The sequence below is a fragment of the Streptomyces sp. NPDC048600 genome (genome assembly GCF_055587025.1).
Window position 1 is genome coordinate 20361 of the sequence record NZ_JBVJGZ010000010.1, and the last position, 112578, is coordinate 132938.

Sequence of the window (112578 nt, forward strand, 5' to 3'; positions counted from 1 at the left end):
GCCCCTTCCTCTCTCGTGTCCCCCCCCCCCCCCCCCTCCCCCCTTGGCCCCCCCCCCCCCCCCCCCCCCCCCCCCCCCCCGGCGCAGGGGTGCCTGGGTCAGCCCAGCGGGAGGCCGTTCACGGGCAGGCCCTTGGTGGGCAGGCCGCCCACCGGCAGACCGCCGAGCAGGCCCGCGGCCGGCTTGGTCGGACCGTCGGCGAGCGCCTTCTCGGCAACGGGCTGCGCGGCGGCGACGCCGGCGGCGAGGGCGGGCTGTGCCTGGCTGAGGGCCTCACCGGCACCCGGCAGGACCTGGGCGACGGTGCCAAGCGCCTGGCCGGCGTCGGGCAGGGCCGGGGCGGCGTTCGCGGCGCCCGCGCCGGTCGCGGCGAAGGCGGCACCGAGAGCGGCGACACCGAGGGTCTTGGCAGCAGACTGCTTCATCGTTAAATGCGTCCTTGACTGAAATCGAAGACTGAACGGGGGACGGAAGCGGTTCCCGAACGTAAACACGCCACAGGGCCCACCGCAAACACCGAAATGCGGACGGCTTGTGAAAGCCCGCCCGCATTCCCCGTCCCCCGATCAGCCCTCCGAGGAGCCAGAACCGCTGGTCGAAGCGGTCTGTTGAAACAGCCATTCGGACTTCAGCTCGGCGTAACCGGGCTTGATGACGTCATTGATCATCGCCAGTCGTTCATCGAAAGGAATGAACGCTGATTTCATCGCATTGACGGAGAACCACTGGAGGTCGTCGAGCGTATAACCGAACGCCTCGACGAGATGCTCGAATTCCCGGCTCATACTCGTGCCCGACATAAGTCGATTGTCAGTATTTACCGTGGTACGGAAGTGGAGGCGGCGCAGCAGCCCGATGGGGTGCTCGGCGTAGGAGGCGGCGGCACCGGTCTGGAGGTTGGAGCTCGGGCACATCTCCAGCGGGATGCGCTTGTCGCGGACGTAGGAGGCGAGGCGGCCGAGGTGGACCGTGCCGTCGTCCTTGACCTCGATGTCGTCGATGATGCGCACCCCGTGGCCGAGCCGGTCGGCGCCGCACCACTGGAGGGCCTGCCAGATGGATGGCAGCCCGAAGGCCTCACCGGCATGGATGGTGAAGTGGTTGTTCTCGCGCTTGAGGTACTCGAAGGCGTCGAGGTGCCGGGTGGGCGGGAAGCCCGCCTCCGCTCCGGCGATGTCGAAGCCGACGACGCCGAGGTCGCGGTAGCGGTTGGCGAGTTCGGCGATCTCCAGGGCACGGGCGGCGTGCCGCATGGCGGTGAGCAGCGCCCCGACGCGGATGCGGTGGCCGTTCTCGCGGGCGGTGCGCTCGCCCTGCCGGAAGCCCTCGTTGACGGCCTCGACGACCTCCTCCAGGCCGAGCCCGCCCTCCAGGTGCTGTTCGGGGGCGTAGCGCACCTCGGCGTAGACGACGCCGTCCTCGGCGAGGTCCTCCGCGCACTCGCGGGCGACCCGGACGAGGGCGTCGCGGGTCTGCATGACGCCGACGGTGTGCGAGAAGGTCTCCAGGTAGCGCTCCAGGGAGCCGGAGTCGGCGGCCTCGCGGAACCAGAGGCCCAGTTTGGCCGGGTCGGTCTCGGGGAGCGCGGAGTAGCCCTGTTCCTGGGCCAGTTCGACGATCGTGCCGGGCCGCAGCCCGCCGTCGAGGTGGTCGTGCAGCAGTACTTTGGGTGCCCGGCGGATCTGGTCCGGGCTCGGGGTGGTCCCCATCCGGTCAGTCTGGCTCGTCATTTCCGCACTCTAACTCCTACGCGCGTAGATCGCCCGCCGCGACAACTCGGCCGATACGCAACGGTGACCCCACGGACGGGTGGCGTACACGCACGCTTCTGACACTGTTCTGTCATGGCACAGCATGCGACGCCGGTTCGCGAAGCCCGGCTGGGACGGGCGTTCGGTCCGGAACCGACGGCGGTGAGCGGGGTGGTGCTGCTGCTCCCGGGCGGCGACGAGCGGTCGACCCGCCGTCCGTCCGCCCTGCTCGCGGCGGGTTCCGTCCGCGCGCTCGGACGCCGTCTGGCCCGGGCGGGACGGCAGGAGGGCCTGGCCGCGCACGTCGTCCACTACCGCTACCGCGGCTGGAACGGCAGCGAGGCCCACCTCGCCCGCGACGCCTCCTGGGCCGCCGACGAGGCCGTACGCCGCTACGGCGACGTCCCCGTGTGCCTGGCGGGAATCGACATGGGTGGCCGGGCGGCGCTGCACTCGGGCGGCCACGAGGCCGTCAACTCCGTGGTCGCGCTCGCCCCTTGGCTGCCCGAGGAGGACATGGCCGCACCACCCGAACCGGTGAAACAGCTCGCCGGACGCCGGGTGCTGATCGTGCACGGCACCAACGACGAGCGCACCGACCCCGAGCTGTCCTTCCGGCTCGCGACGCGCGCCAAGAAAGCGAACCGCGAGGTGTGCCGCTTCGAGGTTCACTCGGACCGGCACGCCCTGCAGCAGCATCGCGACGAAGTGATGTGCCTGACCGAGGACTTCGTGATGGGCGCCCTGTTCAACCGCGCCTTCTCCCGCCCGGTCGAGGACGCCCTCGCCGCCCCGCCGCCGCTCGGGCTGCGCATGCCCCTGGCGTCCGGGTTCGGACGGTCGCTGCGGCACCACTAGGTCCCGTCTCATTCGTGCAGCAAGCGGCCGCGCCTGGACAGCAGGAACTTCTTGAACGCCGCCACGGGCGGGGTGTCCGGCCTCCCCTCCAGCCAGGCCACGCCGATCTCGCGGGCCGCGCGCGGGGCCGTCACCGTCAGTTCGGCGACGCCCGGCCGGGGCACGGCGGGCGGTGGCAGCAGTGCGACACCGAGTCCGGCGGCGACCAGGCCCCGCAGGGTCTCCGCCTCCTCGCCCTCGAAGGCGATCCGGGGCCGGAAACCAGCCTCCTTGCAGAGGTCGTCGGTGATCCGGCGCAGTCCGTAGCCGGGCTCCAGGGTCACGAACGCCTCGTCGGCGGCCTCGGCGAGCCGTACCCGCCTGCGTGCGGCGAGACGGTGGTCGGCGGGCACCACCAGCCGCAGCTTCTGCTCGTCCAGCCGGCGCCCGACCAGGTCGGGGGCGTCCGGGACGGGCGAGGTCAGACACAGGTCGAGCTCCCCCGCGCGCAGCCGCTCCAGCATGGCCTCGCCGTAGTTCTGCACCAGGCTGAAGCGGACCCGGGGGTGGTCGGCGCGGAAGGCGTGGATCAGTCCCGGCACGGTCTCGGCGCCCATGGTGTGCAGAAAGCCGAAGGCGACCTTGCCTGCCGCCGGGTCGGCGTCGGCGCGCACCTCCTCGGCCGCCCGTTCGATCTCGGCGAGGGCCCGTTCGACGGAGCCGAGGAAGGTGCGTCCGGCGGGCGTGAGCGACACGGTCCGGCCGCGGCGGGCGAACAGTTCCACGCCCAGGTCCTGTTCGAGCCGGACCATCGCGCGCGACAGCGTCGACTGGGGGACGTTCATCTCCTGCGCGGCCCGTGTCACGTGCTCGGTGCGGGCGACCCCGGCGAAGTGCGCGAGGCGCGGCGCGAGCAGGGCGACGATGTCTTCTGTGTCACCACTCGGTGACAGGCGCTGACCTGACCTCTGCTGATGCATCACAGGAACGATTATGCCGATTCCATGCATTGGACGGATGAGTGGCGATCTCCGTACGGTCGAAGCATGAATCCCGCCCATACCGGGGCGTCCACCGTCGTGGACGCCGCTCTCCCGTCCCCCGCCGCACCCACCGCCGACTCCCGGATGACTCCGGGCGGTCCCGGTTACCGGCGGATGAGCCTCGCGCTCTTCCTGGCCGGTGTGGCGACGTTCGCCCTGCTGTACGCCACGCAGGCGCTGCTGCCGATGATCTCCGCCGACTTCGGGGTGAGCGCGGGACAGGCGAGCTGGACGGTGGCGGCCGCGACGGGCGGCCTCGCGGTGTTCGTGCTCCCGATGAGCGCGCTGTCGGAGCGGTTCGGGCGGCGTACGGTCATGACCTGGTCCCTGGCGGTCGCCGTGACCGTGGCGGTCCTCGTCCCCCTCGCACCCTCGCTGCCCGCCCTCGTGGCGCTGCGCGCGGTGCAGGGCGCGGCGCTGGCGGGCCTGCCGGCCTCGGCCACGGCGTATCTCGCGGAGGAGGTCCGGCCGCGGGCACTGGTCACCGCGATCGGTCTGTTCGTCGCGGGCAACAGCGTCGGCGGGATGAGCGGGCGGGTCGTCACGGGCTGGGTGGCCCAGGAGTGGGGCTGGCGGGCCGCCCTCGGTGTGATCGGTGTGCTGGCGGTGGCCTGCGCGGTCGCCTTCCGGCTGCTGCTGCCCGCGCCGAAGCACTTCACGCCGGGCTCGCTGCGTCCTGCGGTGCTCGTCCGCACGGTCCGCGACCACCTCGCCGATCCGCTGCTGCGCCGGCTCTACGCCATCGGGGCGCTGTTCATGACGGTGTTCGGCGGGGTGTACACGGCCATCGGCTACCGCCTGACGGACGAGCCGTTCTCCCTGCCGCAGGGCGTCGTCGGCTCGATCTTCCTGGTCTACCTCGTGGGTACGGTGTCGGCGTCCACCGCCGGCCGTCTTCAGGGGCGGGTGGGCCGCCGGGGCGCGCTGTACCTGGCCGGCGGCACGACCGCGGCCGGTCTACTGCTGTCCCTCGCCGACTCCCTCGTCCTCGTCCTGCTGGGCCTGGTCCTCATCACGGCCGGCTTCTTCGCGGGGCACGCGGTGGCGTCCTCGGCGGTCAGCAGGACCGCGACGCGGGGGCGTGCGCAGGCTTCCGCGCTCTACCAGTCCGCGTACTACGTCGGCTCCAGTGTCGGCAGCACGGTCGGGGCGGTGGCGTTCCACGCGGGGGGTTGGGGCGGGACGGTGGGGGTCGGCGTCGCCGCGGTGGTGGGGGTTGTGGGGATCACGCTCGCCGGCACGAGGGCGGCATCGCTTGCAGCGGCCCGGGCGGCGTAAGGGACCATCCCCTTCCTCGCCGGGTGCGGGTCCGTCATGGCCGTTCGCGCAGTTCCCCGCGCCCCCGAAGAAGGCGTGGTGGATCCATCCCCTCCCCGGCCAGGTGCGGCCCGCATGTGGCTGGTCGCGCAGTTCCCCGCGCCCCTAAAAGCGACCACGCCCGCCACCCCACCGACGCAAGGACGACCAAAGGGTCACGAGGAACTGCGAGACCAGCCACGACGGACCCGCACATTCAAGGGGCGCGGGGAACTGCGCGAACGGCCACGACGGACCCGCAGACTCAAGGGACGCGAGGAACTACGCGAACGCCCACGGCGGACCCGCGCCCGGAAACGCCCAGGAGCGAGGGCGCCGGCCGCGTAGGCCGCAGGGGCGCGGGGAACTGCGCGAACGGTCACGGCGGAACCGCGCATTCAAGGGGGCGCGGGGAGCTGCGCGAACGGCGGCGGCGGACCTGCACCCCGCAACGCGCAACAGGCAGGGAAGGGCCCGTTGACCAGCTGTTTTGCTGGGACGGCGGGCCATTGTCAGTGGGCTGGGGTAGCTTCCGAAGTGCTGGACGCAATGAGGCGTACGACACAGGACCGGCCACAGGGGTGGGTGGACGATGGGCAACACCGCGACGACGACAGACCTCGACGTCGAGTTGGAGAAGCACCGCGTCGAGCTGACGGGCTACTGCTACCGCATGCTCGGCTCCTCCTTCGAGGCCGAGGACGCGGTCCAGGACACACTCGTGCGGGCCTGGCGCAGCTACGACAGGTTCGAGGGCCGCTCCAGCCTCCGGTCCTGGCTGTACCGGATCGCGACGAACGTCTGCCTGGACATGCTGACCGCGGGCAACAAGCGGGCCAGACCGATGGACCTGTCGGAGGCGACCCCGCTGGCGCAGGCCGCGCTCTCCCCCCGTCCCGACCACACCTGGCTGGAGCCCATGCCGGACACCCGGGTGCTGCCCACGACCGCCGACCCGGCGGAGGCGGCCGTCGCCAAGGAGTCGGTGCGGCTCGCGTTCATGGCCGCCCTCCAGCAACTGCCGCCCAAGCAGCGCGCGGTGCTGATCCTGCGCGAGGTGCTGGCGTGGCGGGCGAGCGAGGTGGCCGAGCTGCTCGACACCTCGGTCGCCTCCGTCAACAGCGCGCTCCAGCGGGCCCGCGCCACGCTCTCGGAGCGCTCCGAGTCGGGCGCCGACGCGGCCGTGTCGGACCCGCTGGACGAGGAGCAGAAGAAGCTCCTGGAGCGCTATGTCGCGGCCTTCGAGGGCTACGACATGGCGGCGCTGACCGCGATCCTGCACGAGGACGCCGTCATGACGATGCCGCCGTTCGACCTGTGGCTGGTGGGCACGGACGACATCACCGGTTTCATGACCACGCTCGGCGCCGGCTGCGCCGGTTCGCGGCTGCGCGCCGTCGAGGTCAACGGCCTGCCCGGCTTCGCGCACTACAAGCCGGACGAGGAGAAGGGCGGCTACACCCCCTGGGCGATCCAGGTCCTGGAGATCTCAGCGGGCCGGATCACCGGCTTCCACTTCTTCCTCGACGTCGAACGGTGGTTCCCGCTGTTCGGGCTGCCCCCGCACCTCGAAGCAGAGCCCGACGAGATCGAGCAGCGCGCATAGCGCCGGGTCGGGGTCGCGCAGCCGTATCCGGCCGCCGGTCCTGCGTGCGGTGAGCTGCATCCGCGCCAGCAGGTCGACGGCCGCGAGCCCCGGCGGCCCGATCCCGGCCACATCGCACTCCACGACCCCGGCGCGGGTCGACTCCAGCGCGCTGCGCACGGCATCGCACCACCCCGTCACCTCGCTCCGGGTGACGGGGCCTGCGATCACGAGTACGGCGGGTCTCATGGCGTCCACGTGCGGTAGACCGCACGGACTCCGGGAACTCATCGCGGCGCCCGCGTAGTCGGCGTCACATTGACCGGGGCCCGAGCCCTGCCCAAGGGTTGCTGCCGTGTCCCGACCACCAGAGCCGCCCGCGCCGCACGTCTGTCCCGAAGCCGACCGCCGGCCCGCCGGAGAGGCACCGTGCAGGGGGTACTGAGCGGCTTCGCCGTGATCGTCGTGGTGATCGGCGTCGGGTATGTGATCGGTCTGCGGGGCTATCTGGGCGAGCAGGGCCGTGACGTCCTCACCAGGCTCGCCTTCCACGTGGCCACCCCGGCGCTGCTGTTCACCGTGCTGGCCCAGGCCGACCTGTCGGTGATCTTCTCGACCCGGCTGCTGGTGACGGCGCTGAGCACGGCGGCCGTGGCCGGGCTGTTCGTGGCGGTGGGTGTCGTACGCCGGTGGGGGGTGGCCCGTACGACGATCGGCGCGCTGTGCGCGGGGTACGTCAACTCGGGGAACCTGGGCATCCCGATCGCGGTGTACGTCCTCGGCGACGCCTCACTGGTGGCACCGGTGCTGCTGTTCCAGCTGGTCGGCGTGACGCCGGTCGCGGTGACGGTGCTGGACCTGGCGAGCGGCGGGGCGAAGCGTCCGCTGCTGCAGCGGGTGCTGACGCCGCTGCGCAACCCGATAGCCGTGGGATCGCTGGCCGGGGTGGCGGTCTCGGCGGCGGGCCTGCGGGTGCCGGCCCCGGTACTGGACCCGCTCACGCTCATCGGCAACATGTCCGTGCCCGCCGCGCTGCTGGCCTTCGGTATCGCCCTGCGCGGCAGCTCCCTGCCACTGCGCGGCGCGGAGCGGGCGCCGGTCCTGCTGGCCGTCGGTCTCAAGACGCTCGTGCAGCCCGTGACCGCCTGGCTCCTGGCGGCGGGCGTCTTCGGCCTGCGCGGGGCGCCGCTGCTGGACGTGGTGGTGACCTCGGCGCTGCCCGCCGCCCAGAACCTCTTCACGTACGCGAGCACGTACCGGGTCGGCGAGGTGCTGGCCCGGGAGGCGATCCTGCTGTCGACGGTGGTGTCGGTGCCGGTCCTGGTGGTCGTGGCGGCACTGCTCGGCTGACGGCCGGCATGCCGAACGGGACCGGCGCGAGGGCACGGTCCCGTTCGGGCGGGAGAGCGGGACTCCCGGTCAGGCGATGCGCTCCAGCACCACCGGCGAGGCCGTGAAGGCCGTGCCGGGCGCGGCGACGTCGTAGGAGCCCTCGACCGCCTGGAGGGCGTACTCGAAGCGCTCGGGCGTGTCCGTGTGCAGGGTCAGCAGCGGCTGGCCCTCGGTGACGGTGTCGCCGGGCTTGGCGTGCATCTCGACGCCCGCGCCCGCCTGCACCGGGTCCTCCTTGCGGGCGCGGCCCGCGCCGAGGCGCCAGGCGGCGACGCCGACGCCGTACGCGTCGAGGCGGGTGAGGACGCCCGAGGCGGGCGCCTTGATCACGTGCTGCTCGCGGGCGACGGGCAGCGTGGCGTCCGGGTCGCCGCCCTGCGCGGCGATCATGCGGCGCCAGACGTCCATCGCGGAGCCGTCGGCCAGGGCCTTCGCCGGGTCGGCGTCCTTCACTCCGGCCGCGTCGAGCATCTCGCGGGCCAGGGCGACGGTGAGCTCGACGACGTCGGCCGGGCCGCCGCCCGCGAGGACCTCGACGGACTCGCGGACCTCCAGGGCGTTGCCCGCGGTGAGGCCGAGCGGGGTCGACATGTCCGTGAGCAGGGCGACCGTCTTCACGCCGTGGTCGGTGCCGAGGCCGACCATGGTGGAGGCCAGCTCGCGGGCGTCCTCGATGGTCTTCATGAAGGCGCCGGTGCCGACCTTGACGTCCAGGACCAGGGAGCCGGTGCCCTCGGCGATCTTCTTCGACATGATCGAGGAGGCGATCAGCGGGATCGCCTCGACCGTGCCGGTGACGTCGCGCAGGGCGTACAGCTTCTTGTCGGCCGGGGCCAGGCCGTCGCCCGCCGCGCAGATCACCGCGCCGGTGGTGTCGAGGACGTGCAGCATCTCCTCGTTGGAGAGCAGGGCGCGCCAGCCGGGGATCGACTCCAGCTTGTCCAGGGTGCCGCCGGTGTGGCCGAGGCCGCGGCCGGACAGCTGCGGGACGGCCGCGCCGCAGGCGGCGACCAGCGGGGCGAGCGGGAGGGTGATCTTGTCGCCGACGCCGCCGGTGGAGTGCTTGTCGGCCGTCGGGCGGGACAGGGAGGAGAAGTCCATGCGCTCGCCGGAGGCGATCATCGCCGCGGTCCAGCGGGCGATCTCGCGCCGGTTCATGCCGTTGAGCAGGATCGCCATGGCGAGCGAGGACATCTGCTCGTCGGCGACCTCGCCGCGGGTGTACGCGTCGATGACCCAGTCGATCTGCTCGTCGCTGAGCTCACCGCGGTCCCGCTTGGTGCGGATGACGGAGATGGCGTCCATGGCCATGGCTTTCCTTCCGACGTTCTGAAGAAAGTCGCGGCCCCTCTGAGCCGGTGTTCTCAGAGGGGCCGCGGGGTGGTGTCACTTGCTGAGATGGTCCGGCCCGAAGGCCTGCGGCAGCATCCGCGACAGCGGCAGGATCCCCGCAGGTGTCTCCAGCAGCAGGTCCGGCCCGCCGAACTCGTAAAGCAGCTGCCGGCAGCGGCCGCACGGGACGAGGATGTCGCCCTGGCCGTCCACACAGGTGAAGTGCGTCAGCCGGCCGCCCCCGGTGCGCTGGAGCTCCGAGACCAGCCCGCACTCGGCACACAGCCCGAGCCCGTAGGAGGCGTTCTCCACGTTGCAGCCGGAGACCGTGCGGCCGTCGTCCACGCGGGCCGCGACCCCGACCGGGAAGCCCGAGTAGGGCGCGTAGGCGTGGGACATGGCCTCCCGTGCCACGGCCCGCAGGGCCTCCCAGTCGAAGGTCACTTGCCTTGTCCCTTCCGGTACGGCATTCCGTCCGCCTTCGGCATGCGCAGACGCTGGGCGGACAGGGCCAGCACGACGAGGGTGATGACGTACGGCGTGGCGGCGACGACCTGGTTCGGGACCTCGTTGGTGCCCACGTACCAGGCCAGGACCAGCGCGCCGATCACAGCGGTGATCATCGACGAGGGGTACTTCTTGGCGATCACGAGCCAGACGGCGCCGATGAGCAGCAGCAGCGCGCCGAGCAGCAGCAGGGCGTGGACGTTCTCCGAGCCGCCGCGCAGGTTGAGGCTGTCGGTGTAACCGAACAGACCGGCACCCAGGGCGAGGCCGCCCGGCATCCAGTTGCCGAAGATCATCGCGGCCAGACCGATGTAGCCGCGGCCCGCGGTCTGGCCCTCCAGGTAGAAGGGGTTGGCCACGATCGACAGGAACGCGCCGCCGAGGCCGGCCAGGCCGCCGGAGATGATCACGGCGATGTACTTGTACTTGTAGACGTTCACACCGAGGGACTCGGCCGCGACCGGGTTCTCGCCGCAGGAGCGCAGGCGCAGACCGAACGCGGTGCGCCACAGCACCCACCAGGTGCCGGGGATCAGCGCGACGGCGATCAGGGTCAGCCAGGAGACGTTGGTGACCAGGCCGCCGAGGAGACCGGCGACGTCCGAGACGAAGAACCAGCCCTCGTTGTTGAGGTCGCGCAGCCAGTCGGAGAGTCCTGGCACCGTGAAGTGGCCGAGGGAGTCCACCGGCGGGGACTGCTTGGCCGAGCCGCCCGAGTGCCCCTCGAAGGCCAGCGGGGCCAGGTAGCGGGTGGCGCCGAGGGCGAGGATGTTGATCGCCACACCGGAGACGATGTGGTTGACGTTGAACGTCACGGTGACGAAGGCGTGCAGCAGACCGCCGAGGGCGCCGCCGAGGATGCCGACCACGACACCGGTCCAGGGGCCCCACTGGAAGCCCGCCCAGGCACCGAACCAGGTGCCCAGGATCATCATGCCTTCGAGACCGATGTTGACGACGCCCGCGCGCTCGGCCCACAGACCGCCGAGACCGGCGAGGCCGATCGGCACGGCGAGCTGCAGGGCGGTGGACATCTGGCTGACGTTGGTGATGCCGTCGGCGTCCGTGATGAGGCGGACGATCGAGGTCAGCGCCAGGCCGCCGGCGATGACCAGCATCAGGACCGGCAGGGACATACGGCGGCCGGCCGGGGCCGCGGGCTCCAGCGTGGGCTGGTTGACGTCGGTCGCGGTGGTCATCAGCCCGCCACCTCCTTCTTCACGTTGTTGTCGGTGGCGCCCAGGACGTGCCCGGCGGCCAGCTCGGCGCCGACGCGGCGCTGCTGGCGGCGCAGACCCCACTCGCGTACGACCTCGTAGGAGACGACCACCGCGAGGACGATGATGCCCTGCATGATGACCGCGATCTCCTTGTCGTAGTCGTAGAAGTCCAGCTCGGGGGAGGCCTTGTCGAGCCAGGCCCACAGCAGCGAGGCGAAGAGGATGCCGACCGGGCTGTTGCGGCCGAGCAGCGCGATGCCGATGCCGAGGAAGCCGATGCCGGTGGGGAAGTTCAGGTTGTAGGTGTGCGTGCTGCCCATCAGGATCGGCAGACCCGCCAGACCCGCGATGGCACCGGACAGCAGCATGGCGCTGAGCACCATGCGCTTGGGGTTCACACCGCTGGCCGTGGCGGCCGACTCGGAGGCGCCGGAGGCGCGCAGGTCGAAGCCGAAGCGGGTGCGGTTGAGGAGGATCCAGTAGCCGATACCGAGCAGCGCGGCGAGGACGACGAGGCCGTAGATCTCGCCGGCGTCACCCAGGTCGAAGCCGGGGATCCAGCCGGACTCGTGCATCTCGCCGGTGGTGTTGTTGTTCCCCTGCTTCACGCCGAGGACGTTGGGCAGCCACAGGTAGGAGATGACGGAGACGGCGATGGCGTTGAGCATGATCGTCGACACGACCTCGCTCACACCACGGGTGACCTTGAGGACACCGGCGATACCGGCCCACAGCGAGCCCGTCGCGGCGGCCGCCAGGAGCAGCAGCGGGACCTGGATCACCGCGGGCAGGTTCATGTGCGCGCCGACGATCGCGGCGAGCATGGCGCCGAGCTGGTACTGGCCGTCGACGCCGATGTTGAACAGGTTCATCCGGAAGCCGATGGCCACCGCCAGAGCCGCGATGTAGTACAGCGAGGCCTGGTTGATGATCAGGACCTGCTTGTCCGAGTAGCCGAGCTGCTCGAACATGATCTGGAACGGCTCGACCGGGTTCTTGCCCGAGGCGAGCAGCACGACGGCGCTGATCACGAAGGCCACGGCGAGCGCCATGGCCGGGCCGGCCACGGCGAGGAGCACGCGCTCCTTGTCGAACTTCTTCATCAGCGGGCCTCGTCTTCGGGGGCTTCCGGCGTCTCTTCGTGCGCAAGGTGTCCGGCGGCGGCGCCGGTCATCGCCGAGCCCAGCTCCTCGGGGGTGATGCCGGCCGGGTCGGCGTCCGCGACCAGCTTGCCGTTGTAGATCACCCGGAGCGTGTCGGACAGGCCGATCAGCTCGTCGAGGTCGGCGGAGATCAGCAGTACGGCCAGGCCCTCGCGGCGCGCCTCGCGGATGTGGTCCCAGATCGCCGCCTGGGCGCCGACGTCCACACCGCGGGTGGGGTGGGAGGCGATCAGGAAGCGCGGCTTGGAACTCATCTCGCGGCCGACGATCAGCTTCTGCTGGTTGCCGCCGGACAGGGAGGCCGCGGTGACGTCGATGCCCGGGGTGCGGACGTCGTACTCCGTCACGATCCGCCGCGTGTCCTCCTGGGCCGCCTTCGGGTCCAGCCAGATGCCCTTGGCGTTGGGCTTCTCGGTGACGTGGCCGAGGATGCGGTTCTCCCAGAGGGGGGCCTCCAGGAGCAGTCCGTGGCGGTGGCGGTCCTCGGGGATGTAGCCGATGCCCTGCTCACGGCGCTTGCGGGTGGCCCAGCCGGTGATCTCCTCCTCGGCGAGGGTGATCGTGCCGGAGTCGGCGCCCTTGAGGCCGATGAGCGCGTCGACCAGCTCGGTCTGGCCGTTGCCCTCGACGCCGGCGATGCCCAGGACCTCACCGGCGTGGATGGTGAAGGTGATGTCGTCGAGGAGCGCCTTGCCGCCCTCGGCCTCGAGCCGGAGCTTGTCCACGGTGATCACGGGCCGGTCGGTGACGGTGGACTCGGCCGTCTCCGGGGTGGGCAGTTCGCTGCCGACCATCATCTCGGCGAGCTGACGCGGAGTCGTCTCCGAAGGAACCGCGGTCCCCACGGTCGTACCGCGCCGGATGACGGTGATGTCGTCGGCGACGGACAGCACCTCGCCCAGCTTGTGGGAGATGAAGATGACCGACAGGCCCTCGGCCTTGAGCTCGCGGAGGTTGTCGAAGAGCGCGTCGACCTCCTGCGGGACGAGCACCGCGGTGGGCTCGTCGAGGATCAGCTTGGTGGCGCCGCGGTAGAGGACCTTGAGGATCTCCACGCGCTGGCGGGCGGCGACACCGAGCTCCTCCATGAGGCGGTCGGGCTCGACGCCGAGTCCGTAGCGGTCGGAGAGCTCCTTGATCCGGCGCCGGGCCTTGGCGCCGATGCCGTAGAGCTTCTCACTGCCGAGGACGACGTTCTCCAGGACGGTGAGGTTGTCCGCGAGCATGAAGTGCTGGTGCACCATGCCGATGCCGCGCGCGATGGCGTCGGCCGGGGACGAGAAGCTCACCTGCTCGCCGTCGACCGCGATGGTGCCCTCGTCCGGCTTCTGCATGCCGTAGAGGATCTTCATCAGGGTCGACTTGCCGGCGCCGTTCTCGCCGACGAGGGCGTGGACGGTGCCCTTGCGGACGGTGAGGTGGATGTCGTGGTTGGCCACGACACCGGGGAATCGCTTCGTGATCCCGGCGAGTTCGACGGCGGTCACCGAATCGTTGACCGCCGCTCCGGCCGGAGGGCTGCTGGACGCGTTGATGGCGCACACTCCTGGGGACGGGGGTCGTCTACGCGCGTAGCGCCCCTACGGCATTTCAGGGGGCCACGCATCGCCGACAACCGGGTACGGGAAGCAAAGTCTCCCCGCACCCGGTCGAGCGAACGCAACCCCTCGGTCACACCCTGCTCAAGGTGTTTCCGCTCAGCTGCTCTTGACCTTGATCGCGCCGTTGATGATCTTCTCCTTGGCGGTCTCGACGGCCTTCTGGATCTCGGCATTGTCCGCGAACTCCGGGTTGGAGTTCGACAGGCTCACCTCGCCGCTCTTGAGATCGCCCCGAACGATACCGGTCACGGGCTTACCGTCCTCGACCGACTTCGCCAGGTTGTAGACCGCCTTGGCGACGTCCTTCATGGCGGAGGTAAGGATCGAGTCCTTGTACTTCGCCAGCGCTTCCTGGTTGTACTGGTCGGAGTCGACGCCCACCGCCCAGACCTTGTTGGCGGCGGCGGCCTCGATCACGCCCTGACCGGAGAGACCGGCCGCCGCGTAGACGACGTCGGCCTTCTTCTCGATCTGCGCCTCGGCGGCCGACTTGCCCTTGTCGGGGCTGGAGAAGCCGCCCTCTTCGGCCGTCTGGGTGAGGTACTGGGTGAGCACCTTGACCTGCGGCTTGGTGTCCTTGACGCCCTGCTCGAAGCCGGCCTGGAACTTGTGGATCAGCGGGATGTCCACGCCGCCCACGAAGCCGACCGTGTCGTTCTTGGTGGCCTTGGCGGCGGCGACACCGGCGAGGTAGGACGCCTGCTCCTCGGAGAAGACCAGGTCGGCGACGTTCTTCGCCTCGATCGTGGAGTCGTCCACGATGCCGAAGGTGGTCTTCGGGAACTTCTCGGCGGCGCCCTTCACCGCGGCGGCGTACGCGTAGCCGACGCCGATGACCGGGTTGTAGCCCTGCTTGGCCAGGGACTCCAGACGCTGCTGCTTGTCGGCGTCCGTCTCACCCTCGGTGGGCTCGATGTCGGCCGTGTCGTAGCCGAACTCCTTCTTCGCCTGCTCCAGGCCCGAGAACGCGGCGTCGTTGAAGGACTGGTCGCCCTTGCCGCCGACGTCGTACGCGATGGCCAGGCCCAGGTCGCCCTTCGAGTCGGCGGACGAGCTCGACGTCGAGGTGCCGCCGCAGGCGGAGAGGGCGAGGGCCAGAGAGGCGGTCGCTGCGCCTGCGACCGTGATCCGGGAAATCCGGCGCATGTTGTGGTGCTCCTGTCGTACAAGCGCCGGAGGACGGTTCAGCTTCGGCGCTGGCTTCGCCGCAGATTAACGCGCGTAGACCTACCTGAAAACCCCTTCTGTCCACCTTGTTATCCGGCCGTGGCCAAGCTAACTCCGCGGCGCCCGCCGGGGCTTGCCGAACGCAAAGGGAAGGTGACGTACGGCGACCGGGACCGAACGCAACGGAGCGGGCGGGTGCGAAGTCGCACCCGCCCGCTCTGAACCGCTGCGGCGCTGCCGGACACGGCCCGGCAACCACTCGGTACTACTCGGTCTTGACCTTGATCTGACCGCTGGTGATGCCTTCCTTGGCCGCGGCCACGGCCTCGGTCAGGCCGGCGATCTTGGCGAACTCGGGGTTGCTCTCGGACAGGCCCACGCCGTTCACCTTCAGGTCGAAGGTCTGCACGCCGGACAGCGGCTTGCCGTCCTGGACCGACGCGGCCAGCGAGTACACCGCACCGCCGACGTCCTTCAGCGCGGAGGTGAGGATCTTGCCCTTGTACGCCGCGAGGGCTTCCTGCTTGTACTGGTCGGAGTCGACACCGATGGCCCAGATGCCGGCCTTCGAGGCGGCCTCGATGACGCCCTGGCCGGACAGACCGGCGGCCGCGTAGATGACGTCGGCGCCCTTCTCGATCTGGCCCTCGGCGGCGGCCTTGCCCTTGTCGGGGCTGGAGAAGCCGCCCTCTTCGGCGGTCTGGGTCAGGTACTGGGAGATGACCTTGACCTTGGCGTTGGTGTCGGTCACACCCTGCTTGTAGCCGGCCTCGAACTTGTGGATCAGCGGGATGTCCACGCCGCCCACGAAGCCGACCGTGTTGCTCTTGGTGGCCTTGGCGGCGGCGACGCCGGCGAGGTAGGAGGCCTCCTGCTCGGCGAAGACCAGGGAGGCGACGTTGTCCGCCTCGACCACGGAGTCGACGATGCCGAAGGTGGTGTCCGGGTACTTCTTGGACGCGGCCTCCATGGCGGGGCCGTAGACGAAGCCGATGCCGATCACCGGGTTGTAGCCCTGCTTGGCGAGGGTCTCCAGACGCTGCTGCTTGTCGGCGTCCGTCTCGCCCTCGGTGGGCTCGATGTCGGCCGTCTTGTAGCCGAACTCCTTCTGGGCCTTCTGCAGACCGGCGTACGCGGCGTCGTTGAAGGACTGGTCGCCCTTGCCGCCGATGTCGTAGGCGATCGCGAGGCCGAGGTCCTGCTTGTCGCCGCTGTCGCCACCGTCGCTGCTGGTGCCGCCGCAGGCCGTGGCAGCGAGCGCGATCGACGCGACCCCCACCGCGACGCGAGTCAGTTTGGATATCCGACGCATCTGAAGTTCCCCATTCTCCACAGCCCCGCAGTGGGTGCTAGGTTCGGCGCAGATTAACGCGCGTAGACACTCCTGGGAACGGGGTTCCGCGCGGCCGTTATCCATTCGTGCCGATGGCCGGTTACGCCCTCGTTACCCACTGGTTCGAAAAGGACAGAGGACCACAGGCCGCCCGCACTCACGGTCAGACTCCCTCCCCTCCGACCCGCCCGCAACCCGAGCGGGCGACTGGGGGTGAGGCGGGGGTGGCCTGCCCGAGGAGGCCGGGCCTCGACGCGGCGTTTCGCAGCCGGGGCGTGTTCGGCGGGGGCGGGGCGTTTCACAGCTCGGCGTCAGCGAGGTACCGCCCGGCGGTTGCTGAGGCGGGGGGCGTATCGCAGCTCGGCGTCAGCGAGGTGCCTCCCCCGGAGGGGGACCCCCAGCGCCCACCCGTGCCGCCCTGGGGGTACCTCCCAGGCCCTTAAGGCACTGGGGGAGGCACGCATGCCCGCAGCGGCGGCGCGCGCAGCCCGCGGCGACGGGCGGCGGGCAGCAGCCACGATCCTGGACGTCAGGCGCGTACGGCGGGGAGGGGACGGGGCGGGGGCTGTCCGCCCGCAGCGGCCGCCGTCAGACACCAGCACCCCCGTAAGCAACTGGTTCGGCGGACCGAGGACGGACACCCCCCGGCCCGGCCCCGCACCACCCACAAACCGCAGGCGCGACGCCGGCAAGCGCGGAGCTACACGCCCTCGTCCACCAGCGCCGCGGCCGTGAACAGCTCCACCCCCACCGTGATCGCCGACTCGTCGACGTCGAAGTCACCCTGATGGAGGTCCCGCACGGTCCGCTCGCCCGGCGGGCGGACACCGAGCCGCGCCATGGCGCCCGGAACGTGCTCCAGGTACCAGGAGAAGTCCTCGCCACCCAGACTCTGCTCGGTGCTCTCGACGGAGTCGGCCCCCCGCCGCGCGGTCATCGCGTCCCGCAGCAGCGCCGTCGCCCCGGCGTCGTTGACGACCGGCGGCACCCCCCGCACATACGTGATCTCCGACTTCGCCCGGTGCAGATTCGCGACCTCGTCGATCGCCGCGACGACGAGGTCCGGCGCCTGCCGCCACGCCTCGATGTCCAGGCACCGCACGGTCCCGGACAGCTCGGCATGCTGCGGAATGACGTTCGAGGCATGCCCCGACTCGATCCGCCCCCAGGTCACGGCCAGCCCGGCCCGCGTGTCCACCCGCCGGGCGATCAGCGCCGGCACATCGGTGACGACCCGGGCGGCGGCCGTCACCAGGTCGGTCGTCAGATGCGGCCGCGCGGTGTGCCCACCGGGCCCGCCGAGGGCGATCTCCAGCCGGTCGCACGCGGAGGTGATCGCACCCACCCGCAGCCCGATCCGCCCCGCGTCCACCCGGGGGTCGCAGTGCACGGCGAGAATCCGCTCGACCCCGTCCAGCACACCGCACTCGATGGCGTCGGCGGCCCCGCCGGGCAGCACCTCCTCGGCGGGCTGGAACAGCAGCCGCACGGGCCGGGGCAGCAGCCCCCGCCGGTGCAGATCGGCCAGCACCAGCCCGGCCCCGAGCACGACGGTGGTGTGCACGTCGTGACCGCACGCGTGCGCCCGGTCGGGCACGGTCGAGCGATACGCGCACTCGGTCTTGGCGTCAGGGATGGGCAGCCCGTCGATGTCGGCCCGCAGGGCGAGCATGCGGGGGCCGCCGCTCCACACCCCGTCGGGCACACCGATGTCACAGACGAGCCCGGTCCCCATGTCGAGCACCCGCGGCTTCAGGCCCGCCCGCTCCAGCCGCGCCTTGATCGCCGCGGTGGTACGGAACTCCTGGTTTCCCAGCTCGGGGTGCATGTGCAAGTCGCGGCGGAAAGCCACGAGTTCGGCACGGAGCTCCTCGGGGAGCGTGCCGGGAAGCACGGCCTCCCCGGGAGGAACGGCCTCGGACTCAAGGGACATGGGTTGCTTCACCCTCTGAAGGGTAGGACGCCGGGACGGTCAACTGACCCGCGATCAACAAAAGTTCAGCCCGTTAGGGGAAGAAAATCTGACCGCCCCAGGCATAGCTGCGGACTGCGATGGGTAAACTCGCCCGCCCGCCAGCCTTGTCGATCATGAAATCCGCGACGAGCGACCTCACTCCCTCCACGGATACCACGGTTCACTCGAGTACGACGGGAGTGTTCGCCTGTCGGGATCGCACTGTGTCAGGTCACACACCACAACGGCGACACGCGAAGAACACGCTCAGTGACGAAAGCCCAACCCGCTCAGCCCACTCATCCCGCTCAACCCCTCACCCCGCAGCAACCGCCGCCAGCCGCGTCACATCACGCGCGGATCCCGTCACCCCGGACAGGAACCCCTGCGCCCGGGGCGACGCACCCTGCGTGAGCCACCGGGGGTCGATGTCACACACGGCGACTCGAACATCCGTGCCGGCCAGCGCCAGCGGCAACGTGTGCACCACGGTCGAGGGGAAGCTCAGGATCGTCTTCCCGATGGGCCCACGCCGGGCGATCAGCTCCAGCGGAAGATCGGGCCGCACGACCTCCAGCCCCGTCTCGACGGCGAGCCGGTGCAGTTTCTCGGCGCTCTCACGGCGATGGGCGAAGTAGCGCGTGGCGCCGTGCGTCCGGGCGAGGCCGGTGACGGCCTCCAGATAGCGGTCGCCGTCGACGACACCCGTCTCGACCAGCGACGTACCGACCATGTCGGCGGTCTTGGTGATCCGCGGCGGCCCGAACCGGGCGCGGGTCCAGGCGAAGGAGTTGGCCGTGACCGTGACGCCGTCCGGGCTCTCGGAGATCGGCATGGACGAGAACACCTCGACCTGCCGCTGCCCGCCCGGGGTCAGGCGGCGGCGCGCGGCGGAGGACACGGGCGCGAACACCAGGTCGCGGGGGCCGGGCCTGCTGCCCTTGCGGTGCCAGCGCACCAGCTTCTCGCCGCGCGCGAGCTGGGTGACGAACTCCATGGTGGCGGTGCCGTCGTCGACGACGACCAGCTCACGGGCCCGGGTGATGGTCAGCAGCAGCTGGACGTACCGGGAGAACGGATCGCCCATGACGATCCGCTCGGCCCGGCGCAGCGGGCCCATGAGCCCGCCGATGGTGTGGAAGGGGGCCGCGGTGCCCCCGCGGGCCTCCTCCCAGCGGACCTCGTATCCCTCCTCGCGGGCCAGTTCCGCCATCCGGCGTAGCTGGCCGCGGGTCATCGGGTCGACGGGCGAGAGGACCACGAGTGCGAGCCCCGCGCCGGGCGCATGCGCGTGCGCCCATTCCAGTACGTTCAGCAGCTGTACCGGGCTCTCGACGAACGCGAGAGTGCGGGGGCCGGCATTCCCGGCGCGGGGGCTCATCGGCGGTACGACCGTCCCGTCGTAGGAGGATCTTGGTCCGGGTGGATCGGAGTGCTCAGACGGAGACCGGCTCGCCCGCGGCGGCGGCGATCTCCGCCTCGGCGACGACACCGGTGACGCGGCGCAGCTTCTTCATCGGGCCGAGCTCGGAGTCGTAGACCTTCTTGACGCCGTCACCGAGGGACGCCTCGATGGTGCGGATGTCGCGCACGAGGCGGGTGAGGCCCTGCGGCTCGACGGAGGCGGCCTGGTCGGAGCCCCACATGGCGCGGTCCAGGGTGATGTGGCGCTCGACGAAGACGGCGCCGAGGGCGACCGCGGCCAGGGTGGTCTGCAGGCCCGTCTCGTGGCCGGAGTAGCCGATCGGGACGTTCGGGTACTCCTTCTCCAGCGTGTTGATCGCGCGGAGGTTGAGCTCCTCGGCCTTGGCCGGGTAGGTCGAGGTGGCGTGGCACATGACGATGCTGTCGGAGCCCAGGACCTCGACCGCGTGGCGGATCTGGCGGGGGGTCGACATGCCGGTGGAGAGGATGACCGAGCGGCCGGTGGCGCGCAGGGCGCGCAGCAGCTCGTCGTCGGTCAGCGAGGCGGAGGCCACCTTGTGGGCGGGGACGTCGAACTTCTCCAGGAAGGCGACGGCCTCGGTGTCCCACGGGGAGGCGAACCAGTCGATGCCCTTGTCCTTGCAGTACTCGTCGATCTGGCGGTACTCGTCCTCACCGAACTCCACGCGGTGGCGGTAGTCGATGTAGGTCATCCGGCCCCAGGGGGTGTCGCGCTCGATGTCCCACTGGTCGCGCGGGGTGCAGATCTCCGGGGTGCGCTTCTGGAACTTCACGGCGTCGCAGCCGGCCTCGACGGCGGCGTCGATCAGCTTGAAGGCGTTCTCCAGCTCACCGTTGTGGTTGATGCCGATCTCGCCGCAGATGTAGACGGGCTTGCCGGGGCCGACCTCGCGCGTGCCGAAGGTGCGCAGACGGGAGTTGGTGCTCATGTCAGGGGTGTCCTTACTTGGTGGAGGGGTCGAGAGAGTCGAGCGAGGGTCCGAGAATCCAGCCGGCGATCTCTCGGATCGCGCCGTCGCCACCCGCGACGGTGGTGACCGCGCGTGCGGCGCCGCGCACGACGTCGTGGGCGCTCGCGACCGCCACGGGCCAGCCGACGACGGCGAAGCACGGGAGGTCGTTGACGTCGTTTCCGACGTAGAGCACGCGCTCCGGCGCGATGCCCTGCTCCTCGCACCACTGCTTCAGTGCGAGGTCCTTGCGGTCGATGCCGTGCAGCACCGGGAGCTTGAGCTTCCGGGCGCGGGCGGCGACCACAGGGTTCTGTTCCGAGGACAGGATCAGCATCTTCAGCCCGCTCCTGCGCAGGGCGGCGATGCCGAGCCCGTCTCCGCGGTGCACGGAGACGAACTCCCGTCCGTCGGAGTCGATCAGCACCCGGTCATCGGTCTGGGTGCCGTCGAAGTCGAGGACTACGGCGTCGAGGTCGTCGTAGGTGGGAAGGGCGCCGGGGCGGTCCGCGTCGAACAGCGGGGCCAGCGCGCGGGCGCGCGCCAGGTCGTGCGGGTCGTCGATCTCCAGCACGCGGGCGGGGTCGGTGCGGACCGGTTCGGTGCGGCCGAAGAAGCGGTGGTTGTGGGTGCGGAACCCGGCGGCGTCCATGGCGTACGCGGCGCCGGTCTCCAGGTAGTCCTGGGGACGGTCCTGGCGGCGGGGCCGGTAGGACTTGTCGTGGTTGACGCCGACGCCGCCCTCGCTCTCGTCCTCGGCGTCGCGCCAGACGAAGCCGTGGAAGGGGGCGACGGTGACGGCGCTGTCGGCGCCGCCCCGTACGACGGCCCCGGCCACGCCGTCGATGTCCTCGCGGACGACGAAAGGGCTGGTGCACTGCACGAGCAGGACCACGTCGACGGAGGAGCCGTGCAGGGCCTCGTGGGCGTCCATGGCGTGCAGGACGGCCGCCTCGGAGGTGGCGGTGTCCCCGGCGATGGCGGCGGGACGCAGCACGACCTCGGCACCGGCCGAGCGGGCGGCGGCGGCGATGGCCTGGTCGTCGGTGGACACGACCACATCGGTCACGAACCGCGCCGCGACACACTCCCGCACCGCCCGGGCGACCAGCGGAACACCCCCGACAGGCGCGAGGTTCTTGGCGGGCACACCCTTGGACCCACCACGGGCGGGAATCACGGCGAGCACGCGACGCACCGAATCCCCGATGGATGAAGGCGAGTTGGTCATGGACTGCACTCCTTGCGCGGAAGCGCGCCCCCAAGGGGCGCGGGGCTGTGCTGATCAGCGCCGCTGGGCGCGAGGCCGCCTTCTGGGGGCGCGGGGAACTGCGCGACCAGCCACGACGGCGCAGCAGACGAATCACGGCCCGAAGCGACCCCGGCCGAGTCGGCGGAGCGCCCTGTCACAGCTCCCCCATCCGCCGGATGACAGGAGCGACCCGCTGCACGCCGTGGCGATACGCGCCCCGCGCAGCTCGCCGCACGATCTGCCGAACGGCCCCCGGCTCCTTGTCGTGCGCGGGCGCCCCCGGCAGCACCGCCCCGTCGGGCCCCAGGTGATGCCGGGCGAGGATGCCGGGCAGATACCCGGGCGCGCTGGCCGGCGTGTAGTACGGCGTGAGCGGCGCACGCCCTCCCGGCTGCGCGAGCAGCTTGGCGACCCGCTCCCGCGCGGCGTCGAACGCCCCGTCGACGGCGACGCCCTGCCGGGCCACCCACTCCGCGTCCGCCGCCGGCCGGTGCCCGTCGTCGAGCTGCTCCCAGGAGGCGAGGCACCCGGAGCCGACGAAGTGGTGGTTGCCGAGGACCTCACGGACCCCGAGGTCGGTGAGCACCACGGTGGGGATGCCGCGGTGCAGCGACTCCAGCGCGGCCGTCGAGCTGATCGTGACCAGCAGGTCGGTGCGGTCGAGGACCTCGCCCATGTTGCCGTACACCAGGCTGAAGTTGGGCGGCAGATCGAGCTTCTGCGCCAGCTTCTGGTAGGGCAGCTCCTCGATGTGCGTGGTGTGTTCACCCGGCTTGGAGCGCAGCTTGAGCAGCACCTCGCGCTCGGGGTGCAGCCGCGCGTGCCGGACGAGCCGTTCCAGCAGGTACGTCCGGTCCTTGCGGGAGTCCGGGACGGAGGGCTGGGCGGCGAACACCACGGTGTACGGGTCGTGTTCGCCCGCGTAGGGGGCGCCGCCGAGGAACGGCAGGGCCACCTCGGTGACCGAGTCGGCGTCGGCGCCGACCCCTTCGTACACCGCGCGGAACCGCTCGGCGTCCTGCCGGGAGTTGGCGAGGACGAGGTCCGCGCCGTGCCGCAGGAGCAGGCCGTCGGTGAGCTTCTCGTAGACGACGCCGACATAGCCGGTGACGACGACGGGCCGCTCGGGGACGTCCTCCCACACGCGCTTGAGGCCGTGCAGCATGGCCTGGACGCCGCCGCCGACGAGGGAGAGGACGAGGACGTCGTACGCCCCCTCGGCCATGGCGCGCAGGAACTCGACGGCGGTGACCTCGGTGAGGGAGTCGGCGGGCACGCCCACCTCGGCCAGCTGCCGGGCGGTGGGCGTGGCCCGGCCGCGCAGCAGGAAGCCGTCGAGGACGGTTTCACCCGGCGTGATGCGGCGCGCGGTCAGCGCACCCCATTTCCATCGGGTGTCCGAATCCGCGAGCACGGCGATCCGTGTGGGGTTCGTTGAACTAGGTGGCACGTCGAAGACGCTAGGAAGCGATTCCAAGTTATGGGCCAACCACGACTCAACGAAAAGTTAACAGCAGCCCACCGAGAGCCGAACTGGCTCCCGGAAAGGCCGAATGCACTCGTGGTGCACCGTTCCGACACATTGAGTTCACTCCCTGTACGCCCGTCGGCTAGTCACCCACCGGGCCTACCTTCTAGGCTTTCGCGGGTGCCAAAGCTTTCCGTGATTGTGCCGTTCTACAACGTCCAGCAATACGCGCCGGACACGCTCCGAAGTCTTCGTATGAACGCTCGAAGCGACTTCGAATTCGTATTGGTGGACGATCATTCCCAGGACGAGACCCCGGCGATTCTCGAACGGGCGGCCGAGGAACTCTCCGAGGTCGCCCACGTGCGCCACGTCCGCCACGAGGTGAACGGCGGTCTCGCCACCGCCCGCAACACCGGCCTGGACCTGGCGACCGGCGAGTACGTGACGTTCCTTGACGGCGACGACTGGCTGGCCCGCGGCTACCTGTCGGACCTGGTCGACGCCCACGAGCGGCTGGGCTGCGACTTCGTGCGCGTCGACCACGTCCAGGCCACCGCCCGCGCCCGGACCGTGCACCGGGTCCCGGTCGGCCTGCGCGGCGAGGTGCTGGACCCGCGCGCGGCCATCCTGCCCGCCGACCGCTCGACCTCCGTGGACTACGCCTACGCCTGGGCCGGCTGCTACCACCGCCGGCTCGTCGACCGGGGCCTGGTGCACTTCACGGACGGGCTGCGCACCGCCGAGGACCGGCCGTGGATCTGGAAGCTGCACCGCGAGGCCGAGTCCTTCGCCGTGCTCGACCTGTACGGCGTGTTCTACCGGCGCGGAGTCGCCAACTCTCTCACCCAGATCGGTGACGTCCGCCAGCTCGACTTCATCCGCGCCTTCGACCAGGTCGTCGAGGAGACCGCGGCCGACCGGGACGCCGACCGGCTGCTGCCCAAGGCCGTGCGCACCTACTGCGCGATCATCGCCCACCATCTCTCGGAGATCGAGAAGTTCGAGCCGGCCGTCGCCAAGGAGCTGCGCGCGCGCAGCGCGGCCGCCATACAGCGCATGCCGCAGGACGCCCTCGGTGACGTGCTCGACACCATGGATCTCAAACGCTCCACCAAGCTGCGGCGGCTGCGGCGCCGGGCCTCCACTGCGAAGGCGGCTGCCTGATGTCCCGTACCACCCAGATCTTCTGCGTCTCCACGCTGTACGGCGCCGCGACCCTGGTGGCCGCGATCGACTCGGACTGCTTCACGGAGGCGGACCGCCGGGTACTGCTGGTGTTCAACAACGCCGCGTGCCCGGAGACCACGCCCGCGGTGGACGAGATGCCGGGCTTCGAGCATCTGCGCGACCACTTCGACGACGTGCTCTCCTTCAACGAGGCGATCCACCCCTTCCACCCCGGCGCCTGGGCGCCGCGCGCCGACGACCTGCCGCTGTTCGAGCGGTATCTGCGGCTGTTGTGGGGCCTCGGCGACGACCGGGTCGAGCTGGTCGTGGAGTCCATCCAGGTCAACCCCGCGCTCAACCTCGCCCAGATCTTCACCGGGGCACCCGTCGACGTCTACGCCGACGGACTGATGAGCTACGGCCCCACCCGCAACAAGATCGACCCGCTGGTCGGCACCCGCGTACGGCGCCTGCTGCACCTGGACCTGGTGCCCGGGCTGACCCCGCTGCTGCTGACCGAGTTCGGCGTGCCCGCGCAGGTGCTGCCCACGCCCGCCTTCCTGAAGGTGATGGGCTGCCTGGCGGGAGCCTCCGGCGAGCTGCCCGTCCTGCCGGACGACGCGGCGCTGCTGCTCGGCCAGTACCTGTCCGCGCTGAACATCCTCTCCGCGAAGGAGGAGGAGGACCTGCACGTGCGGATGATGCGCGGGGCGGTCCGGCGCGGACACAAGGCCGTCGTGTTCAAGCCCCACCCGACCGCGCCCGCCTCCTACAGCCGCGCCCTGGAGACCGAGGCCGAGAAGCTCGGCGTCACGCTCACGGTCGTCGACACGCCCGTGCTCGCGGAGGTGCTCTTCGAGAAGGCCCGGCCCGCGCTGGTCGTCGGCTGCTTCTCCACCGCCCTGTTCACCGCGTCCGCGTTCTACGGCCTCCCGGTCGCCCGTATCGGCACCGAGCCGCTGCTGGACCGGCTCACGCCGTACCAGAACAGCAACCGGGTCCCGGTGACCCTGGCGGACGCGCTGCTCGCGGACCTCGAGGCGGAGGGCGGGGAGACGCTGCCCAGGGACCAGCTGACCGGGCTGCTCGAGGCGGTCGGCTTCACCATGCAGCCGCAGATCCTGCCGCGTCTGCGCCCGGCGGCGGAGCGGTTCCTCTCCAACCGCCTCGGCCCGCGCACCCAGCGCTACTTCAAGCGCCGCCGGCTGACCACCCTGGGGCTGCCGGGCGGTATCCCGGAGCGGCTGTCCTTCCTGCCGCGCAACTCCACGGCCCGGCGGATGGTGCGGCGGGCGAAGGCGCTGAGGAAGGCCGTACGCCGCTGAGGCGGTTGTGAACCGATGAGCGCGTCGCGGGGCGGCGTCCGGGTCCCGAGGGCCACCGGAACGCCGCCCCGGCCCGGAACGGAAGCGAAGATTAACGGAAGGGAACATCAAAGGAAACTCCGGCTTGCGGCAGAAACAATGGCAGTACGGCCAAGTGACCGCTGACCCACGAGGCGGATTAGCTTTCCGCAAAGCTGCGACATGCCGGGCTCGCGGCTCTACCATCGCGGGATGCGTACTTCCCAGCTCGAAGAGTCCAATGCCCGGACGCTGGCTCACGCACCATCTGTCCGGCCGGTTGCCACGGGCGACATCATCCGCACGCACCGCAAGAAGTTCCCTTACCGGGGCCTCGTGGAGATCGACTCCCCGTACTGTCCGCCGTTCGTCATGTTCTGCGTCAACGACGAGGCGGTCGCCCTGGACACCGTGTGGAACGGGCGGTTCGGCTATGAGCCCGGCAGCCTGTCCACCTGGTCACGGCTGGCCGCGAAGAGCGCGACGATAGCCGACGTCGGCGCGCACGTCGGCTACTTCTCGATGATCGCCGCGCTGGCCAGTCCCAAGGCGAAGGTGCACGCCTTCGAGCCGGTGGACGAGATCCACGCGCGGCTCGCGGTGAACCTGCGGATGAACAACGTCCAGAACGTCAAACGCTTCCAGGCGGGTGTGTCCGCCGAGGCCGGCTGGGCCGAGATCAGCGTCCGTTTCGCGGGGAACCTGCTCTCGACCGGCTCGTCCCTGGAACACGGGGCGGACGACGCCCAGTTGAAGCGGATCCAGCTGCTGGCCCTGGACGACGTCTTCGCCGGCACCAAGCTCGATCTGATCAAGATCGATGTGGAGGGCCACGAGATGTCGGTCCTCAAGGGCGCGCGCCAGGTGCTCAAGCGGGACCGCCCGACGGTGATGCTGGAGGCCCTGGCGGGCGCCCCGCTGGACCCGTTGCTCGCCGAGTTCGAGCCGCTGGGCTACGACGCCCACTGGGTGGCCGAGGCCGACGGCGAACTGGTCCCGTCGTACGCCCCCCGCCCGCGCGCGACGCGCAACCTTCTGTTCACGCCCCACGCGTGAGCGTCCGGTCCCGCAACTCCTGACACATGGGTGAGCCCCCGCACGGCCGTGCGGGGGCTCACCCATGTGTCAACCGCCCAGGATCACGCGGAGGTCGGCCGCGTTCGCCTCGGTGATCTTCCAGAGTTCCTGCTGGCGCCCGTGCACGTCCGCCACGGTCCTCGCGTGGTCGGCGAGCAGGTCCCTCGCCCGCTCCAACAGCCGGGCGGCCAGGTCGCGGTCGTGGACCGACACGCCCCACTCGGGGCGCTCGATGTCGGCGAGGAAGTACGCCATCTTCGGGTGCGAGATCAGGCTGATGATCGGTGTGCCGCAGCCGAACGGGATCATGCCCGCGTGGCCGCGCATGCCGATGACCAGCTTGGTGCGGGCGTACAGGGCGCGGATGTCGTCGTTCTCGAAGTCGTACATCGGGACGACCGGCAGCGACAGCCCGTGCTCGCGGCGCAGGTCGAAGGCGAGCTTCTCGTCGTCGAGGGAGTGCGCCACGATCCGCACCTCGGCGAGCGAGCCGAGGTCCTTCACGGCGCGGGCCATCTGGGCCAGGAAGTAGCCGTAGTCGTGGCCGAAGCGCAGACCCGCGCGGTCGTAGGCGCCGTTGATCAGGATGGTGTCGTCGCGCGTGGCCGGGTCCTGCCAGTCCGCCACCAGCTGGCGGGTGACGGTCGTCGGACAGGGCTGGAAGCGGACCTTGTCGTGCAGGTGCTCCGGGATCATCGCGCGGACCTTGGCGATGGAACCGTGGTTGCGCAGGCCGAAGAAGGAGGACTTCTCCACCAGCAGGCGCAGCGACTCACGGAAGCGCTGGGCGCGGTAGGACTGCCCGTCGAACGCGTTGAAGCCGACCGCGTACACCGCGATGGGCACGTCGACGCGCTCCAGGAGCTCGTCCGGGACGTTCCACTGCCAGGCGCTGTTGCCGTTGGGCATGGTGTCCGGGATGAACAGGCCGCCGCCGCCGATGACCATGCCGCGACGGGCGTTGACCCGCTCCAGGGCGGTCTCGTCGAACAGGCGGTGGGCGTGCACCGAGTGCCAGCGGCGGGCGCTGAAGTCCTCGTCGAAGGCGAGCCGGACACTCTCGGGGAGCAGTTTGTCGCCCGCGTTGCCCTGCCGGTCCATGTAGAAGGCGACGTGGGCGAGCTGCTGTCCGGGGCTGCCCTGCTGCTGGACGGGGACGCCGACGGACCGCTGGTGCCAGATGCGGGCGGCGCGGTGCGTGGGGTCGACCGTGATGCCCTGGAGGGCGTACTTGTGGGCGGCGGTGTCCTCGCCGTGCACCCAGGAGATCTGGGCGAGGCGGGCGAAGGCGGTGGCGGCGCGGTTGGGCGCGGAGGTGGCCAGCAGCAGCTGGGCGCGGGCCTCGTCGTAGCGGGAGACGCTCATCAGGGCGTGCCCGTAGACCTCGTGCGGCCAGGCCTCGTCCACGGGGATGTGGACGCGCTCCATGATGTCGACGGCCGACTGGTAGTCGCCGGAGCCGATGTGCGCGAGGGCGACCTTGCGGGCGGTGTCGACGTCGCCGGTGCGCTCCACGTGCGGGGTGCCGAAGTGGACCACCAGGTCGCGGTGGAGGGTGCCGCCGCGGGAGAGGAAGGCGGACTGGAGGGCCGCGTCGCCCAGGTCGAACTCGGCCCACCGCTCCTGGGCCTGGGTGTAGCCGGCCTCGCCGCCCTGCCAGGGCTTGTGGCGGCCGGTGAAGTGCAGGATCGCGGTGTCGTCGGGGACCGGGAGGTCGCCGGACAGCCGCCGCTTGACGAAGTTGTACCTGGGGTCCAGGCGCACGAAGTCGCCATCCAGGACGGCGTTGAGGATGCCCTGGTCGTGCTTGTCGAGCTCGTAGGAGCCCTCGCGGCCGACCTTGTCGATCTTCGCGTAGAAGGCGTCGCTGAGGTACTCCTTCTGGATGACCAGCAGGCCGCTGTTGAGCTTGTGCTGGCCGTAGAAGAACTGCGGTACGGCGGCCAGGCCCTCGCGCAGGGAGAGCAGTTCCGCGAGCGAGCCGAGGACGACCATGTCGGTGTCCAGGGTGATCACGGTGTCGTAGTCGCGGATCTTGAAGACGTCGAGGATGAAGTACGCCTTGCGGACCAGGTAGTTGTCCTGGTCGCCCTTGGCGTAGGTGTCGTAGTGGTCGGCGTCGACGCGACGGAAGTCGACCCGCGGGTGCAGGGCGCGGATCTTCGCGATCGAGGAGGGCTTGAGGTCGTCGTGCAGGACGACGAAGTCCTCGCACACGCCCGGGTTGGACAGGGCGAGGGAGCGCAGCAGGACGAGGAAGCCCGGCAGGTAGTTCTCGTCGACGAAGCTGGCGAAGGCGATGCGGCGCTTGCCGGTGAGCGCGCGGGCGTCGGTGGCCGGGGCCGCGGAGCTCGGCGCGGCGGATATGTGGGTCGCGGTCATCGCAGGGAGATCCTCATGCCGGAGACGCTCTGGGCCCGTTCCATGACCCACGCCTTCTCGCTGGTGTATTCGTGCACGGACGTGATGGGCATCTTCATGGCGGCGTCGATGCGGTAGGCACCGGACTCGTAGAAGTCGAAGCCGATGAGGTCCAGGGTGGGGCTGACGTCGAGGAAGTCGAGCAGCCACAGCATGTTGAAGCCGCTGGTCGGGATCGAGGGCCAGACGTCGGCCCCGAGCTTGCCGATGTTGCGCAGGGGCCAGCGCAGCGTCTCGTCGCCGAGGTAGGTCTGGGCGCCGGGCACCAGCCGGGTGCGCAGGGAGTACTTCCAGTCGCCGGAGATCCCGCCGAAGACCAGGCGGGTGTCGACCTTCTTGTCCCAGTTGAAGCCGTGCTTGTGGATGGTGACGTGGATGTCGGTGCGTCTGCCGGTGTGCGCGGCGTCGATCTTGTACGAGTTGAAGCGCACGACCAGGTCGTAGGCGTCGATCTCGGCGCCCAGCGAAGAGGTGCCCACCTTGCCGGAGTTGGCGATCAGGGCGATGGACTTCCCGGCGATCCGGTTGCGGAACTCACCGAGGGTCAGCCAGTTGACGCCGCCGTAGGTCGGGTCGGGCACGGGACCGCGCATGCGGTTGCGGCGCTGCTCGGCGAACAGGGCTATGAGTTCTATGTGCTGGGCGTCGGGGCGGACCTGGGCGCCGGTGGCGAGGTCCAGGTAGTGGCCGAGGGCCTCCTGGAAGTCCTGCTCGGGCGCCTCGGCGCGGTCCATGGCGAGGAGCGCTCCCACCAGACGGGCCCGTGCGGTGTCCCAGTCGCCCTCGGCGTGCGCGGCGAGGCCGTCGGCCCAGGTGCCGGTGGCGGGCCCGTCGCCGAACCCGGCCGCGGCCGGGACGGTCGTGCGCAGCAGGGCGAGCATCTCGCGGCGCCGGTCCTGGGCGACGCGCAGGCCGGCGGTCTTCGCGCGGACCCCGAAGCCGTCGTCGTCGGTGAGCGCCAGATAGCGGTCGAAGGCCTCGACGGCGGCCTCCGGGCGGCCCGCCGCCTCCAGCAGCCGGCCGCGCAGCCGCCAGCCGGCCCGGGAGTTCTTGCGCAGGGTCAGGACGGTGTCGCTGATGAGCAGGGTGAGGTTCAGCTCGTCGTCGTAACCGCAGTCGAGCGCCTTGTTGCCGACGGCCAGCAGGGCGTCCAGCAGGTCGTTGCCGATGGCGGGGCTCATGGTCCGGGTGCCGCGGCGCAACAGGCCGCCCGCACCGGCCGGGGCCGGTTCGGACTGCTCCTGGGCGGCCCACAGGGCGAGCAGCTTGCGCAGCTGTTCGGCCAGGGCGGTGCGGCGGGGGTCGAGACTGCCGACGAGCTTGCCGCTGTGCGCGGCGCACGCGCGCAGGCAGTCGTCCAGCTCGGCCGGGGTGACCTGTGCGGTCGGCGGGCCGGCGTCCGTGGGCGCGGATGCCGGGTCCCCGGACCGGGGACGTGACCATCGGCTGCGAACCCTCGTCATGGTGCTCCTGCTCTGGGATGAGGCGTAGAAGGCAAAGAAGTTGCCAAAGCATGCGTGAAGGTCGGAGAACAGTAAGAAACCAATGCGACGTGGAGGTGAACCGATCAGGACCGTCAGGCAAATCGTGCTTCCCTCGAACGGAATTCCGTGGAATGACATCTAGGGTTGGCCCGTTGACACTTCCGGAGACTGACGAGGATTGGCTCCATGACCGAAACGGTCGTCGGCACTCCGGCGCCCCAGCCCGTCACGACCGCACCCGGGAAAGCCCTCGGCAACGCACCGGCACGGGCCGGGAATTCCGGCGGACGGCTGCGCGCCCTCGACGGACTGCGGCTGCTCGCCGCGCTGATGGTCGCCCTTTATCACTACGGCGGCCGCGGCGGCGAGATCAGCGAGGCGTGGGGCTCCTCGGCGAAGACGCAGTTCCCGACGCTGCACTCGTGGTTCGCCTACGGCTGCCTCGGTGTCCAGATCTTCTTCGTCATCAGCGGTTTCGTGATCTGCATGAGCGGCTGGGGCCGCCCGTTGCGCTCGTTCTTCGCCTCCCGTGTCTCCCGGCTGATGCCCTCGTACTGGGTGGCCGTCGTCCTGGTCACGGCGGTCTTCGCGCTGCCGGTGGTGGCGTACGAGGCGGTCTCCCCCAGTGACGCCCTGCTGAATCTGACGCTGCTGCAGCAGCCGCTGGGCGCCGACCGGGTGCTCGGTGTGTGCTGGACGCTGTGGGTGGAGGTCCGCTTCTACGCGCTGTTCGCCCTGTGCGTCGTGCTGCCGGGGGCGAGCCGGCGCCGGGTGGTGCTGTTCTGCGTGGTGTGGACGATGGCCGCCGCGATCGCCGACGCGGCGGACCAGCCGCTGCTGGACCTGGTCCTGATGCCGGAGTACGCGCCCTTCTTCATCGGCGGCATCGGCATCTACCTGCTGTACCGCGACCGCCGGGACGTCACCGCCTGGGGCATCGTGGCGATCAGCTGGCTGACCGGGCAGCACTACGCGGTCGCCGAGCTGTGGCACCCGCCGGGGCCGGGCCACTTCTCCTACCGCTCCGCCTACGTGATCATCGCGATCGTCACCTTCGGCTTCGTCGCGGTGCTCGCGGTGGCGCTGGGCTGGCTGCGCCGGGCCGACTGGCGCCGGCTGACGGTCGCGGGCGCGCTGACGTACCCGTTCTACCTGGTGCACGAGCATCTGGGCTGGGTCGCCGTGGAGTACTTCCACCGGCACCTGGGGCTGCCGTCCTACGCCACGCTGGCCGCAACCCTGGCCTGCATGCTGTTCCTGGCCTGGCTGTTCAACCGGTTCGTGGAGCGGCGGGCGACGCCGTTGCTGCGGGACGCGTTGTCGCGGGAGGTGCCGGACAGGGTGCGCTGAGCCCGGGCCTGCCCGGTATTTCCGCCGCGGGTCTCAGGCCCCGGGCCTCCTGTCCCCCACGTCTCGGGCCCCGGCGTCCGGCAGCAGTGTCGCCTCGACGCCCGCGATGACCGCGCGCAGTCCGGCCGCGAAGCCCGCGTCGCGTTCCTGGAACATCTCCCGGCCCGCCTCGGCGGCCAGCGGCTGTCCGGCCAGCCGTTCGGAGCGGGCCCGGAGGTCGTAGCCCCCGGCGCCGGTGACCGGGTCGGGGCCCATCGCCTGCTCCTCGATGACATACCCGATGGTGTAGCTGTACGCCGTGAACCAGGCGCGCGCGGCCGCCTGCGGCCCGAAGCCCGCCCGGTTCAGCATGCGCAGATTGGCCTCCATCGGCTCGGCGTAGGACATGTCGGTGAAGTGCGTGCCGGCATAGACCTTGGCGCCGTCGCGGTAGCGCAGCAGATGCTCACGCAGGCCGCTCATCAGGCGGAAGAACGTCTCGCGCCAGTCCGGGGTGTCGGGGTCCGCGACGAAGTCGGCCGCCATCCGGCGCAGCATCTCGGTGGCCATCTCGTCCAGCAGTGCCTGCTTGTCCTTGAAGTGCCAGTACAGGGCGGGCGCCTTGACGTCCAGTTCCCTGGCGATGGCGCGCAGGGTCAGCCCTTCCAGGCCGACCTCGTTCAGCAGCTTCAGGGCGGTGTCCGCGACGCGCACGCGGTCCAGCGGTGCCCGGCGTTCCGTACTCACGATCGACAACCTATCGGGTCCGCCGGTCCCGCCCTTGACTCCTTAACGCTGTTAAGTGCATCCTCGTGACCACGGGTACTTAACAGCGTTAAGGGGGAAGATCATGACTGTACGAACTGATGTTCTGATCGTGGGTGCCGGCCCGACCGGGCTGGCCCTCGGCATCGACCTCGCCCGGCGCGGGGTGGACGCGCTCGTGGTGGAGAAGGCCGACGGGCTGTTCCCGGGCTCGCGCGGCAAGGGCATCCAGCCCCGGACGATGGAGGTCCTCGACGACCTCGGGGTGCTGGAGGCGATCCGCGCGGCCGGTCAGGACTACCCGGTCGGGATGATCTGGCAGGACGGCCGGCAGGTCGGCGAGCACCGGATGATCGATCCGGCGGAGGACGGCGAGGGCGGCGCGGCCGGTGCGGGACCCTGGATGGTGCCGCAGTGGCGCACCCAGGAGATCCTGTTCGACCGGCTGACGGAGCTGGGCGGCCGGGTCGTGTTCGGGCGCGAGGCGGCCGGTCTCGACCAGGACGAGGACGGCGTGACCGTGCGCTTCGCCTCCGGCGAGCCGGTGCGGGCGCGGTACGCCGTCGGCGCCGACGGGGGCCGCTCGGTGCTGCGCCGGGCGCTCGGCGTCGGGATGACCGGGGAGACCGTCGACCCGCAGCCGATGCTGGTGGCCGACGTGCGGATCAACGGGCTCGGGCGGGACTTCTGGCATGTCTTCCCGCCCGGCGGGAACGGCGGCTTCCTGGCGATCTGCCCGCTGCCGGGCACGGAGGACTTCCAGCTCATCGCCCAGCTGCCCGAGGACGCCACCGCCGACCTCACGCCGGAGGGCGTCCGCAAGCTCGTCGCGTCCCGCTCGCATCTCACGCCCGAGGACGTGACCGAGGTGCGCTGGGCTTCCGACTTCCGGCCGCGGGCGGCGCTCGCCGACCGGTTCCGGGTCGGCCGGGTCTTCCTGGCGGGCGACGCCGCGCACATCCACTCACCGGCCGGCGGACAGGGCCTCAACACCAGCGTCCAGGACGCGTACAACCTGGGCTGGAAGCTGGGCGCGGTGCTGCGCGAGGGGGCGCCGGCCGGGCTGCTCGACACGTACGAGTCCGAACGCCGACCGGTCGCGGCCGGCATGCTCGACCTCTCCACCCGGGTCCACCGCGGCGAGACCCGGCGTGGCGCCGCCACCAGTCAGCTCGGGCTCGGCTATCCGGACTCGGCGCTCAGCGAGGACGTGCGGCGGGGGGCGGGGGGCACGGTCCGTGTGGGTTACCGGGCGCCGGACGGTCACCTGGTCGGTGACTCGGGCGGTGACTCGGGCGGTGACTTGGGCGGGGGCCGGCTTTTCGACGCGTTTCGGGGGCCGGGGTGGACGCTGGTCGTCGTCGGCGCGGACGCGGGCGCCGTGCTGCCGTCGCTCGATGTTCCGGTCGTGCGGACCGGGGTCGACTCCGCCTATGGCCCCGGCGTCTTCCTCGTCCGTCCCGACGGGTACGTCGGCTGGGCGGGGGAAAGTGCGGACGGGCTTGTGGATTATGCGCGGCGGGTGGGGGTGGCTGGGCGGTGAGGCTCCGCGGGGGTGGGGTGGGCCGGGTCTCGTGGGGCGGGCGGGTGTTCGTGGCGGGGTGACTGTCCGTCGTGGCTGGTCGCGCAGTTCCCCGCGCCCCTTGAGGGGGGTGAAGCTCGCGGCGCTTCGAAGTGCCGTGTGTGCGTGGGCGGATGGCTCGCGCGTCGTGGCTGGTCGCGCAGTTCCCCGCGCGCCTTGAGGGGGGTGGACCTCGCGGCGCTTCGAAGTGCCGTGTGTGCGCGTGGGCGGGTGGCTCGTGCGTCGTGGCTGGTCGCGCAGTTCCCCGCGCCCCTTCAGGGGGGGGTGGACCTCGCGGCGCTTCGAAGTGCGGGGGCATGGTCGGGCGCGCAGTTACCCGCGCCCCTTCAGGGGAGTGACCCGGGTGGACGGCTTGTGGTGCGGGGGGTGGGGGGTGGGGTGAGACTGGGGTGGGTCGGGGCGGGTTCACGCGTCGTTCAGCCGCGCCGGCGTTTGGCTCGCTCCCCCGGGGAAGGCGCCGGGAGCGAAGACCTCGTCCCCGTGCAAGGAGTGCCCGATCCCATGACCGCCGCACACACCACCACCGCCCGGCCGACGAGGCTCGACGACGTCCCCGGCTGGTTCCCCGTCCTCGACCAGGTCCTGTTCGACTGGTTCCTGGACCGCCAGGAGGCCGCCGGTATGTCCGGTGACCTGCTGGAGGTCGGGGTCTACATGGGCAAGAGCGCGATCTTCCTCGGCCGGCACCGCCGCGAGGGCGAGCGGTACACGGTCTGCGACCTGTTCGGCGGCGAGGCCCCGGACACCGCCAACCGCGCCGAGTCGGCCAAGTCGTACGGCAGCCTCACCCGGCGGGCGTTCGAGGACAACTACCGCGCCTTCCACCGGGAGCTCCCGCGCGTGCTGCACGGCCCCAGCTCCCTGGTGCCCGCCGAGGTGCGCCCCCGCTCCTGCCGGTTCGTGCACGTCGACGCCTCGCATCTGTACGAGCACGTGTACGCCGACATCGGCGCCGCCCGCGAGGTCCTGCTGCCGGACGGCGTGGTCGTGCTGGACGACTTCCGCTCCGAGCACACCCCGGGCGTCTCGGTCGCCGCCTGGGAGGCCGTGCTCAACCGGGGCCTGCGCCCGATCTGCCTGAGCACACAGAAGCTCTACGGCACCTGGGGCGACCCCGAGGCCGTGCAGGAGGAACTGCTGGTGATGGCGCGCTCGCGCGAGGACTGCCGGCTCGGCGTCCAGGAGGCGGCGGGCCACCGGCTGATCAGGCTGAAGTCCGACAAGGCCATGCGCGCCCCGGACTTCCCGCTCTCCCGGTACGCCGACCGTGCCCCGCTCACCGTCGTACCGGCGGAGGCCCCGCCCACCCGCTCCCGTCCGCCGCACGGGCGGCCCGCGGGGCAGCCCGCCCGGCGCCGCAGCCGCACCCGGCGGATCGCGGCCGACCTGCTGCCGCCCGTGGTGACCCGGGCGCTACGCGCCGGCGAGCGACAGCTTCACCGCAAAGCCCAGGAACAGCGCGCCGGCCGCTGACGTGGCCCCGGCCGCGAGCCGCCTGCGGCGGCGGAAGGTGTCGGCCAGCCGGGTGCCGCCGAATATCAGCAGCGACAGATAGAGGAAGCTCGCCGTCTGGAGCAGCGCGCCCAGGACGACGAAGGAGAGCGCCGGGTAGGCGTAGTGCGGGTCGACGAACTGCACGAAGAACGAGATCAGGAACAGGATCGCCTTCGGGTTGAGCAGCGAGACCACCAGCGCCCGCCGGTAGGGGTGCTCCTCGGACGCCTCCACGGACGCTACGGCGGCCTCCACCAGGGGCCGCTCGCCGCGCGCCTTCCACATGGCCCACGCCGAGCGCAGCATGCCGTACGCCATCCAGGCCAGATACGCGGCACCGGCGTACTTCACGACCATGAACAGCAGCGGGGTGGTGCTGAGCACGGAGGCCGCGCCGAGCGCCGCCAGCGTCATCAGGACCGCGTCACCGGTGAAGACACCGGCCGCGGCCGCATAGCCGGTGCGCACGCCCTTGCGGGCCGCGACGGAGAGCACGTAGAGGGAGTTGGGGCCGGGCAGCAGGACGATCAGGACGAGGCCTGCCAGATAGGTGGGGAGATCGATGACGCCGAACATGAGAGGGAGTGTCGCACGCGGGTCCGACACTCCCCCGGCCTGTCCGCCTGCCGGTCGTCCGCCCGCCGGTCAGAAGGTGTCCGAGGGCACGTACGTGCCCCACACCTCGCGCAGGGCGTTGCAGACCTCGCCGACGGTGGCCCGGGCCTTGAGGGCGTCCTTCATCGGGTAGAGGACGTTGTCCTCGCCCTCGGCGGCCTTCTGGAGGGCCTGGAGCGCGGCGTCCACGGCGGCCTGGTCACGCCCGGCGCGCAGGGCGGCGAGGCGCTTGGCCTGCCGGGCCTCGATGGCCGGGTCGACGCGCAGCGGCTCGTAGGGCTCCTCCTCGTCGAGCCGGAACCGGTTGACGCCGACCACGACCCGCTCGCCGGAGTCCGTCTCCTGCGCGATCCGGTAGGCGTTGCGCTCGATCTCGCCCTTCTGGAAGCCGTGCTCGATGGCGGCGACCGCGCCGCCCAGGTCCGCCACCTTCCGCATCAGCTCCAGCGCGGCCGTCTCGACCTCGTCGGTCATCCGCTCGACGACGTAGGACCCGGCGAAGGGGTCGACGGTGGTGGTGACGTCGGTCTCGTAGGCCAGGACCTGCTGGGTGCGCAGCGCCAGGCGGGCGGACTTGTCGGTGGGCAGGGCGATGGCCTCGTCGAAGGAGTTGGTGTGCAGCGACTGCGTGCCGCCCAGCACCGCCGCCAGGCCCTGGACCGCGACCCGGACCAGGTTCACCTCCGGCTGCTGCGCGGTCAGCTGCACCCCCGCGGTCTGGGTGTGGAAGCGCAGCATCATCGACCTGGGGTCCTGCGCGCCGAACTCGTCCCTCATCACCCGGGCCCAGATCCGGCGCGCGGCACGGAACTTGGCGACCTCCTCCAGGATCGTCGTACGGGCGACGAAGAAGAAGGACAGCCGGGGCGCGAAGTCGTCGACGTCCATGCCGGCGGCGACGGCGGTGCGGACGTACTCGATGCCGTCGGCGAGGGTGAAGGCGATCTCCTGCGCGGGCGAGGCACCCGCCTCGGCCATGTGGTAGCCGGAGATCGAGATGGTGTTCCACTTCGGGATCTCGGCCCGGCAGTACTTGAAGATGTCGGCGATCAGCCGCAGCGAGGGCTTGGGCGGGAAGATGTACGTCCCGCGGGCGATGTACTCCTTCAGCACGTCGTTCTGGATCGTGCCGGTGAGCCGGTCCGCGCCCACCCCCTGTTCCTCCGCCACCAGTTGGTACAGCAGCAGGAGCAGCGCGGCCGGGGCGTTGATGGTCATCGAGGTGGAGACCTTGTCCAGCGGGATCCCGTCGAACAGCACCCGCATGTCGTCCACGGAGTCGATCGCCACGCCCACCTTGCCGACCTCGCCGTGCGCGATCGGCGCGTCGGAGTCGTGGCCCATCTGGGTCGGCAGGTCGAAGGCCACCGACAGGCCCGTCGTGCCGTTGGCGATCAGCTGCTGGTAGCGGGCGTTGGACTCGGTGGCCGTGCCGAACCCCGCGTACTGACGCATCGTCCAGGGGCGGCCGGTGTACATCGACGGGTACACGCCCCGCGTGAACGGGTACGCGCCCGGCTCGCCCAGCTTCCCGGCCGGGTCCCAGCCCTCCAGCGCCTGCGGCCCGTACACCGGCTCGATGGGCAGCCCGGACTCCGACTCGCGTGCCATGGTGTGCCTCCGCGTCGCTTCGTTGGACCTAGGGGCTGTCGTTCGGATCATGCCGACGCCGCGGGGTCTGGGAGCCGGCCGACTGGTGCTCTTCCTTTCACGGCCGACCTGATCCGAACGACAGCCCCTACCTCACAACGATGCGGCCTCGTTCGCAACCAGTCACGCGGGGGGAGACATCTCATGGGACACGAGTGCCGAACGGCGGAACGACGGGGGTAGGACATGCGCGGTCCTGGAGCAGGGAGAGCGGTCGCCGCGGCGGCCGCGCTGGCGGTGCTGAGCGGGTGCACCGCGGGGGCCGCGGGCCAGGACGGGAACCGGTCACCGGTACGGGTGGAGGTCACCCGGACGCAGCCCGCCGCGCCGTCCGGGCAGGGCGCCGCGGACGGCAAGCCCGGCGCCGGGCCGACGAAGGCGAAGCCGAGCCCTCCGAAGGTGCTCTGGTCGCGCGGCGACGACGGGCGGGACGTCCGCGAACTCCAGGCCCGGCTGCGCCAGGTCGCCTGGCTCTTCGACGGTCCCACGGGCACCTACGACGAGCGCACCGAGGAGGCCGTGAAGGGCTTCCAGGGCAAGCGCGGACTGCCGCGCACGGGGCGGACCGACACCGTCACCTGGCAGCGGCTGCTCGGCATGACCCGTGAACCCGGGCGGTGGGAGCTGTATCTGATGGGCGGCCAGCCCGCCGACGCGCCCGACGCACGCTGTATGACCGGCCGGGTGCTGTGCATCAGCAAGGAGAGCCGCACCCTGCGCTGGATGATCGACGGGCGGACCCTGCGCACGGTCCCCGTCCGGTTCGGCTCGCAGTACACCCCCACCCGGGAAGGCACGTTCAGGGTCTACTGGAAGTCCCGGCACCATGTGTCCACGCTCTACGACTCGCCGATGCCGTACGCCATGTTCTTCAGCGGCGGCCAGGCGGTGCACTACTCGGCCGACTTCGCGGCCCGGGGCTACGCGGGGGCCTCGCACGGCTGTGTGAACGTGCGGGACGAGGCGGCGATCGCGGATCTCTTCGCGCAGGTGCGCGGCGGCGACAAGGTGGTTGTGCACTGGTGAGGACGTGTGGGGCGCGGGTGGGACCGGGGGAACGTGTCCCACCCGCGCCGATTGCACGAGCCCTGGGGTACGGGGGGAACCCCGGCTCAGTGCGAGGCCGATGACCAGTCGGCTCACCTACTACTGCGCCTGAGCCCGCGAAAACGTCACACCTGAGCCGAGAATTCTCCGTCTCCCAACAAAACCCCAGGTCAGAAGGGTCGCGGGCCAGACAGTGCCGTCCTGACGCCGCAAGAGAGCACCCGCCCAAAAGGGGCGCGGGGAACTGCGCGACCAGCCCACCGCAGACCCGCACCCACCGACGGCGCTGAACCTAGCCCTGCGCCTCACGGCCACCGGCGCCGCGACCCCGGTCGCCATGGTCGCCGTCGCCACGGCCATGGTCGCCGTCGCCACGGCCACGGTCGTCGCCATGACCACGCCCCCGGTCACCGTCACCACGGTCACCGCCCCCACGGCCCCGCTCATGCCCGCCCCGGTGGCGATCGCCACCGTTGCCCTCGTCGGAGTCGCCGTCGACATCACCGTCGCCGTCGCCACTCCGGCCCTTCTCGGTCCCCCGCCCCGCCTCGCCGCTCCCGGCTCCGCCCTGGGCGTCGCCCTCCTGGCTGCCACCCCGGTGCGCGGGACCGTCGAGTTCGGCGAGGAGGCCCTTGCAGTAGGACCACACCCGTCCGGAGCCGCCGGCGACGCCCTCCAGGGCCCGCCTGCGTTCGGCCGCGAGGTGCCGCCCGTCGCGCACCGCCCGGCAGGCGGAGGCGGCGTCCCGCAGACCGCGGCCGTTGCCCTCGCGGGCGTCCGGAGCGAGGCCGCTGCGGCCTCCGGGCGTACGGCCGCCGCCCCCGGCGACGTCCCGGCCCGCGCCGCCGGGCTCGGCGGACGTCTCGGGCCGCGCCGTGCCGCCAAAGGCGTCCGGCGACGGGGTGACCGTCGGCAGCCGCGGGGTCGCGGTCGTGGAGACCGAGGAGGCGGGGCCGGGTTCGGCGTCGTCGAAGGGCGTGGGCAGCACTCCGGTTCCGGCCGCTAAGGCCACCCCGCCGACCATGCCGACGGCGAGCGAGGCGGCCAGGACGTAGCGCAGCGGGCGGACCCAGCGGTGGCCGCCGGGCGCGCGCCGAGGGGCGCCGAGCCGGAACAGCCCGGCGTCGGGAGTGCCCTCGCCGCCCGCGCGGCCCGGAGCGGAGGAGGCGTCGGCGTGCTCGGCGAGGACGGCCGGACGGCCGGCGCGCGCACTGCGGAAGGCGGCCAACGCGGCGGCCTCGCCGGGGAGTTCGATACTGCTCGGGGCGGGTTCCGAGGACAGTGCGCCCAGGGCGTCGGCCAGTCGCTCGGCCTGGGCACGCGCATCGGCGTCGACAGCGTCCAGTGGCTCTCCGCGCAGCAATCGCTCCGCCGTTTCGCGGTCCAGCCACCCGTACTGCTCGTCGGCCATCACATGTCCCTCTGCGTCCGCGGACGCGTATGCGTCACACTCGCGGACGTCACCCTCCGGCCGTGCGGTTCTCGCTGCGCGGGCATGGCGTCGAGCGCCCCCGTCGATTCCGGATCCTCGCCGAGGAGTTCGGCCAGTCGTTTCAGTCCGCGGTGCGCGGCCGTGCGGACGGCTCCGGCCCGCTTGCCGAGGGTCTCCGCGGCGGACTTGGCGTCGAGACCGACGACCACGCGCAGGACGACGGCCTCGGCCTGGTCCTGCGGGAGACGGGCGATCAGGGAGAGCGTGCGGCCGGTGGCCAGCGCCTCGATGGCCTCTCCCGCCGTGTCGGACTCGGCGGGTTTGCCGGTCAGTTCGGTCTCGTCGCCGCCGATGGCGGGGCGTCGGCCGCGCATGCGTATGTGGTCCAGGGCACGGTTGCGGGCTATCCGCGCGGCCCAGCCGCGGAAGCGGTCGGCGTCGCCGTCGAACCTGTCGAGGTCGCGGGCTATCTGGAGCCAGGTCTCGGAGGCCACGTCCTCGGCGTCGGGCTCGCCGACGAGCGTCCGGACGTATCCGAGCAGCCGCGGGTGCACCGTGCGGTACACAGTCCGGAACGCGGTCTCGTCCCCGTCCTGTGCCGCAAGCACCGCGGCGGTCAGCTCCGCGTCGTCCCCCAGCACCGCGCCCCTTTTGCGCACCGATCCGGTCGTGCGCCGGGCCCTGGGGAAACACAGCCCAGGCAGTCCGACGCGAAAGGCACGTTACGGCCTGAAACCGCTCCCCGTCCATGCATGTAGAAGACACGTACAAGATGCAACTAACTCGTGACGCGGTGGACGAGTGCGGGGTGTGACACAAATCGCGGCCGCGGCGCTGAAGGAAGTACGGGCCGCCGCGCGGCCCGTCCGCGCGACGGCCGGGGCCTCTCCTGTGGGGGGTGGCGGCCCCGGCCGTTGCCTTCGGCTTCGCACCGCCCGCCCCGCGGGCAGGCACAGGAACGCCCCGGACGCGATGCGCCGGGGCGTTCCTGTGTGTGGTCCGTACCGCGCGATGCCCGCTGCCGTCACCGGCCTCGCGGCCTCGTGGCCTCAGCGGGTCACGGTCACGGGTTCTTGTCGGTGCCGCCCTCGGTGCCGCCCTCGGGCACGCTTTGGGTGCCGCCCTCGGTGCCGCCCTCGGGCACGCCTTCGGCGCCGTTCCCGGTGCCGTTGCCGGAGTCGTTGCTCTGGCCGGCCGGCTCCTCGGTGCGGGTGGCGCCGTTCTGGCCGCCGCCTTCCGGGCCGCCGCCCTGGCCGCTGTCCTGCCCGGTGGCCTGGCCGTTGTTGCCGTCGACGCCCTGGCCGTTGTCCTCGCCGTTCCGGTTGCCCTGCCCGGAGTCCGGGGAGGCCGTGGCATCGGCGGCGCGCAGGACCTCCGCGCAGTAGGCGGGGACGCGGTCCTCGCCGCCGGCCGCCCGCACCAGGCGCTGCCAGGCGGTCGCGTCCAGCGCGTTGCCGCGTTCGCTGACCCGCTCGAAGGACCGGCAGTGCGTCTCGGTGTCCTGGGCGGTCGTCGGGCGGCCGTCGGGGCCCTGCCCCTGGGACGGGCCGCCGGTGGAGGCGGAGGCGCCCGGCTGGTCGGAGGCGCTCCTGGACGGGGACTGCGGCCCCTTGGCCGTGTCGTCGGGCCCGGTGTCGCCGCCGACGGCCGCGTAGGCGACGCCGCCGAGGGTCAGGCCGGCCAGCAGTACGGCGAACGTGGAGCGCACCGGCCGCGCGGCACGCGCGTGGCGCGGCCGCCAGTCGTCGCGCCGCCGGGTGCGTGCCCGGTGCTCCCCGGCCTCCCGCGCCTCGAGGAACGCGGCCACGGCCCGCTGCTCGGCCTCGGCGTCCGGCACGGTCCGCCGCAGGGCGTCGGCGAGGAAGGCCTCCAGGGCGGGGGCGTGGAACGTGTCGGCGGGCAGCGGCTCGGGGGTGCGGCGACCGCCGGCGTGGTTGTGCCGGTGGTCGGGTGCTGCCCCTTCGTTCAGCCGCTCACCCATGTCCGCATCCGTTTCCGTTCGGCCTGTCCGGCCTGTCAGCCTGTCCGACGGTCTGTCGCCGTCGTCGTTCATTTCGACTCCCCCAGCGTCCGGGAAGCCTCATCCGTCACACCCAGCTGCCGCGCCAGGCGCTTCAGGCCCCGGTGGGCGGCCGTCCGCACCGCGCCGGGGCGCTTGCCGAGGACCCGGGCGGCCGCCGGGCCGTCCAGTCCCACCACGACCCGCAGCAGCACCGCCTCGGCCTGGTCGCGCGGCAGCGACCGGACCAGTTCCAGGGCCCGCTCCGTGGAGAGCGACTCCAGGGCCTGCTCGTGGGTGCTGTGCGGCCCCGGGAGCTCCAGCATGTCCTGCTCCAGCGCCGAGCCCCGCGGGCGCACCCGCAGCCGGCGCAGGTGGTCCAGGGCCCGGTGCCGGGCGATGGTGGCCGTCCAGCCGCGGAAGCCCGCCCCGTCGCCCTTGAACCGCCCGAGATCCCGGGCGATCTCCAGCCAGGCGTCGGACGCCACGTCCTCGGCGTCGTCGCCGACGAGTCCGCGCAGATATCCGAGCAGTCCCGGCTGCACCAGCCGGTACGCGACCGCGAAGGCGGCCTCGTCGCCGTCCTGTGCCCGTGCGACCGCCGCGCCCAGCTCCCCGTCGTACGCCTGCGCGCGCCGGGGTTCCCCTCCCTGGCCCAAAACCGTCCTCGTTCGTACCGGTTCGCCTGCGGGTTCCCGCCGTTCGGCACACTCCGTCGGTGCCGACGCCCCCGTCTCAACAGCGCCGCGCCTCACAGAAGTGTCACAGTCCCCCACCCGTGTCTACGCCGCCGTCCGCCGGGCGCGGCCGTGCAGGGTCAGGTAGAAGGTCTGGAGGGACTCCTCCGGGTCGCCCGTCTCGAAGCGGTTGCGGACCTTGCCGAGCGGGTTCCAGACCCGGCCGTCGGGCAGCCGCACCCCGACCGGCTGGGCGAACCAGGCGCGCTGGTCGGCGTCGAGGTCGACCCACACCCCGCCGGCCCGGCGCACCAGGACCTCACCGACGTACGCCCCGAGTCCCGCGAGTGTGTCGCGGACGGCGTCGGCGTCGGCGCCGCCCTTGCGCAGGCCGTCGATCAGCCGGTCCACCACCCGCAGGCTGGCCACGGACCAGTCCAGCGGTATCCGGTGGCGCGCCGTCAGCCGGGCGGTGAACCGCACGGCGTACGGCCGCATCCCGGCGGCCCGTGGCAGACGCCCGTCCCAGGTGTCCATGAGCCCGCCCCTCCGTCGTCGCCTCCGGAGAACTCCGGACGGTTCCCCGTCCGACCCAGCGGGTGCGGCCCCAGGAACATCACGGGTCGCGCGCGTGTGCCATCCCACACGAGAAGCTTGGCGCCCCCATGCAACCTTTCGGGTCCTCGCGCGTCCGTGAGGCGCGGGGTGACGCCCCGCCGGACCGGTGCGCTCTACAAGTGGCACCTGCGTGACAGGTGATGCCGCCGGGTCCCGCCGTACCGCAACCTGACGGCGTTCGGCCGGGACACCGGACCGGCCGGGGCTCCGTACGGTGCCCCGGCCGGTCCGAGCCGGTCCACGACCGCGACGCCGCGGAGATCCGCCAGAAGGACCCCAGGGCCCTCAGAGCCCGTCGACGCGGCTGCCGCTGGCCGCGTCGCGGCACAGCAGGCGCAGGGAGCCCACGCCGGAGAAGCAGCGGCGGGCCTCGTCTATCGGGTCCCACAGCTTGCCGTCGGGCGTGCGCACCCAGTGGTCGCCGCCGGTCGCCCACCACTCGGCGCCGGTCTGCCGGACGATCACCTCGCCCGTGTACGCACCGAGCCCGCGCAGCACGGTCTCGAAGGCGGCGAACGGCGGCTCCTCGCGCCGCAGGTCCTCGATCATCCGGTCGACTCGCCACAGACTCTGCGCCGAGTAGTCCAGGCGCAGCCGCGCGCCCTCCCGCATCGTCGCCACGGCGTCGGCGGCCCAGCGGGCGGGCTTCGCGGCGGCCTGGGGCCTGGTCTCCTGAGGTGTCGTCGTCGTCACATAGGCAAGAGCGAGGTCAGGGGCGGTTTCATCACTCTCCCCGGGCGCGTTCCCACAACCCGCGCAGGACCGCCCCGCCCCGGTCACAGGATCCGCCGCCCGTGAGGATTCAGCCCTCCTGCTGCCGAGTACGCCGCGACACCACCGCCCGCAGCACCCGGCGGCCCTCCGTGGAGACCTCCAGGGCGCGCCGCAGTCCGGCCGTGCCGTGCCCCGCGAGCAGCTCCAGAACGGCGACCTGGCGGCGCAGCTCGGCCTCGACGAGCGGGGACACGCCCTCGGTGCGGCCCGCGCGGCTCGCGTCGACCGAGTCCGCGGCGTTCTCGGCCGGGTCCAGCAGCCGGTGGATCTGGAGCGAGGCGACGGAGCAGGCGTCGGCCCACACCCGTACCTCGGCCGTCGAGCGCTCGGCGGGCGCGGCCTCCAGCATCCGCCGGGCGAGCGTGGCGGCCTCGTCGGGATCGCTCCCGGACGCCTCCAGCTTGCCGCGCGCCTCGTCCAGCAGGCCGCCCCACGCGGTCGGATCGGCGCCGTCGGCGAGGCTGGCCCACAGCGGGCGCAGCAGCTCGTCGTCGCCGCCGAGCAGCGGCACACACCGATCCAAACAAGCCAGCCCACTGGCGGCCAGTCCGCGCTCGTCGGCCTGCGCGATCAGTTCCACCAGACTCATGCACGCCTCCCTGAACGGGGCGCCATCCGTCACGGAGCCCGCACTTTCCCTTTCTGCGCGTAACGGCCCGGTTGTGTCACAGGGGCACCACACCGAGCCGGTCGAGCAGCCGGAAGAAGAGGTTTTCGGCCAAGGGATCGGGCTCCGCGGTGAACACGTCGAGCAGTACGTCGGGGTCGGCGGTGTGCCCGGCCTCGGCGGCCCAGGCGGCCGCTCGCTCCGCGGCGTCACGGGGGTCGAGGAAGTAGTCCTCCACCGACAGGCCGTCCTGGCCGAGGTACCCGGCCATGGCCGCGCGCCCCAGACAGGCCGACCACGCCCCGCTCTCCGGCGCCGCCGCCTCGATCACCACGCAGTCGCTGTCCATCACGTACCCGAACAGCGCCGGTGCCTCGGTCTCCCGGGCGAGCGCGTTCATGCTGCCGACGTCGCCCTCGCCGCTCGGGTACTCCCACACCTGCCAGTCGTCCGGTGCCGAGACGTGCGGCCGCAGCCCCTCGACGGGCAGCAGCTCCCCCAGCGGCCGTGGGCCGCGGCCCACGACGAAGTACCCCCAGTAGCCCATGTCCGGCCCCCCGACTGTCGTGTGCAGGCTCGGGCCGAATACATCACAGCCACGGGAAGCCGCGCAGGCGGATCGGACAATCCGCCCCGGGGCGGGCGCCGGCCGCCCCGCGGCGCGGGGGCGCGGGCCGTCCTCAGGCGACCCGGTCCGCCAGGGCGCGGAACTCCGTCCAGGACAGCGCCGGCCGGTCGGCGTCCCAGAGCTTCTGGGCGGTGGCCCGCAGCGGCATCCGGATGCCGGAGGCGACCTGGGCCTCCGTCTGCGAGTCCGCCAGGTCGCACCAGACGGCGAGTGAGCCGCCGAGGATCTGGGCGTCGTAGCGGGCCGGGACGGCCTCGGTGCCGCGCAGCACGCGCGGGGTCCACTGCTCGTAGATCCGCTCCCCGGTGGGGTAGACGAAGGTCTGCGGCTCGCCGAGGACGTAGTAGAGGAACTCGTCGTTGTAGTTGATCACCTTGCGGCCGGCGCTCAGATAGTCGGCGGGCGGCCGGGCGCCGATCTCCTTGCCGGTCCAGTAGGCGACCTGGAGGTCGGTGTCGGCCTTCACGGACGTGTCGCGGTAGAAGCCGTCGTTCCACGCGCGCGGGGCGCGGCCGAGGGTCCGTACCGTGTCGGCGCGGTCGTTGAGCCACCCGGTGGCGAGGTCGGCGACGCCCGCGCCGGCGCCGTGGGCCTCGCGTGCGGCGGTGGCGAGCTGCGGGTAGGACGCCTCGGGGTCGGACCTGGTGAGCGCCTGGTACTCGTCGCCGCCCAGGTGCCAGGGCTCGCCGGGGAACAGCTGCGCGTATTCGCCGTACAGGTCGTCGAGGATCTCGGCGGCGTCGGGGTCGGAGATGTCGACCGCGCCGCGCGTGGGCGCGCCCGCCGCGTCGCGCAGCTGCAGCGCGGGGTGGGCGTCGATGACCGCGCCGAGATGCCCGGGCGAGTCGATCTCGGGCACGACGGTGATGTGCCGACTGGCGGCGAGGGCGACGATCCGGCGGACCTCGGCCTTGGTCAGATGCTGCCGGGAGACGATCTCCGGGTGGGTGTCCGACTCGATGCGGAAGCCCTGGTCGTCGGAGAAGTGCAGCCCGAGCTGGTTGAACTTCAGATCGCCCAGCTCCCGCACCCGGTCCTCGATCCACCGGGCGGTGAAGTGCTTGCGGGCGGTGTCCACCATCAGTCCGCGCACCGGCTTGGCGGGCTCGTCGCGCACGACCCCCTCGGGAGCCGTGCCGCCGCCGCGGACCTCCTGCTTCAGCGTCCGGGTGCCGTAGAAGACGCCCGCGTCGTCGCGCCCGCTGATGGTCACCCGCCCGTCGCGCACGGTCATGCTGTACGACTCCGGGTCCGCGCCCTCGTCGCCGCTGAGCGCGAGCAGCACGTCCCCGGCGCGCACGTCCCGGCTCTCCCCGGCGTAGGACAGTCCCAGCTCCCCGGCGAGCAGCCGTGCCTCGTCGCGCAGCTCGGCGTCGTCGGCCACCACCCGGTAGGACTTCTGCGGCCGCCAGCCGGGCCCGCGGGCGGGGGTGTGCTCCTGCACGGCGGGGATGGTGCGTGGCGCCTCGGACAGCGGGTAGCTGCGGGTCGGGCTCGGCGACGGACTCGGGGACGCGCTCCCGTCTCCCTCGCTGCTGGTCGGAGCGGCGGCGGGCGGGGAGGCGTCGTCGTCACCCCCGGAGGCCCACACCCCCACGCCCACGCCGAGGACCACGACGGCCACGCCGATCAGCAGCGCGTGCCACCACACCTTCCGTTCCGCTCGCCGCGACCGCCTCGCGTGGGAGCGCCTGTGCCGACTCACGGACCCAACCTACGGCCGCCGGGCGCGCCGTTCGTCCACCACAGGTTCCGAAACTCTCCCTTCCGGGTGAAATTCGGGCATCCGTCGGACAGGTGATGACCAGTCTCGATACGGTGTCGGCACAACTCTCACACCTTCCCCTGCCGAAACGTGACTCGTCTCCTTCCCGAGCAGACCCGCGCCGAGCCGTCCCCGCTGGAGCGCTTCAACTCGATCCCCGCCGCCGAGGCCCGCCGCACGCTCCTCATGTGCCTGCGGAGCCTCCGCTGGGCCGACCGGGTCACCGCCCACCGTCCCTACCCGGACCTCGGCTCGCTGCTGGCCGCCTCCGACGAGGCCGCCTACGACCTCACCCCCGACGACCTGGCCGAGGCCCTGGCCGACGAGACGCTGCCCGACCTCCCGGAGGACATGTACGAGGCGGCCCACATGGCGCTGAGCGCGGCCGGCACGGCGTACGAGGCGCGGTTCGGACACGCGTTCGTCATCTATATGGGCGACACGCCGCCGGAGGAGACGCTCGACCGTTTCCTGGAGGGCATCCGGTCACGATTGGCGAACGATCCCGAGGACGAACGGGTGCTGGCGGCGGAGGAACTCCGCAGGCTGGCGAGGGGCCGGCTGATCAGCGCTCTCCGGGGCGCGGAGCCTTCCCCGCAGGCAGCGCCACCGCGGGCCACCGGCGTCCGCGAACGGTCCGCACCCGGCAAATAGCGGCATAACGCCCCACACGTCACGAAATACTCACCCATCCGCGTGCCACTTTGATCACACAGGTAGGCCCCCGCTAAGCCCAGCGCGTACGCGTCGCTACGATGCTGGGGGCCGGTGGACCGTACCCGGCCGGGCCCGACCGACAACCGAAGCCGGCGCGGCCCTAGTCCCCGCTCCCGGAGGGTCTTCCGTGCCGGCTGGAACGCTGTACCGCGGCCGGGAAGGAATGTGGTCCTGGGTGGCTCATCGAGTCACCGGCGTCCTCATCTTCTTCTTCCTGTTCGTACACGTCCTGGACACCGCTCTCGTGCGTGTCTCCCCCGAGGACTACGACAAGGTCGTAGCCACGTACAAGACGCCGATCGTCGCGCTGCTGGAGTACGGCCTCGTCGCCGCCATCCTGTTCCACGCGCTCAACGGCCTGCGCGTCATCGCCGTCGACTTCTGGTCGAAGGGCCCGCGCTACCAGAAGCAGCTGCTCTGGACCGTCGTGGGTCTCTGGGTCGTCCTGATGGCGGGCGCCGTCTACCCCGTCCTCGGCCACGCCGCTCGTGAAGTGTTCGGGAGCTGACGCGCATGTCCACGACTGAAATCAACGCTTCCGGCATCGGTCCGGTCGAGGGCGCGCCGGTCTACGGCGTCGACAACCCCGCGCCGGTCATCGAGGCCCCCCGCAAGCGGACCAAGAAGACCCCCCGGTCCACCCGTGGCAACTTCGAGATGGCGGCCTGGCTCTTCATGCGCCTGTCCGGCATCGTGCTGGTCGTCCTCGTCATCGGCCACCTGCTGATCCAGCTGGTGCTGGACGGCGGCGTCTCCAAGATCGGCTTCGCCTTCGTGGCCGGTCGCTGGGCGAGCCCCTTCTGGCAGGTCTGGGACCTGCTGATGCTCTGGCTGGCCATGCTGCACGGCGCCAACGGCCTGCGCACGGTCATCAACGACTACGCGGAGCGCGCGAACACCCGCCTGTGGCTGAAGGGCCTGCTCTACACGGCCACGGTGTTCACCATCCTGCTGGGCACGCTGGTGATCTTCACCTTCGACCCGAACATCCGCTAGGCACGGGGCTGAGGAATACCTGATGAAGATCCACAAGTACGACACCGTCATCGTCGGCGCGGGCGGCGCCGGTATGCGCGCCGCCATCGAGTCGACGAAGCGCAGCCGCACCGCCGTGCTGACGAAGCTCTACCCCACCCGGTCCCACACGGGCGCCGCGCAGGGCGGCATGGCCGCCGCGCTCGCCAACGTGGAGGAGGACAACTGGGAGTGGCACACCTTCGACACGGTCAAGGGCGGTGACTACCTGGTCGACCAGGACGCCGCCGAGATCCTGGCGAAGGAGGCCATCGACGCCGTCCTCGACCTGGAGAAGATGGGCCTGCCGTTCAACCGGACCCCGAACGGCACCATCGACCAGCGCCGCTTCGGCGGTCACTCCCGCAACCACGGCGAGGCCCCGGTCCGCCGGTCCTGCTACGCGGCCGACCGCACCGGCCACATGATCCTCCAGACGCTGTACCAGAACTGCGTCAAGGAGGGCGTGGAGTTCTTCAACGAGTTCTACGTCCTGGACCAGCTGATCACCGAGGTCGACGGCATCAAGAAGTCGGCCGGTGTGGTGGCGTACGAGCTGGCCACCGGTGAGATCCACGTCTTCCAGGCGAAGGCCGTCATCTACGCCTCCGGCGGCACCGGCAAGTTCTTCAAGGTGACCTCGAACGCGCACACCCTGACCGGTGACGGGCAGGCCGCCTGCTACCGCCGCGGTCTGCCGCTGGAGGACATGGAGTTCTTCCAGTTCCACCCGACCGGCATCTGGCGCATGGGCATCCTGCTGACGGAGGGCGCCCGCGGTGAGGGCGGCATCCTCCGCAACAAGGACGGCGAGCGCTTCATGGAGAAGTACGCGCCGGTCATGAAGGACCTCGCGTCCCGTGACGTCGTCTCCCGCTCCATCTACACGGAGATCCGCGAGGGCCGCGGCTGCGGTCCCGAGGGCGACCACGTCTACCTGGACCTGACACACCTCCCGCCGGAGCAGCTGGACGCCAAGCTCCCGGACATCACGGAGTTCGCGCGTACGTACCTCGGTATCGAGCCCTACACGGACCCGATCCCGATCCAGCCCACCGCGCACTACGCCATGGGCGGCATCCCGACGAACGTCGAGGGTGAGGTCCTCTCGGACAACACCACCGTCGTCCCGGGTCTGTATGCGGCCGGCGAGGTCGCGTGCGTGTCGGTCCACGGCGCCAACCGTCTGGGCACCAACTCGCTGCTGGACATCAACGTGTTCGGCCGCCGTGCGGGTATCGCCGCCGCCGAGTACTCCCAGAAGGCCGACTACGTCGAGCTGCCGGAGAACCCGGAGTCGATGGTCGTCGAGCAGATCGAGCGGCTGCGCACCTCTACGGGCACCGAGCGGGTGGCCACCATCCGCCGCGAGCTCCAGGAGACCATGGACGCCAACGTCATGGTGTTCCGTACCGAGCAGACGATCAAGACGGCCGTCGAGAAGATCGCCGAGCTGCGCGAGCGCTACAAGAACGTGGCGATCCAGGACAAGGGCAAGCGGTTCAACACCGACCTGCTGGAGGCCGTCGAGCTGGGCAACCTGCTCGAACTCGCCGAGGTCATGGCCGTCTCCGCGCTGGCCCGCAAGGAGTCCCGCGGCGGTCACTACCGCGAGGACTACCCGAACCGCGACGACGTCAACTTCATGCGCCACACCATGGCGTACCGCGAGGTCGGCGCCGACGGGTCCGAGACCGTGCGTCTCGACTACAAGCCCGTCGTCCAGACCCGCTACCAGCCGATGGAGCGTAAGTACTGATGGCTACCCCTGTTCTGGACAAGGTCGAGGCGGAATCCGCGGCCTCCCCGTACATCACGGTCACCTTCCGGGTCCGCCGGTTCAACCCGGAGGTCTCGGCCGAGTCGACGTGGGAAGACTTCCAGCTGGAGATCGACCCCAAGGAGCGCGTCCTCGACGGTCTCCACAAGATCAAGTGGGACGTGGACGGCACCCTGACGTTCCGCCGCTCCTGCGCGCACGGCATCTGCGGCTCCGACGCCATGCGGATCAACGGCAAGAACCGCCTGGCGTGCAAGACGCTGATCAAGGACATCAACCCGGACAAGCCGATCACGATCGAGCCCATCAAGGGCCTGACGGTCCTGAAGGACCTGGTCGTGGACATGGAGCCGTTCTTCCAGGCGTACCGGGACGTGATGCCCTTCCTGATCACGAAGGACACCAACGAGCCGACGCGTGAGCGTCTTCAGACGGCCGAGGACCGTGAGCGCTTCGACGACACGACGAAGTGCATCCTCTGCGCCGCCTGCACCTCCTCGTGCCCGGTGTTCTGGAACGACGGCCAGTACTTCGGCCCGGCGGCCATCGTCAACGCGCACCGCTTCATCTTCGACTCGCGCGACGAGGCCGGCGAGCAGCGCCTGGAGATCCTCAACGACCGTGACGGTGTGTGGCGTTGCCGCACCACCTTCAACTGCACGGACGCCTGCCCGCGTGGCATCGAGGTCACCAAGGCGATCGCCGAGGTGAAGAAGGCGCTGATCACGCGCCGCTTCTGAGCCCGGACACGCCCGAGGGCCCTGCTCCGTACGGAGCAGGGCCCTCGGCGTTTTCCGCGCCTTCCCGGCGGGCCGGTGGGACAAGGAACCTAATGTGATGCCATGTCAGATGACGAGTCCTACGAGCTGCTCGGGTTCGACAACGTACTGCTGCCGGTAGGGCGGCTCGGCGAGGCGGTGGAGTTCTACGAGCGGGCCGGGTTCACGGTGGGGTTCCGGTTCGACGAGGCCGGGATCGCGCTGCTGAAAGCCGGGGGCGAGACACCCGGGATCCTGCTGCGGCAGGAGGAGGCGCTGGGGCACCGGCCGCCGCCGTGGCCCTCCCCGCGGATCTGGCTGGAGGTGCCGGACGTGCGGGCGGCGGCACGGGCACTGCGGGACGCGGGGGTCGCGCTGCTCGACGAACCCTTCCCGGGGGCCACGGGATGGACGGTGGAGATCGCCGACCCGTGGGGGAACGTCATCGGGTTCACGGACTACTCCAAGCGGCCGGAGCTGGGGCGCAGGCCCTGACCCCCGGACAAACCCCTTCACCATGCACCGAGTTGGCGGCACGCCGACCGTGACGCAGGTCTCCGCGCTATTGCGTTGAACGCGTTCAAAACCAGGTCTACAGTCAGCCCTGTCAGCGTTTTGAACGCGTTCAGAAGGGGGAGGCCATGGACCGCGTGGTTGTCACGTACACCATCTACCTGGCCATCAGCATCGCGCTCACCGTCTGGGTGGCCCGCACACTCAGCCGTAACGGGCGCATCTTCCTCGCGGACGTGCTCCGCGGGAACGAGGAGCTCGCCGACGCCGTCAACCGCCTGCTGGTGGTCGGCTTCTACCTGGTCAACCTCGGCCTGGTCGCCCTGTTCACGACCCCCAGCGGGGACGTCTCCACCAACGCGGGCATGTTCGAGAACCTGTCGGCCAAGCTCGGGGTGGTGCTGCTGGTGCTGGGCATGATGCACCTGGGCAACGTCTACTTCCTCAACCGCATACGGCGCCGGGGCCGGATGGAGCGCGAGCAGGTACCGCCGGTGGAGCCGCAGGGCTGGGCGGAGGTGTGAGCGCCGGGGCACCGGGGCCGGGCGAGGACCTGACGGCCGAGCCCGCCACCCGGGACCGGGACGCCGCGCGCGTCCCGGTCCGCCGGCTCACCGTGCTCTACGACGCCGAGTGCCCGCTGTGCGCCCATGTGCGCGACTGGCTGGGCCACCAGGCGCAGTTGGTGCCGCTGGACCTGATCCCGGCCGGGTCCGCCGAGGCCCTCGCCCGCCACCCCCGCCTCGACCACGCCGCCACGCTCGACGACATCACCGCCGTGGGCGACGGGGGCCAGGTCTACCGGGGCGCCGCCGCGTGGGTGGTCGTCCTGTGGGCGCTGCGCGAACACCGGCCCCTCGCCCACCGGTTGAGCACCCCCGCCGGGATGCGGCTGGCCAAGGGCGCGGCGCTGGCGGCCGCGAGATGGCGCGAGGGCCGGTGGGGCCGCGACGAGCGGGGCGAGGCGGTGTACCGCCGGGCGGACGGATGGACGTACGACCCGTCCCGGGGCTGGAGTCACAGTCCGCCGGGGTGCGAGGGCGGGACCTGCGCACCGGGGCCAGGGGCCTGAGGGGCCGCACCGGCGAGGGGCTCGGGGACCGACGCGGGCGGGCGGCACCCGGATCCACGCGATTTTGACATGAACCCTTCCATCTTGGAGGCCGCGTTGGCACCCTGCCCCCGCAGCTCGCCCCCACACAGAAGGAGTTCGCGTGAGAGGCACACCCCGCATCTCCGGCACCCTCCTCGGCGCACTGACCTGCGTCGCCGCGCTGCTCGTCACCGGCGCCACGGCCACCCCCGCGGGTGCCGCCCCGACACCCGGGCCCGCCGTACGGCAGGTTTCGGCCGCCGCGCAGGAACACGCGCGGGACTTCTGGACCCCGCAGCGGATGCGTGCCGCGCAACCGCTGGACCTGCTCAGCGTCGGCCGGCACGCCGGCTCCGGCACGGCACCGCGCGAGGGCACGCCCCGCACGGTCGCGCCCACCGCCCCGGAATTGGGCGTCCAGGCCTTCCCGAACGGCGGCGGCGCCTGGACCGGCGGCGGCAGGGTGGTCACCACGGCCGGCCGGGTCTTCTTCTCCTACCAGGGCCGTACGGCGTCCTGCTCCGGCAACGCCGTCACCAGCGCCAACAGGAGCACGGTCGTCACGGCCGGCCACTGCGTGAAGCTGGAGGGCGCCTGGCACACGAACTGGGTGTTCGTGCCGGGCTACCACGACGGCCAGTCGCCGTACGGCCGCTGGACCGCCACCAGGACCCTGTCCACACCCCAGTGGACGGCGAGCGAGGACATCAACTACGACATCGGCGCGGCGGTCGTCGCCCCGCTGGACGGCCGCTCGCTCACGGACGTCGTCGGCGGGCAGGGCATGGCCTTCGATACGGGCTACAGCCAGCGCATGTACTCCTTCGGCTTCCCGGCGGCCGCGCCCTACGACGGGGAGAAGTTCATCTACTGCAGCGGCACGACCAGCCGGGACTTCCTGCTCTCCCGCGACCACGGCATGACCTGCAACATGACCGGGGGCTCCAGCGGCGGCCCGTGGTTCACCCAGTTCAGCGAGGCCACCGGGACGGGCCTGCTGTCCTCGGTGAACAGCTTCAAGTACAACTTCCTGCCCAACCGGATGTACGGCCCGTACTTCGGCGCCGACGCGCAGAACCTCTACCAGGCGGCGCAGTCGTCCTGAGCCGCACTGGTTAGGCTCCTTCCGTGCCCTCGAAGAACGCCGGCCCCGAGCCCAGCAAGTCCGAGCAGACCCGCGCGCTGATCCTGGAGACCGCCATGCGGCTGTTCCAGGAGCGCGGCTACGACAAGACCACCATGCGGGCCATCGCCCAGGAGGCCGGGGTCTCCGTCGGCAATGCGTACTACTACTTCGAAGGCAAGGAACACCTGATCCAGGGCTTCTACGACCGGATCGCCGCCGAGCACCAGGCGGCGGTCCGGGACGTCCTGGACCGCGAGACCGAGCTGGAGGCGCGGCTGGCGGGCGTGCTCAGGGCATGGCTGGACGTCGCCACGCCGTACCACGAGTTCGCCGTCCAGTTCTTCAAGAACGCCGCCGACCCCGACAGCCCCCTCAGCCCCTTCTCCCCGGAGTCGGAGCACGCCCGCGAGGAGGCGATCAGCGTCCACCGCGAGGTGCTCGCGGGGGCGACGAGGACCAAGGTGCCGGAGGAACTCCGCGATGTGCTGCCGGAGTTGCTGTGGCTCTCCCAGATGGGCCTCGTCCTGTACTGGATCTTCGACCGCACCGAGGGACGGGAGCGCAGCTACAAGCTCGCCGCGCGAGGTGCCCGGCTCACCTCGCGCGGCGTCGCCCTGTCCCGCTTCCGTGTCCTGCGCCCCCTGGTCCGCGAACTGCACGAGCTGTTCACGGACTTCCTGCCGGGGATGACGAGGGTGCTGCCCACACCGGGCAAGGGCGGGAAGGACAGCCCGGCGGACCCTAGTTGACCGGGTCGACCTCTCCCTCGGCGACCAGCTCCACGTCGTACACCACCGGCCCGTCCCCCACGGCCACCTGCCGGGCCTGGGCACCGTGCCCGCCCGCGCTCGCCGACAGCAGGTAGGTGCCCGGGCCCGGGACCGCGACGACGTAGGAGCCGTCGGCCAGGGAGGTCACCCGGTCCAGCTGCCGACCGCCGCGGGTGAGCAGGGTGACGGAGGCGACGACGGGCTCGCCGTGGGGCGTGCGGATGAAGCCGTGGACCACCGAGGACGGGCCACCGGCCGGGTCGTGCTCCCGCGCCGGCTTCTCCTCCGAGGGCTCCACCGCCAGATGCGGCAGCCGCTTCTCCAGCCCGGCCGGGAGCCACCAGTTGGCGTTGCCGAGCAGATGCATCGCGGCCGGGACCAGGGCCGTGCGCAGGATGAACGCGTCCAGCGCGACCGCCGCAGCCAGGCCGATGCCCGCCATCGCGCCCTCCATGTCCCCGCTGAGGACGAACGCGGAGAACACGCAGATCATGATCAGGGCCGCGCAGTTGATGACCCGGCTGGTCTCCGCCAGGCCGACCCGGACCGCGCGGGCGTTGTCCTTGGTGTGCACCCACTCCTCGTGCATCCGGCTGACCAGGAACACCTGGTAGTCCATCGACAGGCCGAACAGCAGGGACAGCATGATGACCGGCAGGAACGCCGTGATCGGGCCCTCCTTGCCGATGCCGAGCAGCTCCGTGCCCCAGCCCCACTGGAAGATCGCCACCAGGACACCGAAGGACGAGGCGGCCGCGATCAGGTTCATCACCGCGGCCGTCAGCGGGACCACCAGGGAGCGGAAGGCGACCAGCAGGAGCAGGAAGCCCAGCGCGATGATCGTCCCCACGAAGTAGGGCAGCCGGTCGCCCGTGACCTGCGCGAAGTCCTTGAACACCGCCGTCACACCGCCGACATGGGCCTCGGCGCCCGTCGGCGGGATCACCTCGTCGCGCAGCCGGTCGATCAGCTGGTCCGTCGCCTCGGACTGCGGGGAGGTCGTCGGGACCACCTGGATCACGGTGACGCCGTTCACCTCGGGGGCCGCCGCCACCTGGGCCACGCCCCGCGCGCCGCGGATGCCGTCGACGAGCGCCTCGGGGGCCGCGCCCTCGACGACGACCTGGAGCGGGCCGTTGACGCCCGGCCCGAAGCCCTCGGCGAGCAGGTCGTAGGCCTGGCGGGTGGTCTGGGACTCCTGGTGGTTGCCCTGGTCGGTGGCGCCGAGCCGGAGCGAGAGGACCGGCACCGCGAGCGCGGCCATGACCACCACCGCGAGCAGCGCGACCGACCGGGGCCGCCGTTCGACGACGGTCGACCAGCGGGCGGCGAGACCGCTGGCCTCCTCCGGCTCGGGGCCGGTCGCGGCCAGCCTGCGCCGCTGGCGGCGGCTGAGCACCCGCATGCCCAGCAGACCGAGGAGGGCGGGCAGCAGGGTGATCGCCGCGAGGACGCTGAGCACCACGGTCAGCGAGGTCGCGATGACCACGCCGTCCAGGAAACGCAGGTTCATCACCAGCATGCCGGCCAGCGCGATGCACACCGTGCCGCCCGCGAACAGCACGGCCCGGCCGGAGGTGTTGAGCGCGGTCGCGGCCGAGTCCTCCGGGCTGCCGCCGCGCAGGATGCCGCGCCGGTGCCGGGTGACGATGAACAGCGCGTAGTCGATGCCGACGCCGAGACCGATCAACGAGCCCAGCAGCGGGGCAACTTCGGGCACGTTGGTGACATGGCTGAGCATCATCGTGGCCAGCATGCCGAGGCCGACGCCGAAGACCGCCACGACGATCGGCAGCAGCATCGCGAACAGCGAGCCGAAGGCGAGGAACAGCACGATCGCCGCGGCGACGATGCCGACCAGCTCGGCCGTGCCCTGCGGGGGCTCCTGGGTGCGGGCGATCGCCTGACCGCCCAGTTCCACCTGGAGCGAGTCGTCCGCCGCCGCCCGCGCGGTGTCGACGACGTCCTCGACCAGCTCCTTGGGGATCGCGTTCGCCTCCTGGGTGAACGTGATCTGGGCGTAGGCGATCCGCCCGTCCCGGCTGATCTGCGTCACACCCGCCTCGCCCGTGTACGGTCCGGCCACCTGGCCGACCCCGTCCATCCGGGCGATCTCCGCCAGCGCGGGCTCGATCCGGGACCGTACGGCGTCGTCCCGCACCGATCCCTCGTCGGTCCGCCACACCACCGTGTCCGTGTCGCCCGCGCGTTCCGGAAACGCCTTCTCCATCAGGTCGTACGCCCGCTTGGAGTCGGTGTCCGGGAGGGAGAAGACGTTCGCGTAGTCCGTCCCGGCCGCCGACCCGGCGAAGCCCAGGCCGAACAGCGCCCCCACCCACAGCAACAGGACCGCCAGCCGGTGCCGATAGCACCACCGTGCCAATGCCGCCACGTTCAAAGCCCCTTCGTCCTCGTCATCCGGTCGGCCCCCCGAGGTCCACGGCACCAGCATCGGGCGGGGCCCGCGCACGAGGACACCGCACACGGGGGACTCTCAAGGAACTCCAAGGCGGCCGGGGGCCCATGGCCCGCCGGGCGGCGTCGATACTGGGGGCATGACGACGGCCCCTGGCACCGTGCTGGTCGTGGAGGACGAGGAGAGCATCGCCGACGTCCTCGCCATCGCCCTGCGCTACCACCGCTTCGAGGTGATGACCGCGACCGGCGTCCGCGAGGCACTCGCGCTCGCCGAGCGGACCCCGCCCGACGCGGCCCTGCTCGACGTGATGCTCCCGGACGGCGACGGGCGTGCCCTCGGGCGCGAACTGCGCGCCCGGCGGCCCGAGCTGGCGATCGTGTTCCTCACCGCCCGGGACGCCCCCGCCGAGATCGTGGGCGCGCTCGGCTTCGGGGACGACTACATCACCAAGCCTTTCGACATCGACGTGGTCGTCGCCCGGGTGACCGCCGTGCTGCGCCGCACCCGCCCGGCCGACGTGCTCCCGCGGCGGCCGCCGCTGCGCTACGGCGACCTGGAGCTGGACGAGACGACGTACTCGGTGCACCGCGCGGGCCACACGGTCGAGCTGACCCCCACCGAGTACGCGCTGCTGCGCTTCCTGGTGCGCAACGGCGGCCGGATCGTGCCCAAGGAGCAACTCCTGCGCCACGTCTGGCAGTACGAGCACACCCCGCCCGAGTCGACCGTCGTGGAGACCTACATCAGCTATCTGCGGCGCAAGCTGGACGTCCTGGGGGCGCCGGTGATCACCACCCGGCGCGGTGTGGGATACGGGCTGGCATGAGGCGGCGGCGCAGGCAGGGTCTGCACTCCCTGCGGGTGCAGCTGACGGTGGCGAACGTGGTGCTGCTGTCCCTGGGCATCGTCATGGCGACCGCAGTCAGCCTGATGGCGGCCCGCTTCTATCTGCTCGACAAGATCGACACCGAGCTGAAGGCGTCCCGCACCTCGCTGCGCACCGCCGGGTTCACCCTGCGGCAGCTGGACGCGCTGCGGGAACTGGGCGTCGCCATGGACAGGTTCGGCACGGGCGCCGGCACCGACCCGTTGCCCGCGCCCGCCGTGCTGTACGTCGCCGTGGACCGGGCCGGTGACCCCGTGGGGCTCGGCCCGCTGCTGCCCACGACGCGCCAGCGGGCGCTGGCCGCCGCCGTGACCGACCCGGCCGCGGTGGCCGCCGAGGAGGAGCCGAGCGACGTCTCCGTGCAGGGCGAGCCGTACCGGCTGGTCGGCGCCCGGCTCCCGGACGGCACCATCGTCCTCATCGGCACCTCCACCGGAGCGCTGCACGAGGGCATGGGCAAGGCGCTGCGGCTCGATCTGGCCTTCGGCACGCTGCTGCTGGCGGTGCTGGGCTGCGTGACGATGGTCAGCGTGATGCGCCGGATGCGGCCGCTGGAGGACATGGTGGAGACGTCGTCGGCGATCGCCGAGGGCGACCTGGCCGCGCGGGTGCCCTCCAGCAGGCATCCCACCCAGGAGGTCGAGCAGCTGCGGCTCGCCCTCAACGCCATGCTCCACCAGGTGGAGTCGGCCCACCGCACCCGCGAGAGCAGCGCGGCCCAGCTGCGGCGGTTCGTCGCCGACGCCTCGCACGAGCTGCGCACCCCGCTGGCGGCGATCCGCGGCTATCTCCAGCTGTACGACAAGGGCATGCTCCAGGACCCGGCGGAGCGCAGGCGCGCCTGGGACCGGGTGCTGGCCGAGACCGACCGGATGGGGCGCCTGGTCGACGAGCTGCTCACCCTGGCGCGGCTCGACCAGCGGCCCGAACTGCGGCTGCGCAACGTCGACCTGAGCCGGCTGGTGCGCGAGGCGGCCGAGGACCTGCTGGTGCAGCAGCCGGACCGGCCGGTCGCGGTCGCCGCGGAGGGCTCGGTGCTGGTGCGCGCCGACGAGTCGGGGCTGCGCCAGGTGCTGGGCAATCTGCTGGGCAACGTCCGGGTGCACACCTCGGCCGAGGTGCCGGTGCGTCTCGGTGTGGAGCGGGTGGACGGGGTCGTGCGGCTGTGTGTCGCTGACCGGGGTCCGGGCCTCGGCGAGGAGGACGCGGGCCGGGTCTTCGACCGCTTCTTCCGGGCCGGGGGCGGCGCGGGCAGCGGGCTGGGCCTGGCCATAGTCCAGGGGGTCGTACGGGCCCACGGGGGCGAGGTGTCGGTGGTGACGGCGCCCGGCGAGGGCCTGGCCGTGACGGTGACACTGCCCGCGCGGGGGGAGGGCGGCCTCCCCCCGCCCGGCGACGAGTAGGGCGTGTTCCGCGAAAGCGGCCGGGGCCTTCGGAACACGCCCCCGTCGGGACGTCAGATCCAGTTCAGGCGCCACAGGCGGAACACGCCCGTGCCGTCCGAGAGGTACTGGCCGCCGCCGATGTCCAGGGTGGTGACGACGTACTCCTTGCCCTGCCACAGCGGGATGACCGGCACGTCCTCGGCGACGGTCTGCTGGAGCTCCTTGAAGGCGTCGACGGACTGGCCGCGGTCGGCGAACTGCTGGCTCTTGCGGACGAGCCCGTCGACCTCCTTGCTGGAGTAGCCGGTGTTCATGGTGCCGTCGGTGCCGACCAGCGGGGAGCCGAAGGTGTCCGCGTCCGGGTAGTCCGCGACCCAGCCCACGGCGTAGGCGTCGAGCCGGCCGCCCGCCCAGCGCTTCTGGAAGTCGGTCCACTCGTAGCCCTTGAGGCTGACCTTGAACAGGCCGTCCTTCTCCAGCTGCTTCTTGATCGCCTTCGCCTCGGCCTCGGCGGCGCCGCGGCCCTCGCCGTAGCCGTAGGTGAACTCGACCGGGAGGCTCACTCCGGCCTCCTCGAGCAGGTCGCGGGCCTTGGCGGCGCTCTGCTCGGGGTAGGTGTCGAAGAACGAGGTGGTGTGGCCGGTGATGCCGGCCGGGATCAGCGAGTAGAGCGGGTCGACCGTGCTGTCGTAGACGTTGACGGCGAGGTCCTCGCGGCTGATCAGCCAGGCCATGGCCTGCCGGACGCGCACGTCGTGCAGCGGCTTCCCGGCACGGGTGTTGAAGTAGAGGTTGCGGGTCTCGACGCCGTCCGCCTCGGACACCCGCAGGTCGGGGTCGCTGGGCGAGAGCTGGGCGAGGGTCTCCGGCGGCAGCTGGCGCGCGGCCACGTCGACCTCCTTGGCCTCCCAGGCACGGCCGAGCGCCTCGGAGTCCTCGAAGTAGCGCAGCTCGACCGGCTTCCCGGTGCCCTTGAGGGCGCCGCGGTAGCTGCCGTTGGGGGCGAGGCGCGCGCTGCCGTCCTTGGAGAACGAGCTGAGGGTGTACGGGCCCGTGCCGTCCACCGAGTCGCCCTCGCGCAGGGCGTCGGCCGGGTACTTCTCGCTGTCGACGATCGCGCCGGCGCCGGTCGCCACCTTGAACGGGAACGTGGCGTCGGACGAGGCCAGCTTGAAGGTGACCGTGTGGTCGCGGGCCTCGACGGAGTCCAGCGTGGAGAACAGCGAGGCCGGACCGACATCGGAGTTGATCTTGCGCATCCGGTCGAAGGAGAACTTCACGTCCTCCGCCGTCATCTCGCGCCCGCTGGGGAACTTCACCCCCTCGCGCAGCTCGCAGCGGTACGTCCGCAGACCCGCGCCGGTGAACTTGCAGGCCTCGGCCGCGTCCGGGACCGGCTCGGCGGCGCCCGCCTCGAACGTGAGCAATGACTGGAACACGTTGCTGAACAACGCCCATGATCCGGCGTCGTAGGCCCCCGCGGGGTCCAGTGACGTCACCGCGTCCGTGGTGCCGACCGCGATCGGGTCGTCCTTCTCCTCATGTGACGGCAGCAACTGCCAGCCACCCACTCCCGCGACTGCGATCACCAGCAGTGTCACGAGAATCCGCATGCGAATCGATCGCACCGGTGCCCCTCCCCAGGCCTTTCAAAGGCCACCTCCCCAGTGGCCGCGCTCAATTAATCACACCGGCCTGACCTGGCGGAAGGGGCCCCCGGGCAGTTGAGGAAGAAGTTTGCGAAGAACGTTATGAGAATGTTTCACAGGCTGTTCTCAGCCAAATCCCGAAGCGCTCAGCAGGACGGCCGCGAGCACCCCGGAGACCGCGAGCACGACCGCCGCGCGGACCAGGACCGCCCGGTCCGCGGCACGCCGCAGCGAGGGCACCGCGCGCAGGGCCCAGGTGAGCGGCAGGGAGCCGAGCGCGGCGCACGCCAGCAGGACCAGGGCACCCGCCGGGGACGCGGTGAGGACGCCGCCCCCGCCGTCCCCGCCGGCCTCGCCTGTCTCACCGCCCAGGTGCAGCAGGGCGGCGGCCCCGAGCCAGGCCACCGCGCAGCCGCCGGTGAGCAGGGTCTCGAACAGGGCGAGGCGGAGCCGTCCGCGCGCTGTCTCGGTGAGGGAACGCGCTCGCATCGGGCCCCCCGGTGTGTGCGGCTGCGGGCAGCCTCCCCCGTCAGGCCCGCTTCGACGCCAGTTGCACGACGGTGATGTCCGAGGGCGCTCCCACCCGGGTGGGCGGGCCCCAGGCGCCCGCGCCGCGGGAGACGTACAGCTGGGTGTCGCCGTGCCGCTCCAGGCCCGCGAGGGTCGGGTTCGCGGCGGCCGCGACGAGGTTGCCGGGCCAGAGCTGGCCGCCGTGGGTGTGGCCGGAGAGCTGGAGGTCGACGCCGTGCTCGACGGCCTCGTCGATCTGCACCGGCTGGTGGGCGAGCAGCACGCAGGTGCGGGCCCGGTCGCGGTCACCGAGGGCACGGGCGAAGTCGGGGCCCTGGCCCTCGTTCTCGCCCGCGATGTCGTTGACCCCGGCGAGGTCGAAGTACGGCAGCTCGGTGCGGGCGTTCTCCAGCGGCAGCAGACCGAGGCGGCGCACCTCCTCGACCCACTCGCCTGCGCCGGAGAAGTACTCGTGGTTGCCGGTGACGAAGTAGGCGCCGTGCCGGGCCCGCAGCCCGGCGAGGGGGGCCGCGGCCGGGCCGAGGTTGGCCACGCTGCCGTCGACGAGGTCGCCGACCACCGCGATCAGGTCGGGCTGCGTGGAGTTGATCGTGTCGACGACCTTCTGCGCGAAGCCGCGCCCGAGCACGGGGCTCAGGTGGATGTCGCTGACCACCGCGATCCGGAAGCCGTGCGCCGCGCGCGGCAGCTTCGCCAGCGGCACGGTGACCCGCTTCACCCCGGGGCCGCGCAGCACGCCGTACGTGCCGTAGCCGACGGTCCCGACGGCGGCCGCGGCGGCGGCCCCGGCGACGACGCGGGAGACGAACAGGCGGCGGCTGGGGCCGGTGGGCTGCCCGGAGTCGCCGCCGGAGCCGGCGGACTCGGGTTCGGGTTCGGGCTGCGGGCCGGGCCGCGGCTTGGCGGGCGGGGCACCGACCGTCGCGGGTTCCGGTTCCGTGCGCCGTATGTCCGTCGGGGTCGTCCGCTCGGGGCGGCGGCGGTCCAGGAGGATCCGGAGCAGCGGCCGTACGAGTTCACCCGCGGCCACGGCCAGGAACAGATAGAGCGCGAGCGCGAGCCAGAGGAAGCCCGGCCAGGCCAGGGTGCGCTGGAGCCAGAAGGGGGCGTCGGTGCGCTCGGCCACCATGGCGCCGACGAACAGCGCCCAGCCTCCGGCGATCAGTCCGGCGCCCGCCCGGCGGACCCAGCCCGGGGCGGCGGTGGTGTCCCGGAACAGGCGGCGCCACACATACCAGTTGGCGGCGACCATGACGCCGAGTGCGAGCAGTGCGAAGAGGATGACCACGCTGTCGTGTCCCTGATCCGGTGATGACCATGTCGTGCCGACGGTCCCGCTGAGGTGTCCGGCGCGCGGCCGCGCCCGACGGTGCCGCTATGACGTCGCGCGCAGTGCGCGCAGTCCACGCAACCCGATGCCGCCGACGACCGTCCCCAATACGAAGGAGACGACCGCCAGCAGCAGATGCACCCAGAAGTACGCCGTCGGGTCGCCGTCCTCGAAAGCCAGCCCGCTGCCGTCCTTGACCAGGTTCTTGACGAAAGTGACCCAGATGACCCAGCTCCACACCCCGAAAGCGAGCAGGAACCAGGAGACGGGGCGGCTGAGTTTCATAGCACCAGTATCACCGCCGGGTGGCCGGTTCCGTGGCCGGGGTGGGGAGGGGCCCGCGACGTCGACGGACGGTGCCTGTACGTTCTCGATCGTGCCCGCACCCCAGAAGACCGTGAGGCGATCCCTGCTGGTCGCTTCCGCCGCCTTGTTGACCGTGTCCCTCACCGCCCCGGCCGCCCTCGCGGCGCCGAAGCCCTCGCCGAGCGCCTCGGTGACCCCCTCGGCGACTCCCCCGGCGGGCATGTCGACCGTCGGCGGCGCGCGGCTCGGCCGGCCGGGCACCCAGGTCGAGCTGGCGCCCGGCGTCCCGGTGCTGCCCAAGGGCGTCACCGCGCGGTCCTGGATCGTGGCCGACGCCGAGTCGGGCGAGGTGCTCGCCGCGCACAACGCGCACTGGCGGCTCGCCCCGGCCAGCACGCTGAAGATGCTGTTCGCGGACACGCTGCTGCCGAAGTTCCCGCGCACCGAGAAGCACAAGGTGGTCCCCTCCGACCTCGCGGGGGTCGGCTCCGGCTCCAGCATGGTCGGCATAAAGGAGGACGAGACCTACACCGTGCACGACCTGTGGCTGGGCGTGTTCCTGCGCTCCGGCAACGACGCCGTGCACGTGCTGTCCGCGATGAACGGCGGTGTCGAGGCCACCGTCGAGGCGATGAACCGGCACGCCGAGGAGCTCCAGGCCCTCGACACCGAGGTGATCAGCCCCGACGGCTACGACGCCCCGGGCCAGGTGTCCTCCGCCTACGACCTGACGCTGTTCGCCCGCTCCGGGCTGCAGAAGAAGGACTTCCGCGAGTACTGCTCGACCGTGCGGGCCCAGTTCCCCGGCGAGACGAAGAAGAACAAGAAGGGCAGGGCCGTCCGGCAGTCCTTCGAGATCCAGAACACCAACCGGCTGCTGACCGGCGACTACGACATCTCCCAGTACCGCGGCATCGCCGGCGTCAAGAACGGCAACACCACCAACGCGGGCTCCACCTTCACCGGAGTCGCGGAGCGCAACGGCAAGGTGCTGCTGGTCACCGTGATGAACCCGGAGAAGGACGGCCACAACGAGGTCTACAAGGAGACCGCCCAGCTCCTGGACTGGGGCTTCCTGGCGTCCGGCAAGGTGACGCCGGTCGGCGAGCTGGTGGCGCCGAAGGGCGCGGCGGGCGCGCAGCCCGGCGCGACGGCCTCCGGTGCGGCGGGCGACGGGGCGGCGGGGTCCGGCTCCGGTGACAAGGCGGCGGAGGACGGCGGCGGTCGGGCTGCGGTCGGCGCCGCGGAGCCGGGCGGCTCGGGCGGGGTCGGGATCGCCGCGGCGATCACCGCGGGGGTGCTGGCGCTGCTGGCGGCCGGGGTGTTCCTGGTCAACCGCCGCTGGCCGCTGCCGGAGCTGATGCGTCGTCGTCGGTGACCGCCGCGCTCGTCTCCTCCTTCTGCGTCGCCGTCCAGGCGGCGCAGAACAGCAGCAGTTTCGCCGTGAAGTTGATCCACAGCAGCAGCGCCACGGGCACGCCGAACGCGCCGTACATGCTCTTCGTGGCGACGCCCTGGATATAGCCGCTGAGCAGCAGTTTCAGCGCCTCGAAGCCGACGGCGCCGATCAGCGCGGCGACCAGCAGGGCGCGGCGGTCCGGCTCGACACCGGGCAGCAGCGTGAGGACGTAGACGAAGACGAGGAAGTCGGCGAGCACGGCGACGGCGAACGCGGCCGCGTGCAGCAGGATGCTGCCGATCCCGCCCCGTTCGATGCCGAGCTGGTCGACGATCCAGCCGACCGCGGCCGAGGCGACGCCGGAGACGCCCAGCGTGACGAGCAGCGCGCCGCCGAGGCCGAGCAGCACCCCGGCGTCCTTCGCCTTGGCGACGAGCGGGTTCTCCTCCTTGTCCGGCAGCTCCCACACCGCGCGCAGACAGTCCCGCATCGAGCCGACCCAGCTGATACCGGTGACCAGCAGCAGGGCACCGGCGATCAGACCGACCGTGCCGGCGTTGTCGACCAGCGCGCCGATGTTCAGCTGGTCGGAGATGCCGGGCACCTGGTCGGCGATCTTGTCCTGGAGCTCCTGCTGCTGGTCCTCGCTGAGGGTGGCGGCGGCGATCGCGGCAGCCACCGTCAGCAGCGGGAACAGCGCGATGAAGCTGACGAACGTCATCGCGGCGGCCAGCCGGGTCCACTTCACCCGGTCCAGCCGCTCGTACGACCGCCAGGCGTGCGTGGTCGCCAGCCGGATGACGGCCGGTCCGACGACGGGGAGTTTCTTCAGCCAGTCCATGATCCGACCCTGCCCTGTCCGTGGGACACCGATGTGTGGGTACCCCGGAACGGCGGAGCTTCAGCGCTATGGGACGGCATACCATTAATCACCCGTTCCGGTCACAAGCGGTACGTTTCATGACCAAACGCCCGTAGAGCGGCGATACGGTCACCGCCATGCCTGCCGACTCCGACGCCGCCACCGCTCCCCTCACCGGCTGGGGCCGCACCGCCCCCGTCGGCGCCCGGCTGATCCGCCCGGGGAGCTATCTGGAGGCGGTGGCCGCCGTCCGCGGCTGCGGGGCCCGCGGCGGCATCCCGAGGGGCCTGGGGCGGACGTACGGCGACGCGGCGCAGAACGCGGGCGGCAGCGTGCTGGACATGACCGGCCTGGACCGGGTCCACGCCGTCGACGCCGACGAGGGCACCGTCCTGTGCGACGCGGGCGTCTCCCTGCACCGGCTGATCCAGGTGCTGCTCCCCCTCGGCTGGTTCGTACCCGTGTCCCCCGGCACCCGCCAGGTCACCGTCGGCGGCGCCCTCGGCGCGGACATCCATGGCGGGAACCACCAGGTGTCCGGCTCCTTCTCCCGCCATGTGCGCGCGTTCGAACTCCTCACCGCCGACGGTGAGGTCCGCCAGGTCGTCCCCGGCACCCACCTGTTCGACGCGACGGCCGGCGGGATGGGCCTGACCGGGGTGATCCTCACCGTGACGCTCCGGCTCCTGCGGGTCGAGACGTCCCTGATGTCGGTCGACACCGAACGAGCCGCCGACCTCGACGACCTGATGGCCCGGATGACCGCGGCCGGTCACCGCCACCGCTACTCCACCGCCCGGATCGACCTGCTCGCCCGCGGCTCGGCCACCGGCCGCGCCGTGCTGACCCACGGCGACCACGCCCCGCCGGACGCCCTGCCCGCCCGGCGGGGCGAGGAACCGCTCGCCTTCCGTCCCGGCCGCCTGCCCGCCGCCCCCGGCCTCGTCCCCGGCCTGCTGAACCGCCGCACGGTGGGCTGGTACAACGCCCTGCGCTTCCACGGGGCACCCCGCGCGCGGACCGGCGGACTCCAGCGGCTCGGCACCTTCTTCCACCCCCTCGACGCGGTCCCCCACTGGAACCGGGTCTACGGCCGCGGCGGCTGTGTGCAGTACCAGTTCGTCGTGCCGTACGGCCGCGAGGAGGCCCTGCGCCGGATCGTCTCCCGCCTCTCGGAGCGCCGCTGCCCGTCCTTCCCGGCCGTCCTCCAGCGCTTCGGCGAGGCCGGCCCCGGCTGGCTGTCCTTCCCCGCGCCCGGCTGGACCCTCGCCCTCGGCGTCCCGGCCCGGCTGCCCGGCCTCGGCACCCTCCTCGACGAACTGGACGAGGAGGTCGCCGCCGCGGGCGGACGCGTCTGCCTCGCCAAGGACTCCCGGCTGCGCCCCGGGCTGCTGCCCGCGATGTACGCGCGCCTGGACGACTTCCGGGCCCTGCGCGCGGAACTCGACCCACGCGGGGTGTTCACCTCCGACCTGTCCCGCCGCCTCGGCCTCTGACGGGCCGCCTGTCCCTCCCCTCACCCAGGAGCTGCCGTGAAGGACGCCTTCGGTCTGCCCCAGTCGCTGCTCGTCCTCGGCGGTACGTCCGAGATCGCGCTCGCCACCGCCCGCCGCCTGATCGCCCGCCGCACCCGTACCGTGTGGCTCGCCGGACGCCCCTCCCCCGCCCTGGACCGGGCCGCCGCGAACCTGCGCGCGCTCGGCGCCGACACCCGCACGGTCGCCTTCGACGCCCTCGACCTCGCCGGCCACGAGGCCGTGCTCGGCAAGGTGTTCGCCGAGGGCGACATCGACCTGGTGCTGCTCGCCTTCGGCGTCCGGGGCGACCAGGCGCGCGACGAACGCGACCCGGCCGCCGCCGTGCGTGTCGCCCAGACCAACTACACCGGCGCCGTCTCCGCCGCGCTGATCGCCGCCCGCGCCCTCCAGCACCAGGGCCACGGCTCACTGGTCGTCCTCACCTCGGCCGCCGCGGAACGCGTCCGCCGCGCCGACTTCGTCCACGGTTCCGGCAAGGCGGGCCTGGACGCCTTCGCCCAGGGCCTGGGCGACGCCCTGCACGGCACCGGCGTCCATGTCATGGTCGTCCGCCCCGGATTCGTCCGTACGAGGATGACGTCCGGCCTGCCCGAGAGGCCCCTGGCGACCACGCCCGAGGCGGTCGCGACCGCCGTCGAACTGGGGCTGCGGCGCAGATCGGAGACGGTGTGGGTGCCGGGCGCGCTCAGGCTGGTGATGTCGGCGGTACGGCACCTGCCGCGCGGGGTGTTCCGGCGGCTGCCGCTGTAGGAGCGCGCCGGGCCGTGCGGGACACGCCCTAGACGGCCGGCAGCGGGCCCTGTTCCACGGACGCCGCCGTGGCCTGCGGCGGCACCACGGAACCGCCGAAGAGATACTCGCGCAGCATGCGCCACACCCCGTCGGGGCCCTGCTCGTAGAGCGCGAAGCCGGTGCACGGCCAGGCGGCCTCGTAGTCGGCGAGCTCCGCGAAGGCGCGGTCCATGGCCGCCTCGTCGATGCCGTGGGCCACGGTGACGTGCGGGTGGTACGGGAAGTACAGCTCCCGGGCGACCGGCCCGGAGGCGTCGCGCACCTGCTGCTGGATCCGGGCGCAGTCCTCCCCGCCCTCGACGACCTTGACGAACACCACCGGCGACAGCGGACGGAAGGTGCCCGTCCCGCACAGCCGCATCGGGAAGGGCCGCCCGGCCGCGGCGACATGCGTCAGATGCGCCTCGACGGCCGGCAGCAGCGCCGGCTCGACCTCGGTCGGCGGCAGCAGGGTGACATGCGTGGGGATGCCGTGAGCCGCGGCGTCGCCGAAGCCCGCGCGTCGCTCCTGGAGGAGGCTGCCGTGCGGCTCCGGGACCGCGATCGACACACCGATCGTCGTCCCCACGTCGTCTCCTGTCGTCGTGTCGGTGGCTGGTACCGGCGGACCGGGCTCACGCCCGGCCGTCCCGGCTTTCGAGGGTACGGCCACGGCCGTGCTCCGGGCAGGCGCAGCCGAAGTGATGTGCAGCGCTCTGCCCGGTGGAACGGATGTGCGGTGGTGCGCCCCTGGCCGGCTCAGTGCTTGGCCGGCAGGAAGCCCACGCGGTCGTAGGCCTGCGCGAGCGTCTCCGCCGCGACGGCACGGGCCTTCTCCGCACCCTTGGCCAGGATCGAGTCCAGCGTCTCCGAGTCGTCCAGGTACTGCTGGGTCCGCTCCCGGAAGGGCGTCACGAACTCGACCACGACCTCGGCGAGGTCCGTCTTGAGCGCACCGTAGCCCTTGCCCGCGTACTTCTCCTCCAGTTCGGCGATTCCCGCACCCGTGAGGGTCGAGTAGATCGTCAGGAGGTTGCTCACGCCCGGCTTGGCCTCGGCGTCGTAGCGGACCACCGTGTCGGTGTCGGTGACCGCGCTCTTGACCTTCTTCGCGGTCGTCTTCGGCTCGTCGAGCAGGTTGATGAGGCCCTTCGGCGTGGACGCCGACTTGCTCATCTTGATCGCCGGGTCCTGGAGGTCGTAGATCTTCGCCGTCTCCTTGAGGATGTACGGCTTGGGGATCGTGAAGGTGTCCCCGAAGCGGCCGTTGAACCGCTCGGCGAGGTCACGGGTGAGCTCGATGTGCTGGCGCTGGTCCTCGCCCACCGGCACCTCGTTCGCCTGGTAGAGCAGGATGTCGGCGACCTGGAGGATCGGGTACGTGAACAGGCCGACCGAGGCGCGGTCGGCGCCCTGCTTGGCGGACTTGTCCTTGAACTGCGTCATGCGCGAGGCCTCACCGAAGCCGGTGAGGCAGTTCATGATCCAGGCGAGCTGCGCGTGCTCGGGCACATGGCTCTGGACGAACAGCGTGCAGCGCTCGGGGTCGAGCCCGGCCGCGAGCAGCTGCGCGACGGCGAGCCGGGTGTTGTCCCGAAGCTCCTTCGGGTCCTGCGCGACCGTGATCGCGTGCAGGTCGACGACCATGTAGAACGCGTCGTGGGACTCCTGGAGCGCCACCCACTGGCGGACGGCACCGAGGTAGTTGCCGAGGTGGAACGAGCCCGACGTGGGCTGGATTCCGGAGAGCACGCGAGGTCGGTCAGAGGCCATGCCCACCATTCTCTCAGGTCGCGGGGAGCGGTCGGGTCCTGGTCCGAAACAGGCGGGCACCGATCCGTCTCCGGCGGTGTAACAAGGGACCCGGGCCGCTGTCGGTCGTCGCCCGTGAGACGAGGAACACAGTGCCGCCGGATGCGGCGGGGCGGTGCCGACAACGCCGCGCGACGGCCCGGGAGGAGTCCGGGCCGTCGCGGGGGCGGCCCCGTCAGGAGCTGATCGATCCGTGCGTCACGGGTGGCGTCAGCCGAGGTCGACCTCGGGGTAGAGCGGGAAGCCCGCCACCAGGTCGGTGGCCCGGTGGGCGATCTCCTCGGAGATCTTCGTGTCGAGGACGTGGGAGGCCTTGGAGGGAGCGCCGGACTTGGTGGTGCCGGCCTCGGTGGCGGTGAGGACGCGGTCGATGAGACCGGCCACCTCGTCCATCTCGGCGGTGCCGAGGCCGCGGGTGGTCAGGGCCGGGGTGCCGACGCGGATGCCGGAGGTGTACCAGGCGCCGTTCGGGTCGGCCGGGATCGCGTTGCGGTTGGTGACGATGCCGGAGTCCAGCAGGGCGGCCTCGGCCTGGCGGCCGGTGAGGCCGTAGGAGGTGGCCACGTCGATCAGGTTGAGGTGGTTGTCCGTGCCGCCGGTGACCAGGGTCGCGCCGCGCTTCATCAGACCCTCGGCGAGGGCGCGCGAGTTGTCGACGATGCGCTGGGCGTAGTCCTGGAAGGAGGGCCGGCGGGCTTCGGCGAGGGCCACGGCCTTGGCGGCCATGACGTGCGGGAGCGGGCCGCCGAGCACCATCGGGCAGCCGCGGTCGACCTGGTCCTTGAGGGAGTCGTCGCACAGGACCATGCCGCCGCGCGGGCCGCGCAGCGACTTGTGGGTGGTGGTGGTGACGATCTGGGCGTGCGGGACCGGGTCGAAGTCGCCGGTGAGGACCTTGCCGGCGACCAGGCCCGCGAAGTGGGCCATGTCGACCATGAGCGTGGCACCGACCTCGTCGGCGATCTCGCGCATGATCCGGAAGTTCACCAGACGGGGGTAGGCGGAGTAGCCGGCGACGATGATCAGCGGCTTGAACTCGCGGGCCTGGGCGCGCAGGGCGTCGTAGTCGATCAGGCCGGTGGCCGGGTCGGTGCCGTAGGAGCGCTGGTCGAACATCTTGCCGGAGATGTTCGGGCGGAAGCCGTGGGTCAGGTGGCCGCCGGCGTCCAGGGACATGCCGAGCATGCGCTGGTTGCCGAAGGCCTGGCGCAGCTCGGCCCAGTCGGCCTCGGTGAGGTCGTTGACCTGGCGGGCCCCGGTCTTCTCCAGGAAGGGGACCTCGACGCGGTCGGCGAGGACCGCCCAGAAGGCGACGAGGTTGGCGTCGATGCCGGAGTGCGGCTGCACGTACGCGTGCCGGGCGCCGAACAGCTCACGGGCGTGCTCGGCGGCGAGCGCCTCGACCGTGTCGACGTTGCGGCAGCCGGCGTAGAAGCGGCGGCCTACGGTGCCCTCGGCGTACTTGTCGCTGAACCAGTTGCCCATCGCGAGGAGAGTCGCCGGGGAGGCGTAGTTCTCGGAGGCGATCAGCTTGAGCATCTCGCGCTGGTCGTGGACCTCCTGGCCGATGGCGTCGGCGACGCGCGGCTCGACGGCGCGGATCACGTCGAGGGCCGCGCGGAAGGCGGTGGACTCGGTGGAGAGGGGCTGCTGCTCGGGCATGTCGGCCTCCGGACGGCGTGTGTGGTCACGGTTCACGGCTGGCCCAGGCGCACGGCACTGATCTCACACGAGCCGCTCCCCGATGGTCGGTCCCATCCCAGCGCGCCAGTCACGGCCCTCGGCCAGCCTACCGGGCGGTTCCTCGCGCGCGGCTCCCGCGTCCACCATGCGGGCGACGATAGAAGGTAGGTCTGCCCTCATTTGTCTGCCACACCTCCGGGAGACGCCATGACCGCCACCGACGCCCTCATCGCCGCCGCAGAGGCGCACAGCGCGCACAACTACCACCCCTTGCCGGTGGTGGTGGCCACGGCCGACGGGGCGTGGATGACGGATGTGGAGGGGAGGCGGTACCTGGATCTGCTGGCCGGCTACTCGGCGCTCAACTTCGGGCACGGCAACCGGCGGCTGGTCGAGGCGGCGAAGGCGCAGCTGGACCGGGTGACGCTGACCTCGCGGGCCTTCTACCACGACCGCTTCGCCGCCTTCTGCACGGAGCTCGCGGACCTGTGCGGCATGGAGACGGTGCTGCCGATGAACACCGGCGTGGAGGCGGTGGAGACGGCGGTGAAGACCGCCCGGAAGTGGGGGTACCGGGTCAAGGGCGTGCCCGCGGAGATGGCGAAGGTCGTCGTCGCGGGCGGCAACTTCCACGGCCGCACGACGACGGTGATCAGCTTCTCGACGGACCCCGAGGCGCGGGCGGACTTCGGGCCGTACACGCCGGGCTTCGAGATCGTGCCGTACGGGGATCTGACGGCGATGCGGTCGGCGCTGACGGAGAACACGGTGGCGGTGCTGCTGGAGCCGATCCAGGGCGAGTCGGGGGTGATCGTGCCGCCGGCCGGCTATCTGCCGGAGGTCCGCAGGCTGACCCGGGAGCGGAACGTGCTGTTCGTGGCGGACGAGATCCAGTCCGGGCTCGGGCGCACGGGGCGGACCTTCGCGTGCGAGCACGAGGGGGTCGTGCCGGACATGTATGTGCTGGGCAAGGCGCTGGGCGGCGGGATCGTGCCGGTGTCGGCGGTGGTGTCGAGCGAGGAGGTGCTCGGGGTGTTCCGGCCCGGGGAGCACGGGTCGACGTTCGGCGGGAACCCGCTGGCGTGCGCGGTGGCGCTGGAGGTGCTCGCGATGCTGCGGACGGGCGAGTACCAGGAGCGGTCGGCCCTGCTCGGCGAGCGGCTGCACGGGGAGCTGTCGGCGCTGTCCGGCGGCGGGCGGGTCACGGCGGTGCGGGGGCGCGGTCTGTGGGCGGGGGTCGACATCGCCCCGGCGTACGGGACGGGGCGGGAGGTCTCGGAGCGGCTGCTGGAGCGCAGGGTGCTGGTGAAGGACACCCATGGGCACACGATCCGGATCGCGCCGCCGCTGGTGATCTCCGAGGAGGACCTGGACTGGGGGCTGGCCCAGCTGCGGGAGGTGCTGAGCGCGTAGCGCCCGGCCCTCGCCGAAGCCCGTGCCGCCGGCCGCGACCCCGCTTCAGAGGATCACATGCGGCAGGAAGCGGGCGTACTCGTCGGTGACCAGGCCGGAGGACTCGCGGATGCCGAGGCCGGCGGACTCGCCGTCGACGACCCACGCGCCGAGGACGACGTGGTTGCCGTCGAAGGCGGGGAGGGGGGCCAGCTCCTGGTAGCAGCAGGGCTCGTCGCGGGGGACGGGGGCGGTGCCCGGCGGGTGCACGGTGACGCCCGCGCCCTCGCGGCCGAGCAGCGGCTTGGCGACATAGCCGGTCGTGGCGGCCGGCTCACGGGGGCCGTCGAGGTGGGCGGCCAGGAGGTTGGGGTGGCCGGGGTAGAGCTCCCAGAGGACGGCGAGCAGGGCCTTGTTGCTGAGAAGCATCTTCCAGGCCGGTTCGATCCACAGGGTGGTGCCGGTGCCGCCGCCGTTGTCGAGGCTGTCCAGGACGTGGCCGGCGAAGCGGTCGGTGGTGAGCCACTCCCAGGGGTAGAGCTTGAAGACGCTGCGGATGAACTTCAGGCGCTTGTCGACGAACCGGCGGGAGAGGCGGTCCCAGCCGATGTCCTCCATGGAGATCCACTCGGTGCCGAGCCCGGCCTGTTCGGCGGTCTCGCGGAGGTAGGCGACCGTCATCAGGTCCTCGCCGAGTTCGTCGGCGCTGGAGTGGGCGAAGTACAGGGGGCTGCCGGGCGGGAGCAGGGAGGCCTGGCGCCGCCAGGCGGCGACGAGGCGTTCGTGGAGGGAGTTCCACTGGTCGGCGCCGGGGAAACGTTCCTCCATCCAGAACCACTGCGGGCTGGCGGCCTCCACCAGGGACGTGGGGGTGTCGGCGTTGTACTCCAGCATCTTGGCGGGGCCGGTGCCGTCGTAGCGGAGGTCGAAGCGGCCGTAGACGGAGGGGAGTTCGTCGCGGCGGTGCCAGGCCTCGGTGACCGCGCGGGCGAGGCGCGGGTCGGTGATGCCGAGGTCGGCCAGGCGGTCGGTGCGCACGATGTGGGCGGCCGCGGCGAGGCACATCTCGTGGAGCTCCTCGACGACCTCCTCCAGCGCCTCGACCTCCTCCAGGGAGAAGACGTAGTAGGCGCTCTCGTCCCAGTAGGGGCGCAGGGAGCCGTCGGGGTGGCGGGTGAGCGGGTAGATCAGGCCCTGCTCCTCGACGGTCTGCTGCCAGCCGGGGCGGGGCGCGATCGTGCGGCGTTCCATGGCGGTGTCCGTGCGGGCCGGGTCAGCCGCCGCCGCTGCCGCCCGAGCAGCCGAAGCCGCCCCGGTCGACGGCCTCGCTGCGGCTGAAGGTGCCGTAGTCGGCGTAGCCGCGGTCGATGTCGGCGTCGTAGTACCAGGCGGCGTCCCGGGTGCCGGACTTGCGGTTCTTGCCGCTCTTTCCGTACGAGGAGGAGGACGACGAGCCGGACTTGCAGTTGCTGTCGGCGACGACCTTGTAGCCGTTGAGGTAGTCGTAGCTGTCGCGGTCGACGCAGCGGCGGTCCGGGTCGGAGCCGCAGGACGTGAGGGCCGCCGCGACGACGCCCATGCCGCCGAGGACGACCGTGCCGGAGCGCAGCCGTCGCCGTGCTTCTGCCATGTCGGTTGTCTCCCCCGAGAGTTCGTGCGTGTGCCCGCACACCCTAGTGGAGGGCCGCGCACAGCGCGTCGAGGGTCCCCGCCCAGGCATGGTCGGGCGGGGTTCCGTAGCCGATGACCAGGGCGTCGGGGGCTTCGCCTGCGGCGGCCGGGTGGCGGTGGAAGGACAGCCCGTGCACGGCGAGACCGTGCCAGGCGGCGGCGCGCAGGACGGACCGCTCGGTGCCCGGCGGCAGCCGCAGGACGGCGTGGAGTCCGGCCGCGATGCCGGTGACCGTGACCTGCGGGGCGCGTTCGGCGAGGGCGGCGACCAGGGCGTCACGGCGGCGCCGGTAGCGCAGCCGGGCGGCGCGCAGATGGCGGTCGTAGGCGCCGGAGGCGATGAACTCGGCGAGGGTGAGCTGCTCGACCACGCTGGCCGAGCGGGCCCCGCCCAGCGCCGTGACCTCCTCCACCAGCGGGCGCGGCAGCACCAGCCAGCCCAGACGCAGACCGGGGGCGAGGGACTTGCTGGCGGTGCCGAGATAGGCGACGCGGTCGGGGTCCAGGACCTGGAGGGCGCCGACGGGCTGGCGGCGGTCGTAGCGGAACTCGCCGTCGTAGTCGTCCTCCAGGATCACTCCGCCGGTGCGGCGGGCCCAGTCGACGAGGGCGGCGCGGCGGTCGGAGCGCAGTGCGAGACCCATGGGGAACTGGTGGGCGGGGGTGAGCAGCACCGCGCCCTCGGCGGCCAGGCCCTCGGTGACGGTGCCGTGGTCGTCGAGCGGCAGCGGCGCGGTGCGCAGGCCCTCGCGTTCCACCAGGCCCCAGTGCATGTCGAGGCCGTAGGACTCCACGGCGAGGGTGTCGAGGCCGCGTCGGCGCAGGGCCTGGGCGAGCATCCGCAGTCCGTCCGCGAAGCCCGCGCAGACGACGATCCGGTCGGGGTCGGCGCGCACCCCGCGGGCGCGGGAGAGGTATCCGGCGAGGGCGGTGCGCAGTTCGACGCGGCCGCGCGGGTCGCCGTAGCCGAGGGCGTCGTGCGGGGCGGCGGCCAGGGCGCGGCGGGCGGCCGTGAGCCACTGGGCGCGCGGGAAGGAGGAGAGGTCGGGGGTGCCGGGGATCAGCGAGTGGGCGGGGCCGGCGGCCGGGCGGCGGTGCGGGGGCGGGAGCGTCTCGGGCGCGGCGGGCGCGGTGCGTTCGGCGACCCTGGTGCCCGAGCCCTGCCGCCCGGTGAGCCAGCCCTCGGCGACGAGGTCGGCGTAGGCGTCGGCGACGGTGTTGCGGGCGATGCCCAGGTCGGCGGCGAGCACGCGGGAGGACGGCAGCCGGGTGCCGGGGGCGAGCCGGCCGGTGCGCACGGCCTCGCGCAGGGCGTCGGTCAGACCGCGGCGCAGCCCCGGCCCGGCGGGTTCCAGATGCAGGTCGATGCCGAAAGTGGCCCACGGTTTCGCCATGACAATGGACCATACCCGTGGGCCTTCGGGTTCCTAGGGTCGTAGACATGACTACGGAAGAGACGGTCGAGTACGCCCCCGAACGCCCCGCCCGCCTGGCCTGGGCCGAGCTCGCGCCCGATGTGTACAGGGCGATGGTCCGGCTGGAGACGGCCGCGAAGAAGGGCCTGGACCCGCGGCTGGTGGAGCTGGTCAAGATCCGTGCCTCGCAGCTCAACAACTGCGCCTTCTGCCTGGACATGCACAGCAAGGACGCGCTCGCCGCGGGGGAGAGCGTGGAGCGGATCGTGCAGCTCGGCGCGTGGCGGGAGTCGGAGCACTTCTACACGGAGCGGGAACTGGCGGCCCTGGAGCTGACCGAGGCGGTGACCGTGCTGACCGACGGTTTCGTGCCGGACGAGGTCTACGAGCGGGCCGCCAAGCGGTTCGAGGAGGCGGAGCTGGCCCAGGTGATCGCGGTGATCACGGTCATCAACGCGTGGAACCGGTTCGGTGTGACCTGCCGGATGGCGCCCGGGCACTACCGGCCGGGGGCGCACACGTGAGCGACGGGCGGTCCGGCCCGGTGAGCGGCGGCGGGGCGGCGGTCCTGCGCGCCCTGCACCGGCGCCCCTCCCCCGCCGACCCCCTGGTCCTGCCCGGCCCCTGGGACGCGGCCGGTGCCCGGGTCCTGGTCGAGGCGGGGTTCCCGGCGCTGGCCACGCCGAGCGCCGCCATCGCCGCCTCGCTGGGGTACGAGGACGGGCGGACCCCGGCCGACGAGATGTTCGCGGCGGTCGCGCGGATCACCCGGGCCGTGGACGTGCCGGTCTCGGCGGACGTCGAGGGCGGGTACGGACTCGCCCCGAAGGAGCTGGTGGAGCGGCTGCTCGAGGCCGGGGCCGTGGGCTGCAATCTGGAGGACTCGGCCCACGGCGTTCTCAAGGATCCGGGGCGGCACGCCGACTGGCTGGCCGAGGTGCGGTCGGCCGCGGCGGACCAGCTGTTCGTGAACGCGCGCATCGACACCTTCCTGCGCGGGGTCACCGATCCGGACCGGGCCATCGAGCGGGCCGCGCTGTACGTGGCGGCGGGCGCCGACTGCGTCTACCCGATCGGCGCCCCGCACGCTCTGCTGCCGCTGCTGCGGTCCGGGATCCAGGGGCCGGTCAACGTCCTCGCGCCGCTGGGGGACGGCGGGGACGGCGAAGGCGAGGGCCACGAGGGCCCCTCGCTCGCCGAGCTCGGTGAGCGAGGGGCCACCCGGATCACGTTCGGCCCCGGCCTCCAGCGCCGGGCGAACCGCGCGCTGCGCGAGATCGCCGAACGGCTGAGGTGAAGGCGGGGCCGGCCGTGTACGGGCCGGCCTTCGGCCGACGGCCGGGCCGGCCCGTACGCCGGGCCTGCGTGCGCGGGGGCGTCAGGACCACCGCGTACGCCGGGCCCGCTCGTGGGGCGGTGTCAGGACCACCGCGCGCCGGGCCCGCTCGGGGGACGGCGTCAGGACAGCCAGGCGCGCCAGGTGGACTCGTGGCCCTCCACCCACTTCTGCGCCGCGTCCTCGGGGCTGAGCTTCTGGTCGGCGATCATCAGGGAGACCTCGTTCTGGTCCTCGGTGGTCCACGTGAACTTCTTGAGGAACGCGGCCGCCTCGCCGCCGGACCGGGCGAAGTCCGCGTTGAGGTACTTCTGCAGCGGGGTGTGCGGATAGGCGCAGGCGACCTTCTCCGGGTCGGCGTCGCAGCCCTCCTTGTACGCGGGCAGCTTCACCTCGGTCATGGGGACCTTCTTGAACAGCCACTGCGGCGCGTACCAGTAGGTCAGGAACGGCTTCCGGGCCTTGGCGAACTGCTGGATCTGGGTGATCTGCGCGGCCTCGGACCCGGCGAACACGACCTGGTAGTCCAGGTCGAGGTTCTTCACCAGCGCCTTGTCGTTGGTGATGTAGGACGGGGAGCCGTCCATCAGCTGGCCCTTGCCGCCGCTCTCCGGGGTGCGCATCTGATCGGCGTACTTGTCCAGGTTCTTCCAGTCGGTGACGTCCGGGTGCTTCTTCGCGAAGTACGTCGGCACGAACCAGCCGATGTGTCCGGTGACGCCGAGGTCGCCGCCGCGGGCGATGGTCTTCTTGTCCTCGACGTAGCGCTGTTCCTCGTCGGGGTGGCCCCAGTCCTCCAGCAGGGCGTCGACGCGGCCCTGGCTCAGCGCGTCCCAGGCGGGCACCTCGTCGATCTGGACGGTGTCGACGCGGTAGCCGAGCTCGTGCTCCAGCAGGTACCTGGCGACGGCCACGTTGGCCTGGGCGCCCACCCAGGACTGCACGGACAGGGTCACGGTCCGGGCGCCCTGGGCGTTCGCGAAGGGCGAGGCCTGCCGGGTCATGTCGGCCGCGCCGCAGCCGGTGAGCAGCAGCAGCGCGCCGGCGGCGGCCAGGGCGGTGGTACGGGTACGCATCTCAGGCTCCCTTCGTCGCGCGCCGTTCGGTGGGCTGGGTCACGCGGTCCAGCATCAGGCCCAGGCAGACGATGGCGGCGCCCGCCACCAGACCGGTGGCCAGATCGCCCTGGGCGAGGCCGAGGACGACCTCGTAGCCGAGCGCGCCACCGCCGACCAGGCCGCCGATGATGACGACGGCGAGGACCAGGACCACGCCCTGGTTCACCGCCAGCAGCAGCGCGGGGCGGGCCAGCGGCAGCTGGACCTGGCGCAGTTGCTGCCAGGCAGTCGCGCCGAGCGAGCGGGAGGACTCCAGCGCGGCCGGGTCGACCTGGCGCAGGCCCTGGGCGGTGATCCGCACGACGGCGGGCAGCGCGTAGACGACGGCGGCGGCGACGGCCGGAGCGCGGCCGACGCCGAACAGCGCGACCACCGGGATCAGGTAGACGAACTGCGGCATCGTCTGGAAGACGTCGAGGACGGGCCGCAGCAGCTTCTCGAAGCGCTCGCTGCGGGCCGCGGCGACGGCGGTGGCGACGCCCAGGACCAGGGTGACGGCGACGGCGGCCAGCACCTGGGACAGCGTGTCCAGCGCGGGCTCCCACACGCCGAGCGCACCGATCGCGGCCATCGCGGCGACCGCGGTCAGCGCGGTGCGCCAGGTGCCGATCAGCCAGGCCAGGGCGGCGACGGCGAGCAGCACGGACCACCAGGGCAGCCACAGCAGGCCGTCGCGCAGCGGGTCGAGCACCCAGGTGGTGAAGTGACCGGCCCAGTCGGCGGTGCCGCCGACCACGGGCACGCCCGAGTACAGGTGCGCGGTCATCCAGCCGACCACGCGGTTCACGGGCGCGGCGATGTCCAGCACCCAGGCCTCGGGCCACTCCAGACGGCTCGTCAGCCACCCGGCGAGGGCGATCGCGGCCGCGGCGCCCAGGGCGTACGGCCATGCCGAGCGCGCCGGTGCCGGGACCTGGCCGCTGCGGCCGGCGGCGGCGGTGACACGGTCCAGCACGACCGCGAGCAGCACGATCGGGATGCCGGCCGCAAGGGCCGCGCCCACGTCGACGGAGGCCAGCGCCTGGTAGACGCGGTCGCCGAGGCCGCCGGCGCCGATCACCGACGCGATGACCGCCATGGACAGGGCCATCATGATCGTCTGGTTGAGGCCGAGGAGGAGTTCCTTGCGGGCCAGCGGCAGACGGGCGGTCAGCAGCCGCTGCCGGGCGGTGGCGCCCAGCGAGTCGACGGCCTCCAGCACGCCCGGGTCGGCGCCGCGCAGGCCCAGCGCGGTGAGGCGGGCCATGGGCGGGGCGGCGTAGACGACCGTGGCGAGCACGGCCGCGGGGACGCCGATGCCGAAGACCAGGACGACGGGCAGCAGGTAGGCGAAGGCCGGCAGCACCTGCATGGTGTCGAGCACGGGCCGCAGCGCGCGGTGCGTCCGCGCGGACAGCCCGCCCGCGAGCCCGAGGAGCGCGCCGACGGCGACGGAGGCGGCGACCGCCACCACCATCAGCGCCAGCGTCTGCATCGTCGGCACCCACATGCCGAGGGCGCCGCAGGTCAGGAAGGCCGCCGCGGTGCCCGCGGCGAGCCGTGCCCCCGCCACGCGCCAGGCGACGGCCGCGCCGATCGCGGTCACACCGGCCCAGCCCACGGCGAGCAGTGTGAGGTAGACGGCGCGTACGGCTAGGACGACGCCGTTGCTGACGTGGCCGAGGCCGTAGAGGAACACCGGGTGGGTGTCGCGGTTGTCGATGATCCACGCACCGGCGTCGGTGAGGGGCTTGTCGAGGTCGACGGTGAGCGCGTCGGGCCAGGCGCCGCCCGCCCAGCGGGCCTGGGCCAGGGGTACGAGGACGGCGGCGGCGAGCGCCAGCAGCAGCAGCTTGCGCGCGGCCGGGCGTTTGAGGAAGCCGGGCAGGGTGTGGGGGGCGGGAGCGGTGAGGGTGGCCATCACGCCACCTCCTCACGCGGCTGGGCGCCCGCGACGACGCCCAGCAGCCGGGCGTGGTCCACGACGCCGAGGCAGCGTCCCGACTCCATCACCCGGGCGGGCTCCCCGGTGCGGGCCACGGCCTCGATCGCCTCGGCGACCGTCGCCGTCGGCGCCACGGCCGGGCCGGAGACGGACTCCTCGGGCGTCGCCGGGCGCATGGCCGTACGGACGGTGATGACCTGCTCGCGGGGCACGTCACGGACGAAGTCGCGGACATAGTCGTCGGCCGGGGAGCCGACGATCTCCTCGGGGGTGCCGAGCTGGACGACCTGGCCGTCGCGCATGAGGGCGATGCGGTCGCCGAGCTTGAGGGCCTCGCCGAGGTCATGGGTGATGAAGACCATCGTGCGGCCCTCCTCACGGTGCAGGCGCACGACCTCCTCCTGCATGTCCCGTCTGATCAGCGGGTCCAGTGCGGAGAACGGCTCGTCGAACAGCAGCACCTCGGGGTCCACCGCCAGCGCCCGGGCGAGGCCGACGCGCTGCTGCTGGCCGCCCGACAGCTGGCTCGGCCGGCGCTGCTCCAGGCCTTCGAGGCCTACTTTCTGCACGACCTCGGCGGCCTTGGCGCGGCGCTCGGCCTTGCCGACGCCCTGGATCTCCAGACCGTAGGCCACGTTGTCGAGGACCGTGCGGTGCGGCAGCAGGCCGAAGTGCTGGAAGACCATCGCGGCGCGGTGGCGGCGCAGTTCGCGCAGCCGGGCGGTGTCCATGGCGCGGACGTCCTCGCCGTCGATGGCGAGGGAGCCGGCCGTCGGCTCGATCAGCCGGGTCAGACAGCGCACCAGGGTGGACTTGCCGGAGCCGGACAGGCCCATCACGACGAAGACCTCGCCCTTGCGGACGTCGAAGGACACATCGCGGACGGCGGCCGTGCAGCCGGTGCGGGCGCGCAGCTCGGCCGGTTCCAGCGCCGCCAGCGCGGGGTCGGCGGGGACGCGGTCGGCCTTGGGGCCGAACACCTTCCACAGGCCCTGGACGGAGAAGACGGGGGTACTCATCACGCACCACCTCCGATCAGCTCGACGGCCTTCTCACCGACCATGAGCACCCCGATCATCGGGTTGACGGCGGTCATGGTCGGGAACACGGAGGCGTCGGCGATCCGGATGCCGTCCAGGCCGCGGATCCTCAGCTCCGGGTCGACGACGGCCAGTTCGTCGTCGCCCGCGCCCATCCGGCAGGTGCCCGCGGGGTGGTAGACGGTGTGGGCGGCCTTGCGGGCGTACTCGCTCAGCTCCTCGTCGCCGGTGACCTCCGGGCCGGGGCACACCTCGCGCTTGAGCCAGCCGGCCAGCGGCTCGGCCTTGGCGATCTCGCGGGCGATGCGGATGCCGTCGACCAGAGTGCGGCCGTCGTAGTCGTCCTCGTCGGTGAAGTAGCGGAAGTCCAGCGCGGGCTTGACCGACGGGTCGGCGCTGGTGAGATACAGCCGCCCGCGGGACTTCGGCTTGGGGATGTTCGGGGTCATGGAGACGCCGAACTCCGGCCGCTCGTAGCCCAGTCGCTCCGGATTGTCCGTGAACGGGATCTGGTAGAAGTGGAACATCAGGTCAGGGCCCTGGTGTTCAGGGTCACGGCGGACGAACAGGCCCGCGTCGGAGTCCATCGCGGAGTTCTCCGGGATGGGGCCGTGGGTCTCCCACACGATCACCGACTCGGGGTGGTCCAGCAGGTTCTCGCCGACGCCCGGCAGATCCAGCGCCACCGGTATGCCGAGCGCCTCCAGGTCCGCGCGCGGGCCGATGCCCGAGTGCAGCAGCAGCCGCGGCGAGTCGACCGCGCCCGCGCAGAGCACGACCTCGCGCCGGGCCCTGACGAGGATCTCCTCGCCGTCCTCGGTGCGCACGTGGACGCCCTCGGCCCGGGTGCCGTCGAGCTCCAGGCGGTGCGCCCAGGTCTCCAGCAGGATCGTCAGGTTGGGCCGCCGGTCCATCACCGGGTGCAGATACGCCACCGACGCCGAGGAGCGCTTGTTGTTCTCGGGGTGGTAGGCGAGGTCGAAGAAGCCGGCGCCTTCGGTGAAGGGTCTGGTGTTGAAGCCCTCGACGCGCGGGACGTCCAGCGCCGCCCGTGCCGCGTCCACGAAGTCGCGGGCGATGGCGTTCCGGTCCTTCTCGTCGACGGGGACGATGTTGTTGAGCAGCCGGGCGTAGTACGCCTCCATCTGCACCGCGCCCCAGCCCTTGGCGCCGGCCGCCTCCCACTCGTCCCAGTCGGACGGCAGCGGCTTGAAGGCGATCAGGGTGTTGTGGCTGGAGCAGCCGCCCAGCACACGGGCGCGGCTGTGCCGGATGTGGGAGTTGCCGCGGGGCTGCTCGGTGGTCGGGTAGTCGTAGTCGAGCTCTCCGCCGAGCAGGCCCATCCAGCGGCGCAGCGTCAGCACGTCGTCGCGGCCGACGTCGCTGGGGCCGCCCTCGATGACGGCGACCGTGACGTCCGGGTTCTCCGTGAGCCGCGAGGCGATGACGGAGCCGGCGGTGCCGCCGCCGACGACGACGTAGTCGTACGTGTGGGGGTCGTGGGGGGTGTTCGTGTCATGGGTCATGCGGGGTACTCCTGGAGGCGTGGGGGCCTGGGAACTCGGGGGTCTTGAGGGACCGGGGCGGCGGGTCAGCCTCCGAACCAGCGGACCGGACGGGGCGCCAGGTTCTGGTAGACGTGCTTGGCCTCCCGGTACTCGGCGAGCCCGGACGGGCCCAGTTCCCGGCCCACTCCGCTGCGGCCGAAGCCGCCCCACTCCGCCTGCGGCAGGTAGGGGTGGAAGTCGTTGATCCAGACGGTGCCGTGCCGCATCCGGTCCGCGACCCGCCGGGCGCGACCCGCGTCGGCGGTCCACACCGCGCCCGCCAGGCCGTACTCGGTGTCGTTGGCGAGGAACACCGCCTCGTCCTCCGTGCGGAACGTCTCGACGGTGAGCACCGGGCCGAAGATCTCCTCGCGGACGGCCTTCATCCCGCGGTGGCAGGCGTCGAGCACGGTCGGCTCGTAGAACCAGCCGGGCCCCTCGGGGCGCTTGCCGCCGGTGCGCAGTACGGCACCCTCCGCCAGCGCGGAGGCGACGTGGGCCTCGACCTTGGCGCGATGCTGCTCGGAGACGAGCGGGCCGCACTCGACGCCGTCCTCGGTGCCGCGGCCCAGGCGGATCCGGGAGGCGCGCAGGGCGAGTTCGGCGACGAAACGTTCGCGGACGGACTCCTCGACGATGAGGCGGGAGCCGGCCGAGCAGACCTGGCCGCTGTGGATGAAGGCGGCGTTGAGGGCCTGGTCGACGGCGGTGTCGAAGCCCTCTTCGCTCGCACACGCGTCGGCGAAGACGACATTGGGGTTCTTGCCGCCGAGTTCGAGGGCGACCTTCTTCACCGAGACCGCCGCGGCCTGGGCGACCTTGACCCCGCTGGCGAGGCCGCCGGTGAAGGAGACCAGGTCGACGTCGGGGTGCTCGGCGAGCCGGGCGCCGGCCGAACCGCCGGGTCCCGTCACGAGGTTGGCCACGCCGTCGGGCAGTCCGGCCTCGACGAGCAGGTCGATCAGGGCGATCGTCGTCAGCGGCGTGATCTCGCTCGGCTTGACGACGAAGGTGTTCCCGGCGGCCAGGGCCGGGGCGATCTTCCAACTGGCCTGGAGCAGGGGGTAGTTCCAGGGCGTGATCAGCGCGCAGACGCCGACGGGCTCGTGTACGACGACGCTGTGCACCTCGGGGGTGCCCGCGTCCACGACCCGGCCCGGGGCCTCGGCGGCGACCAGGTCGGCGAAGTAGCGGAAGGCGTCGGCGACGCAGTCGATGTCGACGCGGCCCTCCTCGACGGTCTTGCCCGCGTCGCGGCTCTCCAGCAGACCGAGGCGCTCGCGGTCGCGCACGAGCAGGGCGGCGACGCGGCGCAGCAGGGCGGCGCGCTCCGCGGCGGGTGTGCGCGGCCAGGGCCCCTGCCCGCCGTCGAAGGCGCGGCGGGCGGCCTCGACGGCCAGGTCCGCGTCCTTCTCGTCGCCCTCCGCGACGACCGCGAAGGGCAGGCCGTCCGCCGGGTCGAGGATCTCGCGCGTGGCGCCCGAGGCCGCGTCGCGCCACTGTCCTGCCACGTGGACGGTCTGCCGGGTCCGGTGTTCCGCTGTGTCCGCCATTGCCTGGTTCTGCCTTCCGTTCCTGTTCCGTGCCCCTGTGTCACTTCCGTGTCACTGTCGGGGACCGGGTTCGCCTGCCCCTCCGATGCGCGGGCATGCGGAATTCACGGTCGAAAGTGCTCGGCGTCACTGAGGATTCCGGCAAAACTCAGGCAAAGCAGCCATCTTGCTGCAAGACATGCAGACAAATGACGCGAAACGTACGCTGAGGGAACATGCGCACCGGAGGTGACGCCATGGCCGCACGAAGGCTGACGACCTGCCTGGCGGCGAGTGCGGCCCTGCTCCTCGCGCCCGCCCTCGCCCCGGTCGCCACGGCGTCCGACGGCGACGACCTCTCCGCCCGCGAACTGGCCGACCAGGCGCGGGACAACCTTCTGGACGCCGAGTCCGTCCATCTGAGGCTGACGGACCGGAGCAAGGGCGTGGAGGTCAGCAGCACCCAGCCGACCTCGATGGATCTCGCCCTGGACCGCGACGGCAACTGTGCGGGCGAGATGGAGATGGGCCGGGACGGCGGCACCGTGGAGATCGTCAAACAGGGCGACGAGGTGTGGATGCAGCCGGACACCGACTTCTGGAAGACCCAGGTGCCCGGCAGCCAGGGCGAGGCGGTGGCCGAGCTGTTCGAGAACCGCTGGATCCACGGCTCCACCGACGACGCCCTGCTCAAGGGCATGGCCGACACCTGCGACCTGAAGACCTTCCAGAAGGACATCGGCGCGGGCAACGGCCATGCGCCCACCCTGGCGAAGGGCGAGAAGACCGAACGCGACGGCACCGAGGTCTTCCCGCTGACCGGCAAGGAGAACGGCACCACCGTGACGATGTACGTCACCGCCGACTCCCCGCACCGCGCGATCCTGATCACCCAGCGCGGCGACGGCACGAACATGTCCGTCACCTTCAGGGACTACGACAAGCCGGTCCCCACCCGGACACCGCCTCCCGGCGAGAGCGTCGACGTGAGCAGGCTCCAGGAGGAGCTCCAGAGCATCTGACCGGGCGGCAGCCCTCCCGGTGCACCCGAACCCCCCTCGCCGCACGGGCGCCGAACTCCCCTCGCCGCAACGCCGCTCGGCCGCCGGGAACGGCCGAAAGACGACGCCGTGTCCGTGCCCCTGACGGAGAATGCGGGCTGACGACTTCGCATTCGGAACGGCCCACGGGGGACACGTGACACCACCTGACCGGCGGCGGCCCGGTCGCCTCGCGGAGAAGTACGGCGGGGCCATGGCCGGGCTGTTCTGGATCACCCCGGATACCGTCCACCTGGGCTCCCCGCCCGGCTCCGGCGTCTCCTCGGTCGCCCTGACGGCCGCGGGCCTGACCGCGCTCGGCTCGCAGGCCGGCTTTCTGTCCTGGCAGGACGTGCGGTCCGTACGGGTGGAGGATGTACCGGCGCGAACCTCCGCCCGGCTGTCCCTCGCCCGGGTCCTGGAGGCCGTCGTCGGGCCGCGGAGCCCCACCGAGATGACCGTCAGGATCGCGGCCGGGGACGGCACCCGGCTCACCGTGCCGGTGCACTCCGCGGCCGCGTCGGCGTACACGGTCCGCGAGGCGGAGCTCTCCCAGCGGCTCCTGGACCGGTTCGCCGAGGGACGCTCGTCCCCGGCGGTCCTGATGCACTGGCTGACCACCACCAGCGCCTCCCGCCCGCCGCGCCCGGCGGAGCGCGAGGCCCTGCTGCACCGCTGGACGGAAGACATATGACCCTGCCCGGCGCCCCGTCGGCCGGGACAGCTGAAAGGACCCCCTGGTGCGCCGCACCCCCACCTGCGTCCTGAGCGACTCCGCCCCCGCGCGGACGACCGGCGGACACGCCCTGGACCGGTACGTCGAGATCGGCTCTCTGACCAAGGTGCTCACCGGCACCGCGCTGGCCCGGATGGCCGCGGCCGGGCTGCTCGGCCCGGACGACCCCGTCGACCGCTGGCTGCCGGTGCCGCCCGGCACCGGGATCACCCTGCTGCACCTGGCCCGGCACACCTCCGGTCTGCCCCGGCTGCCGCCCCGCCTCGAGCGCCGGGACCCCTACGCGGGCTTCGACGCGGCCGAGTTGGAGCGGGTGCTGGGCAGCCTGGACACCCTGACGACGGCCGCGCCGGACGAGCGGGAGGAGTACTCCAACCTCGGCTACGCCGTGCTCGGCGCGGCCCTGACCGCAGCCGCCGGCACCGGCTACGAGCAGCTGCTCGCCACCCACGTGCTGGAGCCGCTGGGTGTGGGCGAGGTGACCGCGCGCCCGGGTCCCGGGCAGCGGCTGGCCGCGCCGGGGCTGTTCGGCGGGGAGCGCAGGGCCTGGACGATGGACGGGGCGATCCTCCCGGCGGGCGGTCTGTGGGCGACCCCGCGGGCCGCGGCCGAGCTCGTGGTGGGCCTGCTGGTGGAACGCCGGCTGGGCGAGCCCGCCGTGTCCTGGCAGACGGCGGGTGCGCTGCGCTGGCACAACGGGGCGACCCGGCACGCCTCGGTCTTCGCGGGTGCCATGGACGACGGCCGGTGGGTGCTGGTGCACCGCCTCAACGCGGCACCGGAGGCGACGGACCGGGCCGGAATCGGCCTGCTGTCCCCTCGGAGGGTCCGGTAACGCCGCAAGGCCCCTCCCGCGGCGAGCGGAAGGGGCCTTGCGATATAGAGCGCCGGGCAGGCCTTGCACCTGCATTTCCCCGCAGGAAGCGGGGCGTCTTTCCTTGGACCACCAACGCACAGTCGACTTCCGGAAGTTCCGTCGGCCGGTGTGTGATCAACTATACCGCACCCCCACCCCGACCTCACCCACCCCCCGACACCCCCTCTCGGGAAGCACGAGACCTGGGAACGCGAGGCCCCGCACACCCTTCAGGGGCGCGGGGAACTGCGCGATCTTCTTGGGGGCGCGGGGAACTGCGCGATCTTTGACGGCCGCGAGGACCCGCGCACCTCTTAGGGGCGCGGGGAACTGCGCGATCTTTCAGGGGCGCGGGGAACTGCGCAACCCGGGCCACGGGCAACCGCTCCACCCCGAGGCCCAGTTGACGCCAACCGCAGGTTACGCGCGGCCGGCCGCACAGCCCCCACGCCCCTCAACGCCGGGGCGAAACGACTCAGATGAGCCCGAGCGCCCGCACCGCCTCGCGCTCCTCCGCAAGCTCCTGAACGGACGCGTCGATCCGCGCCCGGGAGAACTCGTTGACGTCCAGCCCCTGCACGATCTCGTACTTGCCGTCCTTGCAGGTGACGGGGAAGGAGGAGATCAGACCCTCCGGGACACCGTAGGAGCCGTCCGACGGGATACCCATGGAGGTCCAGTCACCCTCGGCCGTGCCGTTGACCCAGGTGTGGACGTGGTCGATCGCGGCGTTGGCCGCGGAGGCCGCGGAGGAGGCGCCACGGGCCTCGATGATCGCCGCACCGCGCTTGGCGACGGTCGGGATGAAGTCCTCGGCCAGCCACTTCTCGTCGTTGACGACCTCCGCGGCGTTCTTGCCGGCGACCGTGGCGTGGAAGATGTCCGGGTACTGGGTGGCGGAGTGGTTGCCCCAGATCGTCAGACGCTTGATGTCGGCGACCGTGGTGCCGGTCTTCTTCGCCAGCTGGGTCAGCGCGCGGTTGTGGTCCAGACGGGTCATCGCGGTGAAGCGCTCCGCCGGGACGTCCGGGGCGGCGGCCTGCGCGATGAGCGCGTTGGTGTTGGCCGGGTTGCCGACGACCAGGACCTTGATGTCGTCCGCGGCGTTGTCGTTGATGGCCTTGCCCTGCGGCTTGAAGATGCCGCCGTTGGCGGAGAGCAGGTCGCCGCGCTCCATGCCCTTGGTGCGGGGGCGGGCGCCGACGAGGAGGGCTACGTTGGCGCCGTCGAAGGCGACGTTCGGGTCGTCGGAGATGTCGATCCCCTGGAGCAGCGGGAACGCGCAGTCGTCGAGCTCCATGGCCGTGCCCTCGGCGGCCTTGAGCGCCGGGGTGATCTCCAGCAGGCGCAGCTTGACCGGCACGTCCGCGCCGAGCAGCTGGCCGGAGGCGATGCGGAAGAGCAGGGCGTAACCGATCTGGCCGGCCGCGCCGGTGACGGTGACGTTCACGGGAGTGCGGGTCATGGCGTTCTCCGTATGAAGCTGGGGGTGGGGCGGCACTGCCCCGGTGCGGACGTACAGATGATCGATCTCTTGGTATCAAGAGACTTCAGCGGTCAGGCTATCGCGCCCGCGTGATCCCCGACGTCCGGGTCGGTGTGGCCCGTCCCACAGAATGCGCCCGGACGGCGAGATCGAGCCTGTCGGCGCGAACGGCCGCCGCCCCCGCGGAAGGTGCCCGCGCGAACCGTCCGGGCCGCCTGTCGCGAACGCGGACGGCGGTGGCGGGGCGGGCCGCCGTGAACGCGAACGGCGGCCGCCCGTCCGGGAGAGGAGAGACGGAACGGCCGCCGGGCGGGGGACCGATCTGACCGGACTCCCGTGGGGGTACGGGACGCGTGCCCCGTATCCCGGCGGCCATTCCTGTTTCCGCGGATTTCCCGGAAGGAATCCCCGGGTTCGTGGCGTCAGTCCGTGCAGCCGGTCGTCCCGGCCGCCAGCGTCACGCACGCGACCGCGTCGCCCGCGTCCTTCACGGCCACCATCGGCGTGTACGCGCTGGTGTCGCCCGCCTGGGTGATGTCGCCGGTCTCGGTGGCCTTGCCGGCCGTCACCTTCACCTCGTCGCCGGGCGCGGCGACCGTGATCCGGCCCCACGCGGTCTGGCAGGTCTCGCTGTAACGGACCTCCACGACGGTCGTGCCGACGGTGGCGGTCGCGGCGGTGGTCACCAGGTCACCGCTGCACCCCATGGCCTCCGCGTCCTTGCCGGTGCAGGTCTCGCCGAGGCAGTCCACTCCGGGCGGCAGCACGGGTTCCTTGGTGACGGTGGGCGTGGGCTTGGTGCCGCCCTCGTTCTTCTTGTCGCCGTCGCGGTTGGTGAACAGGTACGCGCCGACCAGCACGACCACCACGCCGACCACGCCCGCGAGGAGCATCGGCGTCCGCCGTCCGCCCTTGCCGCGGCCGCCCGTGCGGGGGCCGCTCGGGGGCGCGCCGAACGTGCCCGCGGGCTGCGCCGCGTGCGCACCGGAGGGCGCCGCGGGGGCCGACGGACCCACCGGGCCCTCGCCGGGGCGGCGCCCGCTCGGGGAGGGGCCGCGGTATCCGGCGATGTTCCAGGAGTTGACGGACGACGCCTCGTCGTCGGAGGGCCCCGCGGCACGCGGCGGCACGGCGTCGCGCACGTCGGCGTCCGCACCCGACGGCTGCACGGGCACGCCCGGCGCCGCGGTCGTGCGGCCCGCCCCGGACGGCCTCGACGAGCCCGACGAACCGGCGCCCCCCGGCTGCGGCCCGAACTCGCTGAGCGCGGCCCGGGCCTGCGATATCCGGATCGCCTCCATGGTCATGTCGTGCCGCATCTCCGAACGGCTCCAGGCGCGCTCGGCGAGCTCCCACATGGTGGTCAGGTGGACCGGGTTGGTGCCGGTGACCTCGGCGAGGGCGACGATCGCGCCCTTGGGCGCGAGCAGCCGTCCGTTCAGATAGCGCTCCCAGGACGTCTTGCTGTAGCCCGTGCGGTCGGAGACCGCGGCGACGCTCAGGCCGCTGCGGTCCACCAGGCGCCGCAGCTGGCTGGTGAACTCTCTGATCTGTGGATCGAGTTCATCGGGCAAGGCCTTCCAGCGAGGCATTGCGTTCCCCCTCTTCCCCCCGGTACGTGCTCAATGGTCTCCCCCCGCGCGTGGTTGCCCGCCTGCCGAGTCCCGTGCTGGCTACTCTCAGGGATGCGCCCGCTCAGGATCTCAGTTCCCGGGGTGGGGGCGCACGGGAGCGTCCGGACCTGTGGCGATGCACCGTTGCACGCCGTCCGGCCCGCGGTCCAGTGTTCCACCGACTTCGTCGGGGCGCGGCGGCAACCCCCTGGTAAATCGACCCACGCAGGCGTTCAGGACGTCCGGGAACATCCCGGTCCGGGACGTTACGTCCAGGGGCGTCGAGCCTGCGGAGCGCATCCGCGAACTTGTCAATACATCGACACAACGGACACGGATACGTGACCTCACGCGTCCCGCCACCTCCTGAGGGGTTGCGGGACGCGCCGCGGTCAGCTGTCGACCGTGAAGTGCAGGGTGTCCTTCAGGAACGGGACCTCCAGCCACGGATTCGGCTGGACCATCAGCGCCAGCAGCACGATCGCCAGCCCCAGCACCCCGTACGTGACGATGTCCGTGAAGCGGGAGCGCACGGCGAGCATGCCGACGCCGGGCAGCAGCCAGCGCAGCAGCGCCCCGCCGAGCAGGGCGGCGCCGATCAGCAGCGTGCCGACGCGGAAGTGGTCCAGCGCGGTGACCAGCAGACCGGCTGCGACCGTGCCGAGCACGACGAGCATCGGCCACTGCCGGGCGGGCGCGGGCGCGGCACCGGAGGCGGCCCGGCCGCCGCCCTCGGGCCGCGCGGTGTCCGCGGTGGTCCGGGGGAAACGCCGGGTCGTACGGCGCGCGTGCCCCTCGGCGTCGGGCGCGCTGACCGCGTCCCGCACCTGGGGCCCGTCGCTCTCGGGGCTCCTACCGTCCGACACTGCGCTCCGCCGCCTCGACGACGTTGACCAGCAGCTGGGCCCGGGTCATGGGGCCGACACCGCCGGGGTTGGGGGAGATCCAGCCGGCCACCTCGCGCACGTCCGGGTGGACGTCGCCGACGATCTTGCCCTCGGCGCTGCGGGAGACACCGACGTCGAGGACGGCCGCGCCCGGCTTGACGTCCTCGGCTCGGATCAGATGGGCGGAACCGGCGGCGGCGACGATGATGTCGGCGCGCTTGAGGTGAGCCGACAGGTCACGGGTGCCGGTGTGGCACTGGGTCACGGTGGCGTTCTCGCTGCGGCGGGTCAGCAGCAGCGGCATCGGGCGCCCGATGGTCACACCGCGGCCGACGACCACGACCTCGGCGCCCTTGATCTCCACGCCGTGACGGCGCAGCAGGGTGAGCACGCCGTTGGGGGTGCAGGGCAGCGGGGCGGGCTCGTTGAGGACGAGCCGGCCGAGGTTCATCGGGTGCAGACCGTCGGCGTCCTTGGCCGGGTCCATCAGCTCCAGGATGCGGTTCTCGTCGATGCCGCGGGGCAGCGGCAGCTGGACGATGTAACCGGTGCAGGCCGGGTCCTCGTTGAGCTCCCGGACGACCGCCTCGATCTCCTCCTGGGTGGCCGTGGCGGGCAGTTCGCGCTGGATGGAGGCGATGCCGACCTCCGCGCAGTCGCGGTGCTTGCCGGCGACGTACTTCTGGCTGCCGGGGTCCTCCCCCACGAGGACGGTGCCGAGGCCGGGCGTGACGCCCTTCTCCTTCAGCGCCGCCACGCGGGCGGTCAGATCGGACTTGATCGCGGCTGCGGTGGCCTTGCCATCGAGAATCTGGGCGGTCATGACCCCATCCTCCCGGATGACCGCCCCCTGGTTCCAATCCGGGTCCGCGCGGGTACCCCGGCCGGCGATACGCCCCCTTGCGCCCAAGATCGACCAGGTTGCACTTGCACAACACCTCCGGCTCTCGGCTGGACAAGGCCTCGGCCGCTGAAGAACGATGAGCAGCACAGTGCCGCGGACAGTACCGGGGGGACCAACCGCATCTGTCGAACTCTCCTCCGCACAGTGCCGCGCCTCGTCCCCGCACTCGGAAACAACGGAGGAACCAGCGCCATGAGTTTCGGCGATCCCAACAACCCCTACGGTGCCCCCCAGGGCCAGCAGGGCTACGGCCAGCCCGGTTACGGCCAGCCGCAGCAGCCCGGCTACGGCTACCCGGCCGCCCCGCCGGTCGGCGGCTACGCCCCGCAGGCGCCGACGTCGATGCCGGGCACGGTGAGCACGGCCCGCATCCTGCTGTGGATCATCGTGGGCTTCCAGCTCCTCGGCACGGCCCTGTTCGCGTTCTCGGCCGCGAGCGTCAAGGCCGCGCAGGACGACGAGCGGCTCAAGGACGACGCCGCCTTCCAGCAGCTCGCCGACTACTCGGCCGGCATGCTGTGGGGTCTGACCGCGTTCGCCCTGGCCTGGGGCGTGTTCGCGCTCGTGCTGGCGCTGAAGTTCGGCAGCGGCGGCAACGGCGCCCGCATCACGATCCTGGTGTTCGCCATCATCACGGCGATCCTGGGCCTCTACCCGTTCATCGTGGTCGGTCTCGTCCACACCGTCCTCGCCATCCTGGTCGCCGTGTTCGTCGGCAACCAGGCGGGTTCGGCCTGGTTCAACCGCCCGCGCTACTGAATCGTTTCGCCAACACCTGAGGGCCGTACCCCCGGCGGGGGGCACGGCCCTCGGTGCGTACCGGGACACTTCACGCGGAAGCGCGACCGCCGCCCTCCCGGTGCAACCGAACGGGCGCGCGGGGACGTCTGGACACACAACGGCGGTTGGCCGAGAGCCGCACCACCGGCCACGCCGTACGCACCCGCGAGCGTCCCTGGGGTTGTCATGCCCCGGACGCCCGGGTCGGCCGTACCAGGCCATACCAAGGGGGAAGGAAGAACCATGAACATGCGGACCACCCGGGCCCGTGTCACCACCGGCGCCGTAGCCGCCCTGTCAGCCGGGGCCCTGGCGCTGGGCGCCTCGCCGGCCTCCGCCGCCGCGTCCGACGGGTACGTCAGCGGCAGCGGCACGTTCTACGACGACTTCGGCGACGAGGGGAACCTCTCGACCTCCTCGCACAGCACGTCCAACGCGACCTGCTTCTGGCAGATCATCCTCTACGCGGAGGGCGTCAAGGAGAGCGACGGCACCCTCTACGACAAGTCGGACATCGACGGGGAGTTCGGCCCGAACACCAAGTACGCCACCAAGCAGCTCCAGAGGGCCTGGGGGCTGACGCAGGACGGCATCGTCGGCAAGAAGACCTTCGGTGCCGCCGACGAGAAGTGGAACGCCTCGACCGGCGCGGGCGAGCTGGAGTACCGGGCGTACAGCTCCAACGCGAGCACCCGCTACAAGCTGCGCTACCACGGATCCCGGTACTACTTCGACATCTACCGGGCCGCGAACGGCAAGTACCGCTTCTTCCACAACAACAAGTGGATGTACGCCTCGTACAACGGCACCGGCTGCGCCTCCTGACACAGGACGGCGCAGGACGACGCAGGGAGGGTGTCCCCGGTCCGGGGGCACCCTCCCTGCGTCCGGGCGCGTCAGTGGAAGAAGTGACGCGTCCCCGTGAAGTACATCGTGACGCCCGCCTTCTTCGCGGCCTCCACGACCAGCTCGTCACGGACCGAACCGCCCGGCTGCACCACGGCCTTCACCCCGGCCGCGACCAGGATCTCCAGGCCGTCGGGGAAGGGGAAGAAGGCGTCGGAGGCGGCGTAGGAGCCCTGGGCGCGCTCGGCACCCGCGCGCTCGACGGCCAGCTTGGCGGAGTCGACGCGGTTGACCTGGCCCATGCCGACGCCCACCGAGGCACCGTCCTTGGCGAGCAGGATGGCGTTGGACTTCACCGCGCGGCAGGCCTTCCAGGCGAAGGACAGCTCGGCCAGCTCCTCGGCGGACAGCGCCTCGCCCGTCGCCAGGGTCCAGTTGGCCGGGTCGTCGCCGTCGGCCTGGAGGCGGTCGGTGACCTGGAGCAGCGCACCGCCGTCGACGGGCTTGAGCTCGACCGGGGCCGCGGGCGCGGCCGGGGCCTTCAGCACCCGGATGTTCTTCTTACGGGCGAGCGCCTCCAGGGCACCCTCCTCGTAGTCCGGCGCCACGATGACCTCGGTGAAGATCTCCGCGACCTGCTCGGCCATCTCCTTGCTGACCGGGCGGTTGACGGCGATCACACCGCCGAACGCGGACAGCGGGTCGCAGGCGTGCGCCTTGCGGTGCGCCTCGGCGACGTCCGCGCCGACCGCGATGCCGCACGGGTTGGCGTGCTTGATGATCGCCACGGCCGGCTCGTCGTGGTCGTACGCGGCACGGCGCGCGGCGTCCGTGTCCGTGTAGTTGTTGTACGACATCTCCTTGCCGTGCAGCTGCTCGGCCTCGGCGAGGCCAGCGCCGCTGCCGTCGACGTAGAGGGCGGCGGGCTGGTGCGGGTTCTCGCCGTAGCGCAGGGTGTTCTTGCGCTCCCAGGTGGCGCCCAGGAAGTCGGGGAACCGCGACTCGTCGACGGGCGCGTACTCGGAGGCGAACCAGCTCGCGACGGCCACGTCGTAGGCGGCGGTGTGCCGGAAGGCCTCCCCCGCGAGCCGCTTGCGGGCGGCGAGGTCGAAGCCGCCGTCCTGCACGGCCGCGAGGACGTCGGTGTACCGCTCGGGGCTGGTGACCACGGCGACGGACGGGTGGTTCTTCGCGGCGGCGCGGACCATGGACGGGCCGCCGATGTCGATCTGCTCGACACACTCGTCGGGTGTGGCACCCGAGGCGACGGTCTCGCGGAACGGGTAGAGGTTCACGACCACCAGGTCGAACGGCTCGACACCCAGCTCGGCGAGCTGCTCGCGGTGGCTGTCCAGCCGCAGGTCGGCGAGGATGCCCGCGTGCACCCTGGGGTGCAGGGTCTTGACCCGGCCGTCCAGGCACTCGGGGAAGCCGGTCAGCTCCTCGACCTTGGTGACGGGGACGCCCGCCGCGGCGATGCGCCCGGCGGTGGAGCCGGTGGATACGAGCTCGACACCCGCCTCGTGCAGCCCACGCGCGAGGTCCTCGAGCCCGGTCTTGTCGTAGACGCTGACGAGCGCCCGGCGAATCGGCCTCTTGTTGCTCTCGGCGGTCACTGGATTACTACCTTTCGTCCCTCGATGCGATAGCCGTCGCGCGCCAGGCGCCCCACGACATCGACGAGCAGCCTTCGCTCGACTTCCTTGATGCGCTCGTGCAGAGCGCTCTCGTCGTCCTCGTCCCGGACCTCCACCACGCCCTGGGCGATGATCGGGCCGGTGTCGACGCCGTCGTCGACGAAGTGGACGGTGCAGCCGGTGACCCGGGCGCCGTAGGCGAGCGCGTCGCGCACACCGTGGGCCCCGGGAAAACTGGGGAGGAGCGCCGGATGGGTGTTCACGAACCGGCCGCCGAAGCGGGCCAGGAACTCCTTGCCGACGATCTTCATGAACCCGGCGGAGACCACCAGATCGGGTTCGTACGCGGACACGGCCTCGGCGAGGGCGGCGTCCCACTCCTCGCGGGTCCCGAAGTCCTTGACCCGGCACACGAAGGTCGGCAGCCCGGCGCGCTCGGCGCGGGCGAGCCCCTCGATGTCCGGGCGGTCGGCGCCTACGGCCACGATCTCGGCGCCGTAGGCCCCGGGGCCTACGGCCTCGATCTCGTCGAGCAGCGCCTGGAGGTTGGTGCCGGATCCGGAGACCAGCACGACGAGGCGCTTGGCCACGGGCTTGGCGGCCACGGTGGGGCCCTTTCTCGGGGGTGCGTCTGTAACCGGCCGGGGTCGCGCGTCCGTCATACTTGTACGTTCGTACGAATGCTTCGGGTCTCCCGATACGGGGAAGCCTACGAAGCGGGCGGCCGTCAGCAACGATACCGGCACTCCGGACGGCCCCCACGGGACGGGGGCGTGGCCGGGAGGTAGCGTCTGGGAGGAGCCGGGCCGGGAACGCGCCTCGCGCGCGGTGCGTTGAGCAGTCGACGGACCTGGTCGGCCCGTAGCCGTCAGTCGTTGTCACCAGTAGTTGTCACCAAGGGGAAGACGCCCACTTTGATGCCGGACCGAAGCCTGCGACTTCTCACGCTCCCCCCGCGGTCCGCGCAGGGCGGGGAGCGCGGCGGCCTGCTGTGGCGGGAGAGCCCCTCCTCGCCGCCGGACGCGCCTTCGGGCGGTCCTGAGGGTGGCGGCCGCGATGGCCGGGACCAGGACGACAACCCCTTCGCCCCGCCGCCCGAGGGCACTCCCGACCGGCCCTGGCAGCCGAGGCACCCGTCCTCCGGCGACGGCCGGGGCGAGGGCCGGGGCGGCGACGGCCGGGACGACGGCTCCCCGTGGGGCAGCCAGTGGAGCGACCGCCAGCCCGGCCGCTCCCCCGGCGGCTTCGGCGACCGGCCCCGCGGCGACCAGGACGGCGGCCCCGGCGGCGGCCGCCCCGGCCCCGGCCCGCGCTGGGACCCCACCGACCCCGCCCAGCGCCGCGCTCGCTACGCGCTGCTCTCCGGTATGTGGGCCTTCTTCTTCGCCCTCTTCGGCTGGCCCTACGTCGGCCTGATGCTGGGCGCGCTCTCCCTGTACTGGGGCATCAGCTCGCTGCGCGCCAAGCCCCGCACCCCCGACCCCGACCAGCCCGCGCCGGGGACCGCGCCGCCGAGCCGTCCCCGGACCACCGCCGCCGTCGGCGGCCTGGTGACGGCGTCCCTGGCCATCGCCCTGGTCGGCGCGTCCTTCACCGCGCAGCTGGTCTACCGCGACTACTACACCTGCACCCAGGACGCCCTCACCAACGAGGCGAAGCAGTCGTGCAGCGACCTCCTGCCGAAGGAGCTGCGCGGGGTGCTGGGGGTGGACCGCTAGCGCTCCCCCGCGGTTCGGGCCGGGTGCCTACGGGGTGCCGTCCCGGGGCGGGACTTCCGGGGTGTCCCCGGGCAGGGCTTCCGGGGTGTCCCGGGGTGCGGCTTCGGGGGTGTCCCGGGGCATGGCCGCCTCCCTCAGGGCCGCCCAGCGGGCCTCCCGGCAAAGGTCGTGCCAGGCGGGCGGCTCCGGTCCGGGGTCGGCAGGGAGGAAGTCGTACGGCTCGAAGGCCGGGTACCCGTCCGAGGTGTCGTCGGGGGCCGGGGGCGTCGCCCCGTCGCCGAACGGGTCCGGGGCCTCGGCGTCGTAGAGGCCCGTCGTCCGCCGGGACTGCGGCACGGGCTCGGTCTCATGCGGTGCGGTCGGCCGCGCGGACGGCTTCACGGTCCCGGCCCGCTGTCCGGCGATCCTCAGGGCGCGCGGGACGCGGCCGCGGGAGCGCCAGGCCCGGGCGCCCAGGGCCACCGGGAGCGCGACCAGCGCGCCCCAGAGCAGCGCCGCCGGTCCCGTCTGCCACCACACCGGACCGAAGCGGGCGAGTGCGGCCACGCCGAGGGAGCCGCCGGACAGGGCCGACGCCGCCGCGAGGCCCAGCGCGCACAGGGCGACCGCGAGCCCGGTGACGCGCGCGAGCCGCCTGGCCGGCCAGGGATGGTCCTCCGACCCCTCCTCGGGTTCCGCGGCGCGGGCCGTGAACCAGCCGACCGTCACCCCGGCCGTCAGCGGCACCGCCGCGGCCGCCCAGTTCAGCGCCGTGCCGGGGCCCGCCTCCGGAACCGCCGCCAGGAGCGGGAAGGGCGGCAGCAGCGGGGCGGGATCGGAGGACAGAGGGTGCGTCATATGGCCCGCGGCCAGGGCGAATCCGGGGCCGAGGGCATAGCAGGCCGCCCAGATCGCGGCGTTGGGCAGCAGGGCGAGACAGATCAGCAGCACCGCGAACCGGCCCGACCAGCCCTCCGTGAGCTGCGCGAAGGACGCGCGGGCCGCGTCCCCGTGCCACACCAGCGAGGCGCCGACCAGCAGCGCGCCCCCGCCGAGGTGCACGGCGAGGCCCGCCGCCGCGGCCCGGGCCGCCGTGCCCAGTCCCTCGCGGGCCCCCGGGTCCAGGGCGACCCGCCGCGGGCCGGGCGGCAGCAGGAGCAGCAGGCCGTCGAGGATGTCGCGGGGCCGGCCGTACGCCGTCCAGACCCCGGCCCCGGCCGCCGCCGTCACCACCAGCGGCAGACAGACGCCGGTCCAGGGCCAGTAGGGCCGCAGGCCGCCCGCGGCGGCGTACAGCGAGACGGGCGCGGCGACCCCGAGATACCCGACGACCACCCCGGCCCACGCGGTGCGCCAGTCCACCGGCGGCCCGTCCTCGCCCGCTTCCACCGCGTCCCGGGCCGCCCGGTGCAGCAGCCACAGCGGCAGGGCGAGCAGCAGCAGCGGGGTGAGGCCCACCGGGGCGGGCACACCGGAGAGGGTGTCGGCGCGGACCAGTTCGGCGCCGTGCCCGAGCAGCCACAGCGCGGCCGCGACGTTCAGGGCGCCGCCGGGGCCGCTGTCGGGGTACGGCGAGCTGATCCAGAGCAGCATCACCGGAACGGTGAACGCCCCGAGGCCCAGGCCCGCCGCCAACGCGCCGCCCAGGACACCGGCGACCGCTCCGGACGTACGTCTGCGCATCCGGGCGAGCACGAGCGACAACGGCGGCCGGCGGGCTGTCATCTGGATCACGCCCGTCATGCTCCCAACGTCACACGCATTCCCGTCGCAACAGGCGAACTCCCGACGTGTCACCCAATATGTGTTCTATGTTCTTTATCGCTCGAAGGGGTGTGCTGTGACGCAGAGCCCCACGACCCCTCTCCCGCCCCCGAAGGAACGCCGACGCCTGCGTGAGGCCGGTTCGCTGACCCAGGGTCAGCTGGCCCGGCGGGTGGGGGTCACCCGCGAGACCGTGCGCGCGTGGGAGAGCGGGCGTACGGCTCCGCAGGGCCGCAAGGGCGAGGCGTACGCCAGGCTGCTCGCCTCGTTCACCCGTCCGGGCGACGAGCAGACCGCGCTTCCGGGCGAGGCGGAGACCGCGGGGGTGACGGCAGGTCAGCAGTCCATGCCCGTCGTGGCCGAGACGTGGGAACAGTCCGGGTCCGTCGCGGCCGAGACGTGGGAACAGTCCGGGTCCGTCGCGGCCGAGGGGCGGGAACTGTCCGGGCCCGTCGCGGCCGAGGGGCGGGGGGAGGACACCGGGGCGGCCGGTGGGTCGTCGCTGACGCCGTCTCAGGCCTTCGACGCCCTGTACGCGTTCTGCGCCCCCGCCCTCGTACGGCAGACCTATCTGCTCAGCGGCCGGCGGGAGCTGGCCCGGGAGGCGGTCGAGCAGGCGTTCCAGCTGGCCTGGGACCGTTGGCCCGAGGTCGCCGTGGACCCCGACCCGGCGGGCTGGGTGCGGTCGGCCGCGTACGAGTACGCCCTCTCCCCCTGGCACCGCTTCCGTCCCCGCTACCGGCACCCCGAGCCGCCCCCCGCCGACGCCTCCGACCGCGCGCTGCTGGACGCGCTGCTGACACTGCCGCCGCCGTACCGCCGCACGCTGGTCCTGCACGACGGCGTGGGGCTGCGGCTGCCGGAGACCGCGGCGGAGACGGAGGCGAGCACCCCGGCCGCCGCGCGCCGGCTGGTGCACGCCCGCGAGGCCGTCGCCGCGCGGCTGCCCGAGCTCACCGACCCCACCGCGCTCGGCCGGCGCCTGGCCGAGCTGGCCTCAACGGAACGGCTGCGGGCCGCCCGGCCGACGGCCGTACGGGCGGGCAGCGAGCGGCGGGCGCGGTTCTGGACGCGCGCCGCGATCGCCTTCACCGTCGCGATCATCGGCGCCACCGCGCTGACCGTGCGCAGCGCCCCCACGCACTACGAGCCCCCGGTCGCCCCCGGCGAGACCGTGCGGGGCCTGCCCCCGAAGGCGGCGCCCGGCCCGCTGTCGCAGGCCGAGCTGAAGCTGCGCGCCAAGCTGCGGCGCGAGGCGGCGAACGGACCCGAGCGGCTGCTGCCCGCGGCCCGCTGACAAGCCCCCGGGCCAGGTCCCCGGAACAACGCGCGAGGCCCGCACCCCGTGACGGGGTGCGGGCCTCGTGTCGCCTGGGGGCGTCAGCCGGCGAGGATCTCGCGGGCCAGCTTGGCGGTCTCGGTCGGGGTCTTGCCGACCTTGACACCGGCGGCCTCCAGGGCCTCCTTCTTCGCCTGGGCGGTGCCGGAGGAGCCGGAGACGATGGCACCGGCGTGGCCCATGGTCTTGCCCTCGGGCGCGGTGAAGCCCGCGACGTAGCCGACGACCGGCTTGGTCACGTTCTTCGCGATGAAGTCCGCGGCCCGCTCCTCGGCGTCGCCGCCGATCTCGCCGATCATGACGATCAGGTCGGTGTCGGGGTCGTCCTGGAAGGCGGCCAGGGCGTCGATGTGCGTGGTGCCGATGATCGGGTCGCCACCGATACCGACAGCCGTGGAGAAGCCGATGTCACGCAGCTCGTACATCATCTGGTACGTCAGCGTGCCGGACTTCGAGACCAGACCGATGCGGCCCGGCTTCGTGATGTCGCCCGGGATGATGCCGACGTTCGACTGGCCCGGGGTGATGATGCCGGGGCAGTTCGGGCCGATGATGCGGGTCTTGTTGCCCTTCTTGCCGGCGTACGACCAGAAGGCGGCCGTGTCGTGCACGGCGATGCCCTCGGTGATCACGACGGCCAGCGGGATCTCGGCGTCGATGGCCTCGACGACCGCGTCCTTGGTGAACTTCTCCGGCACGAAGATGACGGAGACGTTGGCGCCGGTGGCCTCGATGGCCTCCTTGACGGTGCCGAAGACCGGTACCTCGGTGCCGTCGAAGTCCACGGTGGTGCCCGCCTTGCGCGGGTTGACGCCGCCCACGACCTCGGTGCCGTCACCCAGCATGAGCTTGGTGTGCTTCATGCCGGTGGCGCCGGTCATGCCCTGGACGATGACCTTGCTGTCCTTGTTGAGCCAGATAGCCATGGTGTGTTGTGTCCTCGTCCTGAGTGCTTACTTGGCGGCGTGGGCCAGCTCGGCGGCCTTGTCCGCCGCGCCGTCCATGGTGTCGACGCGCTGCACCAGCGGGTGGTTGGCGTCCGTGAGGATCTGCCGGCCCAGCTCGGCGTTGTTGCCGTCGAGGCGGACGACCAGCGGCTTGGAGACGTTCTCGCCGCGGTCCTCCAGCAGCTTGAGGGCCTGGACGATGCCGTTGGCGACCTCGTCGCAGGCGGTGATGCCACCGAAGACGTTGACGAACACGGACTTGACGTCCGGGTCGCCGAGGATGATCTCCAGACCGTTGGCCATCACCTGGGCGGAGGCACCGCCACCGATGTCCAGGAAGTTGGCGGGCTTGACGCCGCCGTGGTTCTCACCGGCGTAGGCGACGACGTCCAGGGTGCTCATGACGAGACCCGCGCCGTTGCCGATGATGCCGACCTCGCCCTCGAGCTTGACGTAGTTGAGGCCCTTCGCCTTGGCCGCGGCCTCGAGCGGGTTGGCCGCGTCCTTGTCGTGGAGCTCCTCGTACTCGGGGTGGCGGAACTCGGCGTTCTCGTCGAGCGACACCTTGCCGTCGAGGGCGATGACCTCGCCGGAGGCGACCTTCGCCAGCGGGTTGACCTCGACGAGGAGGGCGTCCGACTTGATGAAGGTGTCCCACAGCTTGACGAGGACGTTGACGACCTTGTCAGCGACCTCGGCCGGGAACTTGGCGGCCTCGACGATCTCGCGGGCCTTGGCCTCGTCCACACCGTCGATCGGGTCGATCGGGGTCTTGGCGACGGCCTCCGGGCGGGTGGCCGCGACCTCCTCGATCTCCATGCCGCCCTCGACGGAGGCGATGGAGAGGAAGGTGCGGTTGGCACGGTCGAGGAGGTAGGAGACGTAGTACTCCTCGACGATCTCCGGGGCCGTCTCGGCGATCATCACCTTGTGGACCGTGTGGCCCTTGATGTCCATGCCGAGGATGTCGTTCGCGCGGGCGACGGCCTCGTCCGCGGAGGCGGCCAGCTTCACGCCACCGGCCTTGCCGCGGCCACCGACCTTCACCTGCGCCTTGACGACGGACTTGCCGCCCAGACGCTCCGTGATCGCGCGCGCCGCCTCAGGCGTGTCGATGACTTCACCGGCCAGCACCGGTACATCGTGCTTGGCGAAGAGGTCCCTCGCCTGGTACTCGAACAGGTCCACGCGCTTCCGTCCCTATCAGTGATCTCGCGGTTCGTTGGATGCGTGGGCGTGCCGCGAAGGGCAACGTGACGACCGCTGTGTCACAGGGGGTGCGCACACGGTGTCCGAGCGCGCGGCATGTCCGTCTCGCAGGTTATCGCTGGTTCCCGGAGGCCTCTAAATCGGGCGTCACACCTGAGCGGTGATACCTGTCACATGATGCCGCGCTCACCGGCACGGCGTGCCGCGTGTGAGCTGCGGGGCAGGGCCTCACCGGGCTGGGGTGGACCCGGTGAGACCCCGTGAACAGCCCCGATGCGGGGCCGGACGGGAGATCCCCACCCCAATGGGGACCTCCCGTCCTCACTTCCGCGACCCCGTTTCCGGACGGACCGACGGGTTTCGGCTGTCCGGGGGGTGGGGGCGCGGAATCCGGAACCGGCTGGGATCAGATCCGGTGGTTCGGGTGGGGCGCGTGCCCCGGGACGGCGTCCTGCGCGAGGCCCCGGCCGCCGTCGGCCGCGTGCCCGGCGAGCGGACCCGCGGTGGCGTGCAGGGTGCCGCCCAGGTCCTGCGCGAACGGCCCGGCCTGACCGGTCACGCCGTGGGCGAAGGGGGTGACCTCGCCGGTGACGCCGTACGCGAACGGGGTGACGTCGTCCGTGGTGCCGTACGTCAGCGCGGTCGTGGCGCCCACGACGCCGTGGACGGTGCGGCCGGCTCCGTCGGCGACCGGACGGACGGTGTGCGCCACGGCGTCGACGACCGGGCCGGCGGCCTGGGCGACCCCGTCGACGGCCGGCCGGACCGTTCCGGGAATCCCTTGCGCGAACGGCGGGACCTGGGCCGTGACGCCCTCGGCGAAGCCGCCCGCCTGTCCGGCGACGCCGTACGCCACCGGGGGTACGCCGGCCACGACGCCGTCCGCGAAGGGCCGCACGTCGCCCTGGACGCCGTACGCCAGCGCGCCCGCGTCCGTGACGGCCTGCCCGGCGACGGGCACCGCCCCGTGCACCGCGGCGTGCGCCACGGGCGGCAGCACGGCCCCCGTCACGTCGCCGGCGGCCTGGCCGGCCAGACCGGTGGCGTAGGGCGGGAGGTCCGCCGCGACGCCGCCCACGACGGTCCCGGCCCCGGCGACGGCCTGCCCGGCCACCGGGACCGCGCCCCGCACCGCGTGCTGGGCCACCGGGGTGACGCCGTCGACGGCGTAGGCGGCCAGCGGCGGCACCGCGGAGGCGGCCGCTTCCTGGGCCAGGGGGGTGACGGTGCCCGGCGCGGTGCCGGGCGCGGACGTCGCCGTGGCCCCGGCGGTGGAGATCACGCCCGCCGAGGTGCGGCCCGCGGCGGCGGCCGTCTGCCGCGACTGGGTCCGTACCGCGCCGTCGACGCCCTGTGCCCGGGCACCGGCCGCGGTCCGCGTGCCGTGGAGACGGGTCTGTGCAGCCGCCAGGGCCTGCTCCAGTTCGGGGGCGAAGGCGGACAGCGGGCCGAAGAGGTAGTCGACGAAGCCTTCGGGGGTGCGCGGCAGGTCCGGGACGTCGTCGGCCGCCCGGTCGGCCGTGTCGGCGGCCCTCGCCCCGGCGGCCGCCTGCGCGGCGCGCGCGGTCCTGGCGCCCTGGATGGCCTCGGCGCCGCGGATCGCGGTGGCCTTGCGGGCCGCGGCCTCGCCCTCGGCCGTGGTGCGGGTGTGCGACACCTGGGCGGAGGCCCGGTCGGCCGTGCCGGTGAGGGGGGACCTGGTGGAGGTTGAGGTGGAGGTGGTGGTGGTCGCGGAACGGGTGACGTCGGCGAGGGTGTCACCGGCGTCGGTCGTGAGGGTGCTCGTCAGGCCACCTGTGAGGTCGCTTGCGAGGTCGTTCGTCAGGTCGGCGGTCGAGCCGGGTGCCGGGGTGCCGGTGACGTCGGCCGTCACGTCGGCCGTCCGGTCCGGGGACTGGGCGGACGTCAGGTCGGTCGTCGCGTCCGGTGCGGACAGCGGGGAGGCGGGCAGCTCGCCGGCGTCGGCGACCGTGGAGCCGAGCGCCCACGCGCCCGTCACTCCGGCTGCGATGACGATGGAACGGCGGATGTTCTTGTTCATGCGTGCGTCAGTTCCTTCGAACGGCGCGGGCCGCCCGCACCGGGTCGACGACGACCGGCGGCGGGGCTCGCGCCAGGGGACTTGGGGACTTGGCGGCACCGGCTCCGGGGACGCGGTCCGGGACAGGGGACCGGGGACCGGGAGTCGTCCGGGATGCGGTGCGCCGGCTTTCCGTCCGGAGACCGTCGGAGGCGTCCGGGCGGGCGGGCAGACCTGATCCGCCCCCGCGCGGCAGGTCGACGGGGCGGTACGGCCTGCCCTAGCCGGGGAAGACGGGGATGTCCCGGTGCCGGTCCCGGGTCGCGGGCACCTCGGCCCGTGCGGCGGCGCCGGGCAGCAGCCGCAGCGGCGCCCGGTGGTCCGGGGTCACGGCGTGCGCGTCCCCGTGTCTCTGCGAGCCGGTGTCACCGGCGGAACCGTTCGCCGGCACACCGTCCGCGGGCCCGGGCAGCGGCGGAACTCCGGTGTCGTGCGCGGACGTGCGGTGAGACGAACGCGTGGCGGGGTGCTGCGCCGCGTACACGTCCGGCGCCGGGAGGACGGGTCCGGAGAGCGTGCCGGTGGGCGCCTCGGTGGCGGGCAGCTCGGCGGCCGGCTTCCGCAGCGCCGGAGGCGCGGGGGTCGCGGCGGCCGGGGGCGTCGCCGGGGCCGGTGCCTGGCCGGAGGGCGGTACGGAACCGTCCGGGACCCCGGGCAGCACGGGCAGTTCGGGTGTCGTGGGCGCGTCGGGCACCAGGGGCAGCTCGGACGGCGATCCGGGCAGATCCAGGCCGGGCAGCGCGGGCAGGTGCGGCAGCGGCGCGGCCTGCTCCTGCGCCCGGTCCCGCGTCTCGGCGAGGCCGTCGTCCACCGACTCCACGAGCCCGGTGACCGGCTGTACGGGCTGTACGGGCTTCTCGTCCAGGAGCTTCCTCAGGGCCTCGTCGACCCGCGGCACCGCGCTCCCGTCGAGGGCGCTCTCCCCCGCCCCGGCCACGACCGTCGGCAGCGACTCGGCGGCCCGTGCCTGACCGCCGTACAGCAGTCCGAGCACGAACAGTCCGCCCACCAGCAGCACCACCCGCAGCGCATACCGCCCGGCCGCCGTACGCGGGACACGTACGGCGGCTGCGGGAAGCGCGGCCGAGAAGGTCAACAGGGGACAGGTCCTCCCGTGCGGCGGAACGGATCGCGGGCGGGGCGACGCGGCACTGGTGCGTCGCCCTGCGGGTGCACCGCGATGCGATGCGATGCGTGAGCGGTGTGTGCCCGATGCGTGTGCGGCGCGGCGCACCGGCACAGGCGGCCACGATCCTTGCACGGGACTCCCGAGGCTGCGCAAGTCCCCTGTTACCGATGGGCACTCATATCCCTTTTCCCGTCTCCGTCATGCGGTGTCCGGTATGGGCAGCGGGCGCTTCTCGACGGCCGCCGCCATCACCTCGGGGAACAGGTCGGGCGTGCAGGCGAAGGCAGGAGTCCCCAGCGCCGCCAGCGCGGCCGCGTGCTCGTGGTCGTACGCCGGAGCCCCCTCGTCCGACAGCGCCAGCAGCGCCACGAACTGCACCCCTGAGGCCTTCATCTCCGCCACCCGCCGCAGCATCTCGTCCCGGATGCCTCCCTCGTACAGGTCGCTGATCAGCACGACGACCGTCTCCGAGGGCCGGGTGATCCGCGACTGGCAGTACGCGAGCGCCCGGTTGATGTCGGTGCCGCCGCCGAGCCGGGTGCCGAAGAGTACGTCGACCGGGTCGTCGAGCCGGTCGGTGAGGTCGGCGACCGCCGTGTCGAAGACCACCAGCCGGGTGCTCACCGCCCTCATGGACGCCAGCACCGCCCCGAACACCGAGGCGTACACCACCGAGGCCGCCATCGAACCGGACTGGTCGACGCAGAGCACGACCTCCTTGCGCACCGACCGCGCCGCCCGCCCGTGGCCGACGAGCCGCTCGGGCACGACCGTGCGCCGGTCGGGCAGGTAGTGGCGGAGGTTGGCGGCGATCGTGCGGTTCCAGTCGATGTCGTGGTGACGGGGCCGCTGGACGCGGGTGCCGCGGTCGAGGGCACCGCCGAGCACGGCCCGGGTGCGGGTGGCCAGCCGCTTCTCCAGGTCCGCGACGACCTTGCGCACGACGGCCCGTGACGTCTCCCTCGTCGTCTCCGGCATCGCCTTGCCGAGGGAGAGCAGGGTGCCCACCAGGTGCACGTCTGGCTCCACCGCCTCGAGCATCTCCGGCTCCAGGAGCAGCGCGGACAGCCCCAGGCGCTCGATGGCGTCGCGCTGCATGACCTGGACGACGGAGGAGGGGAAGTAGCTGCGGACGTCCCCGAGCCAGCGCGCCACCGAGGGCGCCGACGCCCCGAGTCCGGCCCCGCGCTCGCGTCCCTCGCGCGGGCCGTCCCCCTTCCCGTAGAGCGCGGAGAGGGTGCCGTCCATCGCCGCGTCCCGTCCGGCGAGCGGGTGCCCGGTGCCGTCCGCCGAGTCGCCGCCCAGCACGAGCCGCCATCGCCGCAGCCGCTCCCGTGCGGCCGCGTCGGCCGGCTGTGCCGTCATGTCCCCACCTCCAGCCGTTCGTTGTCGTCCAGGCCCAGCAGCAGCCGCACCACCGGCAGCACGGCGTCGGCCCGCGCGGTGTCCGCTCCGGCCGCGAAGCCCGGTGTGCCGGTGCCGGTGGCCCCGGCCCGGCCGCCGGGCCCGCGCCGGACCAGCTCGCCGAGCGTGCGGCGCACCGAAGGGTCGTACGCCGAGAAGGTGCGGCGCAGCAGCGGCAGGACGTCGGTGAAGGCCTCGGCGGGCACCCCGGTGAGCCAGCCGTCGACGAGGTCCAGCAGTGCCTCGTCGTGCACCAGCAGCAGTCCGCCGCCCGAGCCGCCGCCGACGAAGCCCTCGATCCACGCGGCCGCCTCGCCCGGCGGCGTCCCGGGGGACAGCGCCAGACCCATCAGCCGCGCGGCCTCGTCCCGCGGCAGGGCTCCGCCGTCCAGCAGCAGCCGCACGGCCCGGCCCCGGATCGCCCCGGGCACGCCGTCCCGGCCGGACAGGACGCCGAGCACCGTCTGCCAACGGGCGGGCAGCGCGGCCCGGTTCGCCGGTCCCGGCAGCTCCTCGTCCGCCAGCAGCGCCACCGCCCCGTGCACGGCGTCCACCTGGCGGCGCATCTCGTCGGCCGCGTCCGCGTCCAGCGCCGTGCAGGCCGCGGGCAGTCCGACGAAGATGCGCTCGGAGAGGCCCACGGCGACCTCCGCGAGCGCGCCGGTGTCCGTGCCGCGCACATCGCCGTAGCGCAGCGAGCGGACCAGGGCGGGCAGGGCCTGCGCGAGATGGCCGACGTCGGTGTCGAGCGCGGCCCGGTCGGCGAGGACGCCCATCACGGCGGGGAGCGCGTCCGGCAGCCCGGCCGGCAGGCACCGCTCGGCCAGCGCGGTCACCTCCGCGAGGGTCCGCGCGGTGACGGCGTCGGCCTCGGCCTTCGCGGTCGCCGCGGCCCGCACGGTCGTCCCCCACACCCCCGCCTCGGCGACCCGCAGCGCCAGCTCCGGCTCCCAGCGCAGCCGCCAGGTCTCCCGGAACGTGCCGGTGCTGCCGCGCGAGGCCGCCGGTTCGCCCCAGGGAACGCCCAGCAGCCGCAGCCGGTGCAGCAGTCTGCTGCGCTCCGCGTCCGTCTCCTTGCGGACGTCGAGCTCCAGTTCGCGCCGGACCGCCTCCGGTCTGAGCCGCAGCCGGCGCTGGTGCCTGTCGAGGTCCCGCTGCAACGGCACCGCGGGCGCCGAGGCGGGGACCTGGCCCAGCACGTCCCCCACCACCAGCCGGTCGTGCACCAGCGCCAGCGGTACGTCCGAGCCCTCGCACATCACCGCCCGCACCGCGTCGGTGGTCTCGGCGAGGCCCGGCAGCGGGCGGCCGCGCAGCGCGGCCAGCGTCTCCGCCAGCCGCACCGCCTCGATGACATGCGCCGGGGAGACGGTCCGGTCCTCGGACCGCAGCAGCCCCGCCACCTTGGTCATCCACCGCTCGACGGGCCGGTCGGGCGCGGCGAACAGATGCCCGTACCAGCCCGGCGACTCGATCCCGGCCCCGTACCCGCCGGCCCGCGCCAGCCTGCGGTACGTCCACGGCACCCAGGTCAGCTCGGCCTTCACCTTGGGCAGCCCCTTGAGCAGCGCCCGGTCGGCGGCGACGGTGGTGCGCTCCCGCAGCGCGGGCACGTGCCACGCCCCGCACACCACGGCCACCTCGTCGCCGAACTCCCGCCGCGCGGCGCGCAGCTGGAGCCGCATGTACGCCTCGCGCACGGGGTCCCGGTCGTCGCCACCGTCGCCGTACGTCTCCCGTACGGCGACCATGGCCTCCTCGACGGCCTCGAACGGCGCGAGCGGGCCGCCCTCCCCGGTGGCCCGGTGCTCGACGACGTCCTCCCACCAGCGCTCGGGGTCGTCGTATCCGGCGACGTCGGCGAGCACGGCGAGGGGGTCGAGACGGAGGTCGGGCGTGTCGGCCCCGGGGCCGGGCCGGCCGGGGGCGGTCGCCGGATCGTCCTCCTGGCTCCCCCGGGCCAGGGTGTGGGCGGCGGGCAGATCGATGAACCGCGCCGGCACCTCGTGTTCCAGCGCCCAGCGCAGGGCCGTCCACTCCGGGGAGAACTCGGCCATCGGCCAGAAGGCCGAGCGGCCGGGCTCGTCCACGGCGTGCGCGAGCAGCGCGACGGGCGGCCGCATCCCGGGGTCGGCGGCCAGTGCCACGAGCGCGTCGGCCTCGGGCGGCCCCTCGATCAGGACGGCCCGCGGCCGCATCGCGTCGAGCGCCGCCCGCACGGCACGGGCCGAGCCCGGCCCGTGATGCCGTACGCCGAGCAGCGCGGGCCCGGTCCGGGCCCGCACGCTCATGCCTTGCTCACCGCCCCTCACCACTCGCCCCGTTCGCCCCGCGTGCCGGCCGGGTCCGTCGCGGCCAGGCCGTGTCGTTTTCGCGGCGGCCGTGCGTGACCGCCGCCGCGCGCCTCTTCGAGCGTCCCCAGATGGACGTGTTGTCGTCGCCGCTCACACGCTCACCTCCCGGCACGCGCGGTAGAAATCGGTCCAGCCGTCCCGTTCCCGGACGACCGTCTCCAGGTACTCCCGCCAGACGACCCGGTCGGCCGCCGGGTCGCGGACGACGGCGCCGAGGATGCCGGCGGCGATGTCGTCCGCCCGCAGCACGCCGTCGCCGAAGTGCGCGGCCAGCGCGAGGCCGCCGGTGACGACCGAGATGGCCTCGGCCGTGGACAGTGTGCCGCTGGGCGACTTCACCTTCGTACGGCCGTCGGAGGTGACGCCGTCGCGCAGTTCGCGGAAGACGGTCACCACCCGGCGGATCTCGTCGATCCCGTCGGGCACCGCGGGCAGATCGAGGGAGCGGCCTATCTGGCCGACGCGCCGGGAGACGATGTCGACCTCCGCCTCCACGCTCTCCGGCAGCGGCAGCACCACCGTGTTGAAGCGGCGGCGCAGCGCGCTGGACAGCTCGTTGACCCCGCGGTCGCGGTCGTTGGCGGTGGCGATGAGGTTGAAACCGCGGACCGCCTGCACCTCCTGTCCCAGTTCCGGTATCGGCAGTGTCTTCTCTGAGAGGATCGTGATGAGGGTGTCCTGGACGTCGGCGGGGATGCGGGTCAGTTCCTCGACCCGCACGGTCGTCCCCGTGGCCATCGCCCGCATGACGGGGCTGGGCACGAGGGCGTCGCGGCTGGGGCCGTCGGCGAGGAGCCTCGCGTAGTTCCAGCCGTAGCGGACGGCTTCCTCAGGGGTGCCGGCGGTGCCCTGCACGAGCAGGGTGGAGTCGCCGCTGACGGCCGCGGCCAGGTGCTCGGAGACCCAGGTCTTCGCGGTGCCGGGGACACCGAGGAGCAGCAGGGCGCGGTCGGTGGCCAGGGTGGTGACGGCGACCTCGACGAGACGGCGCGGGCCGACGTACTTCGGGGTGATCACGGTGCCGTCGGGCAGTGTGCCGCCCAGCAGATACCGGGACACGGCCCATGGCGACAGCTTCCAGCGGGCCGGTCGCGGCCGGTCGTCGTGCGCGGCCAGCGCGGTGAGTTCCCCGGCGAAGGCGTGCTCGGCGTGTGGCCGAAGCGCCTCGGTCCGGGGCTGGTTCGGATCGGTGGTCGACGGATCGTCAGGCATCGTTTCGACAGACACGGACATGGCTGAGTGCCCCCTACGGCTCGGCCGGTTCGGATCTGGTGTCCACCGTGCACCACGCCACTGACAATGCGTTCCGACCTGCACAGATGCCCGCGCAGGGCCGATTGTCAGTGGGGGGATCTACCTTCGATGGCATGACACAGCAGGGGGTGCGCTGGACGGCGGACCAGGTGCTGGCACTGGCGCCTGACTCCGTGTCACGCGAGGAGGGAAGCAGGCTCGGCGCGGCCGGGCCGTGGTCCGGGACGGGCCGTTCCGACGAGGGGGCGGTGTGGGGTCTGTGCAAGGGGGGCGACAGCCTGCCGTACCGCACGGCCGTCGATGTCGCGGGGCCCTCCGGCCCCGCGTATCTGTGCAGTTGCCCGAGCCGGAAGTTCCCGTGCAAGCACGCGCTCGGGCTGCTGTTGCTGTGGGCGGACGGCGGCGACTCGGTGCCGGCGGGACAGGTGCCGGATTGGGCCGAGGAGTGGATGGAGGGGAGAAGGGAGGGGGGCGGGCGGAAGACCGTTCCCGCGCAGGGGAGTCCGGGGTCCGCGTCCTCCGGTCCGGAGGCCGCGGCCCGCCGGGCGGAGCGCCGCGCCGAGCGCATCACCGCGGGCGCCACCGAGCTCGAACAGCGCCTCGCCGACCTGCTGCGCGGCGGGCTGGCCACGGTCGAGCAGGCGGGCTACGGACTGTGGGAGGAGACCGCGGCCCGCATGGTCGACGCCCAGGCCCCCGGACTGGCCGCGCGGGTACGGGAGTTGGGGGCGATCGCGGCCTCGGGGCCCGGCTGGCCCGTGCGGCTGCTGGAGGAGTGCGCCCTGCTGCACCTCCTCGACCAGGGCTGGCTGCACCGCGAGCGGCTGCCCGAGGGCCTGGCGGCCACGGTCCGCTCCCGCGTCGGCCTGACCGCGCCCGCCGACGGCCCGCCGGTCCGGGACCGCTGGCTCGTCCTCGCCCAGTACGACACGACGGACCCGAGACTGACGACCCGCCGGATCTGGCTGTACGGCACCGGCTCGGACCGCACGACCCTGCTGCTGTCGTACGGCGCGGCCGGCCGGGCGCCCGAGGTGGCGCTGCCCGTGGGCCTCGCCCTGGACGCGGAGGTGTCCTCTTATACGGGGGTGCCACGCGGTGCCCTGGGCGAGCGGTTCGCCCCGCCCGGACCCACTGCGGCCCGCCCCCCGGGCGTCACGGTCGGCCGTGCCCTCGCCCGGTACGGAGAGGCGCTGCGCGACGACCCCTGGCTGGACTCGGTCCCGGTCACGCTCGACCGGGTCGTCCCCACCCCGGACGGCGACTCCTGGCAGCTCGCCGACACCTCCGAGGACACCGCCCTCCCCCTCACCCCGGCCGCGCGCGCCCGGCCCGGGCTGTGGCGCCTGGTCTCCCTGTCCGGCGGCGCCCCGGTCAAGGTCTTCGGCGAATGCGGCCACCGCGGCTTCACCCCGCTGACCGCCTGGCCGGAGGGGTCGGGTGATGCCGTGCCGCTGTGCTGAGCGGGGGCGGGCCCGGGGGCGGAGGCTCTGCCGGGACGCCGAGCCCCGCGTCCGCGGAAACG

98 protein-coding genes and 1 riboswitch are annotated in these 112578 nt (G+C 72.4%); of the genes, 37 read left to right on the plus strand and 61 right to left on the minus strand.

The annotated features are described in order from the left end of the window. Positions 1-98: 98 nt before the first annotated feature. On the minus strand, positions 99-425 hold the full coding sequence (locus ACZ6SQ_RS15895) for an ATP-binding protein (protein WP_389320085.1): 327 nt from the start codon (positions 423-425) through the stop codon (positions 99-101). Between the two features lie 141 nt (positions 426-566). Beyond that, on the minus strand, positions 567-1730 hold the full coding sequence (locus ACZ6SQ_RS15900) for an adenosine deaminase (RefSeq protein WP_469561724.1): 1164 nt from the start codon (positions 1728-1730) through the stop codon (positions 567-569). A gap of 114 nt (positions 1731-1844) precedes the next feature. On the opposite strand from ACZ6SQ_RS15900, the gene ACZ6SQ_RS15905 reads away from it, so the two are divergent. Then, the gene (locus tag ACZ6SQ_RS15905) at positions 1845-2609 is read left to right on the plus strand and encodes an alpha/beta hydrolase family protein (protein WP_469561726.1); all 765 of its coding nucleotides are present in this window, start codon (positions 1845-1847) and stop codon (positions 2607-2609) included. Positions 2610-2617: 8 nt separating this feature from the next. On the opposite strand, the gene ACZ6SQ_RS15910 is transcribed toward ACZ6SQ_RS15905, so the two are convergent. Then, positions 2618-3571 carry a LysR family transcriptional regulator gene (locus ACZ6SQ_RS15910; RefSeq protein ID WP_469561729.1) on the minus strand — a complete coding sequence of 318 codons (954 nt, stop codon included), beginning with the start codon at positions 3569-3571 and terminating at the stop codon, positions 2618-2620. Positions 3572-3634: 63 nt separating this feature from the next. Between ACZ6SQ_RS15910 and ACZ6SQ_RS15915 the strand changes: the two genes are divergently transcribed. Together ACZ6SQ_RS15915 and ACZ6SQ_RS15920 are read left to right on the plus strand one after the other, a co-directional pair. Then, a complete protein-coding gene (locus tag ACZ6SQ_RS15915; RefSeq protein WP_469561732.1) occupies positions 3635-4909 on the plus strand; it encodes an MFS transporter in 1275 nt (424 codons plus the stop codon). 610 nt (positions 4910-5519) lie between these two features. After that, positions 5520-6533 carry a sigma-70 family RNA polymerase sigma factor gene (locus ACZ6SQ_RS15920; RefSeq protein ID WP_386377502.1) on the plus strand — a complete coding sequence of 338 codons (1014 nt, stop codon included), beginning with the start codon at positions 5520-5522 and terminating at the stop codon, positions 6531-6533. On the opposite strand, the gene ACZ6SQ_RS15925 is transcribed toward ACZ6SQ_RS15920, so the two are convergent. Continuing rightward, positions 6417-6803, minus strand: coding sequence for an STAS domain-containing protein (locus ACZ6SQ_RS15925; protein WP_469561736.1), 387 nt, complete (start codon positions 6801-6803; stop codon positions 6417-6419). The genes ACZ6SQ_RS15920 and ACZ6SQ_RS15925 overlap by 117 nt on opposite strands. 138 nt (positions 6804-6941) lie before the next feature. Here ACZ6SQ_RS15925 and ACZ6SQ_RS15930 point away from each other — a divergent pair, with 138 nt between their 5' ends. Further along, positions 6942-7862, plus strand: coding sequence for an AEC family transporter (locus ACZ6SQ_RS15930; RefSeq protein ID WP_469561739.1), 921 nt, complete (start codon positions 6942-6944; stop codon positions 7860-7862). A gap of 69 nt (positions 7863-7931) precedes the next feature. On the opposite strand, the gene ACZ6SQ_RS15935 is transcribed toward ACZ6SQ_RS15930, so the two are convergent. From ACZ6SQ_RS15935 to ACZ6SQ_RS15990, 12 genes are all read right to left on the minus strand, one after another. Beyond that, positions 7932-9209 (minus strand): thymidine phosphorylase, encoded by a 1278-nt coding sequence (locus ACZ6SQ_RS15935; protein ID WP_469562187.1) that lies wholly within the window; start codon positions 9207-9209, stop codon positions 7932-7934. 81 nt (positions 9210-9290) lie between these two features. Then, positions 9291-9680: a cytidine deaminase gene (locus ACZ6SQ_RS15940; protein WP_386377497.1), complete on the minus strand. Its 390-nt coding sequence runs from the start codon at positions 9678-9680 to the stop codon at positions 9291-9293. Further along, positions 9677-10942, minus strand: a complete 1266-nt coding sequence (locus ACZ6SQ_RS15945; protein WP_469561743.1) for an ABC transporter permease — start codon at positions 10940-10942, stop codon at positions 9677-9679. The genes ACZ6SQ_RS15940 and ACZ6SQ_RS15945 overlap by 4 nt, the downstream gene beginning before the upstream one ends. Then, a complete protein-coding gene (locus tag ACZ6SQ_RS15950) occupies positions 10942-12066 on the minus strand; it encodes an ABC transporter permease (RefSeq protein ID WP_469561746.1) in 1125 nt (374 codons plus the stop codon). The genes ACZ6SQ_RS15945 and ACZ6SQ_RS15950 overlap by 1 nt, the downstream gene beginning before the upstream one ends. Further along, positions 12066-13613, minus strand: a complete 1548-nt coding sequence (locus ACZ6SQ_RS15955; RefSeq protein ID WP_469561749.1) for an ABC transporter ATP-binding protein — start codon at positions 13611-13613, stop codon at positions 12066-12068. The genes ACZ6SQ_RS15950 and ACZ6SQ_RS15955 overlap by 1 nt, the downstream gene beginning before the upstream one ends. Positions 13614-13823: 210 nt before the next feature. Beyond that, positions 13824-14873: a BMP family lipoprotein gene (locus ACZ6SQ_RS15960; protein WP_469561752.1), complete on the minus strand. Its 1050-nt coding sequence runs from the start codon at positions 14871-14873 to the stop codon at positions 13824-13826. Positions 14874-15159: 286 nt separating this feature from the next. Next, complete coding sequence (locus tag ACZ6SQ_RS15965) at positions 15160-16206, minus strand: BMP family lipoprotein (protein ID WP_469561755.1); 1047 nt, start codon at positions 16204-16206, stop codon at positions 15160-15162. Positions 16207-16927: 721 nt separating this feature from the next. Further along, positions 16928-18160 carry a M20 family metallopeptidase gene (locus tag ACZ6SQ_RS15970; protein ID WP_469561758.1) on the minus strand — a complete coding sequence of 411 codons (1233 nt, stop codon included), beginning with the start codon at positions 18158-18160 and terminating at the stop codon, positions 16928-16930. Between the two features lie 337 nt (positions 18161-18497). After that, positions 18498-19562: a hypothetical protein gene (locus ACZ6SQ_RS15975; RefSeq protein ID WP_469561761.1), complete on the minus strand. Its 1065-nt coding sequence runs from the start codon at positions 19560-19562 to the stop codon at positions 18498-18500. Positions 19563-19617: 55 nt separating this feature from the next. Next, positions 19618-20556, minus strand: coding sequence for an N-acetylneuraminate synthase family protein (locus tag ACZ6SQ_RS15980; RefSeq protein WP_469561763.1), 939 nt, complete (start codon positions 20554-20556; stop codon positions 19618-19620). Positions 20557-20569: 13 nt separating this feature from the next. After that, a complete protein-coding gene (locus tag ACZ6SQ_RS15985; protein WP_469561766.1) occupies positions 20570-21808 on the minus strand; it encodes a cytidylyltransferase domain-containing protein in 1239 nt (412 codons plus the stop codon). A gap of 175 nt (positions 21809-21983) precedes the next feature. After that, on the minus strand, positions 21984-23279 hold the full coding sequence (locus tag ACZ6SQ_RS15990; RefSeq protein ID WP_469561769.1) for a DUF6716 putative glycosyltransferase: 1296 nt from the start codon (positions 23277-23279) through the stop codon (positions 21984-21986). Between the two features lie 198 nt (positions 23280-23477). Here ACZ6SQ_RS15990 and ACZ6SQ_RS15995 point away from each other — a divergent pair, with 198 nt between their 5' ends. From ACZ6SQ_RS15995 to ACZ6SQ_RS16005, 3 genes are all read left to right on the plus strand, one after another. Beyond that, positions 23478-24464, plus strand: coding sequence for a glycosyltransferase family 2 protein (locus tag ACZ6SQ_RS15995; RefSeq protein ID WP_469561772.1), 987 nt, complete (start codon positions 23478-23480; stop codon positions 24462-24464). Continuing rightward, positions 24464-25792 (plus strand): alpha-2,8-polysialyltransferase family protein, encoded by a 1329-nt coding sequence (locus ACZ6SQ_RS16000; RefSeq protein WP_469561775.1) that lies wholly within the window; start codon positions 24464-24466, stop codon positions 25790-25792. The genes ACZ6SQ_RS15995 and ACZ6SQ_RS16000 overlap by 1 nt, the downstream gene beginning before the upstream one ends. Positions 25793-26023: 231 nt before the next feature. After that, positions 26024-26866 carry an FkbM family methyltransferase gene (locus ACZ6SQ_RS16005; RefSeq protein WP_469561778.1) on the plus strand — a complete coding sequence of 281 codons (843 nt, stop codon included), beginning with the start codon at positions 26024-26026 and terminating at the stop codon, positions 26864-26866. Between the two features lie 69 nt (positions 26867-26935). Here ACZ6SQ_RS16005 and ACZ6SQ_RS16010 read toward each other — a convergent pair whose 3' ends face one another. Beyond that, the gene (locus ACZ6SQ_RS16010) at positions 26936-29269 is read right to left on the minus strand and encodes a glycosyltransferase (RefSeq protein WP_469561779.1); all 2334 of its coding nucleotides are present in this window, start codon (positions 29267-29269) and stop codon (positions 26936-26938) included. Next, positions 29266-30771 (minus strand): glycosyltransferase family 29 protein, encoded by a 1506-nt coding sequence (locus tag ACZ6SQ_RS16015; RefSeq protein WP_469561782.1) that lies wholly within the window; start codon positions 30769-30771, stop codon positions 29266-29268. Before ACZ6SQ_RS16015 ends, ACZ6SQ_RS16010 begins: the two co-directional genes overlap by 4 nt. Before the next feature lie 207 nt (positions 30772-30978). Between ACZ6SQ_RS16015 and ACZ6SQ_RS16020 the strand changes: the two genes are divergently transcribed. Further along, positions 30979-32142 carry an acyltransferase family protein gene (locus tag ACZ6SQ_RS16020; RefSeq protein ID WP_469561785.1) on the plus strand — a complete coding sequence of 388 codons (1164 nt, stop codon included), beginning with the start codon at positions 30979-30981 and terminating at the stop codon, positions 32140-32142. A gap of 33 nt (positions 32143-32175) precedes the next feature. Here the strand turns inward: ACZ6SQ_RS16020 and ACZ6SQ_RS16025 are convergent, their stop codons facing one another. Next, on the minus strand, positions 32176-32868 hold the full coding sequence (locus tag ACZ6SQ_RS16025) for a TetR/AcrR family transcriptional regulator C-terminal domain-containing protein (RefSeq protein WP_469561788.1): 693 nt from the start codon (positions 32866-32868) through the stop codon (positions 32176-32178). A 103-nt stretch (positions 32869-32971) separates the two neighbouring features. Here ACZ6SQ_RS16025 and ACZ6SQ_RS16030 point away from each other — a divergent pair, with 103 nt between their 5' ends. Continuing rightward, a complete protein-coding gene (locus ACZ6SQ_RS16030) occupies positions 32972-34429 on the plus strand; it encodes an FAD-dependent monooxygenase (protein ID WP_469561792.1) in 1458 nt (485 codons plus the stop codon). Between the two features lie 540 nt (positions 34430-34969). Then, on the plus strand, positions 34970-35941 hold the full coding sequence (locus ACZ6SQ_RS16035; RefSeq protein ID WP_469561794.1) for a class I SAM-dependent methyltransferase: 972 nt from the start codon (positions 34970-34972) through the stop codon (positions 35939-35941). Here the strand turns inward: ACZ6SQ_RS16035 and leuE are convergent. Then, a complete protein-coding gene (gene leuE / locus ACZ6SQ_RS16040) occupies positions 35882-36538 on the minus strand; it encodes a leucine efflux protein LeuE (RefSeq protein ID WP_469561796.1) in 657 nt (218 codons plus the stop codon). The two genes, ACZ6SQ_RS16035 and leuE, sit on opposite strands and share 60 nt — an antisense overlap. A 69-nt stretch (positions 36539-36607) precedes the next feature. Further along, a complete protein-coding gene (locus ACZ6SQ_RS16045) occupies positions 36608-38188 on the minus strand; it encodes an acyl-CoA mutase large subunit family protein (protein ID WP_469561798.1) in 1581 nt (526 codons plus the stop codon). A gap of 225 nt (positions 38189-38413) precedes the next feature. On the opposite strand from ACZ6SQ_RS16045, the gene ACZ6SQ_RS16050 reads away from it, so the two are divergent. Then, positions 38414-39253 (plus strand): L,D-transpeptidase family protein, encoded by an 840-nt coding sequence (locus ACZ6SQ_RS16050; RefSeq protein WP_469561800.1) that lies wholly within the window; start codon positions 38414-38416, stop codon positions 39251-39253. 313 nt (positions 39254-39566) lie between these two features. Here ACZ6SQ_RS16050 and ACZ6SQ_RS16055 read toward each other — a convergent pair whose 3' ends face one another. The 9 genes from ACZ6SQ_RS16055 to ACZ6SQ_RS16095 all read right to left on the minus strand — a co-directional run bounded on the left by ACZ6SQ_RS16055 (position 39567) and on the right by ACZ6SQ_RS16095 (position 47660). After that, on the minus strand, positions 39567-40685 hold the full coding sequence (locus ACZ6SQ_RS16055) for a hypothetical protein (RefSeq protein WP_469561803.1): 1119 nt from the start codon (positions 40683-40685) through the stop codon (positions 39567-39569). After that, on the minus strand, positions 40685-41347 hold the full coding sequence (locus ACZ6SQ_RS16060; RefSeq protein ID WP_469561806.1) for an RNA polymerase sigma factor: 663 nt from the start codon (positions 41345-41347) through the stop codon (positions 40685-40687). Before ACZ6SQ_RS16060 ends, ACZ6SQ_RS16055 begins: the two co-directional genes overlap by 1 nt. A gap of 422 nt (positions 41348-41769) precedes the next feature. Then, positions 41770-42687 carry a hypothetical protein gene (locus ACZ6SQ_RS16065; protein ID WP_469561809.1) on the minus strand — a complete coding sequence of 306 codons (918 nt, stop codon included), beginning with the start codon at positions 42685-42687 and terminating at the stop codon, positions 41770-41772. 68 nt (positions 42688-42755) lie between these two features. Beyond that, a complete protein-coding gene (locus ACZ6SQ_RS16070; protein ID WP_386377467.1) occupies positions 42756-43364 on the minus strand; it encodes an RNA polymerase sigma factor in 609 nt (202 codons plus the stop codon). 123 nt (positions 43365-43487) lie between these two features. Further along, the gene (locus ACZ6SQ_RS16075) at positions 43488-43919 is read right to left on the minus strand and encodes a hypothetical protein (RefSeq protein ID WP_469561811.1); all 432 of its coding nucleotides are present in this window, start codon (positions 43917-43919) and stop codon (positions 43488-43490) included. Between the two features lie 366 nt (positions 43920-44285). Then, positions 44286-44693, minus strand: coding sequence for a hypothetical protein (locus ACZ6SQ_RS16080; RefSeq protein WP_469561813.1), 408 nt, complete (start codon positions 44691-44693; stop codon positions 44286-44288). Positions 44694-44802: 109 nt separating this feature from the next. Continuing rightward, positions 44803-45363 carry a hypothetical protein gene (locus ACZ6SQ_RS16085; protein ID WP_469561815.1) on the minus strand — a complete coding sequence of 187 codons (561 nt, stop codon included), beginning with the start codon at positions 45361-45363 and terminating at the stop codon, positions 44803-44805. A gap of 76 nt (positions 45364-45439) precedes the next feature. Next, positions 45440-45928, minus strand: coding sequence for a hypothetical protein (locus ACZ6SQ_RS16090; protein ID WP_469561817.1), 489 nt, complete (start codon positions 45926-45928; stop codon positions 45440-45442). Positions 45929-46061: 133 nt separating this feature from the next. After that, the gene (locus tag ACZ6SQ_RS16095) at positions 46062-47660 is read right to left on the minus strand and encodes a beta-N-acetylhexosaminidase (RefSeq protein ID WP_469561820.1); all 1599 of its coding nucleotides are present in this window, start codon (positions 47658-47660) and stop codon (positions 46062-46064) included. Positions 47661-47864: 204 nt separating this feature from the next. Between ACZ6SQ_RS16095 and ACZ6SQ_RS16100 the strand changes: the two genes are divergently transcribed. The 10 genes from ACZ6SQ_RS16100 (at position 47865) to ACZ6SQ_RS16145 (ending at position 55524) form a co-directional block, all read left to right on the plus strand. After that, the gene (locus tag ACZ6SQ_RS16100) at positions 47865-48428 is read left to right on the plus strand and encodes a 2-oxo-4-hydroxy-4-carboxy-5-ureidoimidazoline decarboxylase (RefSeq protein ID WP_469561823.1); all 564 of its coding nucleotides are present in this window, start codon (positions 47865-47867) and stop codon (positions 48426-48428) included. A gap of 190 nt (positions 48429-48618) precedes the next feature. Further along, positions 48619-48999 carry a succinate dehydrogenase, cytochrome b556 subunit gene (gene sdhC, locus ACZ6SQ_RS16105; RefSeq protein WP_469561825.1) on the plus strand — a complete coding sequence of 127 codons (381 nt, stop codon included), beginning with the start codon at positions 48619-48621 and terminating at the stop codon, positions 48997-48999. A 5-nt stretch (positions 49000-49004) separates the two neighbouring features. Beyond that, positions 49005-49487 carry a succinate dehydrogenase hydrophobic membrane anchor subunit gene (locus tag ACZ6SQ_RS16110; RefSeq protein ID WP_389319975.1) on the plus strand — a complete coding sequence of 161 codons (483 nt, stop codon included), beginning with the start codon at positions 49005-49007 and terminating at the stop codon, positions 49485-49487. 22 nt (positions 49488-49509) lie between these two features. Beyond that, the gene (gene sdhA, locus ACZ6SQ_RS16115; RefSeq protein WP_469561828.1) at positions 49510-51264 is read left to right on the plus strand and encodes a succinate dehydrogenase flavoprotein subunit; all 1755 of its coding nucleotides are present in this window, start codon (positions 49510-49512) and stop codon (positions 51262-51264) included. Beyond that, a complete protein-coding gene (locus ACZ6SQ_RS16120) occupies positions 51264-52025 on the plus strand; it encodes a succinate dehydrogenase iron-sulfur subunit (protein WP_386377457.1) in 762 nt (253 codons plus the stop codon). Before sdhA ends, ACZ6SQ_RS16120 begins: the two co-directional genes overlap by 1 nt. 102 nt (positions 52026-52127) lie before the next feature. Continuing rightward, positions 52128-52538 carry a VOC family protein gene (locus ACZ6SQ_RS16125; RefSeq protein ID WP_469561831.1) on the plus strand — a complete coding sequence of 137 codons (411 nt, stop codon included), beginning with the start codon at positions 52128-52130 and terminating at the stop codon, positions 52536-52538. 146 nt (positions 52539-52684) lie between these two features. Next, positions 52685-53080 (plus strand): hypothetical protein, encoded by a 396-nt coding sequence (locus ACZ6SQ_RS16130; protein WP_386377455.1) that lies wholly within the window; start codon positions 52685-52687, stop codon positions 53078-53080. Beyond that, positions 53077-53628 (plus strand): thiol-disulfide oxidoreductase DCC family protein, encoded by a 552-nt coding sequence (locus ACZ6SQ_RS16135; RefSeq protein WP_469561835.1) that lies wholly within the window; start codon positions 53077-53079, stop codon positions 53626-53628. The genes ACZ6SQ_RS16130 and ACZ6SQ_RS16135 overlap by 4 nt, the downstream gene beginning before the upstream one ends. A gap of 142 nt (positions 53629-53770) precedes the next feature. Then, positions 53771-54754 (plus strand): trypsin-like serine peptidase, encoded by a 984-nt coding sequence (locus ACZ6SQ_RS16140; RefSeq protein ID WP_469561838.1) that lies wholly within the window; start codon positions 53771-53773, stop codon positions 54752-54754. A 23-nt stretch (positions 54755-54777) separates the two neighbouring features. Beyond that, positions 54778-55524, plus strand: a complete 747-nt coding sequence (locus ACZ6SQ_RS16145; protein ID WP_469561841.1) for a TetR family transcriptional regulator — start codon at positions 54778-54780, stop codon at positions 55522-55524. On the opposite strand, the gene ACZ6SQ_RS16150 is transcribed toward ACZ6SQ_RS16145, so the two are convergent. Next, positions 55517-57928, minus strand: coding sequence for an MMPL family transporter (locus ACZ6SQ_RS16150; protein WP_469562189.1), 2412 nt, complete (start codon positions 57926-57928; stop codon positions 55517-55519). The genes ACZ6SQ_RS16145 and ACZ6SQ_RS16150 overlap by 8 nt on opposite strands. Positions 57929-58100: 172 nt before the next feature. Between ACZ6SQ_RS16150 and ACZ6SQ_RS16155 the strand changes: the two genes are divergently transcribed. Beyond that, entirely contained in the window at positions 58101-58790 is a 690-nt protein-coding gene (locus tag ACZ6SQ_RS16155; RefSeq protein ID WP_386377452.1) for a response regulator transcription factor, read from the plus strand. After that, a complete protein-coding gene (locus ACZ6SQ_RS16160) occupies positions 58787-60253 on the plus strand; it encodes a sensor histidine kinase (RefSeq protein WP_469561846.1) in 1467 nt (488 codons plus the stop codon). Before ACZ6SQ_RS16155 ends, ACZ6SQ_RS16160 begins: the two co-directional genes overlap by 4 nt. 53 nt (positions 60254-60306) lie before the next feature. Here the strand turns inward: ACZ6SQ_RS16160 and ACZ6SQ_RS16165 are convergent, their stop codons facing one another. From ACZ6SQ_RS16165 to ACZ6SQ_RS16180, 4 genes are all read right to left on the minus strand, one after another. Then, positions 60307-61848, minus strand: coding sequence for an ABC transporter substrate-binding protein (locus ACZ6SQ_RS16165; RefSeq protein WP_469561849.1), 1542 nt, complete (start codon positions 61846-61848; stop codon positions 60307-60309). Positions 61849-62010: 162 nt separating this feature from the next. Beyond that, positions 62011-62373 carry a hypothetical protein gene (locus tag ACZ6SQ_RS16170; protein ID WP_469561851.1) on the minus strand — a complete coding sequence of 121 codons (363 nt, stop codon included), beginning with the start codon at positions 62371-62373 and terminating at the stop codon, positions 62011-62013. Positions 62374-62413: 40 nt separating this feature from the next. Further along, positions 62414-63703 carry a metallophosphoesterase gene (locus tag ACZ6SQ_RS16175; protein ID WP_469561854.1) on the minus strand — a complete coding sequence of 430 codons (1290 nt, stop codon included), beginning with the start codon at positions 63701-63703 and terminating at the stop codon, positions 62414-62416. 87 nt (positions 63704-63790) lie between these two features. Then, positions 63791-64030, minus strand: coding sequence for an SCO4848 family membrane protein (locus ACZ6SQ_RS16180; protein ID WP_469561857.1), 240 nt, complete (start codon positions 64028-64030; stop codon positions 63791-63793). Between the two features lie 91 nt (positions 64031-64121). Here ACZ6SQ_RS16180 and ACZ6SQ_RS16185 point away from each other — a divergent pair, with 91 nt between their 5' ends. Continuing rightward, the gene (locus ACZ6SQ_RS16185) at positions 64122-65429 is read left to right on the plus strand and encodes a D-alanyl-D-alanine carboxypeptidase family protein (RefSeq protein ID WP_469561860.1); all 1308 of its coding nucleotides are present in this window, start codon (positions 64122-64124) and stop codon (positions 65427-65429) included. Here ACZ6SQ_RS16185 and ACZ6SQ_RS16190 read toward each other — a convergent pair. Beyond that, positions 65383-66291: a YihY/virulence factor BrkB family protein gene (locus tag ACZ6SQ_RS16190; RefSeq protein ID WP_469561862.1), complete on the minus strand. Its 909-nt coding sequence runs from the start codon at positions 66289-66291 to the stop codon at positions 65383-65385. The two genes, ACZ6SQ_RS16185 and ACZ6SQ_RS16190, sit on opposite strands and share 47 nt — an antisense overlap. A gap of 158 nt (positions 66292-66449) precedes the next feature. On the opposite strand from ACZ6SQ_RS16190, the gene ACZ6SQ_RS16195 reads away from it, so the two are divergent. Together ACZ6SQ_RS16195 and ACZ6SQ_RS16200 are read left to right on the plus strand one after the other, a co-directional pair. Next, the gene (locus ACZ6SQ_RS16195; protein ID WP_469561864.1) at positions 66450-67808 is read left to right on the plus strand and encodes an FAD-binding oxidoreductase; all 1359 of its coding nucleotides are present in this window, start codon (positions 66450-66452) and stop codon (positions 67806-67808) included. A 36-nt stretch (positions 67809-67844) separates the two neighbouring features. Beyond that, a complete protein-coding gene (locus ACZ6SQ_RS16200) occupies positions 67845-68600 on the plus strand; it encodes a decaprenylphospho-beta-D-erythro-pentofuranosid-2-ulose 2-reductase (RefSeq protein WP_469561867.1) in 756 nt (251 codons plus the stop codon). A 28-nt stretch (positions 68601-68628) separates the two neighbouring features. On the opposite strand, the gene ACZ6SQ_RS16205 is transcribed toward ACZ6SQ_RS16200, so the two are convergent. From ACZ6SQ_RS16205 to ACZ6SQ_RS16215, 3 genes are all read right to left on the minus strand, one after another. Then, complete coding sequence (locus ACZ6SQ_RS16205) at positions 68629-69210, minus strand: 2'-5' RNA ligase family protein (RefSeq protein WP_469561869.1); 582 nt, start codon at positions 69208-69210, stop codon at positions 68629-68631. 170 nt (positions 69211-69380) lie between these two features. Beyond that, positions 69381-70394, minus strand: coding sequence for a tryptophan--tRNA ligase (trpS, locus tag ACZ6SQ_RS16210; RefSeq protein ID WP_469561871.1), 1014 nt, complete (start codon positions 70392-70394; stop codon positions 69381-69383). 249 nt (positions 70395-70643) lie between these two features. Next, the gene (locus ACZ6SQ_RS16215; RefSeq protein ID WP_469561874.1) at positions 70644-72095 is read right to left on the minus strand and encodes a glycine hydroxymethyltransferase; all 1452 of its coding nucleotides are present in this window, start codon (positions 72093-72095) and stop codon (positions 70644-70646) included. A 34-nt stretch (positions 72096-72129) separates the two neighbouring features. After that, positions 72130-72218, minus strand: a riboswitch (ZMP/ZTP riboswitch). A gap of 105 nt (positions 72219-72323) precedes the next feature. Here ACZ6SQ_RS16215 and rocD point away from each other — a divergent pair. Further along, positions 72324-73529, plus strand: coding sequence for an ornithine--oxo-acid transaminase (rocD, locus tag ACZ6SQ_RS16220; RefSeq protein ID WP_469561877.1), 1206 nt, complete (start codon positions 72324-72326; stop codon positions 73527-73529). Between the two features lie 45 nt (positions 73530-73574). Here the strand turns inward: rocD and ACZ6SQ_RS16225 are convergent, their stop codons facing one another. Genes ACZ6SQ_RS16225 through pdxR form a run of 3 tightly spaced genes read right to left on the minus strand, consistent with a single transcriptional unit; the run spans position 73575 to position 76573 of the window. Beyond that, positions 73575-74759: a glutathionylspermidine synthase family protein gene (locus tag ACZ6SQ_RS16225; protein ID WP_469561880.1), complete on the minus strand. Its 1185-nt coding sequence runs from the start codon at positions 74757-74759 to the stop codon at positions 73575-73577. A gap of 22 nt (positions 74760-74781) precedes the next feature. Then, entirely contained in the window at positions 74782-75138 is a 357-nt protein-coding gene (locus tag ACZ6SQ_RS16230) for a hypothetical protein (protein WP_469561883.1), read from the minus strand. 43 nt (positions 75139-75181) lie between these two features. After that, the gene (pdxR, locus tag ACZ6SQ_RS16235) at positions 75182-76573 is read right to left on the minus strand and encodes a MocR-like pyridoxine biosynthesis transcription factor PdxR (protein WP_469561886.1); all 1392 of its coding nucleotides are present in this window, start codon (positions 76571-76573) and stop codon (positions 75182-75184) included. Positions 76574-76620: 47 nt separating this feature from the next. Between pdxR and ACZ6SQ_RS16240 the strand changes: the two genes are divergently transcribed. Beyond that, entirely contained in the window at positions 76621-77118 is a 498-nt protein-coding gene (locus tag ACZ6SQ_RS16240) for a carboxymuconolactone decarboxylase family protein (protein ID WP_469561888.1), read from the plus strand. Beyond that, positions 77115-77891, plus strand: coding sequence for an isocitrate lyase/PEP mutase family protein (locus tag ACZ6SQ_RS16245; protein ID WP_469561890.1), 777 nt, complete (start codon positions 77115-77117; stop codon positions 77889-77891). The genes ACZ6SQ_RS16240 and ACZ6SQ_RS16245 overlap by 4 nt, the downstream gene beginning before the upstream one ends. A gap of 161 nt (positions 77892-78052) precedes the next feature. Here ACZ6SQ_RS16245 and ACZ6SQ_RS16250 read toward each other — a convergent pair whose 3' ends face one another. The 5 genes from ACZ6SQ_RS16250 to ACZ6SQ_RS16270 form a co-directional block, all read right to left on the minus strand. Next, entirely contained in the window at positions 78053-79006 is a 954-nt protein-coding gene (locus tag ACZ6SQ_RS16250; protein ID WP_469561893.1) for an ABC transporter substrate-binding protein, read from the minus strand. Position 79007: 1 nt separating this feature from the next. Beyond that, complete coding sequence (locus ACZ6SQ_RS16255) at positions 79008-80948, minus strand: ABC transporter permease subunit (RefSeq protein ID WP_469561895.1); 1941 nt, start codon at positions 80946-80948, stop codon at positions 79008-79010. Continuing rightward, positions 80948-81991, minus strand: a complete 1044-nt coding sequence (locus ACZ6SQ_RS16260) for a quaternary amine ABC transporter ATP-binding protein (protein WP_469561899.1) — start codon at positions 81989-81991, stop codon at positions 80948-80950. The genes ACZ6SQ_RS16255 and ACZ6SQ_RS16260 overlap by 1 nt, the downstream gene beginning before the upstream one ends. Then, on the minus strand, positions 81991-83538 hold the full coding sequence (locus tag ACZ6SQ_RS16265; RefSeq protein ID WP_469561902.1) for a GMC family oxidoreductase: 1548 nt from the start codon (positions 83536-83538) through the stop codon (positions 81991-81993). Before ACZ6SQ_RS16265 ends, ACZ6SQ_RS16260 begins: the two co-directional genes overlap by 1 nt. A gap of 65 nt (positions 83539-83603) precedes the next feature. Continuing rightward, positions 83604-85112: an aldehyde dehydrogenase family protein gene (locus tag ACZ6SQ_RS16270; protein WP_469561905.1), complete on the minus strand. Its 1509-nt coding sequence runs from the start codon at positions 85110-85112 to the stop codon at positions 83604-83606. A 215-nt stretch (positions 85113-85327) separates the two neighbouring features. Here ACZ6SQ_RS16270 and ACZ6SQ_RS16275 point away from each other — a divergent pair, with 215 nt between their 5' ends. The 3 genes from ACZ6SQ_RS16275 (at position 85328) to ACZ6SQ_RS16285 (ending at position 87702) form a co-directional block, all read left to right on the plus strand. Continuing rightward, complete coding sequence (locus ACZ6SQ_RS16275) at positions 85328-86113, plus strand: LolA-like protein (RefSeq protein ID WP_469561908.1); 786 nt, start codon at positions 85328-85330, stop codon at positions 86111-86113. Between the two features lie 175 nt (positions 86114-86288). Further along, positions 86289-86825 (plus strand): hypothetical protein, encoded by a 537-nt coding sequence (locus ACZ6SQ_RS16280; RefSeq protein WP_469561911.1) that lies wholly within the window; start codon positions 86289-86291, stop codon positions 86823-86825. Between the two features lie 46 nt (positions 86826-86871). Beyond that, entirely contained in the window at positions 86872-87702 is an 831-nt protein-coding gene (locus tag ACZ6SQ_RS16285; RefSeq protein WP_469561914.1) for a serine hydrolase domain-containing protein, read from the plus strand. A 496-nt stretch (positions 87703-88198) separates the two neighbouring features. On the opposite strand, the gene ACZ6SQ_RS16290 is transcribed toward ACZ6SQ_RS16285, so the two are convergent. The 4 genes from ACZ6SQ_RS16290 to ACZ6SQ_RS16305 form a co-directional block, all read right to left on the minus strand. Further along, a complete protein-coding gene (locus ACZ6SQ_RS16290; protein WP_469561917.1) occupies positions 88199-89188 on the minus strand; it encodes a malate dehydrogenase in 990 nt (329 codons plus the stop codon). 443 nt (positions 89189-89631) lie between these two features. Further along, positions 89632-90801 (minus strand): helix-turn-helix domain-containing protein, encoded by a 1170-nt coding sequence (locus tag ACZ6SQ_RS16295; protein ID WP_469561921.1) that lies wholly within the window; start codon positions 90799-90801, stop codon positions 89632-89634. Positions 90802-91214: 413 nt separating this feature from the next. After that, complete coding sequence (locus tag ACZ6SQ_RS16300; protein WP_469561923.1) at positions 91215-91688, minus strand: DUF3017 domain-containing protein; 474 nt, start codon at positions 91686-91688, stop codon at positions 91215-91217. Then, entirely contained in the window at positions 91675-92532 is an 858-nt protein-coding gene (locus tag ACZ6SQ_RS16305; RefSeq protein WP_469561925.1) for a bifunctional methylenetetrahydrofolate dehydrogenase/methenyltetrahydrofolate cyclohydrolase, read from the minus strand. The genes ACZ6SQ_RS16300 and ACZ6SQ_RS16305 overlap by 14 nt, the downstream gene beginning before the upstream one ends. 273 nt (positions 92533-92805) lie before the next feature. Here ACZ6SQ_RS16305 and ACZ6SQ_RS16310 point away from each other — a divergent pair, with 273 nt between their 5' ends. Together ACZ6SQ_RS16310 and ACZ6SQ_RS16315 are read left to right on the plus strand one after the other, a co-directional pair. Then, positions 92806-93372: a hypothetical protein gene (locus ACZ6SQ_RS16310; protein ID WP_389319885.1), complete on the plus strand. Its 567-nt coding sequence runs from the start codon at positions 92806-92808 to the stop codon at positions 93370-93372. Between the two features lie 264 nt (positions 93373-93636). Further along, complete coding sequence (locus ACZ6SQ_RS16315; RefSeq protein WP_469561928.1) at positions 93637-94218, plus strand: peptidoglycan-binding domain-containing protein; 582 nt, start codon at positions 93637-93639, stop codon at positions 94216-94218. 71 nt (positions 94219-94289) lie between these two features. Here ACZ6SQ_RS16315 and purH read toward each other — a convergent pair whose 3' ends face one another. Both purH and purN read right to left on the minus strand, forming a co-directional pair. After that, positions 94290-95855, minus strand: a complete 1566-nt coding sequence (purH, locus tag ACZ6SQ_RS16320; RefSeq protein WP_469561931.1) for a bifunctional phosphoribosylaminoimidazolecarboxamide formyltransferase/IMP cyclohydrolase — start codon at positions 95853-95855, stop codon at positions 94290-94292. After that, positions 95852-96481, minus strand: coding sequence for a phosphoribosylglycinamide formyltransferase (gene purN, locus ACZ6SQ_RS16325; protein ID WP_469561934.1), 630 nt, complete (start codon positions 96479-96481; stop codon positions 95852-95854). The genes purH and purN overlap by 4 nt, the downstream gene beginning before the upstream one ends. A 312-nt stretch (positions 96482-96793) precedes the next feature. Here purN and ACZ6SQ_RS16330 point away from each other — a divergent pair, with 312 nt between their 5' ends. Continuing rightward, positions 96794-97594, plus strand: coding sequence for a hypothetical protein (locus ACZ6SQ_RS16330; protein ID WP_469561937.1), 801 nt, complete (start codon positions 96794-96796; stop codon positions 97592-97594). 27 nt (positions 97595-97621) lie between these two features. Here ACZ6SQ_RS16330 and ACZ6SQ_RS16335 read toward each other — a convergent pair whose 3' ends face one another. Next, positions 97622-99316 carry a cell division protein PerM gene (locus ACZ6SQ_RS16335; RefSeq protein ID WP_469561940.1) on the minus strand — a complete coding sequence of 565 codons (1695 nt, stop codon included), beginning with the start codon at positions 99314-99316 and terminating at the stop codon, positions 97622-97624. 97 nt (positions 99317-99413) lie between these two features. Here ACZ6SQ_RS16335 and ACZ6SQ_RS16340 point away from each other — a divergent pair, with 97 nt between their 5' ends. Next, a complete protein-coding gene (locus ACZ6SQ_RS16340) occupies positions 99414-100634 on the plus strand; it encodes a helix-turn-helix domain-containing protein (protein ID WP_469561943.1) in 1221 nt (406 codons plus the stop codon). 83 nt (positions 100635-100717) lie between these two features. Here the strand turns inward: ACZ6SQ_RS16340 and sucD are convergent, their stop codons facing one another. From sucD to ACZ6SQ_RS16375, 7 genes are all read right to left on the minus strand, one after another. Further along, positions 100718-101602 carry a succinate--CoA ligase subunit alpha gene (gene sucD / locus ACZ6SQ_RS16345; RefSeq protein ID WP_386377411.1) on the minus strand — a complete coding sequence of 295 codons (885 nt, stop codon included), beginning with the start codon at positions 101600-101602 and terminating at the stop codon, positions 100718-100720. A gap of 27 nt (positions 101603-101629) precedes the next feature. Next, a complete protein-coding gene (gene sucC / locus ACZ6SQ_RS16350) occupies positions 101630-102811 on the minus strand; it encodes an ADP-forming succinate--CoA ligase subunit beta (RefSeq protein WP_389319865.1) in 1182 nt (393 codons plus the stop codon). Positions 102812-103238: 427 nt separating this feature from the next. Beyond that, on the minus strand, positions 103239-104873 hold the full coding sequence (locus tag ACZ6SQ_RS16355) for a serine/threonine-protein kinase (protein ID WP_469561947.1): 1635 nt from the start codon (positions 104871-104873) through the stop codon (positions 103239-103241). A 259-nt stretch (positions 104874-105132) separates the two neighbouring features. Next, positions 105133-106008, minus strand: a complete 876-nt coding sequence (locus ACZ6SQ_RS16360; RefSeq protein WP_469561950.1) for a hypothetical protein — start codon at positions 106006-106008, stop codon at positions 105133-105135. A gap of 231 nt (positions 106009-106239) precedes the next feature. Continuing rightward, positions 106240-107406 carry a VWA domain-containing protein gene (locus tag ACZ6SQ_RS16365; protein WP_469561953.1) on the minus strand — a complete coding sequence of 389 codons (1167 nt, stop codon included), beginning with the start codon at positions 107404-107406 and terminating at the stop codon, positions 106240-106242. Continuing rightward, the gene (locus ACZ6SQ_RS16370) at positions 107403-109736 is read right to left on the minus strand and encodes a DUF5682 family protein (protein ID WP_469561956.1); all 2334 of its coding nucleotides are present in this window, start codon (positions 109734-109736) and stop codon (positions 107403-107405) included. The genes ACZ6SQ_RS16365 and ACZ6SQ_RS16370 overlap by 4 nt, the downstream gene beginning before the upstream one ends. Positions 109737-109889: 153 nt before the next feature. Next, complete coding sequence (locus ACZ6SQ_RS16375) at positions 109890-111032, minus strand: ATP-binding protein (RefSeq protein WP_469561959.1); 1143 nt, start codon at positions 111030-111032, stop codon at positions 109890-109892. Positions 111033-111166: 134 nt separating this feature from the next. Between ACZ6SQ_RS16375 and ACZ6SQ_RS16380 the strand changes: the two genes are divergently transcribed. Continuing rightward, positions 111167-112516: an SWIM zinc finger family protein gene (locus ACZ6SQ_RS16380; protein ID WP_469561961.1), complete on the plus strand. Its 1350-nt coding sequence runs from the start codon at positions 111167-111169 to the stop codon at positions 112514-112516. Positions 112517-112578 lie beyond the last annotated feature (62 nt).

Excerpts from the sequence above, each read along its gene's own strand:
- ACZ6SQ_RS15895 (WP_389320085.1), bottom strand. The coding sequence starts at position 425 with ATGAAGCAGTCTGCTGCCAAGACCCTCGGTGTCGCCGCTCTCGGTGCC.
- ACZ6SQ_RS15900 (WP_469561724.1), bottom strand. The coding sequence starts at position 1,730 with ATGACGAGCCAGACTGACCGGATGGGGACCACCCCGAGCCCGGACCAG.
- ACZ6SQ_RS15905 (WP_469561726.1), top strand. The coding sequence starts at position 1,845 with ATGGCACAGCATGCGACGCCGGTTCGCGAAGCCCGGCTGGGACGGGCG.
- ACZ6SQ_RS15915 (WP_469561732.1), top strand. The coding sequence starts at position 3,635 with ATGAATCCCGCCCATACCGGGGCGTCCACCGTCGTGGACGCCGCTCTC.
- ACZ6SQ_RS15920 (WP_386377502.1), top strand. The coding sequence starts at position 5,520 with ATGGGCAACACCGCGACGACGACAGACCTCGACGTCGAGTTGGAGAAG.
- ACZ6SQ_RS15925 (WP_469561736.1), bottom strand. The coding sequence starts at position 6,803 with ATGAGTTCCCGGAGTCCGTGCGGTCTACCGCACGTGGACGCCATGAGA.
- ACZ6SQ_RS15935 (WP_469562187.1), bottom strand. The coding sequence starts at position 9,209 with ATGGACGCCATCTCCGTCATCCGCACCAAGCGGGACCGCGGTGAGCTC.
- ACZ6SQ_RS15945 (WP_469561743.1), bottom strand. The coding sequence starts at position 10,942 with ATGACCACCGCGACCGACGTCAACCAGCCCACGCTGGAGCCCGCGGCC.
- ACZ6SQ_RS15950 (WP_469561746.1), bottom strand. The coding sequence starts at position 12,066 with ATGAAGAAGTTCGACAAGGAGCGCGTGCTCCTCGCCGTGGCCGGCCCG.
- ACZ6SQ_RS15960 (WP_469561752.1), bottom strand. The coding sequence starts at position 14,873 with ATGCGCCGGATTTCCCGGATCACGGTCGCAGGCGCAGCGACCGCCTCT.
- ACZ6SQ_RS15965 (WP_469561755.1), bottom strand. The coding sequence starts at position 16,206 with ATGCGTCGGATATCCAAACTGACTCGCGTCGCGGTGGGGGTCGCGTCG.
- ACZ6SQ_RS15970 (WP_469561758.1), bottom strand. The coding sequence starts at position 18,160 with ATGTCCCTTGAGTCCGAGGCCGTTCCTCCCGGGGAGGCCGTGCTTCCC.
- ACZ6SQ_RS15975 (WP_469561761.1), bottom strand. The coding sequence starts at position 19,562 with ATGAGCCCCCGCGCCGGGAATGCCGGCCCCCGCACTCTCGCGTTCGTC.
- ACZ6SQ_RS15980 (WP_469561763.1), bottom strand. The coding sequence starts at position 20,556 with ATGAGCACCAACTCCCGTCTGCGCACCTTCGGCACGCGCGAGGTCGGC.
- ACZ6SQ_RS15985 (WP_469561766.1), bottom strand. The coding sequence starts at position 21,808 with ATGACCAACTCGCCTTCATCCATCGGGGATTCGGTGCGTCGCGTGCTC.
- ACZ6SQ_RS16000 (WP_469561775.1), top strand. The coding sequence starts at position 24,464 with ATGTCCCGTACCACCCAGATCTTCTGCGTCTCCACGCTGTACGGCGCC.
- ACZ6SQ_RS16005 (WP_469561778.1), top strand. The coding sequence starts at position 26,024 with ATGCGTACTTCCCAGCTCGAAGAGTCCAATGCCCGGACGCTGGCTCAC.
- ACZ6SQ_RS16010 (WP_469561779.1), bottom strand. The coding sequence starts at position 29,269 with ATGACCGCGACCCACATATCCGCCGCGCCGAGCTCCGCGGCCCCGGCC.
- ACZ6SQ_RS16015 (WP_469561782.1), bottom strand. The coding sequence starts at position 30,771 with ATGACGAGGGTTCGCAGCCGATGGTCACGTCCCCGGTCCGGGGACCCG.
- ACZ6SQ_RS16020 (WP_469561785.1), top strand. The coding sequence starts at position 30,979 with ATGACCGAAACGGTCGTCGGCACTCCGGCGCCCCAGCCCGTCACGACC.
- ACZ6SQ_RS16030 (WP_469561792.1), top strand. The coding sequence starts at position 32,972 with ATGACTGTACGAACTGATGTTCTGATCGTGGGTGCCGGCCCGACCGGG.
- ACZ6SQ_RS16035 (WP_469561794.1), top strand. The coding sequence starts at position 34,970 with ATGACCGCCGCACACACCACCACCGCCCGGCCGACGAGGCTCGACGAC.
- leuE (WP_469561796.1), bottom strand. The coding sequence starts at position 36,538 with ATGTTCGGCGTCATCGATCTCCCCACCTATCTGGCAGGCCTCGTCCTG.
- ACZ6SQ_RS16045 (WP_469561798.1), bottom strand. The coding sequence starts at position 38,188 with ATGGCACGCGAGTCGGAGTCCGGGCTGCCCATCGAGCCGGTGTACGGG.
- ACZ6SQ_RS16050 (WP_469561800.1), top strand. The coding sequence starts at position 38,414 with ATGCGCGGTCCTGGAGCAGGGAGAGCGGTCGCCGCGGCGGCCGCGCTG.
- ACZ6SQ_RS16055 (WP_469561803.1), bottom strand. The coding sequence starts at position 40,685 with ATGGCCGACGAGCAGTACGGGTGGCTGGACCGCGAAACGGCGGAGCGA.
- ACZ6SQ_RS16065 (WP_469561809.1), bottom strand. The coding sequence starts at position 42,687 with ATGGGTGAGCGGCTGAACGAAGGGGCAGCACCCGACCACCGGCACAAC.
- ACZ6SQ_RS16075 (WP_469561811.1), bottom strand. The coding sequence starts at position 43,919 with ATGGACACCTGGGACGGGCGTCTGCCACGGGCCGCCGGGATGCGGCCG.
- ACZ6SQ_RS16085 (WP_469561815.1), bottom strand. The coding sequence starts at position 45,363 with ATGAGTCTGGTGGAACTGATCGCGCAGGCCGACGAGCGCGGACTGGCC.
- ACZ6SQ_RS16090 (WP_469561817.1), bottom strand. The coding sequence starts at position 45,928 with ATGGGCTACTGGGGGTACTTCGTCGTGGGCCGCGGCCCACGGCCGCTG.
- ACZ6SQ_RS16110 (WP_389319975.1), top strand. The coding sequence starts at position 49,005 with ATGTCCACGACTGAAATCAACGCTTCCGGCATCGGTCCGGTCGAGGGC.
- sdhA (WP_469561828.1), top strand. The coding sequence starts at position 49,510 with ATGAAGATCCACAAGTACGACACCGTCATCGTCGGCGCGGGCGGCGCC.
- ACZ6SQ_RS16120 (WP_386377457.1), top strand. The coding sequence starts at position 51,264 with ATGGCTACCCCTGTTCTGGACAAGGTCGAGGCGGAATCCGCGGCCTCC.
- ACZ6SQ_RS16125 (WP_469561831.1), top strand. The coding sequence starts at position 52,128 with ATGTCAGATGACGAGTCCTACGAGCTGCTCGGGTTCGACAACGTACTG.
- ACZ6SQ_RS16130 (WP_386377455.1), top strand. The coding sequence starts at position 52,685 with ATGGACCGCGTGGTTGTCACGTACACCATCTACCTGGCCATCAGCATC.
- ACZ6SQ_RS16155 (WP_386377452.1), top strand. The coding sequence starts at position 58,101 with ATGACGACGGCCCCTGGCACCGTGCTGGTCGTGGAGGACGAGGAGAGC.
- ACZ6SQ_RS16160 (WP_469561846.1), top strand. The coding sequence starts at position 58,787 with ATGAGGCGGCGGCGCAGGCAGGGTCTGCACTCCCTGCGGGTGCAGCTG.
- ACZ6SQ_RS16165 (WP_469561849.1), bottom strand. The coding sequence starts at position 61,848 with ATGCGGATTCTCGTGACACTGCTGGTGATCGCAGTCGCGGGAGTGGGT.
- ACZ6SQ_RS16170 (WP_469561851.1), bottom strand. The coding sequence starts at position 62,373 with ATGCGAGCGCGTTCCCTCACCGAGACAGCGCGCGGACGGCTCCGCCTC.
- ACZ6SQ_RS16180 (WP_469561857.1), bottom strand. The coding sequence starts at position 64,030 with ATGAAACTCAGCCGCCCCGTCTCCTGGTTCCTGCTCGCTTTCGGGGTG.
- ACZ6SQ_RS16190 (WP_469561862.1), bottom strand. The coding sequence starts at position 66,291 with ATGGACTGGCTGAAGAAACTCCCCGTCGTCGGACCGGCCGTCATCCGG.
- ACZ6SQ_RS16195 (WP_469561864.1), top strand. The coding sequence starts at position 66,450 with ATGCCTGCCGACTCCGACGCCGCCACCGCTCCCCTCACCGGCTGGGGC.
- trpS (WP_469561871.1), bottom strand. The coding sequence starts at position 70,394 with ATGGCCTCTGACCGACCTCGCGTGCTCTCCGGAATCCAGCCCACGTCG.
- ACZ6SQ_RS16215 (WP_469561874.1), bottom strand. The coding sequence starts at position 72,095 with ATGCCCGAGCAGCAGCCCCTCTCCACCGAGTCCACCGCCTTCCGCGCG.
- rocD (WP_469561877.1), top strand. The coding sequence starts at position 72,324 with ATGACCGCCACCGACGCCCTCATCGCCGCCGCAGAGGCGCACAGCGCG.
- ACZ6SQ_RS16225 (WP_469561880.1), bottom strand. The coding sequence starts at position 74,759 with ATGGAACGCCGCACGATCGCGCCCCGCCCCGGCTGGCAGCAGACCGTC.
- ACZ6SQ_RS16230 (WP_469561883.1), bottom strand. The coding sequence starts at position 75,138 with ATGGCAGAAGCACGGCGACGGCTGCGCTCCGGCACGGTCGTCCTCGGC.
- pdxR (WP_469561886.1), bottom strand. The coding sequence starts at position 76,573 with ATGGCGAAACCGTGGGCCACTTTCGGCATCGACCTGCATCTGGAACCC.
- ACZ6SQ_RS16240 (WP_469561888.1), top strand. The coding sequence starts at position 76,621 with ATGACTACGGAAGAGACGGTCGAGTACGCCCCCGAACGCCCCGCCCGC.
- ACZ6SQ_RS16250 (WP_469561893.1), bottom strand. The coding sequence starts at position 79,006 with ATGCGTACCCGTACCACCGCCCTGGCCGCCGCCGGCGCGCTGCTGCTG.
- ACZ6SQ_RS16255 (WP_469561895.1), bottom strand. The coding sequence starts at position 80,948 with ATGGCCACCCTCACCGCTCCCGCCCCCCACACCCTGCCCGGCTTCCTC.
- ACZ6SQ_RS16260 (WP_469561899.1), bottom strand. The coding sequence starts at position 81,991 with ATGAGTACCCCCGTCTTCTCCGTCCAGGGCCTGTGGAAGGTGTTCGGC.
- ACZ6SQ_RS16265 (WP_469561902.1), bottom strand. The coding sequence starts at position 83,538 with ATGACCCATGACACGAACACCCCCCACGACCCCCACACGTACGACTAC.
- ACZ6SQ_RS16270 (WP_469561905.1), bottom strand. The coding sequence starts at position 85,112 with ATGGCGGACACAGCGGAACACCGGACCCGGCAGACCGTCCACGTGGCA.
- ACZ6SQ_RS16275 (WP_469561908.1), top strand. The coding sequence starts at position 85,328 with ATGCGCACCGGAGGTGACGCCATGGCCGCACGAAGGCTGACGACCTGC.
- ACZ6SQ_RS16290 (WP_469561917.1), bottom strand. The coding sequence starts at position 89,188 with ATGACCCGCACTCCCGTGAACGTCACCGTCACCGGCGCGGCCGGCCAG.
- ACZ6SQ_RS16295 (WP_469561921.1), bottom strand. The coding sequence starts at position 90,801 with ATGCCTCGCTGGAAGGCCTTGCCCGATGAACTCGATCCACAGATCAGA.
- ACZ6SQ_RS16305 (WP_469561925.1), bottom strand. The coding sequence starts at position 92,532 with ATGACCGCCCAGATTCTCGATGGCAAGGCCACCGCAGCCGCGATCAAG.
- ACZ6SQ_RS16310 (WP_389319885.1), top strand. The coding sequence starts at position 92,806 with ATGAGTTTCGGCGATCCCAACAACCCCTACGGTGCCCCCCAGGGCCAG.
- ACZ6SQ_RS16315 (WP_469561928.1), top strand. The coding sequence starts at position 93,637 with ATGAACATGCGGACCACCCGGGCCCGTGTCACCACCGGCGCCGTAGCC.
- ACZ6SQ_RS16330 (WP_469561937.1), top strand. The coding sequence starts at position 96,794 with ATGCCGGACCGAAGCCTGCGACTTCTCACGCTCCCCCCGCGGTCCGCG.
- ACZ6SQ_RS16335 (WP_469561940.1), bottom strand. The coding sequence starts at position 99,316 with ATGACGGGCGTGATCCAGATGACAGCCCGCCGGCCGCCGTTGTCGCTC.
- sucD (WP_386377411.1), bottom strand. The coding sequence starts at position 101,602 with ATGGCTATCTGGCTCAACAAGGACAGCAAGGTCATCGTCCAGGGCATG.
- ACZ6SQ_RS16355 (WP_469561947.1), bottom strand. The coding sequence starts at position 104,873 with ATGAACAAGAACATCCGCCGTTCCATCGTCATCGCAGCCGGAGTGACG.
- ACZ6SQ_RS16365 (WP_469561953.1), bottom strand. The coding sequence starts at position 107,406 with ATGACGGCACAGCCGGCCGACGCGGCCGCACGGGAGCGGCTGCGGCGA.
- ACZ6SQ_RS16370 (WP_469561956.1), bottom strand. The coding sequence starts at position 109,736 with ATGAGCGTGCGGGCCCGGACCGGGCCCGCGCTGCTCGGCGTACGGCAT.
- ACZ6SQ_RS16375 (WP_469561959.1), bottom strand. The coding sequence starts at position 111,032 with ATGTCCGTGTCTGTCGAAACGATGCCTGACGATCCGTCGACCACCGAT.
- ACZ6SQ_RS16380 (WP_469561961.1), top strand. The coding sequence starts at position 111,167 with ATGACACAGCAGGGGGTGCGCTGGACGGCGGACCAGGTGCTGGCACTG.